This window comes from Brevibacterium ravenspurgense (assembly GCF_001584615.1).
GTDB classification, from domain to species: Bacteria; Actinomycetota; Actinomycetes; order Actinomycetales; family Brevibacteriaceae; genus Brevibacterium; species Brevibacterium ravenspurgense.
Genome location: NZ_LQQC01000002.1, coordinates 1 through 115,343 on the forward strand (window position 1 = coordinate 1; position 115,343 = coordinate 115,343).

Sequence of the window (115,343 nt, forward strand, 5' to 3'; positions counted from 1 at the left end):
GGCGCCTCGAGCACCTGCGCGGTATCGGGTTGGGGTTTAGGAACTTCGGCCACTACGTGCTGCGCTGTCTTCTCCACTCCGGGCAGCTATCAGCCCGGGTCAACGCACTCTAGAACCGGAAGAGCCGGTAATCGGCGGCACACTGCCCAAGCCTGCCCTCACGATCACCCGCGCCGCACAAGAGGGCCGCGAGGGCGAGGCTGCGGCAGAATCGGAGCGGCTCGAATCCTTGTGGGGATTGTTCGCCGAGTTTGGGGGCAGTCTGCGTGTGACCGCCGCGATCGCCGAGCACCTCGGTTGGGTGCAGCACGGGTGCCTGCCGTTGCCAATACAGGGCCTTGCCGAGGCTCAGCGCGCCCGTGTCGTGCAAGTGGTGGACGAGCTCGGTCTTGCCTGACCAGCTGAATCTCCCCATGCGTACGGGTGCCCGGGTGGGCGGCACCTCGTCAGCTAAATCCCAACAAAAAATCCCGGAACATCGAGTGAACGATGTCCCGGGACTTCACAGCTGTGCGCGAGAGGGGACTTGAACCCCTACGTCCGAAGACACTGGAACCTAAATCCAGCGCGTCTGCCAATTCCGCCACTCGCGCGGGCGAACCCAGCATACAAGACCCTGACCTTGGTCAGTGGGGCTCGAGGTGGGTTCGCGGGATTGGGGCGAGGTGCCGAGGTGGCTTGCTGCCGAGGTGGGGAAGCGGTTCGGGTGTTGTCGGCTGGTCAGTTGATGTCGAGTTCGCGGCGCAGGCGCTCCACGTGGCCCTTGGCGCGCACGTTGTACTGGGCGACCTTCACAACACCTTCTTCATCCAACACGATCGTGGAGCGGATCACGCCCTGGACGATCTTGCCGTAGTTCTTCTTTTCACCGAACGCACCCCATTCAGTCATAACCTGCTTGTCCGGGTCAGACAGCAGCTGGAAGTTCAGGCCTTCCTTTTCCACAAACTGGGCGAGCTTTTCCGGTTTGTCCGGTGAAACGCCCAACACGGTGTAGCCGGCAGACTTCAGCGATGACAGGCTGTCACGGAAATCGCATGCCTGCGTGGTGCAGCCGGGTGTCATGGCGCGCGGGTAGAAGTAGACGATGACGGGCTTGCCGCGCAGGTCAGACAGGGTGACGTCCTCACCCGTGTGATCAGTCAGAGTGAAATCTGGGGCGGTGTCGCCGATCTCCAGGCGGGTCATTGCATTCCCTTCGTTAGGAGGCCTTGTTCTGCGTCTCATTCTGCCACCTGCCTTGCCACCTGCCGCCTGGTGTCAGCCGGTCACGGTAAGCTCGGGGGAGTAAGCAGACTTCCGAAGAAAAGGAATGCGCGTGAGCAACGTCTACACCTCGGACATCACTGTCGACAACGCTTCGAAGGCACAGCTCGAAGAATCCATCCGCCTGCGCGAACAGCGCCTGGCTGCCAACATCGACACCCTCATCGGCGAAGTCCACCCCAAGGCCATTGCCGCTCGCGCAACCGGCCGGGTCAAGGGAGCTGCCGTCAACTCGGACGGTTCAGTCCGCGCTGACACCGCCGCACTCGTCGGCGGCCTTGTTCTCAGCGCTGCAGCGATCGTGGCTCTGGGCATTGTGCGCAGCCAGCGCAAGTACTGATCAGGCACTGATCGGCAAGTATTCGCTGTATGTCTGAAGCGTCGCGTACTCGGCCGGCGGCAGAAACCGCCGGCGAGCTTCCCATCCGCATGCTCCACGACCGTCTGCTGGTGCAGCCGGACAAAGAGGCGGGAGAGCGCAAGTCCTCTGCTGGCATTGTCATCCCCGCAACTGCGGCCATGGGCAAGCGGCTGGCATGGGGCACGGTGGTGGCCACCGGCCCGAATGTGCGCCAGGTCAGCCTGCACGACACAATCCTGTTCGACCCAGAAGACCGCGCCGAGGTCGAACTCGACGGATCCCTGTACACGCTTCTGCGTGAACGCGATATCCACGCGATCTCGCAGACCGCGGGCGAGGGCAGCACCGGCCTGTACCTGTAGCCGCTAGGGCGGCTGCTGGTTTGGCGTCGGGGCTGCCCTCCCTGATCGCACGAGGCGCCGCTCAGCTCGGTCTTGTGCGGTTGGTCACAAAGGCCGGATTTGGGTTGATTTCGATTTCCCACCGCCGCAGGAAGCGTGTATAGTAGTTTCTCGTTGCGCACCTCTAGCTCAATTGGTAGAGCAACTGACTCTTAATCAGTGGGTTCCGGGTTCGAGTCCCGGGGGGTGTACGAATCACCAAGACCGCCGTCCAGCATCGCTGGGCGGCGGTTTCTTTCGTTTGAGGCCTATGCGTTCCCGCCTCATCGATCGTTGCGAGGGGCTGTATTTCATGCGCAGGGTTGACTGGTCGACTGCGGCACGACTATTGTGGTCGTATCAACCTCAGCCGTTGACCCTCCACCGATAAGGAGAGTGCCGACGACTGAGGTTTTCGCGTATGCAGTGGAGGCCGCAAATGCACAGGGCGAGAGATTACAGAATGCCGCTTCGTGAAATCACGACAGCTGCGCTTGTCGACGGAGGCTTCTACCGTAAGCGAGCAGCCGCCCTGCTCGAAATACTGATACCGTAACTACCTCACCGCACCGCTCCTGCAACAAAGGCACTGGCCTGCAGGTGCGTAATGCTCGAGAGAACAGTAACCCCACAGAGCGCAGGGTGTGGGGTTGCTTTTGTTTACGGAAACGAGGGGCAGCTAAGTCCCTACTGTGGGGAGGGCGGTCCGATGTCAGAGTTTGATGACGTCAATAGGTACCTCGAGTCGATGTATCGCGTCTTTTATTCGCTGCTTGCGATTGCTGACGAATCACGTGGACGTGAGCCCAGGCGAGTTTATACGCCGTTCGAACAAGAGCCGTCTCTATTCTTTGACGATGCTTATAGTGCAGTTGTCGATGCTGGCGTGATTATTGAAGATGACGAACTGCTGGCAGAAGCAGTAGCGATCGGGAACGAGTTCCTTGAGGTGCTTGAGGAAGAAGGTACCGAGGAAGACAGGTTCAACTTCAGCTATTACTTCGACCCGTTTGTTGAGTTGCACCGAAAAGCAGGCAAACTCGTCTAACCATTACCAATAACTGCAAACGTACAAGCGGTGGAGCAGACGGTCGTTGACATTCACCGCGCGACAATGATCGTAGAAGGCCCGAAGCCAGGCGTAAAAGAATTCTTTAGGAGACACCAGTCTGGCGGCATGAAGGTAAACTTGTTGACTCGAGATCGTGGGCTGACCGAAGTATCGGAGGGGTGAACAATGTCTTACGTTGCACTCATAGAGGTCGATATGCCAGTCGGCAAATTCTGGGATCAGATCAGAACCAACCAGCGAGTTCAGCCTGTCCGCGAAGAACGCGACTCATGTACCGCGAAGCTGAATACAGGTGAATACTTCACAGTCGTCAAGGACGATTCCAATGAAGTGGCAGTCGTCGTAAACCTTCCGTATGACGGCGAAGACGAGGAACTCTACTTGCGTCGTCTTACCGAAAACACATTGAAGGTATTCGAGATGATCGTCTCAACAATTGACGCGGATGCTGAAGCAAGCATCCCAGAATTCGATGAATTGATCGCTGAGCGGAAGCAACCATCGCGGGCCGCGCTCTGATCGCATAGATAATTTTTTAATCCTCTACAACAGATTCCCATGTGCAGCAGCTCTCATCGAAAGATGGGAGCTGCTGTTATTCCGCTTGGAGTTTTTGCATGCTTTTCAGTGCTGGACTGGGCGAGAAGTGACAAGCATCGAGGCCCTGTGGGTTAAGCAGTGGCTTCATTGACGAAAGGATGCAGTGCTTCATGACGACTTCTAAGCAGTGGGTGCTGGCCTCCCGCCCCACAGGCACACCGACCATGGACAACTTCCGCCTCGAAGAAGTTGAGCTTCCCGAGCTCTCCGACGGGCAGATCCTCGTAGAGAACAAGGTCAACACGGTTGACCCCTACATGCGCGGCCGGATGAACGACGTGAAGTCCTACATTCCGCCTTTCGAAATCGACAAGCCGATGACCGGTGGCGCTGTCGGTATCGTCCGCGAATCCCGCTCTGAGAAGTTCAAAGTGGGTGACGCCGTCAGCCACTCGTTGGGTTGGCAGGATGTCGCCGTCGTCGATGAGTCGTCCGCCAAGCCCGTCGATCTCGACATGGCGCCCGCGCACGCCTACCTGGGCATCCTCGGCCTGACCGGTCTGACCGCCTACGTTGGGCTGACCCGCATTGCCGAAATCAAGGAAGGCGATGTCGTTTTCGTTTCCGGCGCGGCAGGCGCAGTCGGCTCGGCTGTTGGTCAGTTCGCACACCAGCTCGGCGCATCGAAGGTGATCGGATCCGCGGGCACCGACGAAAAGGTCGAGCGGCTCAAGGAGCTCGGCTTCGATGCCGCCATCAACTACCGCGAAGGCAATCTTTCCGCGCAGCTCAAAGAAGCCGCGCCCGAAGGCATCGACCTGTACTTCGACAACGTCGGCGGAGAACACCTCGAAGCAGCCATTGCCCGCATGAACGAGTTCGGCCGCGTCGCCATGTGCGGCGCAATCGCTCAGTACAACGACACCGAGAAACCTTCAGGCCCGCGCAACCTCGCACTGGCCATCGGCAAGTGCCTCACTCTGCGTGGATTCGTACTCGGCAAGTATCTGGACGCCGCCCCTGAATTCCAGGAGCGCATGGCTCCGCTTGTCCTCAAGGGTGACATCAAATACGACGTGACCACCCGCCACGGCATCGAAGCCATGCCTGAGGCATTCCTCGAGCTGTTCACCGGCGGCAACACCGGCAAGATGGTCGTTGAGATGTGACCACTGGGATTCGCAGACCGTGGTGAGCTTCGCCACGTAAGCGGTGAGCGTCCCGCCTTGTTGGCAGGACGCTCTTTGCTTGATCAGTCGGAAACGACCTGCGTATTCCCTCCTTTGGTGAACCTCACCGTGCCCAAGGGCGGCAGGTTCCACCCATGAAGGATGTGGCTTAGCGCTCGGCTGGGCGACTGCGCATTCTGCAGACGCTGAAGCCAGGGCCGCCAGGCATCCGCATTGAGCCGAAAATCCGGATAAGGATCGCCGAACCACTGTTTAAAAAGATGGCCGTGCAGGGTTTCCCGCAATTCGCCCTGCTTCCGCGCACTCGTCAGCAGCTCAGCGAGTAAGAAGTACTGGATCGGGCTGAACCCGGCATTGTGCAGTTCTGCGGCCGTGTCCTTCCAGGATTGAGGGACGCGCGTACCGCCTTTGACGACGCTGCCTGCAATGAAATTCATGATGGTCGCCCCTGGGAACGCAGGGCAATGGTCGAGCATGTAGCGAGACCACAGAGGGCGATCAGCTTCAGGGACTTCGCCCCAACCATCCGTTGGGTCGACGTCGTCAGATGTCCCTGTACCGGTGTTGCCACGGTGAGTAGACATGGGAATGTTCCTTACCGGATCCCGTGCGTCTGTGCGACGGGATCCATCGACTTGCATGAACGTTTGCTCATGCCGGTTCTTCCCCTGGGGCACCCCGCTCGATGGAGAGGGTTGCCGTGCAGCCAGCCAGGTACTGAAAGCTGCAACTCTTGAACCTGCTGACAACATACTGGAACTGGAGAAACTTCGGGCGGAAGCGGTAACAAATCGTCATATTTGCATACGCGTCCCAACCTCTCTGTTTGCGGCTAGAATCACGCTCAAACACACGCCGCAAAGTGAAGCAGGGAACCAACCGGAGGCAACCCTATGCAGAACCTGCAGCCGAAACTCACCAGAGCACTGGCCATCAGCCTGGCTCTGATCATGGGACTTGTTCTTGCCGGATGTGGGGGAGTCGCCGCCGGAAAGGCGGACATCAATCTCGACATTGACGAAGATTTGCTTGTCAGCGGCACCTACCAGATGGGTGTTGACCTTGTTCGTCTTGAAAAAGAAAAGTCGATTTTCACATCTGTGCTGAGTGAGAGCGAACTCGATCAACGCGCTGATGGGCTGGTCAGCGACTTACAGAACAGTATCCCGGAAGGGGCGACCGTCGAGAAAGTCAAAACTGGTTCGGAAATCGCGATCATGATCACTCTCGACAAGGTTGTGGCCGAGGACTTCGACATCGACGGTGTGCCTGGTCCCGACATCATGCTGGAAAAAGACGGCGGCGTGATCTCGATGAGTATGGAAAATCCGGTTTCGGCTACGGTTCTGGGAAATCTGGGATTCCCTGTGGACCCGTCAGAAACGGTTACTCAAGCACAGCTGACGCTGGCCTTTCCCGGCGACATTATTGATGCCGAAGGCGGTCGCGTCAACGGCAACACCGTGACCTACGACCTTCGCTCTTACGGGCAGAACACTATCGTTGTCAATGCGGAAGCACCCAGCTTCCCGTGGCTGCTCGTATTCGTCATCATCGGCGTGGTGCTGCTGCTGATCATCGGTGCCGTCGTCATCTTCCTGCTCCTCAAAAAGAAGAACGCTGGGCAGCCTTCCGCGCCAGTAGTCAGCGGCCAGTATCCCTATGACGGGCAGACTTCTGCCTATCCGGGATCCGGGCCTTACACGGGCCAGGTGCAGACTCAGGGGTATCCGGGGCAGCCGCCTCAGGGTTCGGGATCGGTGCCGACGTACCCTCCGCAGGGCTCAGGTCCGATGCCACCGCAAGGGGCAGGCCCGGTGCCGCCTCAACCTTGGCAGAGTCCGCCTCAGGGTTCGGGACCGGTGCCGCCTCAACCTCCGCAACCGCCGCAGGCATAAGCCGTCACACCTGTCGAGGCTGCCAACCTCACCCACAAAAAATTCCCGGGCGCCATATGAACGGTGCCCGGGAATTGACTGGGGTGGCTAACGGGACTTGAACCCGCGACCCCCGCGACCACAACGCGGTGCTCTACCAGCTGAGCTATAGCCACCATCACTGCCGCTTGGACAGCATTGACAATGGTAAGCCACGCTCGGCCGTAAGGCCAAATCGGCTCATGTTTCACTCCGTCGAGCCCAACAGGCGCCTGGCTGAACCCCTGCATTCACACAGCGAACAGTCACGTTCTCACCAGCAGATAAACGAGCCATAACGTTTTCCGTGCAAACTGGGAACTGCAATATGCGCGGCGTAAAATCACTCAGGTGAAACAGCGGGCCACCCACCCGCTGGCAGGTTGGAACCAATCCCCTTTTGACTCCCCAGTAGAAAGCCCGAGGATGAAGCACGCTGACGTCAGCTTTGCTGAGGACAGAACTGTCCTGCTGACGATCGACGGCGCCTCGGAACAGTGCCGCGACCTCGGCGCAGCACTTGCGGCCGTCCGCGACGAAGCGGCAATCGACGATCACCCCATATTCGTGCAGATCACCGACGGTGATTCTTCACATTCCGTGGTCATCGCGGCTGATGGAACAGTGGCAACAAGCGAACTTCCCATAATCCAGCCGCAGAACGCAGTAGAGAACAGAGAAGACCGCACTGTCGAAAGCGCGCAAGAATCAAAAGCTCCCGACCAGGGGAGCGGGCTGGAAAATCAGGCGGACACCTCGGCACCCTTCACAGAATCAGCCGTGCCATACGCCTCGGCTGCGGGATCCCCGGAGGGTGATTCCGCACCCCGGCCAGCAAGGGCAGACGGGCCGGTGGAGGAGCCTGGTGGCACCTCGGAAGAAAACGGCACAAGGCGAGCCGCAAGGCGCCACCGCACCCGGCAGGGCAACGGATCACTGCTGACCCGGCTGCTCTCTGACGAACCAAAACCAACAAGGACCGCACACGAAGACCGCCGCAAACGCAGGCCATCCATGCTGGTGCCGTCAATCGTGTTGGCTGTCATGCTGATCGTGGTCATCGTTCTGTGGGTCATCCCATCATTCGTCGGCGCACCCGACGGCGGGCTGGAAGAAACCTCAGCAAATGTCTCCGGTGGAGCCGAACAGCCCAAACTGAGCCTCAAAAAATCAGACAGCGTCGTTCCCGGATTCAAGAATGAACCTGCGTGGGAACTCCCTGTCGACCCTGCGGCATCAGTCAGTGCATCCGAACGCGGAATCGTCGTAGTCAAAAACCAAACCGTCGACATCTACGACCCGGCAACCGGCCGCAAACGCACAAACATCACCATGGACGGCGACATCCAGATTGCCGCCGACACCAAAATCAACAACCGCCCAGCCCTCCTGCTGCGCTCAGGTGATACCGCAGAAGTCCTCTTCGACGGTGAAGACAAAACCCACAAGTACGAACTTCCCAAGAACGCCGAAATCTCGCTGGCCGGAACATCACCCATGATCGTTGCTGACGACAAGCTCTACCACTTCCACGATGACAAAGTGCACCCCGTTGTGGGCATCGAATCCGGCTTCACCCCCATGGGGCTCGACGGTCGGAAAATCATCACCGCCGCCTTCGACGGCGACGTCGCAGTATCCGACACCGACACTGGCCTGACGGAGAAGTTCTCACTCGAAAAACCCGGCCGAAACCTGGTCATCCTCAAATGGGTGACAGCCGGACACGGCAAAATCGTCACCGTGTGGGGCGAAAGCGGGACCGAACTCGAATCCGACGCCTCTGTGCAGGTCGTAGTCAGCGACACCAGCCAAGGCAAGATCGTGTCAACGGTCGAAGCTCAGGCGAACCGAATCTCCGAAGCCAAATGGGAACGGGGGCAGGGCTTCCACCTGGCAGTATTCGGTCCCTACCTCTTCGACATGAAGACCGGCCTGCTGGTACGTGACGAGGCAGGCGAAAATGTGCGCTTCGGGGAACCCCGCGGCACATACACGCCCGCAGTGGTCGAAGGCAGCCCCGCAATCGTCGCAGGTGACGCCGCCTACGAAACCAGCAACAACCTCATGGCCGTCGATTCGGACGGCGAATACGCGGTCGTCCGCAGCGAATCCGATACAATCAGAGGCTACGCACAAGCACACGAAGGGTAATAACGGGCGTTGCGCCGTACTTCGGTCAGACGTTCCGAGCGGCTGAGCATGCATATTTGAGCACGTACAACGCTGATGCACACACCGGAAGGCAGCATGAGAATCACGTTCAAGCGCCCGGCGATAGCCGTCGCGCTGTGCTGTTTTGCCGCCACCGGCCTGCTGTTCACAATCGCCATCCCGGCAGCCTCGCAGCCGGAAAACGATCCCACCGCGACTTCAACAGCCTCAGACACCCCGTACGAACCCACTGATCCTGACGGCAACGACGGTGGGAGCGAACCTGCACAGTCGTCTGAGCCCACCGATGCGCTGCACACTTCACCCACGGGCGGGCCAAGCGGCAAACCGTCACAGGGCTCGACGACGCAGCCGACTGGCGAACCTACTGACCGACCCACTGGCGATCCGAGCGACGAACCGACCGGTACTCCTACTCCGACGGACACGCCAACCGAAAAGCCGAAGCCCACGTCGAAACCCACTCAGAAGCCAACTGAGAAACCAGACCCGGAGCAGCCGGACGAACCCGAGGATCCTCCAGCCGACAACCCCCGTCTGCCGAATACAGGTCCCCAGGACAGCACGCCGCTGCCTCCCGACGGTCGCGTCAACAGTGACGGCTCCGGTCGGCAGGGCGGCTATCCGGACACCGGCAACGGCGGCACGAACTGGGTTCCGCAGAGCCCGGGTGCAGGTTCTGGCGGCTATGCCGAACAGAACCGCGGTGCGGTCAACGACCCCGTTCCCACCCCCGAAGCTGAACAGGCCGAGTCCTCCGAAGACGGCAGCCGCAACTCCGCGCTGAAAGGCAGCCAGGCTGGCGTGGACAATGCTGAAGCTCGCAGCAGTAGCCTGCTGTGGGGTGGCCTGACAATCCTCGTGGGCTTGGCTGTCATTGTGGCGGCGTGGCTGTTCCTGCGCCGCTCACAGAAAGACCAGAAGCAGCGCGGCTGAGTGCGGCATCTGCCGCGCAATTACGAGGTGGAGCACCAAATCCCGGGGTCTCGGCACCCGGGAGCCCCGGCACATCGGCACCGGATCTTCAGAACAGCGGGCGGTCTGGCGTGTGCCCCTCAAGTTCCAACAGCATCCGCTTGCGCTCAAGCCCGCCGGCATAGCCGACCAAACCGCCGTCGGCGCCCATCACCCTGTGACACGGCACGATGATGCTGATGGGATTGTGCCCCACAGCGCCGCCAACAGCCTGTGCCATGCCCGGTTTGCCCAGCCGCCGGGCAATCTGCCCGTACGTGGTCAGTTCGCCAAACGGAATGTCCAGCAGCAGCTGCCAAATGCGCTTCTGACTGTCGGTGCCGTGCAGGGCAATAGGAACATCGAAAGTCTGCCGCTGCCCGGCAAAGTACTCACGCAGCTGCTCAAGTGCCAGTCCGATGACCGGATCACCAGCTGCCGAGGCGGAGCTGAGCTCCCGCCCGAAAACTTCCGGTTCGGGACTGTGCTTGATGGGCACGTGATAGACGCCCACCAGCTGATCGTCGTGCGCGATGACAACGGTGGGTCCCGTCGGCAGAATCACATGGGCGTGACGGGCTGAGCACATAGGGTCAGCGGCCGTCGTTTTCTATGTCCATGCGCTGCAGGCTGATCTGACGTGCCGAAGGTTCGACGTTCGACTTCACAACCGTCTTTTCGGTGACCTCGAAGTTTTCGCGATATTTGCCGAACAGCAGCCGGCCTTGAGAGACGAGCGCTGTTGAGGAATTGAAGATCATGAGCGTAAAGGGGAACAACAGCCACTGAGCAAGCATCGACACTGAGCGCAGTCGTGAATAGCGCACAGGCCTGGGTGGGAGCAGGTTCACGAACACCAGCAGCGATGTGAGCAGCATGATCATGGCCACCTGCTGGATGGCGCCGACCAAAAACGGCATGTTGCTGGTGAATTCCGGTGCGTTTTCGCCGGTGGCACGCAGAACCAGGAACGGCACCCAACCGCCTACGGCGATGATGAGTGAAACACTGGCAAGCGTGACGTGGCTTTCCAACAGCAGGATGAACTGACACAGCGTGCGGAAGAACTTGGGCTTCGAATTGGCCCAGCCTTTAACGGCGTACGGAACGTCAGATGCTCCGTAGGACCAGCGGGACAGCTGTTTGAACTGCGCTTTGATCGACTGGCCCAGGTTCCCCGCCAACACCGCGTCCTGATAAATGGGCACGTGCACCGGGATCACCCGGTAGTTGCCATCGAAATGGAAGTACGACCGCCAGAACTGGTGGCCGTCTTCGACGATGGTGCGCGTGGACCAGAAGTCCATGTCGATAAGGGCATCGAGCGGCTGCGAATGTGATGCGAAGTTCCGCAGCGAAAACGGCCGGACCGTCTGTGTGAGATTGAAGAAGCAGTTGGCCGATGCGATCACGCGGGTGACCGCGGGGGCATCCCAGATGTTCGACAGGTACAGCGCGATCGGCTGATAGGACGCCCGCTGACGGTCTTCCGCCCGAATGTATTCGTAGGCGACGTAGTCGAAGTAGCTTTCATACGGCTTGTTGTCACAGTCGAGAGTGGTGACCATGACTTCGGCAGGGTCGTAGCCGTTTTCTTCCGCCCACATGGCTGTGCGCCGGCCGGCGTAGGTGATGTTGCCGCCCTTACCGGTGATTTCACCGGGGATATCGCGGGGGTGTTCAACGAGTTCGTAGGTGCCGAACTTCGCGCCGTACTTTTCCTTCAGCCGCTGCGCTGTCAGCTGCATGTCCGGGCCACCGCGCTCTTCGTAGGCGAAGAAGATGTGCAGGTGATCCGCCGGTGTCGTTGTGTACAGCAGTCCGCGGATGGTGGGTTCGATGACTTCGTAGGGTTCGTTGTACGCCGCGATGATGACAGCGTGCTGCACCCGGGCGGGGTGCGGGTAGTTCTGCGGGTTCTTCCCAATTTGCCGCAGCAGCTGCCGATGCTGGGCTGCCCTGAATGATCCCGGCGGGGTCGGAGGCACTCGTTTGCCGTCCAAGACCAGCGCAATGTCCAGCAAGCGTGCATTCCAGTCCACGCGGGCAGCAAGGCGAAAACGCCGCAGCCCGCGCACAAGGTCAATCGCACCTCGCACACCGCGAATGAACATATAGGCGACGATCGCCAGCACCCACAGCGCACCCCACGTGGGGTTGATGAGCGACAGAATGACAACAGCAGCCAGGTTCCCGTAGCTGAAGAGCGCCGGGATCATTTCGAAGAAACGGTAGCGGGAGTCCCGCTTGCCCAGCGGGATTTCGTTTCCTTCGTCTGCCGATGTCAGGGGAGCGGCGGTGGTGCTCATGTTCAGCTGTCTGCCGAGGTGCCTGGGGACTGCGGCTGGTCACTTTCGGCTGAGTCGGTGGGGAAGTACTCGGAGGTGATCTCCGATGCGATCTTGGCCGAAGCTGTTGAATCCGGGGCGTCTGCCGTGAACACCGCACGACGGTAGTAGGCGAGTTCGGCAATGGAATCGAGAATGTCGCCAAGGGCCCGGTGGTTGCCTGTCTTGGCAGGAGCGGAATAGTACGACGACGGGAACCAGCGCTTGGCCAGTTCCTTAACCGAGCTGACGTCGATGATGCGGTAGTGCAGATAGTCGACGAGTTCCGGCATCTGCTGCTGCAGGAACATTTTGTCGGTGCCGACTGAATTGCCGCCCAGCGGCGCCTTGCCGGAAACCGGGACGTGCGAACGGATGTAGTCCAAGACGCGCTTCTGTGCGTCGGCAACCGTGGTGCCCTGGTCGAGTTCGTCGATCAGCCCGGATTCGCGGTGCATGTTCGTCACGAAGTCGTTCATGTTGTTCCGCGCGGCCTCAGACGGCTTGATGACGATGTCGATGCCGTCGTCAAGCGGTTTGAGGTCGAAGTCGGTGACAATCGCCGCGACTTCGATCAGTTCGTCCGTGCCGACCTCAAGGCCGGTCATTTCGCAGTCAATCCATACAATTCTGTCTACAGCCACGACGCCCATATTAGCGGTGCGGTCTGACACAGCCCGCTGAGCGTGAGCAGACCGCTGAGAGTCCGCCCAGAACTTGGCTTTGTCGGGTACGTAGAATGGGCAGTTGAACCGCAAGCTGATCGAAGGGGAGCGCGTGCGCTCAATTGCTGCAGTCGTGATGATCGTCCTGGGCGCTGTACTCGGCGTCGTCGGAGTTCTTCAGAAGACCGTGTGGGCACCGCCGGAAAACATTACGGCGACCACGCAGACTGATGAAAGCTCCGCCGCGGCCGTCATCGAGCCCGGAGTTCTCAACCTCTACCCCGGTGGAGCCCAGGTAACCGTTAAGGGCACCGGCGACATCACCGTTGCCCACGCTTCGAAGCCCAACGTCGAAGCGTGGCTCGGCGAAGCCTCCTACCTCGACATCACGGGGCTGAAAACCCAGGAAGAGCTGCGCACAGAAAAGGTTGCCGGCGAAGAAGACAGCGTGCCCAACCCCGCGGGAGCAGACCTGTGGGAAGACTCCACAACCGAACCCGAACAGGTGACCTTCACGTGGGACGAACCGGCTGGCGACACCTCGTTCTTGATCGGCAGCAGCGAAAAGACTGACCTGCAGGTCTCGGTTACGTGGCAGAACGACGCCACCAACGCGTGGTCGACCCCGCTGATCGTCATCGGACTCATCCTCATTGTTCTGGGCATCCTGCTGTTCATTTCCGGCACCAAAGCGAAGAAGCGCGAAAAAGAACGCGAGGAAGCGCGCCGTGAGCGCCGCCGCCGTCTGGCCCAGATGGGTTCGGCGTTTGCGATCGTTCCCGGCCTGGCGCTCGCAGGCTGTGGTGCACCCGAACTGCCCGAACCGCAGCCGTTGGAAACTCCCACCGCGCCGGCTGCCTCCGTCACCGACGAACAGCTTGAACGTGTGCTGGAGGACATCCACACGACTATCAAGGAAGCCGACGACAAACTCGACACGAAGAAACTCGGCGAACGTGCCGACGGCAGCTTCCACCAGCAGCGCGAAGGCGCCTACAAGATCAAGAAGAAGGATAAGAAGGCCAAGCTTCCGGCCGCCCCAGCCTTTGACGATGTCAAGGTGAACTTCACCTCGGCAACCGACTCCTGGCCGCGGATCACATCGGCAGTGGTGAGCGGAAACGACCAAACCCAGCTGGTCATGCTCAGCCAGCAGGACCCCCGCAGTCCCTACCGCCTGTGGGCGCTGACCGTGCTCCTGCCCGGCGCTGAATTCCCCGAAGTCGAAGATGCGCGCGTCGGTTCGGGCCTCCTGGCGGCCGATCAGGACGGCCTGGTCATGACGCCCAAGCAGACCGTCGAAAACTACGCTGAAAAACTCCAGAAGCCCAACAAGGCCAAGCGCAAGGGCGACTTCGAAGACGACGCGTTCGCCAAACAGGAAAACGACACGTTCAAGAAGATCAAGAAGGAAATCGAAAAGGGCAACGGCTCGGCCAAGGTTGAGTACAGCCCCGGCAAGCAGATCGCAGCCCAGTCGACCACCGACGGATCGGCCATCGTGATCGGCTCGGCAGTGCAGACTCTTTCCCTGTCACCCGAAACGCGCGAGGGCCAAACCGGCGAACTCACAGTGCCCAACCCGCAGGCCAAGGTCGTCGGCGAAAGCAAAACCCAGCGCACACTGCAGACCGAATACACACAGGTCTACGCATTCGTCGTGCCCAAGAAGGGCGAAGGCAAGGTGCGCCTGATCGGCGTTTCAACCGCCATGTCCGACGCCAAACTCAGCGGCAACAACTGACGAGGAGAACATGACTATTCCCCAGCAGCCCGAACACCCCGGACACGGCCAGCAGGCAGGAGGCCCGCAGGCCGGCCAGCCGAACCAGCCCGGCCAGCCGGGAGCCCAGGAAGGCCTGGACCTTTCAGCGGTTCGCGGACACGGCGCCTCGGCAGCTTCGGCACCGGGCGGTGCGGCACAATCAAGCGAGGCACCCGGCCCCAACCAGGTCGAAGTTCCCGCACTCGCCTTCGAAGTGAACGAGCAGACCTTTGAATCGGCCGCCCGACTGTCGATGGAACTGCCCGTGGTGCTCGTGCTGTACTCCGGCCAGCAGCCCGAAAGCCAGAAGATCCTGCCCGTCATGCAGAAGGTCATTGAAGACCAGGCTGGTCGTGCAGTGCTGGGACTCGTGGACGTTGCCACCAGCCCCGCCATCCAGCAGGCATTCCAGGTGCAGGCCCTGCCGACGGTCGTCGCCGTCATCAAGGGCCAGCCCGTTCCGCTGTTCCAGGGCATGCAGCCCGAAGCGCAGATCCGCCAGCTGTTCGACCAGATCGCACAGGCGGCAAGCCAGGCTGGGCTGCACAAAACCGCGTGGGTCAAAGGCGCTCCCGGGCAGCAGGGTCCCCGCCACCCCGAAGCGCTCGAAGCACTGGAAGCCGGCGACCTCGACCGTGCCGAACAGGTGTACAAGAACGCGCTGGCCGAATCGCCGGCAGATGACGAAGCGAAAGCCGGCATCGCCCGCGTCGGTCTGCTGCGCCGCACCCGAGACAAAGACCTCGCCGCCGTGCGACAGGCCGCAGCTGACAACCCATCGTCCGTTGACGCGGCGATTGACTGCGCTGACCTCGACGTAGCAGGCGGACACGTAGAAGACGCATTCACACGACTGATCACGCTCATTGGAACCACCGCGGGCGACGACCGCGAAAAACTCCGCGTGCACCTGCTGGACCTGTTCGACGCCGTCGGCGCTGAAGACGCACGCGTCGTCAAAGCCCGCGGCCGTCTGATGCGCGCACTGTTCTGATGACACGGCTTCTGAGCGCCGGACTGCTGGCGCTGGTTGGAGTTCTCGGCTTGGTGCTGGTGACATCAGCACTGTCCGTTGTCGGCTTTGACGGGCAGGCCCGCACCGAGGCGATGACCGCTGACGAACGCAGCCAGGCAGTCATGATCGACCAGCAGCTGATTCCCGTGACCAATGCTGTGGCGGAGGTCAGCGTCGAATCCGACAGTCCCGTGTTCATCGGAACCGCCAACGGGGTTGACGCTCGCAGCTACCTGTCGGGCACCGCGCACGACGAAGCCACCAAGATCAAACTGCCGGGCGAAATCGAGCGCAGGTTCGTAGCCGGGGGAGACTCCCTTCCGACTGATCCCGAAAGCCGCGACTGGTGGATTGCACAGGAAACCGGGACATCGCCGAAGGTGCGGCTTGGCCTCGACAGCAACCCGCAGATGGTCGTTGTTGCCGCACCTGAAGGTGACCTCGCTGACGCCAAAATCACCGTCACGGTTGACACGCCCGGTGTTGTTCCTCTGGCACTCATCGGCCTGGCTTTCACAGTGCTGGCCTTCGCGGCTGCAGTGTGGCTTTTCCTGTCCTGGAAGCACGACCAGCCGAAGGTCGCGGTGGGCCGCCGTCGCGGTGCGGGTGAACAAGATGCCGAGGTGCCCGGCACCCGGGTGCCAGAAGGCGAGGAGCCGGGCGGCACCTCGGCAGCAGATGGGGAGCCGGACGCTCAGGTGCCAGAAGGCGAGAAGCCGGGTGGCGCCTCGGCAGATGTGAAGAAGACAGCGGAGGGAGCCCGATGAAGCGCGCACTCAGCCTGATGACGGCAGCCTTTGCGGGACTGGGGCTGCTGAGCGCGTGTGCCGGCGCGCCGCCGATTGCCCGGCCCGCGGTTCCGCAGTCGAGCGAATACGCGAAGGCGCCGCTGCGTGCCGGCGATGGTTCGGCATTCATCACCGACTACACGAAGAAACTGCAGAAAGCGCTTGCTGATGACGGCAAAGGTCTGGATGAAATTCAGGGCGGACCGATGCTCGACCGCACAAAAGCTGAAGTTCTCGTAGCGAAAGCCGAAAAGAAGAAACTCGGCACGGTCGGCTTCGACAAGGTGGTTGCAGGCGGGCCGAAGCAGTCGGAGTATCCGCTGTGGTTCTTTGCCTTCGCCAATGCTGACGATGCCGAATCCGGCACACAGGCTCTCCTGGTGACGCGTGAAGATGCCAACAGCGAATGGACAGTGCAGCAGGGACTTTTCATCGACCCCGAGCGTGTGCCGAACCTCGCACTGGAAGACGGCCAGGTTGCTGAGGCAGGCAAACAGTACGCCGTCGATTTCGGCAAGACCGTCACCGCGGTCAAGGACTACCTCAGCGGTGCGGGCAAATCCGGCGGCGGCGATTCGCTGGATGACTTTGACCCCAGCGGCGACGGCTTCAAGGGCTACCGCGACTACGTTGACGAGTACGCGAAAGACACCAAATCGTTCAAGCGCGTTGAATCACGCTGCCAGCCGTACACGGAAATCGACTTCGAAAAGTACGCGGTGAAAGCTGAGGGCGGCGGTGCTGTTTCGATGGCGGAAATGCGGTGCACCATCACACTCGAGGTGCCTGACGACTTCAACTTCACACTCCCCAAACAGGTTTCCGCCATCACCACGGGGAAGAAGAACGGCAACCGCGTAGAAATCGAAGCGTCAATCCCGTTCCTCATTGAAACCAGCAAGGGCAAGACCAAGCTCACCAGCCCCGACTGGTTCCCACTGTCCGGCAAACAGAGCTCAGCAAAGGGCGGGGGTAAGGGCAAGGACGAAGGCAAGAGCAAGGACTCCGGCGACTGAGCCGCGCCGCTGGCCTGGGTTGGCTCGGGCTGGTTTTGGCGGTCGGGGCGCGCCCTTGAAGCTGGTTACCACCGGGTAGCAACAAAAACTCCCGTTAGCAGTTACGGCTAAAGCGCAGATTCCGGCTAAGGGGTGTCTCGGTGCGGCTAAGGCGTGGATTTGTTGCTAACGGGTGTTTTTGTTGGGGGATTGGCTGGCCGAGGTGCCGGCTGACTGGCCGAGGTCGCTTCTGGGGCCGAGCTGCCGGCTGACTGGCCGAGGTCTCTTCTGGGGTCGAGGTGCCGGCTGACTGGCCGAGGTCTCTTCTGGGGTCGAGGTGCCTTCTGGCCGGGCCCGCCGGCTTAAGTCCCGTACTGCTGGGCTATGCGGTCTACGCGGATCAGCCACAGCAGGCCGAGTATCGGCAGCACCAGCGGAACGAAGCCGTAGCCGATGCCGAAGCCTGACCACACGGTGGCTTCGGGGAAGAGCTCCGGCTTAACAAGGCTGAAAATGCCGACGGCAATAACTCCGACAAGTTCGATGAGCACCGAAACGACAGCAATCCGGTGGGCTGTGCGGTTGGCGATCGCCAGGCAGACCGTCGCAACGATGTAGACGACAGCCGAAAACGCCGACAGGCCGTAGGCCAGCGGCGCACGGTCGAAGTGTGACACGAACTGGTAACCGGCCCTCGCGGATGCCGACAGCGCAAAGATGCCGTACACCGCGGTCAGGGCGCGCCCCGGCCCGGAGTGCATTGCAGAGTATGCGTGCGGCTTGGCGCCGGAAACTCCAGAGTTGTCAGCGTTTGCGTTCGTGTTCACAGCCAGATCTGGTCCATTCGAATAATCATGACGATGACGGTGGCGCCGGCTGCGGCCAGCACCCACGGGCCCCATTTGCTGGGCTCAATGTATCCCCACACCGCGGCTATCGGCACGAGGATGATTGCGGTCAGCACGTACCCGAAGAACAGCAGCGGGTCGGCGTTTGTCTGCCCGAAAAGCACAATGCTGGTGACCAGCTGAACGATCAGCAGCAGTAGCACTGCACCTGCCCACCAGATCATTGCGATCGGTGCCGGACGGTTTCGCAGGGCCTGGATGGTGCCCCACAGGGCAAGCAGCCCGGCGGCCGCATATTGGGCATAGGTCAGGAACGCAATCACGCCTTAGAGTGTATCGCCGCGGTCGTTAGACTCGGTGTGTGCGTTCCTATTTCGACTATGCAGCGACATCGCCCATGCGCCCCACCGCGCTGAAGGCCTACACCGACGAACTGCAGAAAATCGGCAACCCATCGGCCCTGCATTCGCTGGGCCAGCAGTCGCGCCTGCGCCTGGAGGATTCGCGCGAGGTGCTGGCTGGGGCGGTCGGCGCGTCGACCCCGGCCGAGGTGGTGCTCACCTCAGGCGGCACAGAAGCCGACAACCTGGCCATCAAGGGTCTGTTCTGGCACCGCAACGGTGTGCCGGCCGAAGGCGCGGGCACGCCAACACCCGCCCCTGAACTGTCGCACCCGATTATCATCACCACCCCGATTGAGCACAACGCCGTCCTCGACACCGCCGGCTGGCTTGAAACCCAAGGCGCGCAGGTGCTTCTGGTCGACGTTGACACCGACGGCGTCATCAAACTCGACCACCTGGAGGAGCTGCTGCGCGACCACGGCGACCGCACGGCCCTCGTGTCGATCATGTACGCCAACAACGAAATCGGCACCGTCCAGCCGATCAAGGAAGCGGCAACACTCGCCAAGGCCGCGGGCGTACCCATCCACACCGACGCAGTGCAGGCATTCGGACAGCTGCCGCTGAACTTCGCCGACCTGGGTGTTGACGCAATGACGGTCACCGCCCACAAGATCGGCGGCCCCGTGGGCATCGGCGCTCTCATCCTGTCGCGCGACATCAAGGCGGTCCCCGTTCTGCACGGTGGTGGCCAGGAGCGCTCGCTGCGTTCGGGCACCCTTGATGTTGCCGGAGCTGCCGCTTTTGCCGCCGCCGCACAGGAGGCAACGGGGGACATAGCTCACGAGGCGCCGCGCCTGTCTGGTCTGCGTGACCGGCTGATCGCCGGTATCGAGCAGGGGGTCCCGGATGCTCACCTGTCAGGTCACCGTGAGGACCGGCTGCCAGGCAACGTCCACTTCGCTTTCCCCGGAGCGGAAGCCGATTCCCTCCTGTTCCTGCTCGACGCGGCCGGGTTTGCCACCTCGGCTGGTTCGGCCTGCAGCGCCGGTGTCAACCGGCCCAGCCACGTACTCCTGGCCTGTGGACGCAGCGAAGACGAGGCACGCTCATCCCAGCGGTTCACACTGGGCCACGGAACAACAGAAGAAGAAGTCGACAAGCTCATCGAAGCCCTGCCCGGTGTTGTCGAGCAGGCACGCAAAGCCGGCATGAACTCCGCCTACGACTGGAGCCAAGCCGACTGAGCCGCAGTTCGGAATAGAATCAATGGCCCAAACGCTGTAACAGCAGAGCTCTGTCACAGCAGGGCGCTGTAAGAACGCGGGCGCTTTCAGCGCCAGCAGCCCAATCGAAGGAGGGACCGTGAAGGTACTGGCAGCCATGTCAGGCGGTGTGGACTCAGCCGTCGCCGCCGCACGAGCCAAAGACGCCGGACACGAAGTCGTCGGCGTGCACTTGGCGCTGTCGCGTATGCCCGGAACCCTGCGCACGGGGTCGCGCGGCTGCTGCACCATCGAAGACTCCCGCGATGCGGCCCGTGTGGCCGGCATGCTCGACATCCCGTTCTACGTGTGGGATTTCTCCGAACGCTTCAAAGAAGACATCGTCGATGACTTCATCGCCGAATACTCCCAGGGGCGCACCCCCAACCCGTGTATGCGCTGCAATGAGCGCATCAAGTTCGCAGCCCTGCTCGACCGTGCGCTCGCCCTGGGCTTCGACGCGATTGCCACCGGCCACTACGCAGAAATCCAGTGGGTCGACGGCCACCCGCAGCTGCACCGCGGTCAGGACATGAACAAAGACCAGTCCTATGTGCTGGGCGTGCTGACAGAAGAGCAGCTGCGGCACTGCTATTTCCCCATCGGCGCCAGTGCCGCTAAGGCCGATGTTCGCGCTGAAGCTGCTGAACGCGGCTTCCCCGTGGCGAACAAACCGGACTCCTACGACATCTGCTTCATCCCCGACGGCAACACAAAAGCCTGGCTGGCAGACAAGATCCCCATGCGCCCCGGCCTCATCAAAGACAAAGAGGGCGAAGTGCTGGGCGAACACGACGGCGCACAGTCGTACACCATCGGCCAGCGCAAGGGTCTGGGAATCGACAAGCCGACCGCCGACGGCAAACCCCGCTACGTGGTCGACGTCGACACCCGCACGAACACCGTCACGGTGGGCCAGAGGCCGGACCTTTCCATCACTCGCTTAACGGGCATCCGCACCACGTGGTGCGGTCAGCCGCCGGAAGGTGCCGGCAGCTCCGAAGATCAGGCCATGGAATGCGAAGTGCAGATCCGCGCCCACGCTGAACCGGTACCGGCCCGCATGTGGATGGGCGAATATCTGCCGGATCCGCCGGAAACCGAATTCAACGTTCCGCAGGCTCGGCCTGCCGGACAGCTGATGCACATCAGCGTCGACGAACCCCTAAGCGGTGTCGCACCCGGCCAGACGATGGTCGTCTACGACGGCACCCGGGTGCTCGGCCAGGCCACGATCGACCGCACGGCAGCCTGACATGACCGGCCAGTCTGCATCACACAGTTCGCTGCCTGGGCCGAAAGCCGGCTCGCCGTTCACTTCGCCCATCACCGCCGAACTGGCGGCGGCTGGCACCAGGCCCATAGACCGTGCACGCTTTGCCGCAGGCGGTGTGCTGTTCTCCCAGCGCAGAGCAGGCCAGCAGGGTGTCGGCATTTTCTTTCGCGAAGGCGACGGCGAGCCTCAGGACATCCTGCCGGAGAACCTGACGGCAGGGTCGCGTGTTCACGAATACGGCGGCGGCGCGTGGGACTGTGCGGCAGACGGCACGATAGTGTTCGTCGACCGGGTTTCACAGCGCCTCTACACCGTCACCCCGAGCACAGCCCCACAGGCGCTGACGGATGACTCCGACGGCAGTGTGCTCTTCGGTGACATCACGGTCGCCCGCGGTTCCTCGGCAAAGCCGGCCGGCACCTCGTCAGCCCCTGTTTTCACCGCGGTACGTGAATTCCGCGGCGCGCACCCGCACGACGTTGTTCGGGACATTGTCCTCATTGACCCCAGCGCAGACACCCCGGTGCGCTCGCTTTTCCCCGCGGACTGGACGGGGGAGGACCGCCCGCACTTTGTGGCCTATCCGCGGCTGTCCCCGGATGCCAAGCACCTGGCGTTCATCGGCTGGGACCACCCGGATATGCCGTGGGATGCCACCCGCCTGTGGCTGGCCGACATCGACCCGCAGACCCTCAAACCGCAGGGTCCGCCCGTGGCCATCCTGGGTGCAGAGAAGCGCCAATCGATTCTTCAGCCCGAATGGCTCAGCCGCTCCACACTGACGGTCAGCACTGACGCTCGCGGCTCGTGGGCCGTGGTGAGCGTGGATGTGCGCGTGTTTCGGGACCGTGCGCTCGGCACTCCCGGAACTCCCGAGGCGGAGGTCGCCTCTGTTCTTGACGACCCCGGTGAGATCGGAGGTCCTCTCTGGACGCTGGGTTCACGCTGGTACCTGCCGGTTCTTGACGGACAGCGGATCGTGGCGACCGCCGCACGCGACGGAATCACGACCCAGCGCACGGCAGCGCTTTTGTGGGCCGACAGCCGCCCCGACGACCAGGGCAGCAGTCCCGTGGATTTCGAAGCCGACATCGACTGGGCTGAAATCGAAGACTTCCGCGACACGACAGCCCTCATCCGCGCCGGCGGGCGCAACCGGGTCGATGGGCTCTACACCTTCGACATCGCATCCGGTGAGCTCGAACCGGTGGCCCTGTCGATCGTGCTGCCGGAGAGCTGGTCGACTATCGCCGAATACCTGCCGCGGGCCGAAGCGCGCGAATACTCCGGCATCCAAGCCGTCTGGTACCCGCCGCGCAGACCGGGCAGTGCAGCGGAAGCCGACCTCCACCTCGGCGGCGGTGCTGAACAGGCTCCACCGTGTGTGGCGTTTGTACACGGCGGCCCGACCTCGCGCGTGGTGCCGCGGGTGACGCTGCACCACGCGTACTTCACGTCCCGAGGGATTGCAGTCATCGACGTCAACTACCGCGGCTCGACCGGAATGGGACGGCAGTACAGGGAAGCGCTCAAGGGCCAGTGGGGCGTGCTTGACGTTGCCGACACCGTGACTGTCGCCCAGGGCTTGGCCGAAGACGGCCTCATCGACCCTGACCGCGTGGCCATCAGCGGCGGTTCCGCCGGCGGCCTGACGGTGCTGCAAGCGCTGACTACAACAGACGTGTTTGCCTGCGGAAGCTCGTATTACGGGGTTGTGGACCTGCGTTCGCTTGCCGAAGACACCCACGACTTCGAATCCCGCTACCTGGATGGGCTCGTGGGCGGTGGGGATCCCGAAACGCTGCGGAAAGCATCGCCGCTGGACCACCTTGAGGACATCAGCGCACCCGTAGCCGTGTTCCAGGGCGAAAAAGACGCCGTCGTCCCGCCGAACCAAGCGCGCGCACTCATCGACGCACTGGAAAAGGCGAACCTGCCCTACGCCGCACGATTCTTCCCCAATGAAGCACACGGCTTCAGCGACCCCAAGGCCATCCGCACCTCGCTGGAAGAAGAACTGAGCTTCTACGGCCGCATCATGGGCTTCCCCGTTGACGTCCCGCCGGTGCAGCTGCGAGGACGCGGCAGGTGAACCTGACGGCCACAACCGGCGTGTGGGCCGGAACCGAACCGCGTGAAGCTTTCAGCGCCGCCGTCAGCGCATCTGGCGAAGGCCTGCCGGCCATCCCGCAGATCGCCCAGCCTGCCGAGGGCGGCACCCGCTGGGCGCTGGACTTCCTCGCACCGGCGGCGGGCATGCTCGACCTGCCCGTCGACCTGAGCCCCGCAGGTTGGCGGCTGGCCAGGGGAGAAGGCCGCGAACAGCGACTCAGCCGTTCTCACACCTCCCAGATCCTCGACGCCGTCGAAGAATACTGCGACGAACGCCCCACGTTCCTCACCCTGCCCGGGCCGTGGCACCTGATCCGCCACATGACACTGCCGACTGGGGCGCCAGTCCTGTCCGACTTCGGTGCCGTGCGCGATGTCCTGCAGGCCTACGCCTTCGCTGTCCAGGCGCACCTTGCCGAGGTGGAGCGCAGGACCGGGCAGGCACCTCGGGTGCGGATTGTTGAGAGGCACCTGGACCCGATCCTCACCGGTTCTGTGCCGACCGACTCCGGGTTCCGAACCCTGCCCGCCCTGCCGGAGCAGGCAGTGTTCACAGGACTGCAGTCCTTCCTGGCCAGGTGCGGGGAGAACCCGCTGCTGCACGTGCCGAAGCTTGCGACCGTGCGGATTGGTGGGAAGGCCATTCGGCACGCTGATCAGCTGCTCGACATCGGTGCCCGGTCGATTGTTGTCGATCTGCCGGCTGGCGGGGCGGCTCGGTCTGATGGGGCTTCTTCCGAGGGGACGGCTGGTGATTCTCCGGTTGGTCTTGCCCGGTGGGAGCGGCTGGCCGAATGGGTCGATGCCGGGCACGAGGTGTGGCTTAAGTTCCCGCACACCATCCAGCGGGCGCGGTTAAGTCAGACCCTGGCGTTAGTGTGGGAACCGTGGCGGAGAATCGGCATGAGCCGGGCCTCGGCAGCCCAGTTCGGTGTCCTCACCGGCCTTGCTGAACCGGGCTCTGCGGGTCTGCTGCCCTCACGGGCTGACACGGGCACATGCCGCAGCCTCATGGAGGCCGCAACGGATATTCACGACGCGCTGAAAGAAGAAGAATGAGCACCTATTCACCGGAACAGGCAGCCGAACGCGCTGCCCGGCTGCGCGCTGAAATCGAAGAACACCGCGAGGCCTACTACGTCCACGACGCCCCCACGATTCCGGATGCCGACTTCGACGCGCTCATGCGCGAACTCGAACAGCTCGAAGCCGACTTTCCGGAACTGGCCGCTGCGGATTCACCCACCCAAAAGGTCGGCGGCGGCGTTGACACAGAAGCCTTCGCGCCGGTCGACCACGTGGCTCGCATGTATTCGCTCGACGACGTCTTCTCCGTCGAAGAACTCGACGCCTGGTTCGCCCGGGTCAAGCGCAGCGTTCCAGCCGGCACGCAGTTTCTGTCGGAAGTGAAGATCGACGGTCTGGCGTGCAATCTGCTCTACCGCGACGGCACACTGGTGCGCGCAGCCACGCGCGGTGACGGCTACACCGGCGAAGACATCACGGCGAACATCCGCACGCTGAAAGACATTCCGGTGGAATTGGACACTGACGCCCCGCCGGCGCAGGTCGAAATCCGCGGGGAGGTCTTCTTCCCGCTGAAAGACTTCGCTGATCTCAACGCGGGCCTCATTAAGGCCGGCAAAGACCCTTTCGCCAATCCGCGCAACGCCGCAGCCGGTTCGCTGCGCCAAAAAGACCCCAAGGTCACAGCGCAGAGACCGCTGCGCATGCTCGTCCACGGTGTCGCCGCCTGGGAGGCCGGTGACGGCCAGGAACTGCCCACACGCCAGTCCGAGGTCTACGACATCCTGGGTTCGTGGGGCCTGCCCATTTCGCAGTATTACAAGCACTGCGAAACCGAAGACGACGTGCATGCCTACATCGAGCACTACGCCGAACACCGGCACGACCTCCTGCACGACATCGACGGCATCGTCATCAAAATCGACGACTTCGCGGTGCAAGAACAGCTGGGCTACACATCGCGAGCACCCCGCTGGGCGTGCGCGTACAAGTACCCGCCAGAAGAAGTCACCACAGAACTGCTCGACATTCGCGTGCAGGTGGGCCGCACCGGCCGGGTGACCCCGTTCGCCATTATGGAACCCGTCCTGGTGGACGGGTCCACGGTCGAAAAGGCCACCCTGCACAACGGCTACGAGGTCAAACGCAAAGGCGTGCTCATCGGCGACACCGTTATCCTGCGCAAAGCCGGCGACATCATCCCCGAAATCCTCGGGCCGGTCGTAGAAAACCGCGACGGCACAGAGACTGAATGGCACATGCCCACCCATTGCCCGGACTGCGGTACGGAACTGGTCGAACAGAAAGAAGGCGACCGCGACCTGCGGTGCCCGAACTCACAGACCTGCCCGTCCCAGGTGGCCAACCGCCTGTTCTACCTGGCTTCCCGGGCAGCCCTTGACATCGAGGCCCTCGGTGAAGAAGCCGCGCTCGCACTGACCAACCCCCTGAGCCCAGACGAACCTCCGCTGCGCTCAGAAGCAGGCCTGTTCGACCTCAAAGCCGAAGACCTCGCTGATGTGTGGGTTGAACGCGAAGAAAAGAAGAACGGTGTGCCCACCGGCGACATCAAGCGCATCCGCTACTTCTACAACCAGCCCGAGTACTACACCTCGGGCCCAGACAAGGGCCAGATCAAAACCCCGGCTCAGCCATCTGCGGGCACCCTGCGCATGCTCCAGGAAATCGAGGGGGCAAAAGACAGGCCGCTGTGGCGCGTGCTCGTTGCCCTGTCCATCCGCCACGTGGGTCCCACCGCAGCGCGAGCGCTGGCAGCCCACTTCGGATCAATGGAAGCGCTGCGGGCAGCCGACCTCGACGCGCTGACCGAAGTCGAAGGTGTGGGCACGACAATCGCCCAGTCGCTCCTTGACTGGTTCGCGGTTGGCTGGCACGCAGAAATCGTCGACCGCTGGAGTGCCGCCGGGGTGTCAATGGCCGACGAGGTCGCAGAAGGTGCCGAAGAAGCCGGGCCGAAGCCGCTGGAAGGCAAAACGGTCGTGGCGACGGGCTCGCTCGAAGGCTACACGCGGGACTCCGTGAAGGAGGCCATCATCGCTGCCGGAGGCAAAGCCGCCAGCTCGGTATCGAAGAAAACGGACTATGTTCTGGCCGGTGAAAAAGCAGGTTCGAAGCTTGCGAAAGCAGAAGAGCTCGGCATCACCGTGCTGACAGAAGAGCAGTTCAACGCGCTGCTGGCCGGAAAAGACGTCTGAGTCAGCGGAAGTACAATCAGACCAGCAGTTATATCAAGCAGAAAGGGTGACGATGTCGGAGGAATCCGCAATCACATCCGACCAGATTGCGCACTTGGCGCAGCTGTCGCGCATCGCCATGAGCGATGAAGAACTCACAGGACTCGCTGACGACCTCGGCACCATTATCGAGGCCGTCGCCCAGGTCAAGGAAGCAGTAGGGGAAGACACCCCGGCCACCAGCCACCCCATCCCGCTGACCAACGTCCTGCGCCCCGACGTCGTGGGCCCTGTGCTCACCCCCGAACAGGCTCTCTCCGGCGCTCCCGCGCAGGAAGACAGCAAGTTCCTCGTACCGCAGATTCTGGGGGAGGACTGACATGGCCGATCTGACTCAGCTTTCCGCACTTGACCTCGCTGATGGCCTCAAGGCCGGCGAATACAGCTCGACCGAAGTGACCCAGGCTCACCTTGACCGCATCGAAGCTGTCGAACCGCAGGTCAAGTCCTTCGTCACCGTCACCGCCGACACCGCTCTGGCAGCAGCGGCCGATGTTGACCGTCGCCGTGCGGCAGGCGAGGACCTCCCGCTGCTGGCCGGTGTGCCCGTCACCCACAAGGACCTCGTGGCTACGGAAGGCATCCGCACCACGGCATCCTCGAAGATGCTCGAAGACTGGGTGCCGCCGTACTCCGCCACCGTCTACGAAAAGACGAAGGCCGCCGGCATGCCCATGCTCGGCAAGACCAACCTCGACGAATTCGCCATGGGCCAGTCCACCGAACACTCGGCGTTCGGCCCCACCCGCAACCCGTGGAACCTCGACCGGATCCCCGGCGGTTCCTCCGGTGGTGCGCTCGCCTCACTGGCCGCATTCCAGACGCCCCTGGCACTCGGCACCGACACAGGCGGGTCCATCCGCCAGCCTGCTGCCCTCACCGGCACCGTCGGCATGAAGCCCACCTACGGTTCGGTTTCCCGCTACGGCATCATCGCCATGGCAAGCTCCCTGGACACCGTGAGCCCGTCGGCCCGCACGGTTGCCGACACCGCGGCCTTCCACCAGATGCTCGCCGGCCACGACCCGCTGGACTCGACGTCCCTGCCGGACGAAGTCCCGGACTTCCTCGCAGCTGTCAAACGCGGTGCTGAAGAAGGACTGAAGGGCAAGCGCCTGGGCGTTATCCGCCAGCTGCTCAGCGACGACACCTCAGAGGCTGTGCGCGCTCAGTTCCAGGCCGCCGCCCACGAAGCCCAGAAGCAGGGTGCAGAGATCGTCGAAATCGACGTGCCCAGCCTCGGCTACGCGGTGCAGGCCTACTACATCCTCATGTCGTCGGAAGTTTCGTCGAACCTGGCCCGCTACGACGGCATGCGCTTCGGCCTGCGCGTCGAGCCCGAAGAAGGCCCCGTCACCGCCGAAACCGTGATGGCCGCCACCCGTGCAGCCGGCTTCGGCAAGGAAGTCAAGCGCCGCATCATCATGGGCACCTACGCCCTGTCGGCAGGGTTCTTCGACGCGTTCTACGGCTCAGCCCAGAAGGTGCGCACCCTCATTCAGCGCGACTTCGCCCAGGCCTTCGAACAGGTCGATGCGCTCATCGCGCCCACCACGCCGACCACCGCGTGGGAATTCGGTGCGGAAGACCGCCTGAGCCCCATGGAGATCTACCTGTCAGACGTCACCACGATCCCCGCGAACCTCGCGGGCATCCCCGCCATGAGCCTGCCCGCCGGCCTGGCAGACGACGGCCTGCCCGTCGGCCTGCAGCTGCTGGCACCGGCCAGGGCCGATGAGCGTCTGTACCACATCGGTTCGGGCTTCGAAGCCGCGCTGAACGCAGCTCGCGGCGGCAGTGTGCTCGACAACATCCCCGCACTCGCAGCGGACAAGAACTGAGGAGCGGAAACATGAACTACGAAGAAGCCGTATCCAAATACGATCCGGTCCTCGGCATCGAAGTCCACGTTGAACTCGGCACCGAGACCAAAATGTTCGACGCCGCCCCCAACACCTTCGGCGGCACCGCAAACGCCAACGTGACCCCCACCTCGCTCGGCCTTCCCGGATCGCTCCCGGTGGTCAACGAAAAGGGCGTCGAATCGGCCATCAAGATCGGCCTGGCACTGGGGTGCGAGATCGCCGAATCGTGCCGTTTTGCGCGCAAGAACTACTTCTACCCGGACCTTGCGAAGAACTTCCAGACCTCGCAGTCTGACGAACCGATCGCCTACGACGGTTCGGTCGAAGTTGAACTCGAAGACGGCGAAATCGTCACGGTCCCGGTTGAGCGCGCCCACATGGAAGAAGACGCCGGCAAGAACACCCATGTGGGCGGTTCCGGCCGTATCCAGGGTGCCGAATACTCGCTGGTCGACTACAACCGTGCGGGTGTTCCGCTGGTCGAAATCGTCACCCGTCCCATCGAGGGCACCGGCGCACGCGCACCGGAAGTCGCAGCCGCCTACGTGCGCACACTGCGTGACATCTTCCGCGCCCTCGGAGTGTCCGAAGCTCGCATGGAGCAGGGCAACGTGCGCGCCGACATCAACGTGTCGCTGCGCAAGTCGCCGGATGCGCCACTGGGCACGCGCACCGAAACCAAGAACGTCAACTCGTTCCGCTCGATTGAGCGTGCGGTGCGCTACGAGATCGTCCGCCAGGCCGAACTGCTTGATGCCGGCGAATCAATCCTGCAGGAAACCCGCCACTTCCACGACGAAACCGGTGAAACCTCGCCCGGTCGCGAAAAGTCGGATTCCGATGACTACCGCTACTTCCCGGAACCGGACCTCGTGCCGGTTGTACCGTCGCGCGAATGGGTTGAACAGCTGCGCGCCGAACAGCCCGAACTGCCCACGGCAAAGCGTCGTCGTCTCATTGGCGAATGGGGCTTTTCCGACCTCGAAATGCGCGATGTCATCAACGCCGGTCTGCTCGAAACGATCGAAGCGACCGTCGCCGCCGGTGCCAAGCCGCAGGGTGCGCGCAAATGGTGGACCGGTGAAATCGCCCGCCAGGCCAAGCAGCAGGACGTCGAACCGGAAACCCTCGTGGCTCCGGCTCAGGTTGCCGAACTCGAAAAGCTCATCGCCGACGGCAAGCTGAACGACAAGCTGGCCCGCAAGGTCCTCGACGGCGTCATTGCCGGTGAGGGTGACCCGCAGGCGGTTATGGAGGCCAAGGGCCTGGAAATCGTCAAGGACGATGGTGCGCTCGAAGCTGCCGTGGACGCCGCAATTGCCGACAACCCTGATGTTGTCGAGCGCATCAAGGGCGGACACATGCAGGCCATCGGCGCCCTCATGGGCCCCATTATGAAGGCCACCCGCGGGCAGGCTGACCCCAAGCAGGCACGCGAACTCATCATGAAGAAGATCGGCTGATATGACTGCGCGCTGGCGGAAACTGTGGGAACGCGAACTGGGCTCAACCGTGCCCAGCTACCGCTTCCTGGTGGCAGATTCCGTCAGCGAATCAGTCACCCGCGCGTGGAAGGCCCGCGGGTACGAACTGGCAAGCACTTCCGGCAGCACCAAGGCACTCGGCCCGCTCATGCACCGGAACGTGCTTGCCAGTCGCGCCGTCTTCATCGGCACAACAACCGTCGGCGGGATCGTCACGGGCGGACTGGCATTCCTTACGGGTGTCGCCTCGCTCATCGTCGGTGACCTCGTGGATCCCGGCGCAATCCTCACCGGACTGTCAGCCGCCGGCACGCTCGGCACATCCGGATACACTGGTGCGCGCTACCTGCGGGATCCCAAGCGGCTGAACAAAAAGGCACTGGAAGATTCCCAGAACGCCATGTGGCTCACCCCGCAGGCGCTCGGCTATTCCTTTGGGCGGCAGGACACCGACGAACAGCGGCTGTTCCACCTGACAGTGCACATTGCACAGCAGATCAGCCGCACTCCAGCTTGGAACGACCCCGTGCTGGAAGACCACGTGTCCCACATCGACCTTGACCACGCCGTGTCGACAATCGGCGTGCGGCTGCAGGAAATCTACCTGCTGCGCAGTGAGCTCGAATCTCTGCGCGATAGGCGAACCGCACCGCAGATCGACGCCTATCAAGAACAGCTGGCCGCGGCATTCCGATCGATTGCCGACCGTGTGACCGCAATGCACGACTACCTGGGCGGTCTGGGCCGCCTGTCGGTCAAACTGAGCGAACTGCAGCGCAGCGAACAGTCTCGTGAAATCGGGGAACGCGTGCTCGACGTAGTCGCCCGCACAGCGGCTGATGACGCTGCATTGACCAACCTCGAGCACCTGGGGCTGGCGGCAGATTCGCACGTCGAATCCATCCAGCAGCTGCTGGGTGAACTTGAAAGCTCAGCCGCAGAATTCAGTGGGGAAGCTGAGGCTGTGGGGCTCGACCGCGAACTCGACAGGTAACCGAACCCGGCAGGTAACGCGAAACCGGCAGGGGAGCGGCGCCTCGTCAGCCAACAGAACCCCGCGGATACCCGCGGTCAGGCGTGCAGTGGTGGGCGGCGCCTGGTCAGATCAGTCCAGGTCTTCGTCAACAGCTTCGTGTCCGAACGGGTCGGGGTCGGTGCCCGGCAGCCACGACAGGCCCGGTTCGCCGTAGCCGAAGTCGGCTTTGGCGCGCGTCCACTTCTTCGTCCAGCGCTTATCCAGGCGGTCAACGTAGAGCGTGCCCTGCAGGTGATCGAATTCGTGCTGCATGATGCGGGCAAACCAGCCTTCGGCGCTCAAGGAAATGCGCTCGCCGTTTTCGTCAAAGCCGTTGACCGTCACCTTGTTTGCGCGCTTAAGCGGAAAGTCGAGGCTTGGCACAGACAGGCAGCCTTCGGATTCGGTGTCCGGGTGCGGGCGGCTGTCGGGGATGCGCGACGCCGTGAGAATCGGGTTGATGAACACCCCGCGGCGACGGCGGCCCTCAACTTCGTCATCCGCGTCATAGACGAAGATCTGCTTGCCCACGCCGATCTGCGGGGCGGCCAAACCCACGCCATTGGACACCTTCAGCGTTTCGAACATGTCTGCGACGAGAGTGCGCAGATCATCATCGAAATCCACAACGGGGTCGGCTTTGCGGTGCAGAACAGGTTCGCCGTACACGACGATCGGATGAATTGCCATGCGCTCATCCTATCGACAGGCACCGACACGGGCAGTGGTTGCGCAGGCTGTGATGTGCCCCTCATCGGCCGTCCCCGGTTGTGCTGCCGCGAAGTCGACAGGCCATAATCGGGAATATATGTCCGGTCAGCTCTGTTATCCGGACTGAAGATCAGCAGCTGAAGCCATTGGCTGGTGTGTCACGTGTAAAAGCGGGACTGCCGGCAGCAGTTCCGTGAACCTTTTCGAATCAACTCAAAGGAAAGCTGTGACTGTTTACAACAGTGTTTCGGAACTCGTCGGCAAAACACCCCTCCTGCGTCTCAAGCACGCCAGTGAGCGCACCGGTGCTGAAATCCTCGCCAAGCTCGAATACTTCAACCCCGCCAACTCGGTGAAAGACCGCATCGGCGTTGCCATGATCGACGCCGCTGAGGAAAGCGGTCAGCTCAAGCCCGGCGGCACGATCGTCGAAGCCACCTCGGGCAACACCGGCATCGCCCTGGCCATGGTCGGAAGCTCGCGCGGCTACCGCGTTGTGCTGACGATGCCGGAATCCATGTCGATGGAACGTCGCGCTCTGCTGCGCGCATTCGGCGCTGAACTCGTTCTGACCCCCAAGGCCGACGGCATGAACGGCGCTGTCAGCAAGGCCAAGGAAATCGCTGAAGAAACCGGCGGTCTGCTGGCTTCGCAGTTCGCCAACCGGGCCAACCCCGAAAAGCACTACGCCACCACCGGTAAGGAAATCCTCGAAGACGCCGGCACGGTCGACATCTTCGTTGCCGGCATCGGCACCGGCGGCACCATCACGGGTGCTGGTCGCGCTCTGCGCGAAGCCAACCCGGACGTGAAGATCGTCGCTGTCGAACCGGAAGCTTCACCTCTTCTGTCCGAAGGCCAGGCTGGACCCCACGCCATTCAGGGCATCGGCGCGAACTTCGTTCCCGAGGTTCTCGACACCGAGCTCTACGACGAAGTTCAGGCAATCGGCAACGAAGAAGCTCTCGAGGCTGCACGCCGCGTGGCTCGTGAAGACGGCACGCTCGTGGGCATCAGCGCAGGTGCTGCTCTTGCGGCAGCCGAAAAGGTTGCGTCGCGTCCGGAAAACGCCGGCAAGAACGTCGTCGTCATCTTCCCGGACCTCGGTGAGCGCTACCTGTCTACGCCGCTGTTCCAGGAATACATGCACTGATGAGCCGACTCCTCAAAGGTGCGCTGCTGGCCGGCAGCGCGGCACTCAGCACGGCCGCCGCGGTCGGTTTGTCTAAGCCGAACGTGCGGGCGACTGTGCGCGAAGACCTCGACAATGCCCGCCGCCGTGACCCCGCGGCGACGAACGATGTTGTCACTGCGCTGAGCTACCCGGGCCTGCACGCCATTTGGGCGCACCGGGGGATTCACCGACTGTGGAACAGGCCCGGTGGCAAGGCTCCCGCGCGTCTGCTTTCGCAGGCTGTGCGAGCGTTGACCGGTATTGAAATCCATCCGGGTGCAACCATCGGCCGGAGGTTCTTCATCGACCACGGCAGCGGTGTTGTTATTGGTGAGACAGCTGAAATCGGCGACGATGTCATGCTGTACCACCAGGTGACCCTTGGCGGGACGTCCACCGAGGCCGTCAAGCGCCACCCCACCATCGGCAACGATGTGCTCATTGGCGCCGGAGCTGTTGTGCTGGGGCCGGTTGAGGTTGGCGATGGTTCTTCGGTCGGTGCGAACGCTGTCGTTGTGGGCGATGTTCCGGACGGCACGATCGCCGTTGGCATTCCCGCCAAGATCAAACGCCCCAAGGAGCGCCACGTCCCCACCCACGGCGAGGTGGAACTGGTCGATCCGGCCATCTGGATCTGATCTTGACGCGGTTTTGTGAGTGGGTCACGCGGTGAGGTGACTCATTTCAGCGGCTGTGGCCCCTGTCTTTCGGCAGGGGCCGCAGTCGTTTGTGGGATCGAACCAACAGTCCAGCATCAAGGTGACGGCCCCGGGGGAGTGGTGCGGCGCCTCGTCATTGCGCCCTGCCACACGCTTTAGCAACGAAAACTCCCGTTAGCAGCGGTTGTTAAGGCGCGGATTCCGGCTAACGGGAGTTTGCGTGTGGCTAAGGCGCGTATTCCGGCTAACGGGTGGCTCGCCGGAATGAACTCACGAGGTGGAGATCAGGCTGACCTGCTGGGTCGGGAATTTTCCCCGGCACCTCCCCGTTAGAATGGTTGACAGTTCAATTAACGCCCCCTGAGCTTAGGAGCACACTGTGGAATTCGGAATCTTCACGATCGGTGATGTCACCCGCGATCCCGTGAACGGCACAATCCCGACCGAGCACGAACGGCTGATGAGCACCGTGAAGATCGCCGAACACGCAGAAGCCGCCGGTCTCGACGTCTTCGCAACCGGTGAGCACCACAACCCGCCGTTTGTCGCCCCGGCCAACCCGACCGTCCTCTTGGCGCACCTGGCCGCGCGGACCGAGAAGATCCACCTGAGCACCTCGACGACTCTCATCACCACCAACGATCCCGTCCGGCTGGCCGAAGACTACGCCTACCTGCAGCACCTGGCTGGCGGACGCATCAGCCTCATGATGGGCCGCGGCAACACCGGACCCGTCTACCCGTGGTTCGGTCAGGACATCCGTGAAGGCATCCCGCTGGCGGTCGAAAACTATGCCCTGCTGCACCGCCTGTGGCGCGAAGAGAACGTCAACTGGGAAGGCCGTTTCCGCACGCCGCTGCAGGGCTTCACGGCAACTCCGCGCCCTCTGGAGGGCATCCCGCCTTTCGTATGGCACGGCTCCATCCGCTCGCCCCAGATTGCCGAGCAGGCTGCCTACTACGGCGACGGCTTCTTCCACAACAACATCTTTTGGCCCACGTCACACACCGCGCGCATGGTCAACCTCTACCGCCAGCGCTACGAGTACTACGGACACGGCAAAGCTGAACACGCGATCGTCGGATTGGGCGGGCACGTGTTCATGCGCAAGAACTCACAGGACGCGGTCAATGAATTCCGCCCCTACTTCGACAACGCTCCCGTATACGGCCACGGGCCAAGCCTGGAAGAGTTCTCCACCCAAACTCCGCTGACAGTCGGCAGCCCGCAGCAGGCCATCGAGCGCACCCTCAGCTTCCGCGACTGGGCCGGTGATTACCAGCGCCAGCTGTTCCTCATCGACCATGCGGGCCTGCCGGAGAAGACCGTGCTCGAACAGATCGACATCCTCGGCGAAGAAGTCGTCCCTGTCCTGCGCCGCGAATTCGCATCCATGCGCGAGCCTGGCGTTCCGGAAGCGCCAACGCACGAATCACTCAAGGCGCGTCGCGCAACAGGAGAAGACCCCATTCCCGGTGGCGGACCGAACTCGAAGGCGGCCCAGGAACGTGCACGCGCCGCCGAAGAACACCAGGAGGGCTGACCGTGAAGATCACAGCGCTGACAGCCTCGCTGTCCGAATCGAGCACCAGCAACAGGCTGGCGCAGAGGATCCTCGACGCAGCGGCAGAGCTAGCAGCAGAAGCCGCGCCAGAAACCGCGGCAGCAGACCCACAAGCGACAGCCCTAATCGAAACCGAGATCATCAACCTGCGCGAGTTCTCCCACCAGCTGGTCGATTCGATGCTCACCGGGGTGCCATCTGACGAGCTCGACGAGGTCTACGCCAAACTGCGCACCTCCGACGCCGTCGTGCTCGCAGCGCCCGTCTACAACGCGACACCCATCGGTCTGCTGACCATGTTCCTCCAGCTGTTCCCCGAAGCCGGCCTGCGCGGCATCCCCGTTCTGCTGGCCTCAACCGGCGGCACCGCCCGCCACTCCCTGGCCATGGATCAGCACATTCGCCCCGTCATCGCCTACCTCAAGGGGCTCGCGCTGCCGACCGCGGTCTTCGCCGCCACCGACGACTGGGGGCTGCCGGAAGAGCAGACCGGTATGCGCAGGCGGATCGAGGCGGCAGTCGAGGAACTGCTGGAGCTCGCCTCGGGAAGTGGGCAAGGTGCCGGAAACTCACGAGGTGCCAGCACCTCGGGCGCCCACGGCACCTCGCGCCGTGTGGAACCGGTCGATGAGTTCGACCCGAACACCATCACCCCGTTCGATCAGCTGCTCGGCCGCTGAACCGGGGCAGGCGAGCGGCACCCAGCCGCAGTCAAACGAGAAGCTGAGCTCCACCTCGGGAGCCCCGCCTCGGGAGCCGCGCCCCGTCAACCCAACCAGCCCTGTCCGCCTTGTGAACTGGGCCCGGACGAAACTCAGCCAGGCTGACACAATGAGGCCATGAGCACGATCACAAAAATCGCCTTTCCGGACCCTGACCTTCTTGACGATGTGCGCTCGCGTCTGAGCGAAAGCGCCCGCAGCGCTTTGGACCTGCGCGTGTGGTCGGCTGAACATCCGGACTCCGACCCAGCGGATCTTGACGCGGTGATCCTGCCCTATCTGGGTGCGGAGGCGACCGTCGCGAAACTCGATGACATCAACGACCTCAAACTCGTCCAGGCGCAGACCACCGGCTACGACGTGGTCAACCACCTGGTCGGCAAGGTCACCGTCACCACCGGCGCGGGAGCGCACGCGGCAGCGACTGCGGAGCTTGCCGTCGCCCTCGTACTGGCGCGGCTGCGGGGACTCGACGAGGCCGCTCGAAACCAGCTGACCGGCACGTGGGATCACCAGCGTCGCCTGTCCCTGGCCGACCGGAAGGTCACCTTGCTGGGAGTCGGTGGGATTGGTGAGGAGATCCGCCGCCGCCTGGAGCCGTTCGAAGTCGAGATCACCCGCGTGGGCAGCCGCGCCAGGGAAGACGAACACGGCACGGTCTACGGCAACGATGACCTTGCCCAGATCCTTCCGAACACGGAAGTGCTCATCATCGTCACGCCACTGAACGAACACACCGAAGGCATGGTGGACGCGGAATTCCTCGCGCAGCTGCCCGACGGTGCGCTCGTGTGCAATGTGGGCCGCGGCAAGATCGTCGACACCGACGCTCTGCTCGCTGAACTCGAATCGGACCGACTGCACGCCGCGCTTGACGTTGTCGACCCCGAACCGCTGCCGGAGGACCACCCGCTGTGGAAGGCGCCCAACACGCTCATCGCCCCGCACGTCGGCGGCAACACGAGCGCTTTCTTCCCGCGGATCCTGGGGATCCTCACGGAGCAGCTCGAGCGGATTGCCGCGGGCGAGGAGCCGCTCAACAAGGTCTGAACCTGCTGGTACGCACCCCGCCTGTCCGAATAGTGCACACGTTCTCCAGCATGTGGACAAGAGGATCTAGACTGCGCTTATGAGCGAAACACCAGATATCAAGCCGCGTTCGCGCGACGTAACGGACGGACTCGAGCGCGCCGCTGCCCGCGGCATGCTGCGGGCAGTTGGAATGGGCGACGACGACTGGGAAAAGCCGCAGATCGGCGTGGCCAGTTCGTGGAACGAAATCACCCCCTGCAACCTCACGCTGGAAAAGCTTGCCGGGTTCGCCAAAGAAGGTGTCCACGCTGCCGGCGGCTACCCGCTGGAGTTCGGTACGATTTCCGTGTCCGACGGCATTTCGATGGGCCACGAGGGCATGCACTATTCGCTGGTGAGCCGCGAGATCATCACCGACTCGGTCGAAACCGTCTTCGGTGCTGAGCGCCTGGATGGCTCCGTTCTGCTGGCCGGCTGTGACAAGTCAATTCCCGGCATGCTCATGGCGGCAGCTCGCCTGGGCCTGTCGAGCGTGTTCCTCTACAACGGCTCGATCATGCCGGGTACTGCAAAGCTGTCGGACGGCACCGAAAAGGAAGTCACCCTCATCGACGCCTTCGAGGCGGTCGGCGCCTGCCGTGCCGGCAAGATGACCGAAGCTGACGTCGACGCCATCGAGCGCGCCGTCTGCCCTGGTGAAGGTGCATGTGGCGGTATGTACACCGCCAACACGATGGCCTCGGCCGCCGAAGCTATGGGCATGTCTCTGCCGGGTTCGGCAGCTCCGCCGGCCATTCACCGCAACCGCACGCTGTTCGCCCGCGCATCGGGTGAAGCGGTTGTTGAGCTGCTGCGCCGCGGCATCACCACGAAGGACATCATCACCTACGAATCGATCTGCAACGCGATTGCAGTGACGATGGCCTTCGGTGGCTCGACCAACGCGGTGCTGCACCTGCTGGCAATCGCCCACGAAGCCGGTGTTGACCTTTCGCTCGAGGACTTCAACCGCATCGGCGACAAGGTTCCGCACCTGGGCAACGTCAAGCCCTTCGGTGACTACGTCATGAACGACGTCTTCAAGATGGGCGGCGTTCCCGTGGTCATGAAGGCTCTGCTGGACGCTGGTCTGCTCGAAGGCGACTGCATGACGGTCACCGGCAAGACGGTTGCCGAGAACCTCAAGGCCATCAACCCGCCGGACCCGGACGGCAAGATCGTCCGCGCTATGAGCAACCCCATCCACAAGACCGGTGGTCTGACGGTGCTCACCGGTTCGCTGGCACCGGAGGGTGCGGTCGTGAAGTCGGCAGGCTTCGACGCCGACGTCTTCGAGGGCACCGCGCGCGTCTTCGACCGCGAACAGGCCGCAATGGACGCCGTTCTGGAAGGCAAGCTCAAGGCCGGCGACGTCATCATCATCCGCTACGAAGGCCCCAAGGGCGGCCCGGGTATGCGCGAAATGCTCGCCATCACCGGTGCCATCAAGGGTGCGGGCATCGGCAAGGACGTTCTGCTCATCACCGACGGTCGCTTCTCGGGTGGTTCCACCGGCCTTTGCATCGGCCACGTCGCACCGGAAGCCGTTGACGGCGGACCGATCGCCTTTGTCGAAGACGGCGACAAGATCACCGTCGACATCGCCGCCCGTTCGATCGACCTGCACGTCGATCAGGCCGAACTCGACCGTCGTCGCGAAAACTGGACGTTGCCGGAGAACCCGCGCCTGCACGGCACGCTCGGCAAGTACGCCAAGCTGGTCCGCTCGGCCGCAGTCGGCGCCGTCACAACGGACTGAGTCACGTCAGGGGAGTGCCACACACGCTCCCGAGGTGCCTGCTGAGCACCGCTGAAAACTGAAGTACGCGAAAGGGGCACAGGTGGAAACCTGTGCCCCTTTCGCATGCCCTGATGCTTCTGACCGATGAAAGTCGGGCGTCTGGCCTGCTGAAACGCGATTCACAGAGAACTTAGGTAATGCTAACCTCATTAGGTCAGGAAACCCTGACCTAATGATTTCGGGCCCTCAAGGCGGCTGACTCATCGGCGGCCAAAAGGGGCACTCACAGAAAGCAGTACATGAAAACTCAAGCGACATCGTGGCCGAGACGGGCTGCTGCATCAGCGGCCTCCGTTCTCTTGGCCGCGACAGCACTCGCGGTCGGCCAAGCGAGCCCGGCCACAGCGGCTCCCGCTGACGACGTGCTTACATGGACAGGGGCCACGGGGGCTGCAACAGGGTCAGCTGTCTCGCAGAGCTCCTGCGATTTCACCGGCGACGGCAAACACGACATAGTCACCAGTGCGTGGATGTGGGACCGTTTGGGCACAAGCTCAGTAGGCGTGGCCTACGTCATTCCAAACGGCGCGAAGCAGGGGCAACTCGATGACCCGACAACGGGTGTCATCAGAATTGAAGGACCTTCGGAGGAGAACGCGCTCGTCGGCTTCAGCGTCAACTGCGCCGGTGATGTCAACGGCGACGGAATCGACGACATCATCGTCACGCAGTTCACCAAGTCGCGGGCATACGTGGTCTTCGGCAGCAGAGAGTCCGAGCACATTCAGCTGGACCACCTGGGTGATCGCGGTTTCATCATCGCCAGCAAGCAGAATGACAGGACTGGCTACTTTGCAACCGGCGTCGGTGATATCGACGGCGACGGCAAGGACGATGTCGCAGTCATTTCGCTGACTCGCAACAGCAGGGCCGGTGCGGCGACCGTGGTCGCTGGAAGCGACGACATCGCAACCGTAGAGATTCCTGATTCCAAGCGGATCATCGCCACAATTGACGGTGCGCCGGAACAGGGGCTGTCGACAATCGCCCCGGCCGGAGATGTCAACGGCGACGGCAAGCCCGACCTCGTGCTGGGCGGCTATGTTGCCAATCCCGCTGGCTATGAGGGAAGCGCCCACGGCATGGCGTGGGTTGTATTCGGCCATGTCAGGGGTGAAGTCAAGCTCGGCGAAGACTTCGAAGGCTTCACCGTCAACGGACCGGAGCGCGGACGCGACCGCTTGGGCATATCTGTTGCCTCCGCCGGCGATCTCGACAACGACGGCAAAGACGACCTGATCATCGGTGCTGACGGCGCACCGGGTGCGGGGCCAGACAAGCGCAACGGCGCGGTTGCGATCGTCCGCGGTGCCGACTCCAAGCAGACAGTCACCACTGACCCGGCGGCCACTGACGGCAAGTCAGTCGCAGCTGACGGCAAGGACCGCGGATGGTGGATCGACGGTGGTGAAGACGCTGGCAGCTTCGGCTTTGCGGTGTCCGCACTGCCGCCGCAGAAGAAGGGCAGCTCCGGCACGCTGGTCATCGGCGACTACTCGGCGAACCGCGCATGGGCGCTCGATACCCGCGCGCTCAATGCTCCGCGGATCTCTGTTGATGATGTTTCAGACGACTACATTTCCGTTATCAAGGGCGAAGCCAAAGCCGAGCGCCTGGGACGCGGCGTCGGAGTCGTCGAAGGGATGAACGGCCGCAATGGTCACCAGTTTGTGGCCGGCGGCGATGGAATAGGAAGCATCGGAACCATGAGAGTAGCAGATCTGCCTGCCCAGGGTCCGACCGACGACGAACCTTCGGAAGCTCCTGATCCGGAAGAAGAGCCGACAGAAGACAGTACACAGACCTCTGATCCCGCGGAGGGAACTCAGCAGCCAGAAGCCCCCGGAGACGATGCCGATACCGACACAGGAGCACCCGAGGGATCTGAACCAGAAGACGACACCGGTTCTTCAGGCAACTCTCGTGAGAACGGTGCAGGTGCCGGTTCAAGCGCCGACGCCGGTGAAGGGGCAGGTGCTGAAGCCCAGCAGCAAGGCGGCAACAACAGTCCGCTGCCGCGTACGGGAGCGCAGTTTGCAGGTGCGCTCGCCGCAGGTGCCGCTCTGATCGCCTTCGGCATTACCGCAATCATGCTGTTCCGCAGGAGGACAAAGTGAAAATCAATCGAAAGACGGCCGCCGCAGCCGCATTCAGTGCTCTTCTGGCTTTGTACGGAGCTACCGCCGCAGCCGCTGAGCCTGCCGCGACCCCCTCGGAGGAACCGACAGAACAGGAGCGCACACCGGCTGAGGAGACAACTCCCACTGCCGAACCGTCGCCAACAGGCACTGCCGAACCCAGCGCACCGGCAGATGACGACGGCAGTGATGACCACAGCACAGCAGATGCGCACCACGGTCACGAAAACCATGACGACGGCGATCGCAAGACATACGGCTGGGAGCCGTCGGAGTACGACACGTGCCCAGCCTCGCTGCACGATGAATACACGGTGACAGGGCCCGACGGCAAGCGCTACGACTCGTGGCACCCGACTTCCGCGGTTGACCCGGCTACCGGAAAGAAGTGCACCTTCGGCCATGAGCACGGAGACGATCCGCGCACTTCCGATATCTACGAGTGGGCTGTTAAGAAGACCGGTGACAAGGCAACCGGCATTCCGTTCAGCTACGCAAACGAAGTTTCGGCAGTGGCCGCCGAAGAGCACGGTTCAGTGCCTCACCGTCACGAAGACCACTACGGACACAAGTTCGTTGTCCGCAACAACGTCAAGCAGGTGAGGGCAGACCGAGCAGGCTATGCGCGTGACGCGTCCGGCAAGCCGATCGAATGCGACTACCTGATGAAGGTGCACCAGGGGTCCCACTCAAAGGACGCTCTGAGCAACAATGCCCACGAATTGTTCTACGCGGTTCGCTGCAGTGATGGGACCGAAATGGCCGTCACGACGTTGACGCCCTTCGGCCAGCCGAACGAATACATCCGCAACTGCACGGACGAAAAGGTGCAGACCAGCGGATCCGATCTGCCGGGTGCAAACACCGGTGCGCGGCGAATTCCTGATGAAAAGTGCGTCAATGCCAATGTGCTCAACGGTCCGAAGACCAGCGATGTGTGGGGGCTGTACGAATTGTGGGAGTCGGACACGACGATCGCGGATCCAAGCGGCAAGACAATCGCCCGCTTCGACCCCTGGTTCGGTGTGCGCAACCCGTCGCGCTTTGCCTCAGGCGGTGAGGCAAAGCCGGTCTCCCAGCTGTTCGACAGCGACAAGACGGTCGGCTGGCCGTGGTCGACGATGTCCGGTGCCCTTGACCAGAAGGACCCGTCCTCGCCGTTCAACGGAGCACAGCGCGATGTCTATGTTCAGAACTCGACGGTCGACAACAGCGGCGGGTCGGAGTTCATCTACACGGACGCCTACGGTAAGAACAGCTCGAGCAGCGAATTCACCGGTTCGATCCGACAGTACGTTTCGACGACTTCGAACACATCGCTGCCAGAACTCGAACGCAGGGCTTTCGGATTCAACACCGACTACGGAGCTCCTGGAACCGGTGTTCACGCGCCGAACTGATGCCCCTGGTCGGGTTGTACTCGGAGCCGTCACGACGGACTGAGCCACGTCAGGGGAGCGGTGCACACGCTCCCGAGGTGCCTGCTGGGTGCCGCTGAAAACTGAAGTACGCGAAAGGGGCACAGGTGGAAACTTGTGCCCCTTTCGCATGCCCTGAATCCTCTTGGCCCAGCCGTCGTCCGGCATGGGGGTCGTCCGAGGTGTCGCGCACCCAAGGTGCCAGGGGCGCGGGCGCTGGCAGGCGCCTCGGCGGCGGTTCCGGCAATCGACGTGATGGAATTCGTAATCAGACTGTGACCAGGTAACTGAGATACAGCTCACAGAAACAATGGCAATTCAGCTATGATTCTTCGCATGTCGCAGAGCGTTTATGCATCTAAATGGTACGTAAACGCGCATGCGATGGTGTTTGATCGTGGGCTGCTCATGCAATGACATATGCGGTGTGGCGCCGAGTAACGACGCCGCGCAAGACAATGACCGCCACTACGGCCAATGGGGGCCGCGGGAGACGAGCGTAGATGAACTCACTCATCATCATGTTTATTGGCCTGGTAATGATCCTGGCCGGCTATTTTCTATACTCCAAGTTCCTCGCCAAGAAGGTCTACCAGCTTGACGAGCACGCCATCACCCCCGCGCACGCGCAACGCGACGGCGTCGACTTCGTGCCCACCAACAAGTGGGTGCTGTGGGGGCACCACTTCACCTCGGTAGCGGGTGCGGCGCCCATCACGGGTCCTGCTGTCGCCATGATCTGGGGCTGGCTGCCGGCATTCCTGTGGGTGACCATCGGTACGGTGTTCTTCGCCGGCATGCACGACTTCGGTGCGCTGTGGGCCTCGACCCGTAACAAGGGCCGCACAATCGGCGACCTGGCCAAGCGCTACATCGGTGGTCGGGGCTCGCTGCTCTTCACCGTCGTTATCTTCCTGCTCATTATCATCGTCAACGCGGTGTTTGCCTCGATCATCGCCGGCCTGCTCGTCACCACACCGACCGCAGTCATCCCGACCTGGGGTGCGATCGCCGTCGCGCTGTGCATCGGCCAGGCTATCTACCGCCTCAAGTGGAACTTGCCGATCGTCTCGATCGTCGGCGTCGTCGTTCTCTACGCGCTCATCATCCTGGGCGACAAGTTCCCGATCGTCCTGCCCGAAACCATCATGGGCATGTCCGCACAGGCGTTCTGGATCGTCGTCCTCTTCCTCTACGCGGGCGTCGCCTCGCTCTTGCCGGTGTGGATGCTGCTCCAGCCGCGTGACTACATCAACGGCCTCCAGCTGTTCATCGGCCTGGGCATCCTCTATGCCGCGATCATCATCTCCGCGCCGACGGTCCTCCTCGACCCGGTGGCTTCGGAACTGCCCGCCGGCCAGGCACCCATCTGGCCGCTGCTCTTCGTGACCGTCGCCTGTGGCGCGATCTCCGGCTTCCATGGCGTGGTCGCCTCGGGCACCTCGTCCAAGCAGCTCGACAAGGAAACCGACGCCCGCTTCGTTGGCTACTTCGGTGCTGTGGGCGAAGGCCTGCTCGCGCTCGGTACGATCATCGCCGTGTCCTCCGGCTTCAAGGCCATGGGTGACTTCCAGGAGGCTTACGCGAACGGCGGAATTGGCGCTTTCGTCGCCGGCGGTGGCAACATCCTCAACGAGGGACTCGGCATCCCGCTGAGCTTGTCCGCAACGGTCCTCGCGACAATGGCCATCCTCTTCGCCGCAACGACGATGGATACCGCCGTGCGTCTGCACCGCCTCATCATCGCGGAAATCGGCGCGCAGATGGGCGTGAAGATCACCCCGGTCGTCGGCACGATCATCGCGCTCGCCCTGGGCCTCGGCCTGGCATTCGGTGCGGGTGAGGGTGGAGCCGGCGACGGTGGCATGATCCTGTGGCCGCTCTTCGGTACGACAAACCAGATCCTGGCGGTGCTCACGCTGTCCGTCCTGGGCGTCATGCTGTTGCGCAAACGCAGGCCGGTCCTGCCGATTCTCATCCCGCTCCTCTTCGTCTTCACCATGACGTTCTGGGCACTGGTGATCCAGCTTGGGGAGTTCTTCGCCACGCAGAACTGGCTACTGCTGGGCTTCGGCTCCGCGATCTTTGTGGCCGCGCTCTGGACCGTCATCGAATCGGTGTCGTCCATGGTTAAGGCTGGACGGAGCGATCCCGAACCCGAAGGCGAGGATCCGGTCGAGCGGCGCACCGTCGCCGATTCCCCGCAGGAAACCGGCTCCAAGTGACCGATAACTCGCCCCAGCCTGCGGGCTGTGATTCGTCGGGCGGGCAGGCGTCCCAGAACGGGACGCCTGCCCGCCAGGACGGTGGGTTGCGATGCCGCGTCGAACAGCTTCGGCGCGGCATCGCGGCATTCACCGAGGGGCTCGGAGAGTACTACTACGGCCCCTACCGACAGGCCCTCGCTCGGGCTCAGCGCGACGAGGATGACCTATTCATGCTCTACGTGTGTGGCGAGGCACTCGGAATCCCCAACCCCGCCAGCGCCTACACGATGGAGCTCTACCCGATCGTGCTCGAGGAGTTCCACGCCTGGCATACCCGCATGGGCATGGACCGCCCGCCCACGGATGGCATCAAGTGTTGTTAGGAGGAGGCCACTAGCATGACCTTGCGTGAACTCGTGTCTACGCGGCGGGTGCTCTTCTTCGGAGGCAAGGGCGGCGTGGGCAAGACGACGTGCGCCGCGACCGTCGCTCTTGACCAGACTCGAGGTGGCCGCCGGGTGCTGCTCGTGTCGACCGACCCGGCGCACAACCTGGGCCACCTGTTCGGACGGACAATAGGCGGTTCGCCGGTGGGGTTGGCGGACAACCTCGATGCCCTCGAAATCGATCCCGAGCGTGCCGCGAAGGAACACATCGAGGCGATCGGCGAACACCTGTACGGACTCGTCGCTGATGGAATGCGCGGTGAGGTGACGCGCTACCTGCGAGCAGCGGCGGCCGCGCCCGGTTCGCACGAGGCCGCGCTGCTCGAGCGTGTCGCAAAGCTCACGCGGGACGGCCTGGAGCGCTACGACCTCATCGTCTTCGATACCGCGCCGAGTGGCCACACGTCGCGGCTGTTGTCCCTGCCCGAGGCAATGGCGCAGTGGACGGATGCCTTGCTGGAGAATCGTCAGCGATCCGACAAATTCGGTCGGGCGGTGCGTGCCATGGGTGGCAATCCAATGACTGGCGACGAGGGGAGCCCGAAGGCACGTCGCGAGCGGCGCATCCGCCACTTGCTGTACGAACGGCGCGAGCTGTTGTCGTCCCTGCGGACCACCTTGCAGGACGAGGCGGTCACGGGGTTCGTCGTGGCGCTCGCCGCAGAACGTCTTCCCGTGCTCGAGACGATCGAGCTGCGCGATCAGCTCGCGGAATCGCACGTAGGAGTGCTGGCATACGTCGTGAACAAGCGCTCGCCCGCCGGTGCGGGGGAGCTCCTCGAGGCTCGACGCGCGATGGAGGAGCAGTGGGTGTCCCACCTGCGCGCCGAGGTGGGTGCGGATGCCGTTATTGCGCAGACTCCGCTCCTGCCGGCCGAACCCGTGGGGCTGGACGCCCTCGCGGAGTTCGGCGAGCTGCTCTTTGCCTAACTCTCGCCCGTACATTGAGGGTGTGTGCCGCAACGTGAGGGTGTAGATTCTTACCTGGGGTACGGAGTCAGTCCTCGTCGGGAATGTCGGCCGGGTCAGGTTCCTGGGTCTTGGTGCGGCGCACGGAGATGATCGCCCACACGATCGGAATGAGGGCGACAGCACCTCCGCTGAACAGCCCGCGGGACAGAGGCGTGGTGCCGTCGCGGCTGAAGTTGTCGGCAAGACCCTGAGTGATATCGGGTACAGGGATGACGGGCTGTCCGGTGGTCAAGTGGAACACGATTCCGAACAACAGTGCGGCAACCATGACGCCCATAATCACGTGGGGCCACACCAGCTGGCCCAAGGTGCCCTTGGACAGCAGCTTGTCGACCTGGACACCGTGACGTTCGGCGTAGAAGTAGATGGCAAACGACGGAATCGACGAAAGGACCAGCAGGACGGCGGCCCAGACTTCGTTGCCGGTCAGTGCGAGTCCGGCGGCAACCGCGCTTGACGTGTAGACGCCGACGATGGCGCCAAACGACGTTGCCTGCAGCAGAATGCGGGCTTCGCGTTCATCGCCCATGGTTGCGGAGTCATAGCCCATCATCCGCTACGAAGGCCCCAAGGGCGGTCCGGGTATGCGAGAAATGCTCGCCATCACGGGTGCGATCAAGGGTGCCGGAATCGGCAAGGACGTTCTGCTCATCACCGATGGTCGCTTCTCGGGCGGTTCGACGGGTCTGTGCATCGGCCACGTCGCTCCGGAAGCCGTTGACGGCGGACCGATCGCCTTTGTCGAAGACGGCGACAAGATCACCGTTGACATCGCCGCTCGTTCGATCGACCTGCACGTTGATCAGGCCGAGCTTGACCGTCGTCGCGAAAACTGGACGCTGCCGGAGAACCCGCGTCTGCACGGCACGCTGGGCAAGTACGCCAAGCTGGTCCGCTCAGCCGCAGTCGGAGCCGTCACCACCGACTGAATCCGCTAGGTAGTGCCGAACGACCCGCTGAGTGTGCGGATCTGATTTGGTTTGCGAGGCAGACGAAAGGCGGGGCCTGCTGCAGTGCAGGCCCCGCCTTTCTGTGTGCTGGGAGGCAGCCTCCGCCTCGTCCGCCGTTGTGGGCAAGTGCCGGGGCCACCAACGGATCCGTAGGGGTCCCCGGCATCTGCTTGTGTCAGCGATTGTGACCCGGGCCGTCAGTCCTCATCCGGGATGTCGGCGGCGTCGCGGCGGTCGCGCTTGGACAGGAACGCGGGGCGCAGCACCAGGAGGAGCACTGCGGTCAGCCCTACGCCTGCGGCAAGTCCTATGAGCAGCGTCTGGGCAGTTCCCGCGCGGTCCTCCGAGGCGGTCTGCGCGACATCTGCCGTGGTCGGTCCCACGACCTCAACGAACGGGCCGCCGGTGAACAGTGCCCACATGGCGCCGAACACCATGGCGGCAACGATTGCGAGTCCGATGAGGCTGGGCACGATCTTCTGCGTGCGCGTCGCCCGAGCGTACGGGTCTCCGTAGGGGACGCCGTGTGCCTTCATGTAGGCGATGACGGCCACCGCGGGGACGCCGGTCGCGAACAGTGCGACCACTGCCCAGAACACCAGACCGCACAGCGCTAGCAGCGCTGCCAGGGCGATGCCCGCGTAGATGCCCATGTGCGCGGCGAACGTGTTGGCCCTCAGGTAGATGTCGCGCTGGCGCTCGTCGCCCATGCCGGTGAGGCCGAAGACTGCGTCGATGTTCTTAGTGGGAGATGGGGCTGCCGAGGCGCCGCCCGCCTCCCGCTGGAAATTCTGCGAGGTAGTCATGACATACCTTCTTTCAGTCTTCGTCGGGAATGTCGGCAGGGTCGGGTTTCTGGGTCTTGGTTCGACGCACAGAGATGATCGCCCAGACGATCGGGATGAGCGCGACAATACCGCCTCCGATCAACCCACGGGAGAGGGGTGCGGTATGGCCGTTGCTCATATTGTCGGCAAGGCCCTGCGAAACATCGGTCACGGGGATGACGGGCTGTCCGGTGGTCAAGTGGAACACGATTCCGAACAGCAGTGCGGCAACCATGAGGCCCATAATCATGTGGGGCCACACCAGCTGGCCCAAGGTGCCCTTGGACAGCAGCTTGTCGACCTGGACATCGTGACGTTCGGCGTAGAAGTAGATGGCAAACGACGGGATCGACGACAGCACCAGCAGGACGGCGCCCCATGCGCCGGTGCCGGTCAGCGCGAGTCCGGCGGCAACGGCGGTTGCCGTGTAGACGCTGACGACCGCGCCGAACGACGTTGCCTGCAGCAGAATGCGTGCTTCGCGTTCATCGCCCATCGTCGCGGAGTTGTAGCCCATCATCCGGTCAATACGAGGTGTCGGGGAGTTCGTCATGAGTTGTCCTCCTGTGCGGTGGGAAAAAGATTTTCGACTGTGCTGTTCAGCAGCTGTGCGATTGACAGTGCTAGGTAGACGCTGGGGTTGTAGTCGCCGCGTTCAATCGAAATGATCGTCTGCCGCGACACACCCGCCTTTGCAGCCAGCTGAGCCTGTGTGAGTTCGGCAAGCAGTCTGGCGCTTTTCACTTTCGGCTTGGGGTGTGTGCTCATTTGTCCTCATGTCTAGTTTGTTTGACACAAGGTTAAGGAAACTAGACATAGCATGTCAAGCAAGCCTGACATAAAGGCAAGAATCTTTGACATTGAGGGTCTATGCAAGCGTCCCGAACCACAGCGGAAGACCAGTGACGCGCGCCCGGACCTGGCACCTCGTCAGCCCAAGCGGGAGCTCTACAGGAGTGAGTCTTTCCAAGCAGCGTGAAGATGAGCGAAGCGTCCCTCGCCGGCAATGAGCTCGGCGGGAGTGCCGTCTTCGACAATCCGGCCGGCATCCATGACAAGAACACGGTCGGCGATTTCGACCGTCGACAGGCGGTGGGCAATGATGACCGCTGTCCGGCCGGCGAGGATCGTCTCGAGTGCCCGCTGCACCAACTTCTCTGATGGCACATCCAGGTGAGCCGTGGCCTCGTCAAGAACGAGCACTGCAGGGTCGGCCAAGAACACGCGCGCAAAGCTCACCAGCTGACGCTGCCCGGAGCTCAAACGCCCGCCGCGTTTGCGCACATCCGTGTCATAGCCATCCGGCAGACTCTCAATGAATTCGTCCACACCGACGGCGCGTGCGGCCGCGCGGACTTCGTCATCAGACGCATCGGGGCGGCCGATCCGAATATTGTCGGCAATCGTTCCGCCGAACAGGAACGATTCCTGCGTGACCATGACAACGGCTTTGCGCAGATCAGCATCCGCAATGTCCCGCAGGTCAACTCCATCGAGTCTCACCTCGCCTTCAAGCGGATCGTAGAAGCGGGTCAGCAGCTTCACCAGCGTTGACTTGCCAGCACCCGTTGCGCCCACGAGCGCGACCGTCTGCCCGGCCGGCAGACGCAGATCAAAGCGGGGGAGCACATCCTGTCCGTCCCCGTACGCAAAGCGAACGGCATCGAAGACAACCTGGCCGTCGGCCTCGACAGTCTGGGGAGAGGCAGGATCAGTAATGGTGGGTTCGACCTCGAGAACAGCCGTGATTTTCTCCAGGGCCGCCTGCGCGGACTGGTACATGTTGAACGTCTGCACGAGCTCATCAAGTGGGGCGTAGAAGCGGCGCACATAGAGGACGAACGCGGCGAGCACACCCACTTGCGTGTGCCCGCTGATCACAAGCCACGCACCCAGGAGGATGATCGCGAACTGCGAAAGGTTGCCGATCAGCCGGGTCAGCCCGGCAAAAGTTGCCACTCCTCGCAGAGCGTCGGTGTTCGCCTTGCGGTAATCGTCATCGTGGGCAGACAGACTGGATTTGCGCTGCGGCTGCCGGCGGAAAGTCTGAACAGCGCGGATGCCGCCCATGGACTCCGTGAAGTCGATGATCACCTTGGCAATCGACGTGCGCGTCCGCCGGTAGGCCGCGCGCTGTGAGCGCTGAGCCGCACGGGTGACGAAGTACAGCGGGATGAAGCCGGCGAAGGTGACCAAGGCCAGCGGGATGTCGAGGAAGATGAGAATCGCTGCGATGACCGCCATCTGCACGACCCCGGAAATCGTTGAGATGAGTGAATAGCCGAGGAACTCCTGCACCGACTCCATGTCGGATGACTGCCGGGACACCAGCCGGCCTGAGCTCTGCTTTTCGTGATAGGCGATGTCGAGTTTCTGCACGTGGTCGAACAGGCGACCGCGCAGAGTCACCATGATCTTCTGGCTGACGATCCCAATGCCACGGGTAGCTGCCCAGGAGGCAGACGCACCAAGAACCACAAACGCCGCGAACAGGCCCACGTTGGTCCACAGGGGGCCGAAATCGCCGTTCGTCGCGGCGGGCAGACCGTGGTCAAGGGCGCGGGCAATGAACACCGGGCCGAGCGTGCCGGCCGTGGCGAAGAACAGGACCAGCAGGGTCAGCACGATGAGGATCCCGCGGTAGGGCCGGACCAGCTGCAGGAGGAGCGCGCGAGAGCGTTTCGAAATGCCCTCCGGAAGGGCATCAATGTCCGAGGTGGAGGTCACGGTGTCGCTCATGCCTGCGCCCCCATGAGGTTGCGGTAGGTGGTCGAGTTGGCCGTGAGTTCGCGGTGGGTGCCGGTTTCGACGACCGTGCCGCCGTCCAGCACAGCGACCCTGTCCGCGAGCAGGGCGGTCGACGGGCGGTGGGCCACGACAATTGTTGTGGAGTCCGGCAGCACCTCGGCCAGAGCGCGCTGCACACGGTCTTCCGTGTCGACGTCAACGGCTGAAAGCGGGTCGTCCATCACAAGCACGCGCGGCTTGCCGATGATGGCCCGCGCCAGGGCCACACGCTGGCGCTGACCGCCGGAGAGGCTCAGCCCCTGTTCGCCGACCTGCGTTTCCAGGCCGTCGGGAAGTGCCTGCACAAAGTCCCACGCGGCGGCAATGCGCAGCGCCTGCTCGATTTCGTCCTCACTGGCTCCGGGTGCGCCCATTTCGACGTTCGCCCGGATGGTGTCAGAGAACAGAATGGGGTCTTCAAAGGCGAACGACACCAGGCCCCGCAGGGCGTTGAGCGGGATGTCGCGGATGTCCCAGCCGTCAATCGTGATGGCACCGGAGGTGACATCGTGAAGGCGCGGGATGAGTGAGACAACCGTCGACTTACCCGATCCCGTGGGCCCCACGAGCGCCAGCGTTTCACCGGGTTCAACGGTGAGGTTCACATCGTGCAGCAGCGGGCGCTCGCCATCGTCGAAGGTGAATCCGACACCCGCGAACTCCAGCCGGCCTTCGGCGGACGGTACGGCGGCTGCATCGTCGATTCCGCCAGTGGGGTCTTCGATGCCGATGTCTTCATCGAGCACTTCCCAATATCGCTGTGCGGCGGTGATGCTGATGAGGAAGTCGGCCAAGAGGAAGCCGAGCATTTCAATCGGCATCCGCAGAATCCACGTGATTGTCAGCGCAGCAACAACCTGGCCGATGGTCACCCAGCCCTCAAGCACACCCCACGCGCCCAGGCCCAGCATGATGACCTGCGCGGCGGCCGGCAGCATCTGCATCGTTGCCCACATCCAGGAGTCGAGCTTTGCCAGGCGCACCTCGTAGCCGGCCAGACGGTGGGAGAGTTCAGAAAACCTCTGCGAAGCCCACGACGACCGTCCAAAAGAGCGCAGAATCCGAATGCCGAGAATCGACTCTTCGACGTTTGTGGTGATTTCGCCCATCGTGTCCTGAGATGCCCGCGAGGTCCGCCGATACCGGCCCTCCAGAAGGGCGACGGCGCCCGTCAGTGGGATGGCCATGCCGATCACAGTGAGCCCGAACAGCGGGTGAATGAGCCACAGCATGACGGTGCCGATGACGATCGTCACTGGAGTGACCAGCATGAACGGCCCGCCGAAGGCAAAGAAGCGCCGCAGCTGCGACATATCCTGCGTGGCCCGGGACAGCAGCTGGCCCGAATCCCACGCGTCGTGCCTGCCGACCCGCAGATACAGAAGGCGGGAGAACAGCCGACCGCGCCACGTGATTTCCCATTCCGAAACCACCCCGGCAACCAGCCGGCGGCGCGCCCACAGGGCAGACGCCTCGGCGATTCCGACCGCCAGAATCGCGGCCGCAGGCCATCGCAGGCCGGCGGGGTCGCGGTGGGCAATCGGGCCGTCGATGATGTGGCCCGTGAGCATCGGGGTGGCCAGTGAAATTGCGTTGGCAATGAGCGTGAGCACCATGACCAGGGAATACACCCATATACGGGCGCGGATGTCTGGCCAGAATCGAAGGAGTGCTCGCATTTGATTCAGCTTATAGGCGCTTCAGCTTGGTGAGAACCTCTGCGTGGGGTGAATGCGGGAACATGTCGACTATTCGGACGATTTCGGCCCTGTAGCCGGGCATGTTCGCAAGGTCCGCCGTCAGGGTGCGCGGATTGCAGCTGGAGTAGATGACGGTTGCAATGCCGGAGTTCTCAATCCACTGGCTCATGGGCTTGCCGAGCCCACGCCGGGGCGGATTGACGATGAGCAGATCGGCCGGCTCGCTCTGCTCGCGAGCCCACGTGAACGCGTCTTCCGCTGTGAACTCGACGCGGTCTTCAACTTCCGGGTGCTCACTCACGAGGCGCCTGGCGGCTTCCTGGGCCCGCTCGACTGCTTCTGGGTTGAGTTCGGCTGCGTGGACGCGGACCTGCGGTGAGGCGAGTGCCGCGTGGAGGGCAAAACCGCCGACACCGCAGTAGAGGTCCCACACGGTGAGGGGAGAGGTGGGGTTCGCTGCGGTTTGGTGCGTGGCGGCGTGTGCTTCTGCGGCGTCGGCAATCCACTGGCGGACCGTCCGGTAGAGCTCGCCGGCAACAGCCGTGTTCGTCTGGAGGAAGGACTGCGGGCCGGGCAGGAGCGTGACATCGCCCTGAGTGACCGGCAGGGAGCGCTCGCCGTGCAGGTGGATTTCCGTGGGGCCTTCGATGATGGCCGTGTGCTCAGGGTTGATGTTTGCGCTGATGAGCGCGATGTTCGGGAGTGCTTGCAGCAGGCGCGGCAGTTTTTCTTTTAGGCGCGGCAGGGCGCTTTCGGTGCGCAGGACAAAGCGGATGGCAAGCCGGCCGTCATCGCCTTCAGTCACGATGACGTATTTGAGTTCTCCCTTGCGCGCACGCACCCGGTAGGGCGGGATCTGTGCCGCTTTGATGATCGACGGAATCGCCTCCAGGGCGCGGTGGATGGCGGGGGAGTAGAGCGGGCAGTCTGATAGGTCGATGCCTGCGAAGTCTTCATCGAGAATCCCGAGTGTGGGTTCGTTGACGGTGCCGCCGACGGCCATTTTCGCGGTGTTGCGGAAACCGGAATCCGCGCTGGTAATGGGGTCTGCGAAAACCGCGTCGGGGCTCCTGTCGGCCAGGGCGTGTTCGATGTTTGCGGCAAGTTCGCGTTCAATGCGTGTCAGCCGCTGGTCGGTTGGGACCTCGATAAGCGAGCAGGTCCGGCAGCGGTCGGCAGCGTAGTGGGCGCAGAACATACAGCAATCCTAGGCGCTGTGTCAGACCCTGCTGTTAGTGTTCGAACACCCGGAAGGAAGAGCGCTATGACACACTCGCCGCGGAAAACGGAAGACTCCAAACGCCGCCTGTCCATACTTGTGGCTGCCTTCGGCACGATCGTCGAATGGTTCGACTTCTCCGTGTTCTTCTACGTGTCGGTCAACTTGGCACGCGTGTATTTTCCGGGGCAGGAAAACTCCCTGCTGCTGACTTTGGGAGTTGGCGCGGCAGGCTTCTTCTTCCGACCGCTGGGTGCCATGGTCTTCGGACATTTGGGCGACAGGGTCGGCAGGCGTGCAGCGCTTGTGGTTTCGGCAATTCTCATGGCGGTGGCCATGTTCGGAATCGCCATTACGCCCGGCTACGAACAGATCGGCATATGGGGCGGAATCATCATGATTTCCCTGCGCTGCCTGGCGGGCTTTTCCGTCGGTGCCGAATACACCGGCATCATGGTCTTCCTCATGGAAACTGCCAAGGAGGGCCGTCGTGGTTTGGCCGCCAGCTGGGCGGCTGCGAACTCCGAGGTTGGTGCGCTCTTGGCCGTGGGCTCCGGTGCGCTGCTGGCCAATCTGCTGACCCCAGACCAGATGGACTCCTGGGGGTGGCGCGTGTTGTTCATCATCGGCGGTGTTCTGGCGGCTGTGATGATTCCGCTGCGCAAACACCTGGAAGAAACCGACACCTTCAAGAAGGCCCAGGACAGCGGAGCCAACTCGGGTTCACCGCTGCTCGACGTTCTGCGCCGTCACCCTAAGGCCGTCATCGTGGCGTTCCTGGTGTCGTCGGTCGGATCTGTGTCTTACTTCCTCAACATCACCTACGTGCCCACGTTCCTCGAAACCGTTGTCGAAATGGACGGGGCGGGGTCACTGGCCTTCGGCACGATTGCCGGCGTGGCCGCCATCATCGTCACACCCCTGATCGGACTGGCCTCTGACAAGTTCGGCAGGCGGACCATGTTCGCGGCTCTCAGTGCGGTTCTGGCGCTTACAACAATTCCCGCCTACGCGCTGCTGTCCCACGCCAATCCGACAACCGCAGCGACTGCCGCCGCGTTCCTCGCGGTTCCCGCTGCCGGATGGTCGGCTGTTGCCGCTGCCGCGATACCCGAACAGTTCACTGCCATCGGCCGCTTTTCCGGTATGGCGATCGGCTTCAATACGGCCACCGTGGCCTTTGGAGGGCTGTCGCCGATCATTGCCGCCAGCCTCGTTCAGGCCACCGGCTGGAATCTTGCTCCGGCCGGCTACGCCACTGCCATCGTGTTGGCCGCCGGGATTCCGGCACTGCTGCTCATGCGCGAACGCGGCCACGCACCCTTGGCGGACATCGATGCGGACCGCGGACATCCACCTCGTGTCTCAGAAAATGGACAATCCGTATCCGCAAATTGACATTGCTGACGTGGCCTAGTTCACTAGGTCACATGTTCACCGATGTCATTGTCCTTATTAGCAGGCGCGCGAGGTAATCCCTCCCAGCGTTCGCTTGGACGATCATCGCGCGCCCCTCCAGGATCTGGCAGGGGCTTTTTTTATTGGTGATCGCCAGGGCGCAGACAACACACAGGTACACACAGAGGAGATCACCGTGGCATCAAAGCCCGTGCCGGCGCCATCGCCATCGCGCCAGGCTCAACAGCCCGCCAAGAGAGGGCGGACTGCCCCCGAGGTCCTGACGGGCGCACAGGCTATCATTCGCAGCCTTGCGCTGATGGGCGTCGACACCGTATTCGGACTGCCGGGTGGAACCATCCTCCCGACCTACGACCCGCTGATGGACGCAGAATCCATCAACCATATCCTCGTCCGCCACGAACAGGGAGCCGGACACGCGGCAACCGGCTACGCGGCCGCCACCGGAAAAGTCGGCGTGTGCATGGCGACCTCCGGCCCCGGTGCCACGAACCTCGTCACCCCGATCGCGGATGCTCACATGGACTCCGTGCCGCTGGTTGCAATCACCGGCCAGCAGTCCTCCAAGATGCTCGGCACCGACGCGTTCCAGGAAGCGGACATCGTGGGCATGACAATGCCCGTCACCAAGCACTCGTTCCTGGTGACCCGGGTTGAAGACATCCCGCAGGCAATCATGTCGGCATTCCACATCGCCTCGACCGGCAGGCCCGGGCCCGTTCTGGTGGACGTGACCAAGGATGCCCAGCAGGCCGAGGCTCCGTTCATCTGGCCGGACGCGCCCAGCCTGCCCGGCTACCGCCCCGTCGCCAAGCCGCACAACAAGCAGATTCGCGAAGCCGCGCAGCTGATCGCGAAGGCCAAGAAGCCGGTGTTCTACATCGGCGGCGGTGTTATCCGCTCCGGTGCTTCCGCTGAGCTGCTGCGCCTGGCCGAAGCAACGAAGATTCCGGTGGCCACAACGCTCATGGCCCGCGGCGCGTTCCCGGACTCCCATCCGCAGCACGTGGGTATGCCCGGCATGCACGGCAACGTTTCTGCTGTCGCCGCATTCCAGAAATCGGACCTGCTCATTGCGATCGGTGCGCGTTTCGATGACCGTGTCACGGGTGACCTCGCATCGTTCGCCCCGTACGCAAAGGTCATCCACGCCGACATCGACCCGGCTGAAATCGGCAAGAACCGTGCGGTCGATGTGCCGATCGTCGGCGATGCCCGCGAAGTGCTGAGCTCGCTGCTGAGCGAACTGCGCGAATCACACTCGGCAACACTCGAAAACGAACGCCCCGCCTGGTGGGCGAAGCTCAACGGCTGGAAAGAGACCTACCCGCTGGGCTATGAAGCCAACGATGTCGGACTGTGCGACCCGCAGTACGTCATCAAGCGCATCTCCGCGCTGACCGGCCCCGAAGGGGTTTTCGCCGCAGGTGTTGGACAGCACCAGATGTGGGCGAGCCAGTTCGTGAAATACGAACGCCCCAATTCGTGGCTCAACTCCGGAGGGCTCGGCACCATGGGCTACTCCGTTCCGGCGGCCATGGGTGCAAAGGTCGGCGAACCCGACCGCACCGTGTGGGCCATCGACGGCGACGGCTGCTTCCAGATGACAAACCAGGAACTGGCCACGTGCGTCATCTCGAACATCCCCATCAAGGTGGCGATCATCAACAACTCGTCACTCGGCATGGTCCGCCAATGGCAGACCCTGTTCTACGACGGCCGCTATTCGCACTCCAACCTCGACACAGGCCACGGTTCGAGGCGGGTGCCGGACTTCGTGAAACTCGCCGAAGCGTACGGCTGCGTGGGCATGCGGGTTGAGCGCAATGAAGACGTCGACGCTGCAATTGCCAAGGCTCTGGAAATCAATGACCGCCCCGTGGTCATAGACTTCACGGTCCCGGCTGAGGCGATGGTGTGGCCCATGGTGCCCGCCGGTGTCAGCAACGACCAGATTGAGTACGCGCAGAACCTGCGTCCCGAATTCGAAGAGGAAGAGGAAGAGCTGTGAGCCGTCATACTCTGTCAGTCCTGCTGGAGAACAAGCCCGGCGCGCTCACCCGCCTGACCGGCCTCATCGCACGTCGCGGGTTCAACATCGATTCGCTTGCGGTGGGCACCACCGAGGTCGAGGAGATCTCGCGCCTGACGATGGTCGTCGATGTTGAAGACGTGCCGCTGGAGCAGGTCACCAAACAGCTGAACAAGCTGGTCAACGTCATCAAGGTCGTTGAACTCGAACCGGCGAGCTCGGTTGAGCGCGGCCACGTCATCTTCAAAGTGTCGGCTGATTCTGTCACCCGCGGGCAGATTGCGGATGCCTGCGAACTGTTCCGCGTGCGCATCATTGATGTCGCACCGGATGCAGTGTGTGTTGAAGCCACCGGCGAAGAATCCAAGCTGGAGGCGCTGCGGGCGGTGCTCGAACCGTTCGGCATCCGCGAAATCGTCCAGTCCGGGCTGCTGGCCATCAGCCGTGGCGCACGCTCGATCTCGGATCGGTCCACCTGGGCGTAACCAGCTGACCGGAGCCCTCGGGAACGGAAGTTCCCGGGCAGCACCGGGCCGGCACCTCGGCCTTTATCTCATAGTGTGCACGCTCAATTCGCAGTGAGCCGGCACGCTCCTATAATCTCGAAACGACACCCAACATCTGAGACGCACCATTCGCTGAGCGATCTCAAAGGAAGGAAAATCCCATGGCAGCAGAGCGCTACTACGACGACAATGCCGACCTCGGCGTCATCCAGGGCAAGAAAGTCGCCGTCATCGGCTTCGGATCGCAGGGCCACGCACACGCGCTGAGCCTGCGTGACTCCGGCGTCGACGTGCGCATCGGTCTGAAGGAAGGCTCCAAGAGCCGCGACAAGGCCGAAGCAGAAGGCCTCACGGTCGGCACGCCCGCCGAAGTGTCCGAATGGGCAGACGTCATCGTGATCCTCGCACCCGACCAGGTGCAGGCAGACATCTACAACGCTGAAATCGCAGACAAGCTCACCGAAGGCAAGACGCTCGTGTTCTCGCACGGCTTCAACATCCGCTTCGACTACATCGAAGCCCCGCAGGGTGTTGACGTCATCATGGTCGCCCCCAAGGGCCCCGGCCACGTTGTGCGCCGCGAATACGTTGACGGCCGCGGCGTTCCGGTGCTCGTCGCCGTTGAGGTCGACGCATCCGGCAAGGCATGGGACACGGTCTTGTCCTACGCAAAGGCCATCGGCGGTCTGCGCGCCGGCGGCATCAAGACCACGTTCACGGAAGAAACCGAAACCGACCTGTTCGGTGAACAGGCTGTTCTCTGCGGTGGTGTTTCCCACCTCGTGCAGGCAGGCTTCGAAGTTCTCACCGAAGCCGGCTACCAGCCCGAAATCGCCTACTTTGAGGTTCTGCACGAACTCAAGCTGATCGTCGACCTCATGGTCGAAGGCGGCATCGCCAAGCAGCGCTGGTCCTGCTCCGACACCGCCGAATACGGCGACTACGTGTCCGGCCCGCGCGTCATCACCCCGCAGGTGAAGGACGACATGAAGGCTGTTCTTGCCGACATTCAGGACGGCACGTTCGCCAAGCGCTTCATGGACGACCAGAAGAACGGTGCGAAGGAATTCAACGAACTGCGCGCCAAGGAAGAACAGCACCCCATCGAAGCCACCGGCCGCGAACTGCGCAAGATGTTCGCATGGCTCAAGGACACCGAAGACGACTACACCGAAGGCACCGCCGCTCGCTGATCGTCGCTTAGCTGACCTTCCAAACAGCCGAGGTGGAACTCCCGCGGGAGTTCCACCTCGGCTGTTTTGTGGGGTGCAGCGGCTGTTTGGTGGGGTGCAGCTGGTTCTTGCGGGTAAAACTCCCTGTAGCCGGCTTCTGCGCTTTAGCCGCAACGAGACACCCCTTAGCCGGAATCTGCGCCTTAGCCGCCACTGCTAACGGGAGTTTTTGTTGCTAAAGCGTGGGTGGGTGCAGAAAAGGGGCCGAGGTGCCGGCTGGCTGAGGGGCCGAGGTGCCAGTGCGGGGGCCGGCTGCTTCGCCCGGTGGAGCGGTGCGCACGGGTCCGAGTTGCTCACACCGGGCGAGGTCGCTTCCGGGCGGTGCGGTTACTTTTGGCGACCCTTCATCCTCGGGTTCTGCTTGTTGATGACGTAGATCTTGCCCTCGCGCTTGACGACCTGCGCTCCCGGCTGGTTCTTCAGAGAACGAAGTGATGCTCGCACCTTCATGGGATTCCTTTCGACGGCTGCAGCCTGACTGTTCGACTGCTCTTGTGGCCCGACTGCCTGCATTGGCTGACTGCCTGCTTGAGCTGGCTGCCCAGTCGGGTTGGCGTGATCGGGCCACGTTAACCGTCGATTCCCATGTCATGGAGTGTTCATATGCCTATTTGTTGATCTCGGTGAGGTTGCGCGCACCGGTTAGAGCTGTTGTGACACAGTGAAAGCCGTCGTTCTGGCCAAATTCTGCTGATCAGGCAAGACGGTTTTTACTTAGAGGTGTTGGGTAAACGCTTGTTATGGGAGCGGGTGGCCCTGAGGATCCTGGCCAGGCTGAGCTGGAGGAACCTGCCTCTGCTGGCCAGGCTGAACCTGATCAGCCTGGACGCCGCCCTTCTCCTGCAGGCCGTAAGGAACCTGGGCCTGCATAACCGGACGAACGTGAATGGGGGCCGCCGTCTCGACCTTCTTCCCACGCGCAACAAGCGTCAAAACACCAGCAATGACAATGACAGACACCATGGGGAACATCATGAACGCGCCACCGGAGCCTACACCTCGGTCGAACGCGTTAGACATGCTTCCCGCGAACAACGCGATAATGAGCATGGTCACGTTGTTCACCGCGTGGATAACGGTGGGAGCCTCAATACCACCAGAGAAGTGGGTGAGCGCAGCCAAGGCGAGGCCAAACACCGCGTAGTACGCCCACAACCATGGGTCGGAAGCCTCGTGAGCAATCGTAAACAGGATTGTGGCAACAATGACACCAATGATGCCGCCCGTCCGCGGGAACCATGCACCAAATACGCGCGGAATGTAACTGCGGAACATGACCTCTTCAGCCGCTGCCTGAAACGGCGTGGTCAACACAATGATGAGCAAGTACGCCAGCGCCATGCCATCAAACGTGAACGAGGAGTCACCAGACCCCAGGAATGCACTTTTGGCAAAGAGCAAACCGACTCCGATGTACAGCACGAACAGCGGCACCGTACACGCCAGGCTCAATCCCCACCACTTCCAACGCATGCGAGGCAACACCGAGAACATGCGCGACCACGGCTGCTTGTGCAGAATCCGGTGTGCGAGCAAAGCAACAAGACCACCCACAATGAGCGAAAGGTTCACCGTGAGCAGCAACAGCGGAGTGTTGTTGATTTTTCCGGCCATGGCGTCTTCTTGTGAAGTCGCACCAGTAGCGACGTCAATCGCGACAGCGATGATGCCACCCACGATCGACACAGCAAAGTAGACGATGACGATTGCAATAATTCCCACGAGCCCCATCCACCAGCGGTTGTGCGTGGTGCGGTAGTGGTTTTCGAACGGTTCGTTCCGCTGCTCTGGTGCAGGCGTTTCAAACGGTCCGTTGTGGGAATGAGGAATATTCGGTGGGGTTACGCCATGGGAAGTAGTCATGCCGTAAGAATTTCACGCGACTTTTTTCGGCGCAATTCTTGTTCAACAGGGTCGGGCACTGGCGCTGGAAATGCGTCGAGAGGCGGTGCGGTTACTTTTGGCGGCCCTTCATCCGCGGGTTCTGCTTGTTGATGACGTAGATCTTGCCCTTGCGCTTGACGACCTGCGCGCCCGGCTGGTTCTTCAGAGAACGAAGTGAAGCTCGCACCTTCATGGGATTCCTTTCGATTGCCGCAGCCTGACTGTTCCGACCGATCTTGTGGCCCGACTGTCTGCATTGGCTGACTGCCTGCTTGAGCTGACTGTCTGCCCAGTCGGATTGGTGTGATCAGGCCACGCTAAACGTCGAATCCCATGTCATGGAGTGTTCATATGTCTATCTGTTCATCTCGGCGGCTTGGCTGCGGCGGTGAAGGATGCCTGTCGGACGGGGAGCACCGCGGGGTGGATTCGTTCGGACGGTAACACCGGTTAGCCGGATTCTGCGGCTTAGCCGTAGGGAAACTCCCGTTAGCCGGGATCTGCGTTTTAGCCGCTACTGCTAACGGGAGTCTTTATTGCTAAAGCGTGGGCGGGTGCAGAAACGGGGACGAGGGGCCGGCTGGTTGACGGGGCGAGCTGCCAGTCAGCGGATAACTTCCGGAAACACGCGCTGTCCAGTGTGAAGTTCTGCATTCTAGGGCACATATGGAGGCAAAATCGCCTCCGTTTGTGCCCTAATCTGCACATCGACACTAGGCCGCCACCCGCCGAGGCCGCCCCCGCTAACCCACCGAACCCACGCCGAAAACCACTACCGCCGCCAACCCGCAATACTGTAAATTTGTCTGAGTGCTGAACTATCGTTTTGAAACATTCCGTCCCGGTGTCGAAACTGACCCTGAAACCGGCAAGGAGAAGGTGGATGCGCGCACTGCCGCTTTCTTTGAGGCCGTGAACGCGGGTTTCCACGACAAGCGCGAAGACGACGAAAAGATGCTGCAGCGCTACGAGCGCAGCCACGCCGACGGTCGTATTTTCACTGGCGTGTACGCCCCTGAAACTCAGAAGCACGCACTCAGCACCGACGTGCCCGTCGCAACGTTCGTCCACTTCGAGGCTCCTATCAACGTCGGTGAGAACCGCCTGCAGAACGCGCACATGATTACGTGGGTGACGGTGCGCCCCACCCATCGCCGCCGCGGTCTGCTGCGCACCATGATGACGAACAACCTCAAGAACGCCGCTGAGGCTGGCTTCCCGTTTGCCGCTCTGACGGCCACAGAGGGTGGAATCTACCGCCGCTACGGTTTCGGCACGGCATCCTGGATGGGTTCGTTCGAAGTCGACACGAACCCCGGTTTCCGCCTGGCTGCGGAAGCCGATTCACGCGTCGAAATGTGCGAAGCCGCCGTCCTCAAAGACCTCGCCCCCACAATCTACGAGCGCTTCATGCGCACAACCCCGGGTGCGGGCGGCCGCCAGCAGCGCTACTGGGATGTTGCCGCGGGCAAGTACGACTTCGAGTCCGGCGGCCCCGACCCGGCCGCCCGCGCGGCCCTGCACTACGACGAAGACGGCGAACCCGACGGCTACGTCACCTATAAGTTCACCGGCTGGGACAAACCAACCCCAACCATCCAGGTTCTCGACCTCATTGCGGTATCCGACGCCGCCTACTCGTCGCTCTGGTCGTTCCTGGGCTCCATCGACCTGATCGAGCGCGTCAAGTACGACGGCGCCCAGCCCTCACCTCTGCCGTGGCTGCTGGAGAACCCCCGCCGCGTGCAGCAGAAGTCCCACTGGGACCTCCTGTGGCTGCGCATCCTCGACGTCAAGAAGGCCCTCGAAGCCCGCCAGTGGCTGGTGCCGGGAACCCTGACGCTCAAGGTCACGGACTCCCTGGGCTATGCGGAGGGCACGTGGCGCATCGACTCCGATGGTGCCGACGCCACCGTCGAACAGGTCCCGGACGCCCAGCCTGACATCGAACTCGATGTCGCTGAGCTCGGCTCCATCTACCTGGGCGGTGCCGACCCGTCGCTGCTGACCCGCGCCGGTCGCATCACCGAGCGCACCCCGGGTGCGGCTGTGCGCGCCCGGCTCATGTTCTCGATGGCTCGGGCCCCGTACACCCCGTACGAATTCTGACCCGATAATCACACTCACGAGGCGCCGCTCACCACGGCGCCTCGTGTGCTTTTCGGGGTGGTCGGCTGGGTGGCGGTGCCCTGAGCCAGGGTGGGATGTCAGCCGCTTCACAGTGATCCCTAAACTGTTGTCACGCACACACTTGTAGGGGGGAATCGTGACGAAACCTGTTGTCCTTATTGCCGAAAAGCTCTCGGATGCGACCGTGAGCGAACTCGGCCCTGATTTTGAGGTCCGCTACTGCAACGGAGCTGACCGCACCGAACTGCTGAGTGCTCTTCCGGGTGCTTCGGCGGTGCTGATCCGCTCGGCCACTCAGATGGACGAAGAGGCAATTGCCGCAGCCACTGATCTGCGCGTTATTGCGCGTGCCGGTGTGGGTCTTGACAACGTTGACATCCCGGCCGCAACCAAGGCCGGTGTCATGGTGGTCAACGCACCGACGTCGAACATCACTTCGGCAGCTGAACTGACTATGGCCCACATTCTGGGTGCCGCACGCAACTACGGTGAGGGCAACCGTTCACTCAAGGCCGGCGAATGGAAGCGCAGCGCCCTGACAGGTGCCGAACTGTTCGAGAAGACCCTCGGCATCGTGGGTCTGGGCCGCATCGGCGGTCTCGTCGCTGAGCGTGCGCGTGCTTTCGGTATGAAGCTCATCGGCTACGACCCCTACATCACCCAGGCTCGCGCCGGCCAGATGGGTGTTGAGGTTGTCAGCCTCGACGAACTTCTTGAGCGCTCTGACTTCATCACGGTGCACATGCCCAAGACTGAGGAAACCACCGGCATGATCGGTGCGGAGGCCTTCACCAAGACCAAGCCGGGCGTGCGCGTGGTCAACGTTGCTCGCGGTGGCATCATCGACGAAGAAGCTCTGGCGGACGCGATCCGCTCCGGTAAGGTTGCCGCTGCAGGGCTCGACGTGTGGACGGAAGAGCCCCCGGTCGACAACCCGCTGCTGGAATTTCCTCAGGTCAACGCAACCCCGCACCTGGGTGCGTCAACTGCCGAGGCGCAGGAAAAGGCCGGCATCGCCGTCGCCCGTTCGGTGCGCCGCGCCATGGCGGGCGAGCTTGTGCCGGATGCGGTCAACGTCGCCGGTGGTGCGATCCACGAAGATGTTCGTCCCGGCATCATCCTGGCTGAGCGCCTGGGCCGTACGCTCACGGCTCTCGTCGACGAACCGTTGGCGCACCTGCGGGTGGAAGTCCACGGTGAGATCGGCGAGCTCGATGTTTCGGTCCTCAAGCTTTCAGCGCTGAAGGGCGTTTTCACCGACATCGTGTCGACTCCGGTCACCTACGTCAACGCGCCAGTGCTCGCTGAAGAGCGCGGTGTGACGACCGAACTCGTCACGTCCACCGACTGTGAGCGGTACCGCAACATCACCTCGATCGTCGCGACCACCGCCTCGGGCAAGCAGATGAGCGTTTCCGGTACCGTCACCGGCCCGAAGCTCATGCAGAAGCTCACGGAGGTCGGCGGCTACGACATCGAGATCCAGCTGTCAGACAACCTCGTGATCTTCCGCTACGAAGACCGTCCTGGTGTCATCGGCCAGCTGGGTCAGGCGCTGGGCCGTTCCAACATCAACATTGCAGGCATGCAGGTGGCGCGCACCGACGCCGGTTCGAATGCGCTCGCTGTGCTTGACGTCGATTCGCCGGTGAGCGAAGAAATCGCCGAGGCGGTCGCGGGTGCCGTCGACGCTTCGGCTTTTGCAACGGTCAACCTGGGCGAGTGACTCTTGGGGGAGTGCCCCTCGGGTGAGTGACGCTGGGGGAGTGACTCCCGGAAAAGTGATTCAGCTTTTCCAGAGGCCGTAGGAATCGGCAAGGTCCGCGATCTTCTCAGCGCGGGCAATGCGGGGGAGGTACGAACCGTCGGTGATCACATCGGCGTGTTCGGCCTCCTCCAGCATTTCTCGGGCCCACGCGCGGTCTTCTTCGGATGGTGCGAGGCCGTTGTTGACGTAGGGAACTTGGGATTCGCTGAGCACCAGCTTGCCGGTCATGCCCATTTTCATGGTCCACGCGCAGTCAGAGCTGACGGCGGACTTGCCCGCACCGGGCGAGGACGGCCCGTCAATGGCGCCGGCCAGGCCGCCGACGCGTGATGCGATGACAAGGCGGGAACGCGCGTACGCCAGGGCGACCGGGTCATCGCCGATGCCGGTATCTTTGCGGAAGTCGTTGACACCGAATGCCAAGCGGAATGTGCCAGCGGCAGATGCGATGCGGGTGGCGTTCTCCAAACCGAGGGCTGTTTCGATGAGCGCCAGGATCGGCATTCCCACACCAGCGCGGATTGACGTCAGGGTGACCTGTTCGGGTTCTTCTGTGTTCGGCAGCATGATGCCGCGCAGTCCAGGCAGTCCTGACAGTGCGTCGAGGTCTTCTTCCCAGTGGTGGGTCCACGTGTTGTTGACGCGCACCCAGCCGACCATGCCGTCCTCCAAAGCGGTGACAACATTGGCCCGCGCGGTGTCCTTCTGGTCGTCCGGCACCGCTGCTTCAAGGTCGAAGATGATGGAGTCGGCATCGCTTGTCTGTCCGGATGGAAACAGTTCGGGCTTGGACGCGTTGACGAAAAGCCATGAGCGTGACAGTCGGGCGGGCAGAGCGAGGGCGCGCTTGTTGCGCAGCTGATCGGACATGCCACCCAGTCTATGAACATGTGGGGCCTAAGGGGAGGCCTCACTCAACATGTCCACAGATCAAGACGGGCGGCCGAATGTCGAGACCTGCGCGTACTGTGGATCACATGGATTTGAAGATTGCAGTCATGCCGGGTGACGGCATCGGCAAAGAGATTGTTCCCGTCGGACTCGATGTTTTGAACCGCGCCGTAGAAGTCGCAGGTGAAGACGTCAACATCACGACAAAGCAGTTCGAAGCCTCCGCAGAGCGCTGGCATAAGACCGGTGAAACGCTTACGGATGACGAGCTCGAAGAGCTGCGCGGCTTCGACGCGATCTACTTCGGCGCCTGCGGTGACCCGTCGGTGCCCTCGGGTGTGCTCGAGCGGGGCATCATCATCAAAATGCGCTTCGGCCTGGACCACGCGGTCAATCTAAGGCCCTCGCGGTTCTTTCCCGGCACCTCGTCCCCCTTGGCGAACCCGGGTGACATTGACTTCGCGGTTGTGCGCGAAGGCACGGAGGGCTCCTATACGGGGCAGGGCGGTTCGCTGCGGCTGGGCACACCTCACGAGGTGTCGAACGAGGTGTCGGTCAACACCTGGTTCGGTGTCGAACGCACGGTTCGGTACGCATTTGAGCTCGCGCAGAAGCGCTCGAAGAAGCTGACGTGGGTGCACAAGAACAATGTCATGGTGCACGCCGGTCACCTGTGGGGACGCGTGATTGACGCTGTCGCACCGGAGTTCCCGGACGTTGCGGTGAACTACGAACACGCTGACGCCAGCACCATGTACATGGTCAATGACCCTGGCCGATACGACGTCATCGTCACCGACAATCTGTTCGGCGACATCCTGTCGGACCTGGCTGCTGCTGTTACCGGTGGTATTGGGCTGGCAGCCTCTGGAAACCTCAACCTTGCGGGTACGGGACCGTCGCTGTTTGAGCCGATCCACGGTTCGGCACCGGACATCGCGGGCAAGGGCATTGCTGACCCGACAGCGGCGATTCTTTCGGCAGCGCTTCTGGCTGTGAACAACGGCCTGGGCAAGGCTGCTGAGGCGATTCGCTCGGCTGTTGAGGCTGATCTTGCCACTCGCGGGAACGCGCAACGTTCGACTCAGGAAGTCGGTGCGGCTATCCGCGATCGTCTGAGCTGATTCGCTGCTCACAACTGAGGCCCGGCCATTGTGGCCGGGCCCCTCTTCTGTGGCGAAAAAGGCGGTGCTGAAGCTTGCTGGAGGCAAGCCGTGACATAACTGAGGCCCAGCCGCAAGGGCCGGGCCCCAGTTATTCGTGTGTCAGGAGTGTCAGGCAACTCCGTTGTAGCGGATGGGTTCGCCGACGTTCTGACTGATCAGTTCGTCCTTGGTGGCGTGGCGTGTGTTGGGGGCTTCCTTGCCGGTCTGTCCACCGCCGTGTTCCAGCAGTTCGAACGATCCGTCTGGGTTGACTGCCTTGACCAGCACGATGTGGTCGGGGCCGGTGATTGCGTCACCGGGCTGGATTTCTTCCCATGCGATCGTGTGGGCGACGCCGTTGGGCACGAACGTGAAGGATGCCTCGCCGGGGCCGCCGGAGTTCCATGCGTAGGATACAAATCCGGAGCAGTCCCTGCGGTAGTCCTCAAAGTAATCCTGGCCCTGCGAATAGTAGGGGGCCTTGGCCATGCGGTCTTCTGCGCGCTGGATGATTTCTTGACGGCTGATGCCCTGTTTCTGAGCTTGGGCGGGTGCGGCTTGTGCTTGGGCCTGTGCGGGTGATCCGCCGGGGTTTTCTGCAGGTGTGGCTGCCTGTGCGGTTCCTGCTGCGGCGAGGAGGCTTCCTGCGCCGATTGCCGCAGCCAGCGCTCCGTGAGTGAGGGTGCGTGTTAGATCTTTCTTGAGCATGTCACTCTCCATAATCTAGACGTCCTGGAAGGCCTCCAGGCGTGATTCACGTTACGCCTGGAGGTCTGGCTGGGAAGGCGATTTTGGGTTGGGCAGCCGCTTTTTCATCCTCTTTTGAGCTGCGCCACCAGTTTTCTAACGTTGGGCAAGTAACAGCTGGGTGCGGCTTTACAGTTCGCTTTTCCAAGGGCACATTCGCATTCGAATGAGCACGGAACAGCGGCGGGGCCGCGGGATGTCTCTCCCGCGGCCCCGCCGCTTTCAGCAGGAGTCAGCGACTCAGCACTGATGCTGACTTACCGCTGACATCAGCGGCGCGAGCCGCGCCTGCGCACTGACAGCAGTCCGACACCGCCGGCGATCAGCACGGCGGCGGCAGCCAGTGTCGCCGCAATGCTCACGCCGGTGCGCGGCAGAGGCGAGCTGCCAGAACCGCTCGGCTCAGCCGGCCTGTTGTCATCCTCACCCGAGGTGCCGGGAGCAGCCGTTTCCTCACTCGGCTGATCGTCGGGCTGGCCGGGCTTGTCGCCCGGTTTGCCCGGTTCACCGGCTTGGCTGCTCGGGGACTCGTCCGGCTTGTCACTCGGTGACTCGCTGCCTGACTCACCTGGGGTCTCGCCGGACTTGTCACTGGGGGAGTCGTCCGGTGACTCACTTGGCGACTCGCTCGGCTTGTTGCTGGGCGTGCCGCTCGGTGACTCGCTGGCTGACTCACTCGGTTTGTGGCTTGGCGTCTCAGTGGGTGATTCACTGGGGGCTTCGCTCGGCGATTCACTCGGTTCGTCAGAAGGTTCCTCAGTTGGAGTCTCGCTTGGTGACTCACTCGGCTTGTCAGACGGTTCGTCGGTCGGTGTTTCGCTCGGCGACTCACTGGGCTTGTCACTGGGTGACTCACTTGGCGACTCACTCGGCTTGTCAGAAGGTTCCTCGGTCGGAGTTTCGCTCGGCTGCTCAGTGGGTTCGTCACAGTTGCACTTGGTTCCCACGCGGACCTTGCGAGCTGTTGGCTCCTTCGTGACCTTTTCGGATGTTTCCGGCTCGCCCACGGCCTTGCCGTCTTTGAGCTTCCAGGTCTTAGTGATTTCCTTTTCGCCGTACGCACCGGCCTGGTCTTCGATAATCGTGCCGGCTTCGAGGTTCGGGTCTTCCTCAATGACGGTCTCGAACGGAATCTTCTCCGTGTGTTTGTCCGTCAGCTCGGTCAGGGTCGGCGCCGTGCCCACTTCGATGATGTGGGTGGTCGGCTTGCGCAGCTCCTCGGTGCTTTCCTCAGTAGAGATCTCACCGTTGTCGGAAGTCACAGTCACAGTGTGCTTGACCTCGCCGGGCTTGCCTTCCTGGATCACCTTGGTTTCCCCGGCCTTGAGTTCGGGGTTGAGGCGAACCTCGACTTCAAACGGCGTGTTCTCAGTCCATTCGACGGTCTTGGAGGTGGTCTTGCCCTTCGTGCCGACCTTGACGATCTTGTTGACCGGCTCGGTCACACGCTTGGTTTCGGTCTTCGTGTCCGTGACCTTCGAGTTTTCGATGGTCTGGGTCGTGATGACCTTGTCCTTGCCCAGTTTGCCTTCCTGAACAGTTTCCTGTTTTCCGGCTTCCATCGTGTTGTCGAACTGAATCTCAGTTTCGAACGGAACATCGACTTCGTACTCAGAGGTGTGAGTGCCAGTCGTCTTGGTGCCGACGCGGATGATCTGCTTCTTCGGCTCCTTGGTGCGCTTGGTTTCCACAACCGGGTCACCAGACGGCTTGCCGTCAGCGAACTTCTGTGTCGAAGTCACGGTGTCTTCGCCGAGTTCGCCCGCCTGCTTGACCTCTTGCTTGCCAGCTTCGAGCGTGTCGTCGAATTCAATCTCGGTCTCAAACGGAACCGGCTTCTTCACAGTGGTGACCAGCTCATCAGCGCCCAGGCGCGGACCGTACTCAACGATGCGAGTGACGGGTTCCCTAGTGGTCTTCTCTTCAGCCACTTCGGCCTTGTCGCCCTTGGCGTTGAATTTCGCGGTGAAGGTCTTTTCGCCGTCCTTGCCCTCCTGGACAACCTTGGTTTCGCCAGGTGCCAGGTTCGGGTTTTCGCGGACCTCAGTCGGGAACGGGATCGGAACCGTCCAGGTGATGTCCTTCGCGCTTTCGGCAGGCTTCGTGCCGACGCGAACAACCTCATTGACCGGCTCTGCGGTGCGCTCCCACGTGCCGTCCTTGTTCTGCCTTTCCCTGCCGGGCTTGCCTTCGGTTTCTACCTTGTACTCGCCGGCGGGGAGAGAGTCGTCGTACTTGTATTCGACCTTGAACGGAACTTCGCGGGTCGGGACGTCGACAACCTTGACCACAGCGGCGGCGGTGTCCTTAGACCCGTCTTCGTAGGTCACCGTTACTGGAATCTTGACTTCGTCTCCAGGCTTCGCGTCCTTCGGTGCAGTCGCGGTGATCTCACCCTTGTCGTCAACCGTGACGGTCCAGCCGGCAGGGACATCGCCCACCGTGAACGGGTTCTCCTTGGCAACCTTGACGTTGTCCGGTTTGTCAATGGTCACCGGCAGCTTCACAGTTTCGCCCGGGTACACCGTTTCCGTGGGGTATGACGGTTCGGCTTCCCAATTGTTGGTCAGGTTGACCACGGTGGTGACGGGCACCTTCGGCTTCGAGCCGTCCGGCGCTGTGACAGTCACCGACACTGTCTTCTGGTCACCCGGCTTGGCGCCCTGCGGCGGTGTTGCCGTCACAACACCCGTGTTCGGGTCGACCTTGTACTTCCAGCCGTCAACGTCCTGTTCGAGGATCGTCTTGTCACCGTCGACGCCGAACGAGAACTTCGAGCCCTTCGGCGCGTCCTCAACCAGGTGGTCTACAGGCTTTCCGGGGCCGGTGGACTCGACGGAGTAAACCGGCACCTCGTCGCCCTTGATGACGTAGACCGTGCCGGTTGCCTTCTGCGGCTTAGCACCGGACTCATAGTGGGCGAGAACCGGGATATCGAGCTGATCACCCGGCTGCGCGTCCTTCGGCACTGTTGTGGTCAGCTCCCCAGTGCTCTCATCGATTGTGACGGTCCACCCATCCTTGGAGAACTCGGTCTTGCCGTCTTCGAACGTGTAGCGGTTTGGTGCTTCGTCACTTTCCTTACCGCTCAGCCCCTTTTCGGGCAGAGTGGGCTTCAGGCTGGCCTTTTCGCCAGGCTTCTTGGTTTCTGTGCCGTAGGTCGGGACCTTGATGTCGTTGATGACCTGGAACTGGACCTCGACCTCGTCGGTGGTGTGGTCCGGGTAGGTGGCCTTGACCTTCGGAGAGATCACGGTGCCAGGCGGGACGGTGTCGTCAGCCTTCGCAGTGACCTTGCCGTTCTTGTTCACCGTGATGGTCCAGCCCGACGGCACAGAAGATTCATCGACTTCGTACTTGGCCGGCGCCACAGCCTTGTGGCCCTTCATAACGGCCTTGGTCTTGATCTGGGATTCGATGTCCTGGTTCGGTTTGCCCTGCGCGATGTCGGGCTTGACCAGGTCCGTTACCTGCGTGTTGTTCGGATCAACAACCACCATCAGCGGGAGTTCGTCCTTTGAACCGTTGGAGTACGTGATTACAACCCGCGGCTGTGCGAATGTGCCGGGGGTCGGGTTCTTCGGTGCCGTGACGGTGACGTTATAGGTGTCTGGGTCCAGGGCTGCGTCCCAGCCCTCGAAAACGTACTTTTCGTCCATTTCGACTTCAGCATCGAAGCCGCCGTCTTCCTTCTTCTTCACCAGGTCCTTGATCAGGTCCGGCACCTGGGTGAAGGTCACTGACTGGCGGTCTTTCGCCAGCGGGCCTTGGGCACTTTCAACGCCAGAGATGATCGAGGCGTCACGCTTGTCGTACTTCGGGTCGTGGAACTGGGTATCGTCAAGGCTCCACTGGTGCGATCCGATGACGTTGGCCTTGCTGTAGCGAGGCAGCGCATTGGACTCATCGAACGCCTGGCCGTAGCCGCCATTATCGTCGATCGCAGCCTGCAGCTGTTCAACTGAGCGCGGAAGGGCGAGAACACTGAAGCGCACACCCTGCTGGGCGCTGAGCACAGTGCCCTTGTATTCGGGCATCGTGAAGTACACGTCACCGTTGTTGTCGATGCTCAAACGTGCTTCGCCACCGGAGGCTTCAGTGTTGCTGGTGCCGATGAATTTGCCCTGAGAATCATAAGCCTCAACCACGATGCGCGGCATCGACGCGGCATCTGCGCTGATACGGCCCACCTTGAGCTTCTCGCCCGGCTTGACGACCAGCTTTTCCTGGTTCTCCCAGGACACAGAAATGGGTGAGCAGTTGTCGTTCTCGCTCGGCCACGGATTTACGACAGCCTCAAATCCAGCGTTAGACCCCCGGGTCGCTTTAGGGCCGTCAATATTATCCTTCGTGTACTTTCCCTGCCAGGCGTAACGCACAGGGTTAGAGGCGTCCGCCTCTGCGAACTGCTTGACCTTATCCCCGGTTAGTTCGGAGTTGAGGTTTAGGTTCCTTTGGACGCGAGAGCTTGTGATGGCGATCTTTTCGTCGGCCTTAGCAGTCACCTGTCCCTCAGTGCCGAAAAGAGTCTGGCCGACGTCCATAGAGGAAACGGTTCCAGGGTTCAGGACACCCCCAAGGAGTCCAGAATTGCTAAAACTCCATTCGGCAAACGTACGATCCTTCGAATTGTCGAAAGCGAGGCTCAAACCCCATTTGGTCTTATCGGAGCTGGCCTGGCCTGGCTCCAGGGTGGTCCAGGTGAAACCCGCCTGACTGCCAGACGGGTCGCCATTTTCGACAGCACACGAACCATCAGGCAGATCCGAGGCTTTCTGCTGGTCCTGCTCAACAGCCCCCGACTTATCCCGAATGCCGCCGGAGAGCGCTGACGCGGCAGCGGCTGGCTCGGTGGGCATGAGACTGGGCGCAGCACATGTGCCTGCAGCCAAAGCGAGGGCTGACAAGGCGGCAATTGGGGTACGCGCAAAGCGCTTTCGCAATGCCGGTTTGTTTGAGGAGTCCATCCCTCAGTCCTTCCTGAAAATCCTGAGCGACGCTCGCGGCAGCCCTGGGAAGGGAGAGCGCGGCCCCGGCCGAAGTTGCGCCGGGTCAGATTGCGGCGCAGTGCAACACCAGTATTGATATCTGGGTCTACAGTACCGTAAGGGCCCAAAACTGGGCCCAGTGGCCGCCTTTGCGGCGGGCGTGTGCGGCATGTCACCGAAAAGCGTGTTGACAGAGTGAATAGGATCACCCATAGATCCCCAACCCGACTCGTCAGGAAAGAGTGACGATGACTGAATTCCAGTTGCGCAAACGCCAAGACCCCACCGCACCGGCTCTGCGTCAGGCAGTGCTGGAAAATCCCGGTTTCGGCGAATACTTCTCCGACCACATGTCCCACGTCCGCTACACGCAAGACCAGGGGTGGCACGCGCACGAAGTCATTCCCTACGGCCCGCTGACCCTGGATCCCGCCGCCGCGGTCCTGCACTATGCGCAGGAAGTCTTCGAAGGTCTGAAGGCCTACCGTCACGCGGACGGCTCCGTTTGGACCTTCCGGCCTGAGCGCAACGCCGCCCGCATCAACCGTTCAGCCGAGCGCCTGGCCCTGCCACAGCTGGACGAAGCGGACTTCCTCGAATCCATTCGCGCTCTCGTCAGCCTCGACCGCGACTGGGTGCCCACACCCGCGGACTCCGCCGACGAAGTTTCGCTTTACCTGCGCCCCTTCATGATCGCCTCGGAGTCCTTCCTGGGTGTGAGGGCCAGCCACGAAGTCGACTACTACGTAATCGCCTCACCCGCCGGCGCCTATTTCAGCGGCGGCATCAAGCCGGTGAGCATCTGGCTGACCGAAAAGGTCAAGCGCTCCGGCCAGGGTGGCACCGGATTCGCCAAGTGCGGCGGCAACTACGCGGCCTCCCTGGCCGCATCGGCCGAAGCTGCCGACAGCGGCTGCCAGCAGGTCATGTTCACTGACGCGGCAACTTCGACCTACCTCGAAGAGCTAGGCGGCATGAATCTCATGCTCGTCACCAAGGACGGCGAACTGCTGACCCCGCCGGTTTCTGAGGCCATCCTCGACGGTGTGACCCGCCGTTCGCTGCTTGAACTGGCCCCGCAGCTCGGCCTGACCCCGGTTGAACGCCCCATCGAAGTTGCTGAATGGCGTGACCGCGCGGCCTCCGGCGAAATCGTCGAAGCCTTCGCCTGCGGCACCGCAGCAGTCATCACGCCGATTGGTCAGCTGAAGTCCAAGGACTACACCATCGACATGGGCGAAGAGCCCGGCGAAGCCACCATGAAGCTGCGCAGCACTCTTCTGGACATCCAGTACGGTCGAGCAGAAGGCCCTGAAGGCTGGATGGTCAAACTCGCCGAGAGCTGACAACCAGATTCATACAGCAAGATCTTCGGGCCGTCTCCGCCACACCGGAGGCGGCCCGAAAATGTGAATGGACACACGAGTGACGAAACAGCGGCCCACACCCGCCCAGGTGATCGACGACCTCCCATGGAAGTGGAACACCCAGGGGGCGGTGTTCATCGTCGGCGGTCTGGGCTTCATGTTCGACGCCTGGGATGTCGCTCTCGGCGGTCTGCTCATTCCGCTGCTGGCCGCCGAATGGGACGTGCCCTTGGGCACAGCGGCTTTTGCAGCGACTGCCAACCTCATCGGCATGGCAGTCGGCGCAGTGCTGTGGGGAGGCATCGCCGATCGGTTGGGCCGACGCACAGCGTTTTCCATTACGCTGCTGATCTTCTCGATCTTCACCGCCGCCGGAGCATTCAGCCCCAACATTGAAACCTTCTTTGTTCTGCGGTTCATCGCCGGTATCGGGCTGGGCGGAGCAATCCCGGTCGACTATGCACTCGTCACGGAGTTCACACCGGCCAAACACCGCGGAAGAGTGCTCACTGCGATGGACGGCTGGTGGCCCATCGGCGCAACCGGCGCTGCCGTGACGAGTGCGTGGATTCTGTCTTTCGGCAGCTGGCGAACAATGATGCTGCTCATGGCGGCACCGGTTATCCTGTTGTTCTTTGTGCGCCTGTTCGTACCCGAATCACCCCTCCACCTGGCGGCGGCCGGCAAACACGCACAAGCCGATGAAGTTCTGCGCAGACTCATCAAACGCACCGGAGCTGCGATAGACACCTGGCAGCATCCGGAACCCAGTCCACACGAAGCCGCCGCAAGGCGCACACTGCGCAGCCGCATCAGTTCGGCCTTTGGCCAGCTGAGCCTCCTGTGGAAACACTCGGCCAAGCTCACAGCATCAACGTGGGCCGTGTTCGTCGGCATCCTCCTGCTGTACTACGCGGCGCTCACCTGGCTGCCGAAAGTCCTGCGCGAACAGGGTCAGACCGACCAGGCCGCGTTCCTCGTCACCGGTGCCATGACAGGAGCCGGGCTGCTGGGTGTTGTTGTAGCCGCACTCGTCATCGACTATGTGGGCCGCCGACTGCTGCTGACCCTGTCGGGCCTGAGCTCCGCAGTGCTGCTCACACTGTTCGCGATAGAGCTGACATCCCACCCCGGCGAGCTGACAACGGCGGCCAAGCTCGCCATCGTGAGCTTCGGCTTCACCATCCAAACTGCGGTGCCGGCCCTCTACACCTACGGGTCCGAGGCGTACCCCACCCACCTGCGTGCCTCCGGCTTCGGGTGGGCCTCGAGTGTGTCCCGGATCGCCACCGGTGTCGCACCCCTTGTCTACGGGGCGTGGCTGCTGCCGAACATCGGGCTGACAGGCACCTTCGCAGCAACTGGAGCCCTGACCGTCATCGGGCTTGTGCTCATGCTGGTGTGGGGCAGGGAAGACCGCGGGCTTGTCAGCACCGACTGAGCCGGCAGACACAAGAAGCCCAGACAGGCCGAACCGGTACGGACTAGTGTGGAACCATGCGCCTCACACCGGACAACCCACACGACGACTGGCTCTGGCTTGAAGACATCCACGGTGAAAAAGCACTGGAATGGGTGGAAAAGCAGAATGAACTCACACAGGCCGAATTCACAGACGCACGCACCGCAGCGCTCGCTGAACAGCTGCGCGAAGCCCTCGATGACGACGATCGCATCCCCTTTGTGACCAAGGCAGGCGACTGGCTCTACAACTTCTGGCAGGACGCCGACCACCCCCGCGGACTGTGGCGCCGCACCACATGGGAGTCCTACCTGGCAGGCCGTGACGACGCCTCGGCAACAGAATGGGACATTCTGCTGGATGTCGATGCGCTTGCGGCAGAAGAGAACATCGAGTGGGTGTTCCGAGGAGCACGTCTGCGCCGCAGCGACTACGCGCGGGCTCTCATTGCCCTCAGCCCCGACGGCGGCGACGCGGTTGCCCACCGCGAATTCGACCTTCCCACCAAGAGCTTCGCTGAAAACAGCTTCCACATACCAGCGGCAAAGGGCTCCGCCAGCTGGGTCGACGACAACACGCTGGTGCTCACAACCGACTTCGGTGCAGACTCCATGACCGAATCGTCCTATCCGGCCACAGCCCGCATCCTCAAGCGCGGCCAACGCCTGAGTGAGGCCCAGCAGATCGGTGAGGTCGACCGCAGCCACATCCTCGCTGGTGTTGGCGTTGATCACACACCCGGCTGGGAGCGCATGGTGTTCGTCGACGCCATTGACTTCTACCGTTCCCGCCTGTGGGTGCGCCCACTGGATGCCGGCAGCGACTACACCGCCGGATGGCAGCTGATCGACGTGCCAGATGACGTGGTCGTTGACATTGACCGCGACCTCCTTCTGCTGCGTCCCCGCACCGACTGGACGGGGACAGCCGCGGACGGCACAGAGTTCCATGTGCCTGCCGGAGCGCTCGCCGCAGTCAAACTCGACGACTTCCTAGCCGGAGCCGCCCCGCGGGTGATCTTCGAACCGACTGCTTCAACCTCCCTGCAGGGCTGGGCGGTCACACAGGACTACCTGGTGCTCTCACTCATGGAACACGTGCAGTCCACCCTGCGAGCACTCCGCCTGGACGACTTCAGCGAAGTTCCCGCTCCGGCAGCGCCAGCCAACCACGTCATCGGCATCGGTGCGGTCGACGCTGACGACCCAGCCATCGGCAACGACGTGTGGCTGACCATCAGCGGCTTCACAACACCCACAACACTGGCACGAGGTGAACTCGGCTCAACTGCCGAACCACAGGTTGTGCGCACCTCACCGGAACGGTTCGACGCCGAGAACCTCGAAGTCACCCAGCACTTCGCAACATCCGACGACGGCACCCGCATCCCGTACTTCCAAGTGGCACCACGTGACATGGCGCTCGACGGGAAGAACCCCGTATTCCTCGACGGCTACGGCGGCTTCGAAGTCTCCCGCACACCCGCCTACGCAGTCATCAGCGGCATCGCCTGGCTCAACCAGACAACTGACGGAACCGGTGCGATTCCCGCTGGTCGCAGCGGTGTGTACGTTCTTGCCAACATCCGCGGCGGCGGCGAATACGGGCCCGCCTGGCACGAAGCCGCCCGGCGCGAAAACAAACAGCGCTCCTACGAAGACTTTGCAGCAGTCGCACGCGACCTCAGTGACAGGGGAGTGGGCAGTGCCGACACAATCGGCGCCTCGGGAGGTTCCAACGGGGGCCTGCTGGTGGGCAACATGCTCACCCAGTTCCCGGAGCTCTTCGGCGCGATCAGCTGCGGAGTGCCGCTGCTGGACATGCTGCGCTACACCGAACTGTCCGCCGGAGCATCGTGGGCAGCCGAATATGGTGACCCCGCAACTGAGGACTGGAACTTCATCCAGCACTTCAGCCCCTATCACCTGCTGGATGCCGCACCGCGGGATGAATACCCGCCGGTGCTGTTCTGGACAGCAACCTCGGACGACCGCGTGGGGCCCGTGCAGGCACGCAAAATGGCCGCGAAAATGCAGGCCAAAGAAATCCCCGACGTGTGGTTCTTCGAAGACACACAGGGCGGACACTCGGCAGCATCCGACAACAAGCAGATCGCAGCTGTGCGCGCACTGACCTACCGGTTCATGTGGCGGGCACTGACAGGAGAGGACCGCAATGACTGAAGCAGATTCGACAGCAGAAGCACATACATTCCAAGCGCAGCGCAAAGTCCCCGGCGGAAAACTCGTCATCGTCGACGGCACAGTTGAGGACGGCCACGCCCGCGACGTTGTCATCTCAGGTGACTTCTTCCTCGAACCAGAAGAAGCCTTCGCCGCCCTGGGGCCGGCGCTGGAAGGCGTCAGCCTGCGTGACTCCAAAGCCGACATCGCCGCCAGGCTCGACGCAGCATTCGACACCGTGTACCGCGAACTCGTCGAAGCCGGCGAAGAACCGCTGCGGCCCGACCTGCAGGGCGTGACCACCGACGACATTGCGTGGGCACTCAAACGCGGAATGGCCGGAGCCACCGAGTTCTACGACCACGAATGGGAAATCATCCACGACAAGGTCCGCCCCACCCGTGAAAACGTGGCACTTGACGAAGTTCTGCTGCGCGAAGTCGCCGCCGGCCGCCGCGGACCCACAGTGCGGTTCTGGGAATGGGAAGACAAAGCGGCCGTCATCGGCTCGTTCCAGTCCTACCAAAACGAAATCGACGCCGCCGGTGCCAAACGTCACGGGGTCGAGGTGGTGCGCAGGATCTCCGGTGGGGGCGCCATGTTCATGGAAGGCGGGAACTGTGTCACGTTCTCGCTGTACGCACCCCTGTCACTGGTCGCCGGGCTCGACTACGAAGAGTCGTATAGATTCCTCGACCAGTGGGTGCTGAACGCCCTGTCCACCATGGGCGTCAACGCGTTCTATGAGCCCATCAACGACATCACATCCGACAAAGGCAAAATCGGCGGCGCCGCACAGAAGCGCCTGGCCGCAGGTGGGGGAGTCATCCTCCACCACGACACCATGAGCTACGACATCGACGCAGACAAGATGCTCGAAGTGCTGCGCGTGGGCAAAGCCAAAATCTCCGACAAGGGCATCCGCTCGTCTAAGAAGCGGGTCGATCCGCTGCGCAGCCAGACCGGCATGCTTCGCGAAGAGGTCATCGAAACGATGATCGCCACGTTTCGGAAGACCACCGGTGCGGAACTCGGCGAAGTCACCCCTGACGAAGTTGAGCGTGCGCGGACTCTGGTCGCCGAGAAATTCGGCACTGAAGAATGGACTCACAGGGTTCCGTAACCTTGCCGTCATATTGGGGTGACTCGTGCTTTACACGCGTGGGTCATGGTGTTGGCATGTCTGCACACACCCTCGACTGCGATCTTCAGAACCCCAGCGCTCGCCAGCGCGGCGCGGGTGCCATGTACCCGCCAGAACTTCTGGCCGATGCCGCATGGACCAACCCGTTCGCCTTCGCCGCTGTCGTCGATGACGCTGGTGTGCTCCTGGAGAGCGCCGAGGACTACCGCATTGCAGGCCGTTCCGACCGCAGCATTGGTGCCCGTGCCTTCAGCAAACTGCCCGTGCGCGCTCGCCTGATCGAACGCCAGAAGCGCGCGTTTGCGGACTTCGCGGCAGCAGAAGCCGGCCAGCCGGCACGCGTTGCCAGCAGCCAGGTGGTGCGCGGACAGCTCGAAGTGATTCTGGACTGCGGTGGTGCTCTCATGCGCGTGTGCTCCGTTGCAGCCGACGGTCAGCGTCCCGTGCAGGGCGCGCCCGCCACGGTGTGGGTCATCAATCCCGAACTGACGATCGTCAACATCCAGTCGCACTGAACTGCTCAGCTGAGCAGAAGCACACTCGGCAGTGTGCTGGGGGCTTTCGGCGGGCGTGCGCAGCGAGTGCACTGACCTCCTGTTGTCGCAGTCAGTGGCCTCGCCTAGGATCTGATCAGACAATCGACGTCAGACAGCAGACGCAGACAGAGGAGTGCCCGTGCGCCAGGTCGAACCCCGCGTAGAGCTCATTGCGCGCCCGAACATCGACTGGGAAGCCATGACCGGCTACCTCGAAGAGGTCGGCGGAACCGCATGGTCGGACCGTGTCCGTCCGCAGGAATCACCTGACGGTGAAGACCTGCTCGAGTTCTCCGGCCGCATGTGCTATCGATCCTGGGAGCCCGGCCTCAACCCGAACGTTTCGCGTGTGCGCACCGATTCCGCCCAGTACCTGGGCAATGTCATCGGGTCTCAGCACGGCTCGGTTCTCGAACACGCCAACTACACGTTCATCTTCCACAACGTGTCGCGCGTCTTCACCCACGAACTCATCCGCCACCGCGCCGGTGCCGCATACTCGCAGGAATCCCTGCGCTACGTACGCCTGGAAGACATCCCCTTCTGGTTCCCCGACTGGGCGCGCGAAGACGCCGAACTCATGGAGCGCAGCCTCGCCCTGCTCGACCAGCTGGAAGAGCACCAGCGGTGGATGGCCGAACACTTCGAGCTCGACGAAGAAGGCCAGAACTTCAGCCACAAGAAGCACATGACCAGCTTCATGCGCCGCTTCGCGCCCGAAGGCCTGGCCACCGGCATCGTATTCACCGCCAACCTGCGCACACTGCGCCACGTCATCGAAATGCGCACCGCGAAGGGCGCGGAAGAAGAAATCCGCTTGATCTTCGATAAGGTCGGACAGATCATACGCGAAGAAGCACCCGCGATTTTCGCTGACTACACCGTCGAAGACGGCGAATGGATTCCCGGCACGCGCAAAGCCTGAGTCAGTAAAGTCTGAACGAGCGAAAAGCCTGAGCAAGGAGGCTCCCATGGCGATTCTCTACAACGTCGAACTGTCGCCCGGCAAGCTCGAACTGATCGAAGAGTGGTTGCCGAAGCAGCCGTGGGCGAACGTTGAGCCCGGCACCAAGCTGAACCGTGTTTCGTCCTTCCGCTTTGACGACCCCGCCGGCGAGGTGGGAGTCGAGTTCCACCTCGTGAAAGCTGCGGATGGTGACGACACCGTCTACCAGGTGCCGCTGACCTACCGGGGCGCACCGCTGGCGGGAGCCGAAGAGCACCTCATTACCGAAATGGATCACCCCAAGCTCGGCCACCGCTGGGTCTATGACGGTGCCGCCGACCCCGTGTGCGTGCTCGAGACCCTAGGTGCGATCGTCACGGGAGGTCGCTCTGTCGACGAGTTCTGGCAGACAGACACCGGCCTTGAGAAGAACACGGACGTAGCGGAGGCCTGGGGCACCTCGGATCCCAACCTGACAATCGCCGACCTCCCGGAAGGCGAGGAAGCGGACCAGGTGCAGGTCAAGGTCGACACCGTCGGCGATCTCACGCTGGCAGTTTTCGGCGAGGTGAAGCTCGGCTTCCTCCGGGTTCTGTCGCCTGTCGCAGTCGATGCTCTCGGGGCTCCCACGGGGCAGCTGCAGGTTAAGGTCGGTGCGGAGGAGTACGTTTCCGCGCGCCTGCTGAAGTAAGCTGTTCAGTCTGCCGTTAGAATCACGAAATCGGCAGGAAAGGATTTCAGCGTGATCGACTGCAAAGTGTTCGCAGACAAAGCTGCGGCCAGTGTGTGGGCAGCCAGCCAGATCTGCGACATGATTCGCGATAACCCCACGGCCAATCTCGGAGTTGCAACAGGGTCGAGCCCCGCTGATGTCTACGCCGAAATCGCCCGGCAGGTGCACGCAGACAGCATTGACGTCACTCGCCTGCGTGCTTTCGCGCTTGACGAATACCTGGGCCTGGACACCACGCACCCGCAGAGCTACCACTACTTCATCGACGAACACGTCACCAAGCAGATTGGGCTCGCTCCCCAGAACGTGCGAGTGCCGTTTGCAGAGGGCCACTCGACGGGCGACGTCATTGACGACTACGACGCCGAAATCGCTGACGCCGGCGGCATCGACCTGCAGATCCTCGGCATCGGGTCCAACGGGCACATCGCCTTCAACGAGCCCGGAACACCTTTTGACTCCGTGACCCACGTCGAGCCTCTCACCCAGTCGACGCGAGCAGACAACAGGCGCTTCTTCGACCACACCGCCGAAGTTCCCATCCTGTCCGTCACCCAGGGCATTGGAACCATCATGAATGCCCGCCGGATCATCCTTCTGGCGTTCGGTGAAAACAAGGCCGAAGCTGTTCGCGACTCGGTTCGCGGACCTGTCACCGAGGACGTTCCCGCATCGGTTCTGCAGAACCACCCGAACGTCGTCTTCGCCCTTGACGAGGCCGCCGCAAGTCTTCTGTGAGGCATGTGCCAGGGTCTCGTCACACGGCTGACAACCGTTGACCGGCGCTGGTGAGTAATGTCACCGAAGCCGCTATGAGGGTGACTTCTTGGTGCGATCCCGTCTAGTGTGGTCCAAATACGCAAGCATCGATAAGGAGAAACATGCTCGCAATTATTCTGTGGATCCTCGCAGCCATCCTGGTCATTTCCGGCATCTTTGCACTGTTCCGCGGCCAGATGCTGTGGGGCATTGTGCTGATCGTTGTCGGCCTGCTGGTCGGCCCCGGTGGTGTCAGTATTTTCAATTGACTTACGGCGGTCGGTATAGCCGAGGGCTAGCCGAGATCGCGAAAGGCGCACAGCTTCTAGCTGCGCGCCTTTTCTGTTGCCTGCGCAATTCTGTTGGCCTGGGAGAAAAACGAGGCGGAGGGCCGGTTTTCGTCACCTGGCGAGCGGGGGCTGACCGGGAGGGGAGAGGCCTACGCTTGTTCCCACTCCTGGATTTCCAGGCCGTCGACGTAGCCTTCGGGGCGCTCTTCGAGCAGGTCGAAGCGGGCGGTGATCTTGTGTGGCAGACGGCCGTGCGGATCGACGATCGTGATGTCGTGGCCTTCGGCAGCCAATCGGCGCAGGGCTTCGGCCATGAGCTCCCCACCGACCGTGGGGATGGCGGACACAAAGCTGACGTCGAACACGATGTCGCTGTCGTCCTGTTCGATCTGCTCGAGGTGGCGCAGCACCATTTCTGTGGTCGAAAAGTCCAAGACGCCCTGAATTTCAATCAGAGTGTCGCCCTCAAGCGTGGTTGAACGCTGCGAAACAGCTTCGACCGTGGACGCCGGTGTTGCCATGATGTGCAGGTTGAGCTGTTCGCTCATCTTCTGGAACGCCTTCACTCCGCGCACCGAATGTCCGTAGGAATCGAGCCTGGGAGAAAAAGCGCTGATGCCGACCTGACCGGGAAGCGCGCCGACAAGTCCACCGCCGACACCGGACTTCGCGGGGATGCCGATGCCGGTCAGCCAGTCACCGGCGGCATCGTACATACCGCACGTGGTCATCACCGACAGCACTTGGCGAGCCACCCATTCGGGGATGACGCGCTCCTCCGTGACGGGGTTGATCCCGCCGGAGGCCAGCGTCATCGCCATAACTGAAAGGTCGTTCACGGTGACTTTTGCAGCGCACTGGCGGATGTAGCCGGCGAAGACATCGTGCGGGTCAGCATCGAAAATGCCGTTCGCGCGCACCAGGGAGGCCAGCGCCAGATTGCGCCAGCCCGTGTTGACTTCTGATTCGTAGACGGCCTCGTCGATTTCGAGTTCACGTCCGGCAAATTCGCACAGCCCCGAATAGATGCTCTCCCAGCCGACGGTTTCGCGCAGCACTCCGTGGGTGGCAATAGCGCCGATGTTGATCATGGGGTTGTCCGGCCGGCCCGTGCCCTCCTGCAGGGAGGCTTCGTTGTAGGGGTCACCGGACGGTTCAACGCCGACAGCGGCCATGACCGTGTCGTAGCCGCATTCGCGCAGCGCCAGTGCGTAGACGAAGGGCTTTGAGATCGACTGGATGGAGAACAGTGCATCACAGTCACCAGCGGAATACACGGTGCCGTCGGGAGTGCACAGCGATATGGCGAAGCGGTGCGGATCGACCGAGGCGAGTTCCGGAATGTAGTCCGCCAGGTTTCCCGAGTCTTCGTTCTTACAGCTTGCGTAGATGCGTTCGAGAAAGGAATTGACAGGACTTTTCATAGTGGTCTCAGTTCGACTGGTTGAGGATGAGCTGCTGTGTACGTTCTTCTGCGGCGGCGTGGGCGAATCATCGGCTGGTGCCGCTGACAGCACCTTGGGCGAGCTCTTCTGCCCGATCGATGGAATCGATGAGCGCGTGTCTGAGTCTATTGGCTTTTTCAGACAGACTCTTCTGGCGCTTCATGTATTCGGCTTTGCCCGCCGCGGTTTCAATGGCGACAACACCATAGCCCCACGGCCGAACGTCGTATGGGGAGGCCTCCATGTCGAGTGTGCGCAGCTGGGTCGCCAGGTCAAAAGCCTCAAGCACAATGCTGCCCTCCACCATCGGCTGCAGTTTCATTGCCCACTTGTAGAGGTCCATTCCGGCGTGCAGACAGCCCGGCTGTTCGTTGGCCCGCATCCCTTCCCGCGTGGGTTGGATGGTGTTGAGGCCGCGCGCATCGGGTGTGAAGAAACGGAACGCATCGAAGTGGGTGCACTGAATCCGGTGATTCTCAACAACCCGGTCGGTTTCCTCCTGGCTCAGGCGCAGGGGAACGTCTTCGTGTCGCTGCTGACCGGGTTTGAGTTTGTATACCATGGCCCATTCGTGCAGCCCGAAACAGCCGAGTGCCGCCTCGCGCCCCAGGGTGCTGCGCAGCAGGTCGCGGATGAACACCGCACCGCGACCGCGATCCTCCCACCACTGGGCCGCATCAACTCGCGCATGATCGGTCACGGTGTACCAACGGCGTGAAAAGTACCGTCGGTCATCTTCGGTTTCAATCGCCAGCGCGGTTCCCGGGGCGGGGTTCCACTGCGCGATTTTGGCCGGTTTGAACGGGTAGTAGGTGAACAGGAAGTCCTGCACGGGGTGCTTCTCACCCCGGGATCGCCGGGCCAGGTGGTCTGCGGTTCGGCTGGTGACCTCCTGCGCGTGAGCGTCTCTGAGCGCCCTCCACTCACGAGGTGCCAGGACCGTTTCCCGGTTCACTCCAGTCTCCTTGTGGTCTTCGCGGTTGCCACGTGATTCCACGGGTCTTCCGGCCACGGGTGCTTTCTGTACTTGCCGCGGTTTTCGGCACGCACATCAGAATAGGCGCCGTTCCAAAATGATTCGAGGTCGGCGGTGATCGCCAATGGTCGTGCGGCCGGCGACAACAGGTGCAGAAGAACGGAAACCCGGCCGTCCACGATCCGCGGACTGGTCTTCCAGCCGAAGCACTCTTGGAGCTTCACCGCCAGCACGGGAGGTTCGTCGCCGTCGGGGTACTGCACGCGGTGACGTGAACCGCTGGGCACTTGGATCCTTTCGGGAGCCAGCTCATCCAGACGAGCCGCTTCCGGCCACGGCAGCAGGCCGGTGAGTGCCCGTTCCATATCCGGTTTCCGTCCAGCCGCGACCGTGGGAATTTCACCGGCAAGCCAATCGAGGTTCGCCGCCAGCGCTTCGAAGCTGACATCCGGCCAGGGTTCGCCCAGTTCACGGTGCAGAAGAGCCATGCGCCTACGCAGCGACTCCGCCTGCTCGGTCAGCGGGAAGACCTCGGCGAGACCCCGAGCCTCGACAGCGTCCTCAACCGCGCGGCGCGTGGCCTCAGCGCTCGCCTGGACCGGGGTAGACGACAGCTCAATCGCTCCGAAGCGCCGCACCCTGCGCGCTCGTACGGTTGTGCCGTCAAACCGGGCAATATCGTCTTCGTCCAGAAGAGAATCTGCGGCCAGCTGGGCCTGTTCAAAGTCAATTGGGACCGCCGCACCAATGACGGCGCGGCTGCCAGCGCGGCTGATGTCCGCAATCGCCAGCCATTCGTGGCCGCGCAGCGCGCTGTCACGTGGAAGTTCACCTGCCGTTCCGCTGGCCAGCTTGTACGTCGTTGCGTCTACCGCACGAGCAATCCTCTCCGGGAAAGCCAGCGCGGTGACAAAAGCCAAACCCGCCTCATCAAGATTCGGCCCGGCCTCCGCATCGGCAAGGCTTGCGAAACGGCCAACCTCCCGGCGGAACGCGGCCTCCTCACGAACCGACAGGTACCGCTTCCACAGAGCACCGCCAGGGGAGCGGACATCTGAGGCCAGAACCGCAACCGCCTGCGCGGCGGCCGTCCCGCCGATGAAGTCCGCACCGTCAAACAGGGCGCGCGCCAGTCTGGGATCAGCCGGGACCGCGGCCAGCCGGCGGCCCAAGTCCGTGGGTTGGCCCGCCTCGAGCGCACCCAGTCCGGTCAGCACCGCCTCGGCTTGATCCAGAGCCGGCTCAGGAGGTGCAGTCGGCAGTGCGAGACCCTCACCTCGCGGAGAACCCCAGCAGGCCAGATCGAGGGCGGCCTGCGTGAGATCGGCCGTGGTGATCTCGGCTGGAGCGTGCGCGGGCCGTGCTGCGAAATCAGCCTCGGCCATACAGCGGACAACGGTTCCCGGGCCCTGGCGGGCCGCACGTCCAGCACGCTGCACCATGGAGTCCTTGGCCGCGCCGACCGTCACCAGGCCTGACATTCCGCGCACAGAATCCAAGCGGACCTGCCGGTCAAGACCCGCATCGATCACGGTGCGCACACCGGGCACCGTCAGAGAAGACTCCGCAACGTTCGTGGCAACAACAATCCGCTGCCGGTCACCGCCGCCGGAGGTGATCCTGCGCTGTTCACGTGCCGGAGTGCTGCCCGTCAGGGTGAGGACCTCCGCGTCGGTCAGCGACGCCAAAGCTGATGCCACCCGGGCGATCTCGCGCCTACCGGGGAGGAAAACGAGGATGTCGTGCTCCACCTCGTGAGCCTCATCAGCAGCAACACGGGCAACGTGATCAAGGAAGTCCCACTCGACCCCGCGCACCCCCAGGGCCTGCGGCCCGGGAGCCCAGCGCTGCTTAAGGTCAAACAGCTGAGCCGAGGCGCTCAGAACAGGTGCGGGAGCGTCCGGTTCGCCCAGAAGACCAGCCCACATCTGCGCATCCACCGTCGCTGACATGACCACGAGGCTCAGGTCATCGCGCAGATCAGCCAACTGGCGCAGCATGGCGAAGACAAGATCAGATTCGAGAGCGCGTTCGTGCACCTCATCCATGACAACGGCGTCGATGCCGGACAGTTCGGGGTCACTGAGCAGACGGCGCAGGAGAACGCCCGTCGTTGCGAACTCAACCCGATCACCCCGGCGATGTTCACCGCGCACCGCAAGACCCACGCGCTCGCCCGACAGATCCGCCAAACGGTCCGCCGCAGCGCGAGCCGCCACACGCCTGGGCTGCGTGACCACGACCCGGCCGGACACCAAGTTCGCCACCGCCGGCGGCACAACCGTCGTCTTGCCCGTGCCGGGAGGCGCCTCGACAACCGCGCGCAGCGGCCCAGAAGCACAGCTTTCCGCCAAGCGGGGGACAAGAGAAGCCGCCGGAAGTCCACGGCCAATGGCCTCGAGGTCGAAAACACTCACCCCAGTAGACTAAGGGGCATGCGCATTGTCAGATTTGTCCACAACGACGAACCCACCTACGGGGTGCTCGAAGGCGATGTCCCCGAACCCGCCGACGACGGCACCTTCGACACATCGGGCCTGGAAATCGCGGTCCTGTCAGGAGACCCCTTCTTCAGCCCAGCCGGATCCACCGGCGAACGCCTGCCCTACGCGGACGTGCGGCTGATCGCGCCCATCATCCCGCGCTCCAAAATCATCGCCGTCGGCCGCAACTACACCGACCACGCGCGGGAACTAGGCAACGAAGTTCCCGCCAGCCCGCAGTTCTTCTTCATCCCCAACACCGCGATCGTCGGACCGAATGAGCCCGTCCGCCTGCCCGCGGTATCCGAAGAAGTGTCCTACGAAGCCGAATTGGCCGTCATCATTTCGCGCGTGGCCAAACAGGTCCGCCGTGAAGACGCTTTGAAGCACGTGCTCGGCTACACCGTCGCCAACGACGTCACCCTGCGCGACCTGCAGAAAACCGACCTGCAGTGGGCCCGAGCCAAAGGATTCGACACCTCGACCCCGGTTGGCCCGTGGATCGAAACCGAACTTGACGCAGAAGACCTGCGAGTGCGCTCCTGGGTCGACGGCGAGCTGCGCCAAGACGGCACCACGGCAGACATGGTGTTCGACATTCCCGCACTCATCGAAGCCATCTCCGAGACCATCACCCTGCTGCCCGGCGACATCATCCTCACCGGCACCCCCGCCGGTGTCGGCAAAGTCGAAGCCGGTCAGCGCATGAACATTGCAGTCGAAGGGCTGGGACTGCTGTCCAACCCAGCCATGGACGCCTAAAACAAGAAAAGGAAAAACGTGAGCGTACGAGTTCGCTTCTGCCCTTCGCCTACCGGAACCCCGCACGTCGGGATGGTGCGCACAGCCCTGTTCAACTGGGCGTACGCACGCCACACCGGCGGCACATTCGTCTTCCGCATCGAAGACACCGACGCCGCCCGCGACTCCGAAGAGTCCTACCAGCAGATCATCGAAGCCATGAACTGGCTGGGCCTGGACTGGGACGAGGGCATCGACGTCGGCGGCCCCCACGGCCCCTACCGTCAGTCCCAGCGCGGCGAGATCTACCAGGACGTCATCCAGAAGCTCAAAGACGCCGGACACCTGTATGAATCCTTCTCCACGCCGGAGGAAACCGAAGAGCGCCACCGTGCCGCCGGCCGCGACCCCAAGCTGGGCTACGACGGCTACGACCGCGACCTGACAGAAGAGCAGAAGGCGGCCTACCGCGCTGAGGGACGCGAACCCGTTCTGCGTGTGCGCATGCCGGATGAGGACATCACGTTCACCGACGTGGTGCGCGGAGAAATCACCTTCAAAGCCGGCTCCGTTCCGGATTTCGTGGTGGTGCGCGCCAACGGCCAGCCGCTGTACACGCTCGTCAACCCCGTTGACGACGCGCTCATGGGCATCACCCACGTGCTGCGCGGAGAAGACCTGCTGTCCTCGACTCCCCGCCAGATTGTGCTGTACGAAGCACTCAAGGACATCGGTGTGGCTGAATTCACCCCCGAGTTCGGTCACCTTCCCTACGTCATGGGCGACGGCAACAAGAAGCTGTCGAAGCGCGACCCCGAATCGAACCTGTTCCACCACCGCGACAACGGGTTCATCCCCGAAGGGTTCATCAACTACCTGGCGCTGCTGGGCTGGTCGATTGCTGCCGACCGCGACGTCTTCACGGTCGAAGAAATGCTCGAAGCTTTCGACATCCACGACGTTCTGCCCAACCCGGCGCGCTTCGACGTCAAGAAGGCCACGGCCATCAACGCCGACCACATCCGCATGCTCGACGAAGACGAATTCGGCCGCAGGCTCCTGCCGTTCCTGCAGAACGCCGGATTGGTCGACGCTGAGCCGACTGAACGTCAGCTGGAGGTGCTGCGTCAGGCCGTGCCGCTCGTGCAGACCCGCATGAACCTGCTCAGCGAAGCCCCGGACCTCATGAGCTTCCTCTTTGTTGATGAAGATGGGTTCGAACTTCACGAAGACGGGCTGAAAACCCTGCGCGAAACCGCGCCGGAGGTTCTGCGCGCCTCGATCGAAGTGCTGGAGCCGCTGGACGACTTCACCACCGACACGCTGCAGACGGTTCTTAAGACAAAGCTCGTCGAGGAAATGGAAATCAAACCGCGCTTTGCCTTCGGCCCGCTGCGCACCGCACTGTCAGGCCGTCGTATTTCCCCGCCGCTGTTTGAATCCATGGAAATCCTCGGCAAGGACGTCACGCTGGGCCGCCTGCGCGGTCTGCTCGACCACCTGGAAGGCTGATTCACGGTGCTGAAATGCGAAGACCTGCGCGTTGAGGTTCCCCTCGACCACTTCGGGGACACTCCCGGGACGATCGAGGTCTACGCGAGGATTGTGGGCAATGCTGACAGCGGCAACAAGCCGTACCTGCTGTACCTGCAGGGCGGCCCCGGTGTTGAGGCCTTCCGTCCGACGGAGAACAGCCCCACGTGGCTGCCGGAGGCGCTGAAAACCCACCGCGTTGTCATGCTCGACCAGCGCGGCACCGGTCTGTCTTCGCCGATCGGCTGGGTGGACGGTCGCTTTGTCGGCACCGGGGGAGCTCAGGACCCCGAGGCGGTTGCTGAGCGCATGAGCTTCTATCGGGCTGATGCGATCGTTGAGGACGCTGAGGCTGTCCGTCGGGCACTCGGGGTTGAGAAGTGGGCGATCCTTGGGCAGTCGTTTGGCGGGTTTACGTCGCTGCGCTACCTGGCTGAGCATCCCGAATCTCTGCTGAGTGCGCGGATCACCGGGGGACTGGCACGTGTGCCGCAGCCCGGTGCTGATCCTGATCCGGCAATTGCGTACGCTCGCACGTGGCAGATCATGCGAGAGAAATCACAGAAATTCTTTTCGCAGTACCCCGGCGCGGCCGAGGCCATGAAGAAACTGCACGCTCGTGCAGTCACCGATGGCATCGCCCTGCCCGATGGCACGGTTGCCGCAGAGGCACACGTGCGTTCACTCGGCCTCCTGCTGGGAGCCAGCGGAGGCGACCAGAAGCTGCGCTTCCTGCTGGAACACGACGTCGATTCAGCCGCCCTGCGGCATGACCTGCAGGCCTCGCTGCCGTTCAGCGCGCGCAATCCGCTGTACGCGGCATTCCACGAAACCTGCTGGGCATCGGGTGCTAAGACCGATTGGGCTGCGCTGCGCGCACGCTCGGCTGAAGCTGCCGATGATCCGCTGTGGCTTTCGGGCGAACACGTTGACCCCGAGCTTTTCCGCACCGGTCCGCTGGCCGTGTGGGACGACGTCGCACAGGCGCTCGCTGAGCGGGACTGGCCTGTCATGTGGGACGTTGAGAAGCTGCGCAAGGCTGATGTTCCCACGGCGGCTGCCGTCTACACACACGATGCGTTTGTTCCCCGCGACATGTCTCGTGAAACAGCCGGGCTGCTTCCCAAGTGTGAAGTGTGGGAGACCGATGCGTATGAGCACAACGGGCTTGCGGCTTCCGACGGCGAGGTTCTGCGCCAGCTGAACGGGCTTCTGGAGGGCTTGAACGCGGCGGGCTGAGTGGCTGTTTGAGCGCAGTTTTGCATTCCCGCTCGGTGATGATGTAGAGTCTACTTCTGTTGCCGAGCGGGAAATCCCGCCAGCTCATTGGGGTATGGTGTAATTGGCAGCACGAGTGATTCTGGTTCACTTAGTCTAGGTTCGAGTCCTGGTACCCCAGCCAAATTCTTACGAACTCAATAGTCTTGCCCCCGTCGTCTAGTGGTCCAGGACACCGCCCTCTCAAGGCGGAAACGGCAGTTCGAACCTGCTCGGGGGTGCAAAACGCGAAAGCCTCAGCCAATCGGCTGAGGCTTTCGCGTTTCTGTATGCGCTTACGCCAGCGGGGAACTTTGCTGCAAAAACGCCCCTTAGCCGGGATCCACGCTTTAGCCGCTAAAACACCCGTTTGCCGGGTTCCACCTCTTAGCCGCGAATCCACCCCTTAGCCGCACAAAAACTCCCGTTAGCCGGGTTTTGTTGGCTTAGCAGTTGTTGCTAAGACGCAGATCCCGGCTAACGGGAGTGTGCAGGTTGTGGGATGGTTCTGCTGTTGGGACGGGCGAGGTGGAAGCCAGCACCCTGTCGGGGTGAGGGGGCAGGGATGGGCGGCAGCGCCACCTCGCGCCCGCGAAGCTCAGGCCCGGGTGAGGGCTTCTGTCAGAGCGCGTCCAGCCTCAACAACCGACTGCGCGTGCAGGCGGCCGGGCTGGCGGGTTAGACGGTCAACAGGACCGGAAATCGACACCGCGGCAACAACCCGGTTCGACGGCCCGCGGACGGGCGCGGAAACGGAGGCGACACCTCGTTCGCGTTCGGCAATCGACTGTGCCCAGCCGCGGCGGCGAACACCGGAAAGCATCGTGGCCGAAAAGCGCGCCCCGCGCAGACCCGTGTGCAGGCGGTCCGGCTCTTCCCACGCAAGCAGCACCTGAGCGGCAGAGCCGGCACGCATCGACAGGGTTGCGCCAACCGGAACCGAGTCGCGCAGACCAACAGGGCGTTCAACAGCTGCAACGCACAGTCGCAGATCACCCTGGCGGCGGAAAAGCTGAGCCGATTCACCCGTGCGGTCGCGCAGTTGGGCGAGGATCGGCCCGGCCGCGGCCAGCAGGCGGTCTTCGCCGGCAGCGGAAGAAAGCTCAGACAGGCGAGGGCCCAAAATAAAACGTCCCTGCAGGTCGCGGCCCACAAAACGGTGGTATTCGAGGGCGACCGCCAGACGGTGCGCGGTGGGGCGGGCCAGGCCGGTCAGTGCAACAAGTTCTGCAAGTGAGGCGGGCCCGGCTTCGAGTGCGGCAAGAACAGCCGATGCCTTGTCGATGACACCGACGCCGCTTCCGGTTTGACTGCTCATGCCACTATTGAACCGTCTCAAGATTCAAGATGCAAGTCCGACCTTTGGACAATAGTTCGTACAGTGAAACTCACATCAGGTGAAGCCGATGCGAAAGGACGTGCACTGTGGGCAGGACGCTTGCAGAAAAGGTATGGGATGACCATACGGTCAAGGCCGGAGAAGGTGGGGACCCCGATCTCATCTATATCGACCTCCACCTTGTTCACGAGGTGACCTCGCCGCAGGCTTTTGAGGGTCTTCGTCTTGCTGGCCGCCCCGTGCGCCGTCCTGACCTCACAATCGCGACGGAGGACCACAACACTCCAACGCTCGACATCTTCAAGCCGATCGCCGACCCCACCAGCCGCACGCAGATCGAAACGCTGCGCAAGAACGCTGAGGAGTTCGGCATCCGCCTGCACTCCCTGGGCGATGCAGAACAGGGCATCGTCCACGTTGTCGGCCCGCAGCTGGGGCTGACGCAGCCGGGCATGACGGTTGTCTGCGGTGACTCGCACACCTCGACCCACGGAGCCTTCGGGTCGATCGCAATGGGGATCGGCACCTCGGAAGTGGAGCACGTCCTGGCCACCCAGACGCTCCCGCTCAAGCCGTTCAAGACCATGTCGATCACCGTCAACGGCGAACTGCCGGAAGGATCCAGCGCCAAAGACATCATCCTGGCGATCATCGCGAAGATCGGCACCGGCGGGGGACAGGGCTACATCCTCGAGTATCGCGGCGAAGCCATCGAAAAGCTGTCGATGGAAGCCCGTATGACCATCTGCAACATGTCGATTGAAGCTGGTGCGCGCGCCGGTATGGTCGCGCCAGACCAGACGACTTTCGATTACATCAAGGGCCGCCCGCATGCCCCGCAGGGCAAAGACTGGGACGACGCCGTCGAATACTGGAAGACCCTGCGCACCGACGATGACGCCGTTTTTGACGCCGAGGTCGTCCTCGAAGCCGAAGACATCGAACCGTTCGTCACATGGGGCACCAACCCCGGCCAGGGCCTGCCGCTGTCGGCAAATGTCCCGAACCCGGCCGACATCGCCGACGAAACCGAACGCTTCGCCGCCGAAAGCGCCATCGAATACATGGGCCTGACCCCCGGCACGCCGCTGCGCGACATCCGGGTGGACACGGTGTTCCTCGGTTCGTGCACGAACTCCCGGATCGAAGACCTACGAGGTGCCGCCGACATCATCCGGGGCCGCAGCAAAGATCCGAACGTCAGGATGCTCGTGGTGCCCGGTTCCGCTCGGGTCCGCCTGCAGGCGGAACAGGAGGGGCTGGACAAGGTGTTCACAGACTTCGGTGCAGAGTGGCGCTTTGCCGGCTGCTCGATGTGCCTGGGCATGAACCCCGACCAGCTGGCCGAGGGCGAACGCTGCGCATCGACCTCGAACCGCAACTTCGAAGGACGTCAGGGCAAGGGCGGACGCACCCACCTGGTGAGCCCGCTCGTGGCTGCCGCAACGGCCGTGCGCGGAACACTGTCAAGCCCGGCGGATCTGGACTGAGGGAGGAAAGCTGTGGAGAAGATCACCAAGCACACCGGGATCGGCGTACCGCTGCGCCGTTCGAACGTCGACACCGACCAGATCATTCCGGCGGTCTACCTCAAGCGGGTGACCAAGACCGGCTTCGACGACGCGCTTTTTGCCCACTGGCGCAAAGACCCCGACTTCATCCTCAACCGCGATCCGTTCACGCGCGGTTCCGTGCTCATCGCAGGCCCGGACTTCGGTACGGGGTCGAGCCGCGAACACGCAGCGTGGGCGCTCAAGGACTACGGCTTCAAAGCCGTTCTCTCCAGCCGCTTTGCCGACATCTTCCGGTCCAACGCGGGTAAGAACGGCCTCGTTGCAGCACAGCTCGAACAGTCTGACATCGAACTGCTGTGGAAGGTCATCGACAACAACCCCAACACGGAAGTCACCGTCGACCTCGAAACGCGGACCGTGTCCGCCGATACCGTCACGGTGCCGTTCCAGATTGACGACTTCACTCGCTGGCGGCTGATGGAAGGCCTCGACGACATCAGCCTCACCCTGCGCGACTCCGACGCGATCGACGCCTTTGAAGCGAAGCGGCCCAGCTACAAGCCGCACACCCTGCCGGCCCGCACGGAGGACTGAACGAGGCGGAGGCTGGAAAGAAGACTGAGCGGCAGCCCGGTGGCGCTCGGCAGGAGGGTGGCCGCAGCAGAGTGCGAGGCCCAGGACCAGCACACATGCAGGTCTTGGGCCTCAGCCGTTCGAGCTAGCATAGAAGCCGGCTTATACGCTTCAGGCACAGGAGGAACATGCTCGAGGTCAACGGAGGCAATCCGCTCACAGGCACCGTTCGCGTCAGAGGTGCAAAGAACCTTGTGCCCAAGGCGATGGTTGCCAGCCTGCTGGCAGAAACACCTTCGACGCTGCGCGGTGTTCCCTGCATCAGCGACGTCGACATTGTCACCGGACTTCTCGAGCTCCACGGGGTCAGCGTCACCCAGCACCCCGACGGTGACCGGCCCGACGGCGAACTGCGCATGGACCCCACCCGCGTTGAGCAGGGAGCGATCGCGGACATTGACGCTCACGCCGGCTCATCGCGCATTCCGATCCTCTTCTGCGGACCACTGCTGCACCGTCTGGGACGAGCATTCATCCCCGACCTCGGCGGGTGCCGCATCGGCGACCGCCCCATTGACTTCCACCTCGACGTCCTGCGCTCCTTCGGTGCGCAGATCGAAAAAACGGCCGGCGGCATCAGCCTCACCGCCCCCACTCGGCTGACGGGAACCAAAGTAGAACTGCCCTTCCCGTCGGTCGGTGCGACCGAACAGGTGCTGCTCACCGCCGTGCGCGCTCAGGGTCTGACCGAGCTCAAGAACGCCGCTGTCGAACCTGAAATCCTCGACTTGGTGGCAATCCTGCAGAAAATGGGCGCCATCATCTCGGTTGACACCGACCGGGTCATCCGGATTGAGGGTGTTGACTCGCTGAACGGCTACACCCATCGGGCACTTCCGGACAGGATCGAAGCGGCATCGTGGGCATCCGCAGCACTGGCAACCGGCGGCGACATCTTTGTTGAAGGGGCCGACCAGCCAAGCATGCTGACGTTCCTCAACACGTTCCGCAAAGCCGGCGGGCAGTTCACGGTGAAGGAAAACGGCATCCGGTTCACCCACCCCGGTGGCCGCCTGCAGTCGTTGGCCCTGGAGACTGCCGTCCACCCCGGTTTCATGACCGACTGGCAGCAGCCGTTTGTCGTGGCGCTGACGCAGGCAACCGGACTGTCGATCCTGCACGAAACCGTGTACGAAAACCGCCTGGGCTTTACGAACGCACTCGTCAAAATGGGGGCCCAGATCCAGCTGTACCGCGAATGCCTGGGCGGCACCCCCTGCCGTTTTGGGCAGCGCAACTTCCGCCACTCCGCCGTGATCTCCGGGCCGACACCGCTGAAGAGCGCCAACATCGACGTGCCCGATCTGCGCGGCGGGTTCTCGCACGTCATCGCAGCCCTGGCCGCCGAAGGGCGCTCCGAGGTGTCCGGCATCGAAATCATCAATCGCGGCTATGAAGACTTCATCGCCAAACTCGACGGCCTCGGCGCACAGGTGAGCCTGACATGAGCACAGATAAGAACAGGGGAGCGGGCAGCGAGGTGAACGGCGAGGAGCGCCGTGAAATGAGCGGCAGCCAGGCGAGCCGCGAGACCAAGGCGAACGGCACAGACGAAAAGAACAGGCACCTCGGCTTCGAGGTTGCCTACGACCTGAAGTCGACCGGCCAGCAGCTCCGGCGTGCGTCTTTCCTCGCTCCGTTTGTGCGCGGCGGTCTGCGGCCGCTGGGCAGGATCGCGGTCCGAGGTGCCGAGAACATCCCGCAGGACGGCCCGCTGATCGTGGCCTCCTACCATCAGTCGAACCTCGACCCGCTGGTCGTGGGAATTTCGATCTACAACCAGGGGCGGCTGCCGCGGTTCATGGCCAAGCACACCCTGTTCACGTTCCCGGTTGGGCTGGTGACACGACCCCTGGGCCAGATTCCGGTAGTGCGCGGTTCGCGCGAGGCGGGGGACTCCCTGGCCTACGCAAAAGCTGCCCTCGCCGCAGGGCAGACAGTCACGATCTACCCCGAAGGCACCCACACGAAAGACCCCGACATGTGGCCGGGGCCCGCAAAATCCGGCACCGCCAGGCTTGCGCTGCAGACGGGAACACCGATCATCACTGTCGCCCACTGGGGCGTGCAGAACGCGCTGCCGGGCAAATCGCTGCGCCCGCGCCTTGGACCCCGCCGAGTGATGACCGTAGACTTCTCCGAGCCGATCGTCACCGAAGGCGTGCCTGAAACCAAGGAGAACGTCGCATCGCTGACCGAGCACATCACCGCTCGCATCGCATCCCAGCTTGCCGACCTGCGCGGTGTACCGCTGCCCGATCGGTTCCGCAATGCACTTGAATGGAGGAAAGCGTGACGACAGCCGTCATGGGCGCTGGATCGTGGGGAACAACCTATGCCGGTGTGATCGCCGATGCAGGATTCCCCGTGACCGTCTGGGCACGTTCGGAAGAAGCCGCCCGCGAACTGCGGGAAGAGCACACGAACTCCAAGTACCTGCCCGGCATCCGCTTCAACGACAGGATCACCGCAACCAGCGACCCCGTTGAAGCTCTGCGCGATGCAGAGGTTGTTGTGCTCGCGGTGCCCGCGCAGTCGCTGCGGGACAACCTCCAGCAGTGGAAGGACCATATTCGTTCCGACGCGATCATCGTCAGCCTCATGAAGGGCATCGAACTGGACACGGGCCTGCGCATGAGCGAAGTCATTGCCGAAGTCACCGGCTTTGACGACAAGCAGATCGCCGTTGTGTCCGGCCCCAACCTGGCACGTGAAATCGCCGAACACCAGCCGACCGCAACGGTTGTTGCGTGCACGTGCCCTGAAAACGCCGAAGAGATCGCCCGCCGCAGCGCCAATTCCTACTTCCGCCCGTACACAAACTCCGATGTTGTGGGCGTTGAACTCGGCGGTGCTGTGAAGAACGTCATCGCGCTTGCCGTCGGCATCGCCGATGGTCAGGGACTCGGTGACAATTCGAAAGCCTCGATCATCACCCGCGGTCTGGCGGAGATCACTCGCCTGGCACTGGTCATGGGCGCCCAGGCGCACACGATGGCGGGCCTTGCCGGCATGGGCGACCTCGTGGCCACGTGTGCCTCACCGCTGTCGCGCAACCGCTCCTTCGGCCGTCTGATGGGCGAAGGCCTAAGCGTTGACGAAGCCGCCGCAAAGACGAAGCAGACCGCCGAGGGTGTGAAATCCGCACCGGCCGTTCTGGGCCTCGGTGCAGCACACGACGTCGACCTGCCCATCACCCAGGCCGTATCTGCCGTCATCGACGGACGCCTGCACGTCGACGACGTCGCCGGTCTGCTGCTGGCCCGCAAACGCAAGGACGAATCGCAGAGCAGCTGAGGGGCTGTTGCTGGGCGGCTTGCGAGGTGCCGGGCGGCTGGTGAGCCGGCTGCTGTCGCCGGCTGGCGAGGTGCCGGGCGGCTGGCGGGTTGTCAGGCGAGTGAGCATCCAGGCGGGTAGGCTGGATCACGCAAGCCCAACAGAGGAGGAACAGTGTCGAACTCACCTTTTGCCAGGCTCAATGACGTACCGCGCTTCGAACTGACCAGCACCGATGTGGCTGAAGGTCAGCGCCTTCCGCAGGCTCAGGCCTCCGGGCTCATGGGTGTTGACGGCGGCGAAGACATTTCGCCGCAGCTTTCCTGGAGCGGTTTCCCTGAAGAAACCAAGGCCTTTGCCGTCACCTGCTACGACCCGGACGCGCCGACCGGCTCCGGCTTCTGGCACTGGACTGTTGCCGACATTCCCGGCACCGTCACCTCGCTGCCGGCCGATGCTGGTAATCCCGAGGCGGGGCTCCTGCCCGAAGGTGCTGTCACGGTTCGCAATGACGCCGGTGACCGCCGCTTCGTTGGCGCGGCACCGCCGGAAGGCCACGGAGCGCACCGCTACTTCTTCATCGTGCACGCTCTGTCGGAACCGCTGGGCATTGACGAAAACGCAACACCGGCATTCGTCGGCTTCAACATCTTCTTCAAGTCGATCGGGCGTGCCTGGATCGAAACGAACTACGAACTCTGAGAAACCCTATGAGCAGTCAGCGCACCTCCGTCGCCGTTCTCTTCGGCGGCCGTTCCAGTGAACACTCGGTCAGCTGCGTCAGCGCAGCCGGCGTCATCGGCGCTCTTGACCGGGACCGCTACCGTCCCGTGCCGATCGGGATTACGAAGAACGGCACGTGGGTCACGGTTGAAGACCCAACCTCGTTCAGCTTTGCTGACGGTGCAATGCCGGAAGTCGAAGAGAACGGTTCGGCGGTTTTCGTGTCGCCGTCCACGCGGGGTGTTTCGCTGCTTGAACGTGACGCCGACGGTTCGGTGCGCGACCTCGGCGACATCGACGTGTTCTTCCCCGTTCTGCACGGTCAGTTCGGGGAAGACGGCACGCTGCAGGGCCTGTTGGAGCTCAAGGGTGTTCCGTTCGTCGGGCCCGGTGTGCTGACCTCTGCCGTCGGCATGGACAAGCACTTTATGAAGACGGTTCTGCGCTCAGCCGGGATTCCCACCGCTGACTGGCAGACCGTCACCGCAAAGCAGTGGGCCGATGATCCGGCCGGCGTTCGTGAGCGCCTAGCCGCGCTGGGCCTGCCGGTTTTCGTCAAACCCGCCCGGGCTGGATCGTCCGTGGGCATCACCAAGGTTGCGGTGGCTGAAGACCTCGACGCCGCACTGCGCGAAGGCTTCGAACATGACCACAAGGTCATAGTCGAACCCGGCATTGACGGCCGCGAAATCGAATGCGCGGTCCTGGGCTCCCACTGGGACGACGAACTCACTGCATCCGTGCCGGGTGAGATCGTCATCTCCGGCGACCACGAATTCTACGACTTCGAGGCCAAATACCTTTCCGCGGACGACGTCCACCTGGAGGCCCCCGCGGACCTCCCAGACGACGTGGCCCGCACAGTACAGGCCATCGCCGCTGACACTTTCCGCGCCTTCGAATGCTCCGGGCTGACCAGAGTCGACACCTTCGTCCAAGCTGACGGAACGGTCTTGGTCAACGAAATCAACACCTCGCCGGGATTCACCCCAACATCGGGATACCCGTACATGATGGGCAAGAGCAGCATTGACTACCCCGAACTCATTTCACGCCTCATCGACATCGCACTGGTCGACGTCAACCGCAGGTGAAGCTGCGGCGGGGCAAGGGACCCGCGCTTGCCGGGGCACCCGGTCTGAAACCTGCGCACTCCCGTTAGACGGAATCTGCGCCTTAGCAGTAACTGCTAAGCCAACAAAATCCGGCTAACGGGAGTTTTTGTTCGGCTAAGGGGTGGAACCCGGCTTAGGGGTGCTTTTGCGGCTAACGGGTGTTTGCGTGAGGAAGTGCGGGGTGTTGCGGAGTGCGGCTCAGTTCCCGTCCTCGGACGCCTCGCCTTCAGGGGCTTCGCCGTTGACGTCGTCGGCGCCGACGCATTCGCGCTCGGCTTCGATCTGCTGAACAGCAGCAGACAGAGCCGACAGCGCCTCAGCGCCGGCGATCTTCGTGGTGTCGAGTGTCAGCTCCACGGAGGGGCTGCGCCCGTAGGTTTCAAAAATCCACGTGTCGCCTTCACCTTCGCGGGAAACCCAGTCGACATCGTCGGCACGCACACAATGGTCGGTCGACGGTCCGGGCATTTCGCCGCCACAGCGCAGAACAACAGCGCTCGGATCACCCCACGCGGCTGTGGCCTGGGAAGACGCTTTGCGCTTCTCGTGATTGCCGATAACCTCCGGCAGGCGCAACATGACATCCGCACAAGCGGGATCGGTTGCGTGAGGCTGCGGTTCGACGACAACAACCGGCGCACACGCCGACAGCCCTACAAGCGCAGAAAAGCCGACAGCTGCAGCGGAGAGCTTCCTCAAGACCATGTCCCTAAGGGTATCGCCCGGCCATTCGCACTAGGCTGATGCCCATGCCCAGCACGCCGAACCAGCCGGAACCCACCGCGCCGCAGCCCAGCAACGACGTTGCGCCCAGCGATGCCACAGAGCTGACACTCAAAGACGTCGGCGAAGACGGCGTGCTCGAACAGATCTTCTCGGTCTTGCAGGCACAATCAGCGCACCCGCCAGCACAGCCACCCGCAGACCCAGAAACACACCCAACCTCCGCCTCGAACCCGGTTGCCGGCCCGGGTGACCTGATCGTCGGCCCCGGTGATGACGCCGCAGTCTCACACACACCCGGCAACCTGGTCTCCAGCGTCGACATCCTCACAGAGGGCGCTGACTTCCTGCCCGAATGGTTCGACCCCTACCGCCTGGGCGTGAAGGCCGCCGCGCAGAACCTCGCCGACATCTGCTCGATGGGCGCCAACCCGCACGGTCTGCTGTTCGCGCTGGCCGCCCCGGATGGCACCCCGGTCAACACGGTCCGACTCCTGGCACAGGGGCTTTCTGACGAAGCCGCACGAGGTGGAGCCACAGTCATCGGGGGAGACCTGTCGTCTTCCGCGTGTCTCACCTCGACCGTGACGGCACTGGGCTTCATCGACCGGGACCTGGTCCCGGTCACCCGGTCCGCCGCCAAGCCGGGCCACGATGTTTTCCTCGCCGGAACTGTCGGCTGGGCGGCTGCCGGACTGGCCCTGCTGTTTGCCGGTGTGCGCTTGGGAGACGACCCCCACCTCGACCCGTTTATCGAGGTGCAGTTGGCGCCTCGCCCTGATTATGAGTCCGTGCAGAACCTGGCGACATGGGCATCGGCCGGAATTGACGCCTCGGATGGTTTGGCCGGCGACCTCGGGCGCGTGGCCCGGGCCTCCGGCGTGCGCATCCGCCTGGACGAAACCGCAATCGACCGCCTGGCAGAACCGCTGCTGCCAGCGGCCGAACACCTGGGAACACCGGAAGCTGCCCGCGAATGGGTGCTCGGCGGTGGGGAAGACCACGGCTTCCTCGTGTGCGCTCCCGCGGGCAGTGCTCCGGTAGGGTGGACGCGGATAGGCGCGTGCGAAGAAGGCCAGCCGGATGTTCTGGTGGGCGACCACTCGGCAGCTGACAGCGCCTATAAACACTTCTGACACAGCTTTGCGGAAACGGACGGCTTAGCGGAAACGGACATGGTGAACGACAACAGCATGCGCTGGGGCGGGCGGCTGGCTGCCCGCTGGGCGCAGCAGGCAGTGGAGCGACTGCGCCGCCAGCGCGGCAGCATCGACTCCATCAACGTGTTCCCCGTAGCCGACGGCGACACGGGATCGAACATGTACGCCACCGTGAAATCCGCCTACCGAGCTGTAGAGGCTATTGACGGGCCGGCGACGCTGCCGCGGGTCGTCGAGGCGATGGCCGCCGGTGCTCTGCGGGGCGCCCGCGGCAATTCGGGCCTCATCTTGGCTGTTGCCCTGCGGGGAGTCGCTGACGAACTCGGCGAGGCGGCTCTCGCCGAAGGTGACCTCACGCCCGACCGCTTCGCCTCGGCGATTGAACTGGCTGCCCACCGGGCACAGACCGCAATTGCCGAACCCACACACGGCACCATGCTCACAGTGCTGCACGCGATGGCCGAAACCGCGCGCACCCAGGCCGACGAAGGCGCGGGACTGCTGCAGCAGATTGAAGCCGTGCGCGCCTGCTCGATTGAAGCGCTGCGCGACACCACCGGCCAGCTGGACGTGCTCGGCCAGGCGCAGGTCGTCGACGCCGGCGCCAGCGGCATCGTCGAAATCTTCGACCTGCTGTACCTCACCGTCACCGGGGGAGCGGTCGGCGAAACCCCCAGCCCCATTGCGGGGCTGACCTCCGTCGTGCCGAAGCTCACGGGTGATGGGGTTACGTGTAGTGGCGCAGGAGGTGCCGGTGCGGCTGGCACTGGTGCAGCGACGGGTGCCGGGGCGGCGGGTGCTGGTGCGGCTGGTGCTGGTGCCGCGACGGGTGCCGACACGCTGGAGCTCGTGTTCACGCTCAGCGACAGCAAAGACCGAACCCGCCCGCTTAAGCGCATCCTGGCGAAAGCCGACGCCCGGTCGGTCGTCATTTCGTGGCCCATGGTGCACGTGCACGTCACGAGCGAAGACCACGCGCTGCGCGTGCTGCGCGACGTCGAACAGTACGGGCTGGCGCAGCTGCGGACAGAAGACCTTGTCAACGGCGCAAACCACGGGCCGCTGCGCGCAGCGGCCGCGGCTTCCACAGCGCCGCTCATGTTGCGGGCCGCGCTGACAGGTGCGATAGCCATCCGACTGGACCGCGGCGAACAAGCCGGAAGCCTGCACGACGTCCTGTCTGACGGCACCACAACGGTGCTCGTTGCCGACAGCCCCGAAGGGCAAGCCTCCATCAACGCCGCAGCCGCCGACGGTGTTTACGCGATCCCCACCGGCAGTCCCATTTCAATGGTCAGCGCACTGGCAGTCTTCGACCCCCACGCAGACGCCGACGACGTCGCAGAGGACATGGCCGATGCCGCTTCTGTCGACATCCGCCGGCTGTGCTTCGCCGGACAGTCCGCGGCCGGCCCGCTGGTGTACACGAAAACCGACGTGCTGGTCCTATCTGAGGGCCGCATCCTCTTCATCGAACACGCGCCAGAAGCTGCCATCGTCGAGGCCATCTCGCGTCTGGCCGTCGACGGTGACCCCGAACTCATCACCATCAGCTACGGCCAACAGGCAACGCCGAAAATGCGGAAGGCCATGGAGAGCGCCGTGCGCCGCGCTTATCCGGAAGCCGAAGCCGAAATCTTCGATGCAGACCTCAGCGGAGTCTGCGCCGATGTGGGTGTCGAATGAAACCGCTGACAGACTTCGTCAGCAGCCGCGATGAAAAAGCACTCGCCAAGCTGGGCGTCAGCTCAGTCGGCGAACTGCTGCGGTACTTCCCGCGCACCTACATCCACCCGGGCACCGTCACCGAAATCAGCCGCTTGGAGGCCGGGCAGACCGCAATCGTCTACGCCACCATCGAATCGGTGAACACCAGGCCCATGCGCAATCGGCGCGGCACTATCACGGAAGTGACACTGGCCGACCAGCACGCTGCAATCACTGCGACGTTCTTCAACCAGAAATACCTCGCCGAACAGCTCAAGCCCGGCACCCGCATGGTGCTGACCGGCGACATCAAGGTCTACCGCAACTCCCTGCAGATCCAGAACCCCCGATGGCTGGGCCACGAGGACTACATCGACCGCGGGGACATCGAAAACCCCATCCCCATCTACCGGTCCAACAAACAGTTCGCATCCGACCGGCTGGCCAAAACCATCCGCACCGTCCTCGATGCCCTCGGCCCAGAAGACTTCACCGACCCCATCCCCGCAGAGGTACTCGCCGACCACGGCCTGCCTGACCTGCGCAAAGCCCTCACCATGATCCACCGGCCGAAAGACCAGGCCGATGTCAAAGAGGCCATGGAGCGCTTCCGATTCGAAGAGGCCTTCGCCCTGCAGGCCGAACTCTACGGCCGCCGGCAGCGGGCCAAAGCAGAACAGTCCGTCCGCCTGCCCGGCAAAGTCGACGGCCTGCTCGCAGCCTTCGATGGGTCCCTGCCGTGGCCGCTGACCAAATCGCAGCGGCGGGCGGGCACCGAAATCTCGCAGGACCTCGATTCGGATTCGCCGATGAATCGGCTGCTGCACGGTGACGTCGGCTCAGGTAAGACGCTCGTGGCCATGCGTGCCATGCTCCAGGCTGTCGACTCTGGCCGCCAGGCGGCCATCATGGCGCCCACAGAAGTCCTCGCCGCACAGCACTATGAGAGCTTCTCACGCATGCTCGGCGAGCTGCGCACCGACGACACTCTGTTCTCCCAGGCAGAAGGTGTGCGGATCGCATTGCTGACCGGATCAACCTCGCAGGCCCAAAGGCGCAAGATCCTGTTGGACCTGGCCAGCGGGCAGATCGACATCATCGTCGGCACCCACGCGCTGCTGTCGGACACCACGATCTTCGCAGCCCTCGGCCTGGTCGTCATTGACGAACAGCACCGCTTCGGCGTCAACCAGCGTGAAGCCCTGCGCACAAAAGCCGGGGGAGTCATCCCACACGCCCTCGTCATGACCGCAACCCCCATCCCGCGGACAGTCGCCATGACCGTCTTCGGTGATCTCGACGTGTCCACCCTGACCGATATGCCGGGCGGGCCGAAGAAGATTGCCACCCACGTTGTCGCTCTCGGCACCCACCCCCACTGGATGGATCGCGTGTGGGAGGTCGTAGCCGAACACGTCGAGGCGGGGCTGCAGGCCTATGTTGTCGTCAGCCGGATTGAGGACGACCCTGAACTGTTCGGCATCGACTCTGCTCTCGCAGCGATCAACGCCGTTCCCCGGCTGGCCGGCCGCCGGGTCGACGCACTGCACGGACAGATGTCGCAAGAAGACAAAGACGCCGTCATGGCGGAGTTCACGGCAGGCGACATCGACGTGCTCGTGTCCACAACCGTCATCGAAGTCGGCGTGGATGTCCACCGGGCTCGCGCCATGGTCATCCTCGACGCCGACTGCTTCGGCCTGGCCACCCTCCATCAGCTGCGCGGACGGATCGGCCGTGACGGCGAGCAGGCGATCTGCTTCCTCGTGACCTCCCGCACCACAGACGACGAGGCGGTGGGACGGCTGACCACGGTCGCCGGGACTTTGGACGGCTTCCGGATTGCAGAACACGATGTCGACAACCGCCGCGAAGGCGATGTTCTGGGCCGCGGCCAGTGGGGTTCGCGCAGTTCGCTGCGCTACCTGCGGGTGCTGCGCGACGAAGGAATCGTCGCCGCCGCCCGCGCTGCCGCACACGCCTATATGGATGCCCACCCGGAGGGCACGCCCGAACTGCGGGCCTATGTTGATGACCTCGCGGGCGATGACCTCATGGAGGTTTCATGACCCGCATCATCGCCGGCAGCCTGGGCGGGCGCAGGATCGAAACCCCGTCCGGCTCTGATACTCGCCCCACCTCGGACAGGGTGCGCGAATCTCTTTTCGCCCGCCTGGACTCCCTGGGGATGCTCGCTGACTCCAACGTCCTCGACCTGTTTGCCGGTTCTGGAGCCCTGGGCCTCGAAGCGATCTCCCGAGGCGCCACCCGGGCAGTGTTCGTTGAGCGCGCCGGCAAAGCGGCTCAGGTCGTGAAGAAGAACATCCGCACCCTCGGACTGAACGACAGCTGCTCCGTCCAGGTGCGCGCCGCCCAATCGGCCGTCGAATCCCTCGCGGGTTCCGATGAGCGCTTTGACGTCATCTTCGCCGACCCGCCCTACCCGCTGGGGGAATCGGAACTTGCCCAGCTGCTCGAAACAGCCGCGGGGCTGCTGAAAGACGACGCGTCGCTTCTTGTCATAGAGCGAAGCGCACGCTCGCCCCAGCCGCAGCTGCCGCATAGTCTTAGCGTGTACGCGAAGTCTCTTCACGGCGAAACCGCGCTGTGGCTTGTTGAGAGGAGCGGAGAATGAAGGTCGTCTGCCCGGGCTCCTACGACCCGATCACCCTGGGCCACATCGATGTGGCGCTGCGTGCGGCCAAGCTTTTCGATGAAGTCGTGCTCGCCGTTGTGCACAATCCCAACAAAACCGGCAATTTCCCGGTTGCCGAACGGGTTCGGCTGATCCGCGAATCACTCGCCGAATCCGGTGCCCCTGACAATCTCACAATCGACGATGTGCCCGGTGGTCTGCTGGTCGACTACTGCCAGGACGTGGGTGCGGTCGGTGTCGTCAAGGGCATCCGAGGCGGAACCGACTACGCCTATGAACTCCCAATGGCGCGGATGAACAGCGAAATCGGGGACGTCGAAACCATTTTCCTGCCCGGTTCTCCGCACTTGGAGCACGTGTCGTCATCGCTCATCCGCGAAGTGCACGCTCTGGGCGGCGATGTTTCGTCCATGGTTCCCAGCCCCGTTCTCACAGCGCTTGACTCTCTGAAGAGCACATAGTGCGCCCCGGCTGGTTCTTCGGGCTTGTCCTCCACACCGTCCTTCTGCACGGCACGTTCAATGCCGCGAAAGTCATGGTGTCGTATAAGACGCTGGCTGAGGGCGGTGACGCTTTTGCCGTCGGCATGATGGTGACGGCCTATTCGCTCGTTCCGCTGTTTGCCGCACTCACCGTGGGCAGGCTCGTGGACCGCGGTCTCTACGTACCCATTCTTTGGGTGGGAACTGCCGCCTGCACCGCCGCGCTGGCAGGTGCCGCGCTCAGTTCGGGGATTCCCGCGCTCGTGCTGTTCTCCATGCTTTTGGGGCTGGGCCAGCTGCTCATGACGGTGTCATCGCAGGCGTTCATCCCCGCCTCATTCGCCCCGCAGGAACTCAACTCTCGCTTCGGCACTCTGACCCTGGGCGTGTCGATCGGACAGACCCTCGGCATGCCCCTGGCGGGTGCTGTTGCCGCCTGGGCGAGTGACGGAACCGGTCCGAATGCCGAGGCGGGACTGTGGGCCATGTGCGCGCTCGCGGCTCTCGCTTTCCCCTGTGTTCTTGTCGTCATCCGCCGTCCCGCTGCCAAGCGGGTCGGGAGGGCGCAGGCGAAGGCTGCCGCGGTTTCGCCGCGGGCGCTGCTCGGCACGCCGGGGATGAAGCCGGCGATCTTCGCCTCGATGGCCACCTTGGCGGCAATTGATCTGATGAGCGCCTATCTGCCGGTCATCGGCGAAAAGCACGGCCTGTCGGTTGTCGTCGTCACTGCGCTCATCACGGTGCGGACAGTTGCGACGATCGTGTCGCGTGCGTTCATGGGTGCGCTGACAGCCCGGTTTGATCCGATGCTTCTGCTGTGGCTGTCCTCACTTGCCGCCGGCGTTACGGTCTTCGCGATTCCCCTGTGGGTGCGGGTGCCGTTCCTCGCGGTCATCATGGTGGTGTCCGGCTTCGCCTTCGGGCTCACGCAGCCGTTGACGATGACGTGGGTGTCGATGCTGGCAACACCGGGCAACCGGGCCGCCGTCATGTCGATCCGCCTGGCCGGCAACCGCCTGTCGCAGGTGGTCATGCCGATTGCGGCTTCGGCCGTAGCCTCCGTCGCCGGGGTCGGCTCGATCTTCTTCTTGTCAGGCGGGGTGCTGATGTTGGCAGCAGGCCTGACTCTGCGGGCACCTCGCCCGAAAACCGCCGAGGTGCCGGACCGGTGAGGTGCAGGGCAGCTGGGTTCAGCTGCCGGCCAGTTCCAGCAGGTCGCCGACGATTGAAATTGCTGTGAGAGCACTCGTCGACGGATTGTGCGGTGAGGGAGCACTGGAGATGCGGAACGTGAAGTCGCCCGCCGCACCGGAGGCTTCGATGTCGTGGAACGTGGGGTCATCCGATCCGTTCCCAATCAGCTCGACGCGCACTCGGGCCAGTGAGGCCCGCAGGGACTCGGGCGACACGCGGCCGTCGGGAAGGTCCCGCTCGGCGGTTGCCCAGGCCAGAGCTGTTGCCACGTTGAGGTTCGAGGGGAACTTCTCAATTGCCTCTTCCGGGTCACCGCCAAAAACCTGCGCGGTCTGCCCAGCCGGCAGCTGTTTCAGGCGCGTGCGCTCGTCATCGCTCATCCAGTCCTGGACGAGGGTGGACGCCTTCTTCGTCGTGGTGATGGACACGTGATCAAAGCCGAGCAGAGCGGCTGAGCGCAGCACGTCGAAACCGCCGATCGCACCATTCGTGACCACCAGGTTCGGCATGCCCAGCAGCACCTCGGCCGTCTGCTGATCAGCCAGCGCTCCCACACTGGTCAGCACGAACGGCTTGCCGATCGCGGCAATTCGCGGGGCGTAGGCGCGCACTGCGGCACCGCCGGCACACTCAACAATGACGTCGGCGCCCTCAGCCGCCTCTTCCAGACGGTCCTGCCCGAAGATCGGGATGTCGGACTTTCGATCAGTGTCGCGGTGGACAACAGCCCCGCACACTTCGACGGGGCGGCCCTCCAGCAGACTCCGAATGTCGTTGGCGATCGTGCCCATGCCGATAAGCAGTGCTTTCACTGTGTCCTCCCTGACGAACCGTTTGCGGCTGCCGAAGCGGTGCTTTCGTCAAGGTTCTCAGCGCTCTTCCTGTGCAGCAAGGGGTAGAGCACCCAGAACGCGATCGTTCCGGCCACGAGTCCCAAAACTGCTGAAAAGAACGTGTTGACCAGCCATCCCAAAGCCGCACCGAACGCTCCCGTGGCTGCGGCAACCGTGGTTTCACAGGCGTGGACGAAGTCGTAGATCGGGCTGAAGCCCAGATCGTGCATGCCGACCAGCAGAATGTGACCGCCGACCCACAACATCGCGATGACGCCGACAATTGAAAGTGTCTTCATGACAATCGGCATGGCCTTCACAATGCCGAGCCCCAGCTTTTCGGTTGAGGGCTTCTTCGCCAGGTGCAGTCCGACATCGTCCATCTTCACAATGACTGCCACGACCCCGTAGACCAGGGCTGTGATGAACAGGGCAACCACGATGAGTGAAATGAGCCTGGTCCAAAAGCCCAAGTGGTCGACCGTGGACAGGGCGATGACCATGATTTCGGCCGACAGGATGAAGTCGGTGCGCACAGCCCCGCGGACGATCTGCTTTTCCTGTTCGGGACCGCGTTCGACCGCCGGAGCCTCTTTCGCATGGGAACGGCCGAGAGCCAGTTCCCACAGCTTTTCGGCACCTTCGTAGCTCAAATACAGCCCGCCGATCATAAGCAGGGGAGTGAGCACCCACGGGAGGAACTGGCTGAGCAGCATGATCGCCGGCAGGATGAACACCAGTTTGTTGATGATCGACCCGCGGGCGATCTTCCACACAACGGGGAGTTCGCGAGCCGGCGAAAAGCCGTCGACATAGCGCGGGGTGACTGCGGCATCGTCAACAACAACACCGGCGGCTTTGGCCGAAGCACGCCCGGCTGCAGCACCGATGTCATCGACGGATGCGGCAGCTGCGCGCGACAGTGCGACAACGTCGTCAAGAAGGGCGGCAAGACCACCGGCCATAGGAGGATCCTCACTGTTGGAATGCGGGTCAGACAGATTCTACGGGCACTATCTGCACGGGGAGCACAGCAATTTGCCCGGCCACGGCGGCCTGGACTAGAATGGAGCGCTGTGTGTCATCAGGGGCACACATATTTCGACGGCCATCGAACACTGGGAAACGCGAAAGGGGAGAGCCGTGGAACGCAAAGATCTGCAGCTCGACCTGCGCAAGCTCGGCGTAGCCGACAAGCCCGGTGCGTGGACCGATGTCGACGTGACCGTTGCCGCCCCTGAGGACTTGCGGAACGAAATGATCGGCGTCCCGGAAGGGGATCCGCTCACGGTTCGTCTGCGGCTGGAAAGCGTTGTCGACGGCATCTACGCCTCGGGAACCTTCCAAGCCCTGGCCAAAGGTCAGGACGCGCGGACGCTCGAGGACCTCGAACTGCCCCTGTCAGTCGACGTCCAGGAGCTCTTCGTCTACGAACGCGGAGAAGACGAAGACTCCTATGCCGTTGAACGCGATAAGATCAACCTCGAACCGCTCATCCGCGATGCAGTCGTGATGGCGCTTCCGCTCAACCCGGTGGAATCGGATGACGATGGCGAATTTTCGTACACCGTCGGCGAATTCCCCGAAGACGAAGAAGCGGGATCGATCAACGATCGCCTCGCGGCACTGAAACATCAGTTAGAGAAGAAAGAGAGCTAGACGTGGCTGTTCCGAAGCGTAAGATGTCGCGCAGCAACACCCGCCACCGTCGTTCGCAGTGGAAGGCTCAGGTCCCCGGCCTGGTCAAGACTGTGGAGAACGGTCGCGTTGTGTACTCGCGCCCCCACCACGCAAAGCTGGTGGAAGACTCCAACGGCAACCCCCTGTTCCTTGAATACAAGGGACGTAAGGTCGCTGACGCCTGACACTATGACTGAAGCGCAGAATCTGCGTGAACTCAACGAGCGTCTCGGGATCGACATTGATCCCGAGACGCTTCGTCTTTCACTCACACACCGTTCCTACGCCTTTGAAAACGGCGGCATCCCCACCAACGAGCGCCTGGAGTTCTTAGGCGACTCCGTGCTGCAGCTGGTTGCCACCGAATGGCTGTTCCACAACAACCCGGCAATGGCCGAAGGGCGTTTGGCGAAAATGCGCTCCGCCGTCGTCAACACCCGTGCCCTGGCCGCTGTTGCCCGCCAGTACGGCATCGGCGACTACCTTCTGCTGGGCAAGGGCGAAGAGCTCACCGGCGGGCGCAACAAAGACTCGATCCTGGCCGACACGGTCGAAGCGATCATCGGCGCCTGCTACATCAGCCAGGGCCGGCAGGTAGCGGAAGACCTCGTGCACAGGTTCGTTGACCCCATGCTCGATGACGCCGTCAACCTCGGTGCCGGCATGGACTACAAAACCACCCTGCAGGAAGCCGCCGCGGACCTCGGCCTGGGAGTCGTCACCTACGACATCACCTCGGAAGGTCCCGACCACGCGCGCGTCTTCACGGCACTGGCCCAGCTGGGCGACACCACGTGGGGCAGTGGTGAGGGAACGTCGAAGAAGAACGCCGAACTCGTCGCCGCCGAAGCAGCCGTCAAGGCCATCCGGGAGAAACACCCCGACTGGTCCCGCGCCTGATGCCGGAACTGCCGGAAGTTGAGCACGTTCGCCGCGGGCTTGAACCGTGGGCGGTCGGCTCGCGAATCGAATCCCTGCGGGTGCTCGACCCGCGCATTCTGGGCACCACCTCTAAGCGCACGGTCGATGCGACCGCTGTTGACCGTCTGACCGCCTCTGTTCCCGGCGGTCTCGTCGAAGGGGCGTGCCGCCGCGGCAAGTTCATGTGGCTGCCCCTGGCCACAGGCTCCGTCTTTCCCGACTCCGCTCCCGAGGTGCCGGCCGGCTGGGCAGTGGCCCTCCACCTCGGCATGTCAGGGCAGGTGAGGATCCACACCGCCGACGATGCCGTGCATCGGCACACCAGAGCCGTGTTCGACATGCGCTCAGCCGACGGGGCCCCGTGGCAGATGCGCTTTGTCGATCAGCGGATCTTCGGCCACATCGGCCTGGAGCCTCTCGTGACAGGGCTTGGCTCACCGCGTCTGGTTGCGGCTTCGGCCGCTCGGATCGCACCGGACCCCTTCGAGGACGGATTCGATGCGGAAGGCTTAGCGCGGACTCTCAAGGGCCGCCGCACAGCAATCAAGGCCGCTCTGCTGGATCAGGGCGTGGTGTCCGGAATCGGCAATATCTACGCTGACGAGGCGCTTTTCGCCGCGGGCGTCCACCCTGCCGCCCGGACCGACCGCCTGCGCATCAGCCGGATCGAGAACACCCTGCACGCTGCCCGGGCAGTCATGGCCCGTGCCATTGAAGCCGGCGGAACGAGCTTTGACGAACTGTACGTCAACGTCAACGGCGAATCCGGATACTTCGACCGCAGCCTCGGCGTCTACGGCAAAGCCGGCAGCCCATGTACCCGGTGCGGCGAAACCGTGCGCAGCAGCACGATCGCCGGACGCACATCCCACTGGTGCCCCTCCTGCCAGAAACCCCAGAGGCGGTACTGACACCGCCCGCTTGTTCCAAGAGAGCAGGCTATTTGCTCCGACACCGCCGGAGGCTTACTCTGAGGGCGGTTCATGGGAGCCGGGACACGCCCGGCTGAGAGGGCGAAGCGGCCGACCATCAGCACTCGAAGCGGATCATGCCGACGTGAGGAGAATAGTGAAGACAGCGGTCATCGGGGCGGGAATCCTCGGACTCGCCACAGCCCTGCGGCTACAGCGGGCAGGCCACGATGTCACCGTTTTCGATCCCGCGCCGGTCAGCGGAGCCTCCTACGCGGCCGCCGGCATGCTCGCACCCGTTGCAGAAGTCCAGTTCGGCCAAGACAGTCTGCTGCCCATCATGCAGAAAGCCCTCGACGAATACCCTGAGTTCCTGGAACTGCTCGGGGTGCCGCACGAAGCGGTCGGCTACGAAACCGCCGGAACCCTCCTGGTGGCGGCTGACCCCGGCGACCGCGAACACCTCGAACGAATGGAGAGGGCCTACGGCGAACGCGGACTGGCCTTCAAGCATTTGCCCGGCAGCAGGCTCGCACGTCTCGAACCCGCCCTCGCTCCGGGCCTGTCAGCCGGGGCTGAAATCCCCGGTGACCTGCGCATCGACCCGCGCCGCCTGACGAGCGCCATGCTGGAAGCACTGGGACCGGAGGCACTTGTCCGGCAGCGCGTCACCCGCCTGGACGGTGCGACCCTGCACACCGCTGACGGCGTTCTTCACAGCTTCGACACAGTTGTTGTGGCCGCCGGCATGGGCATCGCCGACATCGCGGGGCTGCCTGAAGACGCGGCAGTGACCCTGCGGCCGGTCTACGGCGATGTCATCCGCGTGCGAGTGCCCGAAAGCCGTCTGCGCTTCGGCCCGCTGCTATCCCGCACTGTCCGCGCCGTCGTCACCGGCCGCAGCGTGTACGTCGTGCCGCGGGCAAGCGGCGAAATCGTCATCGGCGCATCCGTCCGCGAAGACCGCCCCGACACAGACCTCGGCAGCGTTGCCGACCTCCTGACTGATGCCATCACGGTTGTTCCCGGGCTGCGCGACTGCGACCTCATCGACGTGACCACCCGCGCTCGCCCCACAACAGAAGACGACATGCCGGTGGTGACACGGACTCAGGTGAGCGGCACCTCGGCAGTTGTTGTTGCAGGAGGACTGTCCCGGCACGGCATCCTCCTGACCCCGTACGTATCCCGCCTGGCGGCCCAGGCCGCCGACACCCACCCGGAAGGAAGGATCCCATGAGCATCAAGGTCAACGGCACCGAGCAGGAGCTCGACGGCAAGCTCACGGTGCTTGACGTCGTGGCGCGCACGACCGACAAGGAGTTCAACCCGGACGGAACACCCGCAGACGGCAGCCGACCCGGCATCGCAGCAGCACTCAACGGAGCTGTCATCCCGCGTGGCCGCTGGGCAGAAACGGACGTCGAAGACGGAGCTGTCATCGACATCGTCACGGCAGTGCAGGGAGGCTGACGTGCAGCCGCTGACAATCGGCCCGACCCCCCTGACCTCCCGGCTGATCATGGGAACCGGCGGGGCAGTAGACCACACCAACCTGCGGGCCGCCCTGCAGGAATCCGGCACTGAACTGACAACCGTCGCCATGCGCCGCTACAGCCCGACGGAAGCCGGTTCGCTGTTCGCAATGCTGTCCGAACTGGACATCAAGGTGCTGCCGAACACAGCCGGCTGCTACACCGCCGCCGATGCCGTGCTCACCGCCGAGCTGGCCCGCGAAGCGTGTGAAACCTCGCTCGTGAAGGTCGAAGTCATCGCGGACGAAAAGACCCTCCTGCCGGATGTCATCGCAACCCTCGAAGCCACAGAAATGCTCGCTGAGCGCGGCTTCGTGCCCTACGTCTACACGTCCGATGACCCTGCCGTGGCCAAGCGGCTGGAATCCGCTGGTGCCGCGGCCGTCATGCCGCTGGGTGCGCCGATCGGCTCCGGCCTGGGCATCCTCAACCCGCACAACATCGAGCTCATCTGCTCGCGCGCCTCTATTCCGGTGGTGCTGGATGCCGGGATCGGCACGGCGTCCGAGGCATCACTCGCCATGGAACTGGGATGTTCCGCTGTTCTTCTGGCCAGTGCCGTCACGCGCGCCGAAGACCCCGTTGCCATGGCACGAGCCATGCGCATGGCAGTTGAATCCGGATACTGGGCGGCACGCGCCGGCCGGATTCCCACGCGCCGGCACGGTGCTGTTGCTTCCAGCAGCTTTGATGGAATCGTCACAGGCCACGACCCGGCCGAAGGATTCCGCGGAATGGGGGTCACACAGTGAGAGACAGCACGCACCTCAATCTGACACCGGAGGACGCGGATCGCTTCCGCCGGCAGATGGGCCTGGCTGGTTTCGGCGAAGAAGGCCAGGCCAGGCTGCTGAAATCGCGGGTCGCTGTTGTCGGCGCGGGCGGGCTCGGAGCTCCCGTCCTGCAGTACCTGGCGGCAGCCGGTGTCGGCCACATCGAGATCATCGATGACGACGTTGTCGAACGCAGCAATCTGCACCGCCAGGTCATTCACTCCGAATCCGATATCGGCAGGCTGAAAGCAGAATCAGCCGCCGATGTGTGCCGCGGTCTGTTCCCCGGCATCGAACTGACCCTGCACACCGACCGCCTGACCGCCGATAATGCCCTGCACGTGCTGCGGGATGCGGACCTCGTCATCGACGGCACCGACAGTTTCGATTCCCGCTACCTCATTTCCGATGCGTGCGAAATGCTGCGCAAACCCGTCATCCAGGGTTCGGTCCTGCGCTTCTCCGGTCAGGTGGGCGTCTTCTGGGCGGGAAAGACCGGCACCTACCGCGACCTCTACCCGGAAGCCCCTGACGCGGGCTCCACACCCACGTGTGCGGAAGCCGGAGTCATCGGCGTGCTGCCGGGAATCATCGGCACGCTTATGACGATGGAGGCCATCAAGCTGCTCGCCGGCGTGGGTGAATCGGCTCTCGGCTCGGTTCTCATCTACGACGGACTGGCCAGCACTATGCGGAGCCTCACGGTTGCCGCAGATCCCGACCGCGCACCGGTCGGCCACCTCGACTCCGCGGCTGTCATCACCCCGGCAGCCCTCGAAGCCCGCCTACAGGCGGGCCAGTCGACCCTGCTGGTCGACGTGCGCGAAGCCGACGAGTACGCCGCCGGAACCATTGCCGGGGCGCACAGTGTTCCACTCAGCGCCCTGCTGGAGGGAGCACAGCTGCCCGAATCCGAGGCGCCGCTGACGGTGCTGTTCTGTCAGGCCGGTGTGCGCTCGCTGCAGGCACTCGACATTCTCAAAGCCCGAGGAATGCACGAGGGTGCCGCCAGCCTTGTGGGCGGAATCAACGCCGTCTGAGGCCGTATGTGCGGCTATGCTGATCTGAATGTTCCTCAAAACCCTGTCGATGCGCGGCTTCAAGTCGTTCGCGTCCGCCACCCGGCTTGAACTCGAACCGGGCATTACGTGTGTGGTCGGACCGAATGGTTCAGGCAAGTCGAACGTCGTCGACGCGCTCGCATGGGTCATGGGGGAGCAGGGAGCGAAGAACCTCCGAGGCGGAAAAATGGAGGACGTCATCTTCGCCGGCACCTCGAAACGGCAGGCCCTGGGCCGGGCCGAAGTCAGTCTGACGATTGACAACACCGACGGGGCCATCCCGATTGACTACACGGAAGTCACCATCAGCCGCACGCTGTTCCGCTCAGGCGGCAGCGAATACGCCGTCAACGGCGCACCCGCCAGGCTTCTGGACATCCAGGAGCTGCTCTCAGACTCCGGTCTGGGCAAAGAGATGCACGTCATCGTCGGCCAGGGACAGCTGGACCAGGTCCTTCACGCCGACCCCTTTGAGCGCCGCGGAATCATCGAAGAAGCCGCCGGTGTCCTCAAACACCGCAGGCGCAAAGAAAAAGCCGTCCGCAAACTCAACGGCCTGCAGACCAACCTTGACCGCCTGCAGGACCTGCGGGCAGAACTCGCCCGACAGCTGGGGCCCCTGGGCAGGCAGGCTCGTGCCGCCCAGCGTGCCGCAACCGTCCAGGCGGAACTGCGCGATGCCAACGCCCGCCTGCTGGCCGATGACATCGTCCAAACAGAAGCCGCGCTGCAGAACACGGGCGATGCGCACACGGAGTCTCAGCAGCGTCAGCACCTAGAGGCGCGCATTGCGCAGCTGGAAGAGGAAATCTCTGAGGCGCGCACCGCCGCGGTGAAGGCGGAAGAAGAACACGACCGCCTGTCACAGCTGCTGCGCAGGGTGGGGCAGGCTGCCACTCGAGCCAAGGCGGCAGCTGGCCGCGCTCGCGACCGCGTGGAATTCCTCCGCACACCCGCACAAAAGCTCAGCGGCGACGAACCCGAAGCACTGCTGGAGCGGGCCGAGCACTTCCGCGGTGAGCTCAGCGATGCCGAAGACCAGCAGAGCAAGAGGGCACAGAGCCTCGAAGAGCTGGCGCAGACCCGCTCGGAGATTTCAGGAAAGCTCGAGCAGGCAGAAGCCGCACTGAAAGCCGCACGGGCGGAAATCGCCGAAAAGGTCCGCATCCGGGCCGGCCTCGAATCCGATGTCGAAACGGCCAACCGCGCACTCGAGGGGATTGCCCGCGAAAAAGCCGACGCCGC

At 63.0% G+C, this 115,343-nt stretch carries 101 protein-coding genes, 5 tRNA genes, 1 pseudogene and 1 riboswitch (1 of these 108 running past the window's edge); of the genes and pseudogenes, 77 read left to right on the plus strand and 30 right to left on the minus strand.

Translation table 11 applies throughout. The features are described 5' to 3' along the window. Positions 1–511: 511 nt before the first annotated feature. Both Bravens_RS00300 and bcp read right to left on the minus strand, forming a co-directional pair. Positions 512–593, minus strand: a tRNA-Leu gene (locus tag Bravens_RS00300). A 127-nt stretch (positions 594–720) separates the two neighbouring features. Further along, on the minus strand, positions 721–1,188 hold the full coding sequence (gene bcp / locus Bravens_RS00305; protein ID WP_062019317.1) for a thioredoxin-dependent thiol peroxidase: 468 nt from the start codon (positions 1,186–1,188) through the stop codon (positions 721–723). Positions 1,189–1,312: 124 nt separating this feature from the next. Here bcp and Bravens_RS00310 point away from each other — a divergent pair, with 124 nt between their 5' ends. The 6 genes from Bravens_RS00310 to Bravens_RS00335 all read left to right on the plus strand — a co-directional run bounded on the left by Bravens_RS00310 (position 1,313) and on the right by Bravens_RS00335 (position 4,788). Beyond that, entirely contained in the window at positions 1,313–1,606 is a 294-nt protein-coding gene (locus Bravens_RS00310) for a DUF3618 domain-containing protein (protein WP_231863960.1), read from the plus strand. Between the two features lie 29 nt (positions 1,607–1,635). Further along, entirely contained in the window at positions 1,636–1,989 is a 354-nt protein-coding gene (locus tag Bravens_RS00315) for a GroES family chaperonin (protein WP_062019319.1), read from the plus strand. A 157-nt stretch (positions 1,990–2,146) separates the two neighbouring features. Next, positions 2,147–2,219 (plus strand) — tRNA-Lys (locus Bravens_RS00320). A 497-nt stretch (positions 2,220–2,716) separates the two neighbouring features. After that, a complete protein-coding gene (locus Bravens_RS00325) occupies positions 2,717–3,055 on the plus strand; it encodes a hypothetical protein (protein WP_062019321.1) in 339 nt (112 codons plus the stop codon). A gap of 189 nt (positions 3,056–3,244) precedes the next feature. Further along, complete coding sequence (locus tag Bravens_RS00330) at positions 3,245–3,598, plus strand: hypothetical protein (protein WP_157452666.1); 354 nt, start codon at positions 3,245–3,247, stop codon at positions 3,596–3,598. Between the two features lie 191 nt (positions 3,599–3,789). Beyond that, positions 3,790–4,788, plus strand: coding sequence for an NADP-dependent oxidoreductase (locus tag Bravens_RS00335; RefSeq protein ID WP_062019325.1), 999 nt, complete (start codon positions 3,790–3,792; stop codon positions 4,786–4,788). Between the two features lie 83 nt (positions 4,789–4,871). Here the strand turns inward: Bravens_RS00335 and Bravens_RS00340 are convergent, their stop codons facing one another. Beyond that, positions 4,872–5,393: a hypothetical protein gene (locus Bravens_RS00340; RefSeq protein WP_244878085.1), complete on the minus strand. Its 522-nt coding sequence runs from the start codon at positions 5,391–5,393 to the stop codon at positions 4,872–4,874. Positions 5,394–5,435: 42 nt separating this feature from the next. Beyond that, positions 5,436–5,548: riboswitch (SAM riboswitch) on the minus strand. 154 nt (positions 5,549–5,702) lie between these two features. On the opposite strand from Bravens_RS00340, the gene Bravens_RS00345 reads away from it, so the two are divergent. After that, the gene (locus Bravens_RS00345) at positions 5,703–6,707 is read left to right on the plus strand and encodes an LppM family (lipo)protein (RefSeq protein ID WP_062019328.1); all 1,005 of its coding nucleotides are present in this window, start codon (positions 5,703–5,705) and stop codon (positions 6,705–6,707) included. A 79-nt stretch (positions 6,708–6,786) separates the two neighbouring features. Here Bravens_RS00345 and Bravens_RS00350 read toward each other — a convergent pair. After that, positions 6,787–6,862, minus strand: a tRNA-His gene (locus Bravens_RS00350). 289 nt (positions 6,863–7,151) lie between these two features. On the opposite strand from Bravens_RS00350, the gene Bravens_RS00355 reads away from it, so the two are divergent. Further along, positions 7,152–8,879 carry a hypothetical protein gene (locus Bravens_RS00355; RefSeq protein ID WP_062019330.1) on the plus strand — a complete coding sequence of 576 codons (1,728 nt, stop codon included), beginning with the start codon at positions 7,152–7,154 and terminating at the stop codon, positions 8,877–8,879. Positions 8,880–8,975: 96 nt separating this feature from the next. Beyond that, entirely contained in the window at positions 8,976–9,836 is an 861-nt protein-coding gene (locus tag Bravens_RS00360; protein ID WP_157452667.1) for a hypothetical protein, read from the plus strand. 88 nt (positions 9,837–9,924) lie between these two features. Here the strand turns inward: Bravens_RS00360 and Bravens_RS00365 are convergent, their stop codons facing one another. From Bravens_RS00365 to orn, 3 genes are read right to left on the minus strand one after another with little or no spacing between them, the layout of a single operon-like run. Continuing rightward, a complete protein-coding gene (locus Bravens_RS00365; RefSeq protein WP_280512866.1) occupies positions 9,925–10,419 on the minus strand; it encodes a methylated-DNA--[protein]-cysteine S-methyltransferase in 495 nt (164 codons plus the stop codon). A 28-nt stretch (positions 10,420–10,447) separates the two neighbouring features. Beyond that, positions 10,448–12,163, minus strand: coding sequence for a glycosyltransferase family protein (locus tag Bravens_RS00370; protein WP_062019337.1), 1,716 nt, complete (start codon positions 12,161–12,163; stop codon positions 10,448–10,450). A 2-nt stretch (positions 12,164–12,165) separates the two neighbouring features. Next, a complete protein-coding gene (gene orn, locus Bravens_RS00375; protein ID WP_231864037.1) occupies positions 12,166–12,789 on the minus strand; it encodes an oligoribonuclease in 624 nt (207 codons plus the stop codon). Between the two features lie 139 nt (positions 12,790–12,928). On the opposite strand from orn, the gene Bravens_RS00380 reads away from it, so the two are divergent. The 4 genes from Bravens_RS00380 to Bravens_RS00395 are packed head-to-tail and all read left to right on the plus strand — an operon-like array spanning position 12,929 to position 17,430. Beyond that, a complete protein-coding gene (locus Bravens_RS00380) occupies positions 12,929–14,590 on the plus strand; it encodes a DUF8094 domain-containing protein (RefSeq protein WP_062019339.1) in 1,662 nt (553 codons plus the stop codon). Between the two features lie 10 nt (positions 14,591–14,600). Next, on the plus strand, positions 14,601–15,605 hold the full coding sequence (locus tag Bravens_RS00385) for a tetratricopeptide repeat protein (RefSeq protein WP_062019342.1): 1,005 nt from the start codon (positions 14,601–14,603) through the stop codon (positions 15,603–15,605). Continuing rightward, complete coding sequence (locus Bravens_RS00390) at positions 15,605–16,393, plus strand: hypothetical protein (RefSeq protein WP_062019344.1); 789 nt, start codon at positions 15,605–15,607, stop codon at positions 16,391–16,393. The genes Bravens_RS00385 and Bravens_RS00390 overlap by 1 nt, the downstream gene beginning before the upstream one ends. Next, complete coding sequence (locus Bravens_RS00395; RefSeq protein WP_062019346.1) at positions 16,390–17,430, plus strand: DUF8094 domain-containing protein; 1,041 nt, start codon at positions 16,390–16,392, stop codon at positions 17,428–17,430. The genes Bravens_RS00390 and Bravens_RS00395 overlap by 4 nt, the downstream gene beginning before the upstream one ends. 341 nt (positions 17,431–17,771) lie before the next feature. Here Bravens_RS00395 and Bravens_RS00400 read toward each other — a convergent pair whose 3' ends face one another. Both Bravens_RS00400 and Bravens_RS00405 read right to left on the minus strand, forming a co-directional pair. Next, positions 17,772–18,170: a hypothetical protein gene (locus Bravens_RS00400; RefSeq protein WP_062019594.1), complete on the minus strand. Its 399-nt coding sequence runs from the start codon at positions 18,168–18,170 to the stop codon at positions 17,772–17,774. Positions 18,171–18,232: 62 nt separating this feature from the next. Continuing rightward, positions 18,233–18,580, minus strand: coding sequence for a hypothetical protein (locus tag Bravens_RS00405; RefSeq protein WP_019174727.1), 348 nt, complete (start codon positions 18,578–18,580; stop codon positions 18,233–18,235). A gap of 38 nt (positions 18,581–18,618) precedes the next feature. On the opposite strand from Bravens_RS00405, the gene Bravens_RS00410 reads away from it, so the two are divergent. The 9 genes from Bravens_RS00410 (at position 18,619) to Bravens_RS00450 (ending at position 30,878) form a co-directional block, all read left to right on the plus strand. Then, on the plus strand, positions 18,619–19,848 hold the full coding sequence (locus tag Bravens_RS00410; RefSeq protein ID WP_082790942.1) for a cysteine desulfurase family protein: 1,230 nt from the start codon (positions 18,619–18,621) through the stop codon (positions 19,846–19,848). Positions 19,849–19,966: 118 nt separating this feature from the next. Further along, positions 19,967–21,121: a tRNA 2-thiouridine(34) synthase MnmA gene (gene mnmA / locus Bravens_RS00415; protein ID WP_062019348.1), complete on the plus strand. Its 1,155-nt coding sequence runs from the start codon at positions 19,967–19,969 to the stop codon at positions 21,119–21,121. Between the two features lies 1 nt (position 21,122). Further along, positions 21,123–23,234, plus strand: a complete 2,112-nt coding sequence (locus Bravens_RS00420; protein ID WP_062019350.1) for a S9 family peptidase — start codon at positions 21,123–21,125, stop codon at positions 23,232–23,234. Then, positions 23,231–24,313: a hypothetical protein gene (locus tag Bravens_RS00425; protein WP_062019352.1), complete on the plus strand. Its 1,083-nt coding sequence runs from the start codon at positions 23,231–23,233 to the stop codon at positions 24,311–24,313. The genes Bravens_RS00420 and Bravens_RS00425 overlap by 4 nt, the downstream gene beginning before the upstream one ends. Beyond that, positions 24,310–26,496, plus strand: coding sequence for an NAD-dependent DNA ligase LigA (ligA, locus tag Bravens_RS00430; RefSeq protein ID WP_062019354.1), 2,187 nt, complete (start codon positions 24,310–24,312; stop codon positions 26,494–26,496). Before Bravens_RS00425 ends, ligA begins: the two co-directional genes overlap by 4 nt. A gap of 52 nt (positions 26,497–26,548) precedes the next feature. Further along, a complete protein-coding gene (gatC, locus tag Bravens_RS00435) occupies positions 26,549–26,854 on the plus strand; it encodes an Asp-tRNA(Asn)/Glu-tRNA(Gln) amidotransferase subunit GatC (protein ID WP_019174733.1) in 306 nt (101 codons plus the stop codon). 1 nt (position 26,855) lies between these two features. Then, on the plus strand, positions 26,856–28,376 hold the full coding sequence (gene gatA / locus Bravens_RS00440; protein WP_062019356.1) for an Asp-tRNA(Asn)/Glu-tRNA(Gln) amidotransferase subunit GatA: 1,521 nt from the start codon (positions 26,856–26,858) through the stop codon (positions 28,374–28,376). An 11-nt stretch (positions 28,377–28,387) separates the two neighbouring features. After that, positions 28,388–29,863 carry an Asp-tRNA(Asn)/Glu-tRNA(Gln) amidotransferase subunit GatB gene (gene gatB, locus Bravens_RS00445; protein ID WP_019174735.1) on the plus strand — a complete coding sequence of 492 codons (1,476 nt, stop codon included), beginning with the start codon at positions 28,388–28,390 and terminating at the stop codon, positions 29,861–29,863. A gap of 1 nt (position 29,864) precedes the next feature. After that, a complete protein-coding gene (locus Bravens_RS00450; RefSeq protein ID WP_062019358.1) occupies positions 29,865–30,878 on the plus strand; it encodes a hypothetical protein in 1,014 nt (337 codons plus the stop codon). A gap of 111 nt (positions 30,879–30,989) precedes the next feature. Here Bravens_RS00450 and def read toward each other — a convergent pair whose 3' ends face one another. Next, positions 30,990–31,589: a peptide deformylase gene (def, locus tag Bravens_RS00455; RefSeq protein WP_062019360.1), complete on the minus strand. Its 600-nt coding sequence runs from the start codon at positions 31,587–31,589 to the stop codon at positions 30,990–30,992. 247 nt (positions 31,590–31,836) lie between these two features. Here def and cysK point away from each other — a divergent pair, with 247 nt between their 5' ends. From cysK to Bravens_RS00510, 11 genes are all read left to right on the plus strand, one after another. Beyond that, a complete protein-coding gene (gene cysK, locus Bravens_RS00460) occupies positions 31,837–32,763 on the plus strand; it encodes a cysteine synthase A (RefSeq protein WP_062019361.1) in 927 nt (308 codons plus the stop codon). Then, a complete protein-coding gene (gene epsC / locus Bravens_RS00465) occupies positions 32,763–33,422 on the plus strand; it encodes a serine O-acetyltransferase EpsC (protein WP_061943377.1) in 660 nt (219 codons plus the stop codon). Before cysK ends, epsC begins: the two co-directional genes overlap by 1 nt. A gap of 400 nt (positions 33,423–33,822) precedes the next feature. Further along, positions 33,823–34,986, plus strand: coding sequence for an LLM class flavin-dependent oxidoreductase (locus Bravens_RS00470; protein ID WP_062019363.1), 1,164 nt, complete (start codon positions 33,823–33,825; stop codon positions 34,984–34,986). A 2-nt stretch (positions 34,987–34,988) separates the two neighbouring features. Then, complete coding sequence (locus tag Bravens_RS00475; RefSeq protein ID WP_062019365.1) at positions 34,989–35,687, plus strand: NAD(P)H-dependent oxidoreductase; 699 nt, start codon at positions 34,989–34,991, stop codon at positions 35,685–35,687. A gap of 159 nt (positions 35,688–35,846) precedes the next feature. Beyond that, complete coding sequence (locus Bravens_RS00480; RefSeq protein WP_062019366.1) at positions 35,847–36,779, plus strand: NAD(P)-dependent oxidoreductase; 933 nt, start codon at positions 35,847–35,849, stop codon at positions 36,777–36,779. 79 nt (positions 36,780–36,858) lie between these two features. After that, positions 36,859–38,559, plus strand: a complete 1,701-nt coding sequence (gene ilvD / locus Bravens_RS00485; RefSeq protein ID WP_062019367.1) for a dihydroxy-acid dehydratase — start codon at positions 36,859–36,861, stop codon at positions 38,557–38,559. A 281-nt stretch (positions 38,560–38,840) separates the two neighbouring features. Continuing rightward, entirely contained in the window at positions 38,841–40,718 is a 1,878-nt protein-coding gene (locus Bravens_RS00490) for an FG-GAP repeat protein (protein WP_082790943.1), read from the plus strand. Then, complete coding sequence (locus Bravens_RS00495) at positions 40,715–42,139, plus strand: hypothetical protein (RefSeq protein WP_062019369.1); 1,425 nt, start codon at positions 40,715–40,717, stop codon at positions 42,137–42,139. Before Bravens_RS00490 ends, Bravens_RS00495 begins: the two co-directional genes overlap by 4 nt. A 521-nt stretch (positions 42,140–42,660) precedes the next feature. Beyond that, on the plus strand, positions 42,661–44,382 hold the full coding sequence (locus Bravens_RS00500) for a carbon starvation CstA family protein (protein ID WP_062019371.1): 1,722 nt from the start codon (positions 42,661–42,663) through the stop codon (positions 44,380–44,382). Next, positions 44,379–44,747 carry a cory-CC-star protein gene (locus Bravens_RS00505; RefSeq protein WP_342341613.1) on the plus strand — a complete coding sequence of 123 codons (369 nt, stop codon included), beginning with the start codon at positions 44,379–44,381 and terminating at the stop codon, positions 44,745–44,747. The genes Bravens_RS00500 and Bravens_RS00505 overlap by 4 nt, the downstream gene beginning before the upstream one ends. Positions 44,748–44,762: 15 nt before the next feature. Further along, complete coding sequence (locus tag Bravens_RS00510; RefSeq protein ID WP_062019373.1) at positions 44,763–45,740, plus strand: ArsA family ATPase; 978 nt, start codon at positions 44,763–44,765, stop codon at positions 45,738–45,740. Positions 45,741–45,807: 67 nt separating this feature from the next. Here Bravens_RS00510 and Bravens_RS00515 read toward each other — a convergent pair whose 3' ends face one another. Continuing rightward, positions 45,808–46,332 carry a hypothetical protein gene (locus tag Bravens_RS00515; RefSeq protein WP_062019375.1) on the minus strand — a complete coding sequence of 175 codons (525 nt, stop codon included), beginning with the start codon at positions 46,330–46,332 and terminating at the stop codon, positions 45,808–45,810. On the opposite strand from Bravens_RS00515, the pseudogene Bravens_RS00520 reads away from it, so the two are divergent. Further along, positions 46,331–46,711: pseudogene (locus Bravens_RS00520) on the plus strand (dihydroxy-acid dehydratase); the annotation flags it as partial. The gene Bravens_RS00515 and the pseudogene Bravens_RS00520 overlap by 2 nt on opposite strands. 218 nt (positions 46,712–46,929) lie before the next feature. Here Bravens_RS00520 and Bravens_RS00525 read toward each other — a convergent pair. From Bravens_RS00525 to Bravens_RS00550, 6 genes are all read right to left on the minus strand, one after another. Next, entirely contained in the window at positions 46,930–47,538 is a 609-nt protein-coding gene (locus Bravens_RS00525) for a hypothetical protein (RefSeq protein ID WP_061943344.1), read from the minus strand. A gap of 13 nt (positions 47,539–47,551) precedes the next feature. Continuing rightward, entirely contained in the window at positions 47,552–48,112 is a 561-nt protein-coding gene (locus tag Bravens_RS00530) for a hypothetical protein (RefSeq protein ID WP_062019377.1), read from the minus strand. Beyond that, entirely contained in the window at positions 48,109–48,327 is a 219-nt protein-coding gene (locus tag Bravens_RS00535; protein WP_062019379.1) for a helix-turn-helix transcriptional regulator, read from the minus strand. The genes Bravens_RS00530 and Bravens_RS00535 overlap by 4 nt, the downstream gene beginning before the upstream one ends. 180 nt (positions 48,328–48,507) lie before the next feature. Beyond that, positions 48,508–50,298: an ABC transporter ATP-binding protein gene (locus Bravens_RS00540; RefSeq protein ID WP_062019382.1), complete on the minus strand. Its 1,791-nt coding sequence runs from the start codon at positions 50,296–50,298 to the stop codon at positions 48,508–48,510. After that, positions 50,295–52,025: an ABC transporter ATP-binding protein gene (locus Bravens_RS00545; RefSeq protein WP_062019384.1), complete on the minus strand. Its 1,731-nt coding sequence runs from the start codon at positions 52,023–52,025 to the stop codon at positions 50,295–50,297. Before Bravens_RS00545 ends, Bravens_RS00540 begins: the two co-directional genes overlap by 4 nt. Positions 52,026–52,035: 10 nt before the next feature. Beyond that, on the minus strand, positions 52,036–53,244 hold the full coding sequence (locus Bravens_RS00550; RefSeq protein ID WP_062019387.1) for a methyltransferase domain-containing protein: 1,209 nt from the start codon (positions 53,242–53,244) through the stop codon (positions 52,036–52,038). A 66-nt stretch (positions 53,245–53,310) separates the two neighbouring features. On the opposite strand from Bravens_RS00550, the gene Bravens_RS00555 reads away from it, so the two are divergent. From Bravens_RS00555 to ilvC, 4 genes are all read left to right on the plus strand, one after another. Beyond that, positions 53,311–54,663, plus strand: a complete 1,353-nt coding sequence (locus Bravens_RS00555; RefSeq protein WP_062019390.1) for an MFS transporter — start codon at positions 53,311–53,313, stop codon at positions 54,661–54,663. A gap of 211 nt (positions 54,664–54,874) precedes the next feature. After that, positions 54,875–56,695: an acetolactate synthase large subunit gene (locus tag Bravens_RS00560; RefSeq protein WP_244878087.1), complete on the plus strand. Its 1,821-nt coding sequence runs from the start codon at positions 54,875–54,877 to the stop codon at positions 56,693–56,695. Further along, the gene (gene ilvN, locus Bravens_RS00565) at positions 56,692–57,201 is read left to right on the plus strand and encodes an acetolactate synthase small subunit (RefSeq protein ID WP_062019394.1); all 510 of its coding nucleotides are present in this window, start codon (positions 56,692–56,694) and stop codon (positions 57,199–57,201) included. Before Bravens_RS00560 ends, ilvN begins: the two co-directional genes overlap by 4 nt. Positions 57,202–57,383: 182 nt before the next feature. Beyond that, complete coding sequence (gene ilvC, locus Bravens_RS00570; RefSeq protein ID WP_062019396.1) at positions 57,384–58,415, plus strand: ketol-acid reductoisomerase; 1,032 nt, start codon at positions 57,384–57,386, stop codon at positions 58,413–58,415. Between the two features lie 366 nt (positions 58,416–58,781). On the opposite strand, the gene ykgO (Bravens_RS00575) is transcribed toward ilvC, so the two are convergent. The 3 genes from ykgO (Bravens_RS00575) to ykgO (Bravens_RS00585) form a co-directional block, all read right to left on the minus strand. Continuing rightward, positions 58,782–58,904 carry a type B 50S ribosomal protein L36 gene (gene ykgO / locus Bravens_RS00575; RefSeq protein WP_062019398.1) on the minus strand — a complete coding sequence of 41 codons (123 nt, stop codon included), beginning with the start codon at positions 58,902–58,904 and terminating at the stop codon, positions 58,782–58,784. Between the two features lie 288 nt (positions 58,905–59,192). Next, the gene (locus tag Bravens_RS00580; protein ID WP_082790944.1) at positions 59,193–60,317 is read right to left on the minus strand and encodes a CPBP family intramembrane glutamic endopeptidase; all 1,125 of its coding nucleotides are present in this window, start codon (positions 60,315–60,317) and stop codon (positions 59,193–59,195) included. Positions 60,318–60,408: 91 nt separating this feature from the next. Beyond that, a complete protein-coding gene (gene ykgO / locus Bravens_RS00585; protein ID WP_019174766.1) occupies positions 60,409–60,531 on the minus strand; it encodes a type B 50S ribosomal protein L36 in 123 nt (40 codons plus the stop codon). Positions 60,532–61,148: 617 nt separating this feature from the next. Here ykgO (Bravens_RS00585) and Bravens_RS00590 point away from each other — a divergent pair. Both Bravens_RS00590 and serA read left to right on the plus strand, forming a co-directional pair. Next, complete coding sequence (locus Bravens_RS00590; RefSeq protein WP_062019402.1) at positions 61,149–62,447, plus strand: GNAT family N-acetyltransferase; 1,299 nt, start codon at positions 61,149–61,151, stop codon at positions 62,445–62,447. Between the two features lie 157 nt (positions 62,448–62,604). Then, the gene (gene serA, locus Bravens_RS00595; RefSeq protein ID WP_157452668.1) at positions 62,605–64,194 is read left to right on the plus strand and encodes a phosphoglycerate dehydrogenase; all 1,590 of its coding nucleotides are present in this window, start codon (positions 62,605–62,607) and stop codon (positions 64,192–64,194) included. Between the two features lie 60 nt (positions 64,195–64,254). On the opposite strand, the gene Bravens_RS00600 is transcribed toward serA, so the two are convergent. Further along, positions 64,255–65,106: an HpcH/HpaI aldolase/citrate lyase family protein gene (locus Bravens_RS00600; protein WP_062019406.1), complete on the minus strand. Its 852-nt coding sequence runs from the start codon at positions 65,104–65,106 to the stop codon at positions 64,255–64,257. 107 nt (positions 65,107–65,213) lie between these two features. Between Bravens_RS00600 and Bravens_RS00605 the strand changes: the two genes are divergently transcribed. Then, positions 65,214–66,251, plus strand: a complete 1,038-nt coding sequence (locus Bravens_RS00605; RefSeq protein WP_062019407.1) for a 3-isopropylmalate dehydrogenase — start codon at positions 65,214–65,216, stop codon at positions 66,249–66,251. A 150-nt stretch (positions 66,252–66,401) separates the two neighbouring features. Here Bravens_RS00605 and Bravens_RS00610 read toward each other — a convergent pair whose 3' ends face one another. Both Bravens_RS00610 and Bravens_RS00615 read right to left on the minus strand, forming a co-directional pair. Continuing rightward, entirely contained in the window at positions 66,402–66,980 is a 579-nt protein-coding gene (locus tag Bravens_RS00610) for a hypothetical protein (RefSeq protein ID WP_062019409.1), read from the minus strand. 308 nt (positions 66,981–67,288) lie between these two features. Beyond that, positions 67,289–71,986: a G5 domain-containing protein gene (locus tag Bravens_RS00615; protein ID WP_062019411.1), complete on the minus strand. Its 4,698-nt coding sequence runs from the start codon at positions 71,984–71,986 to the stop codon at positions 67,289–67,291. Between the two features lie 269 nt (positions 71,987–72,255). Here Bravens_RS00615 and Bravens_RS00620 point away from each other — a divergent pair, with 269 nt between their 5' ends. From Bravens_RS00620 to Bravens_RS10585, 9 genes are all read left to right on the plus strand, one after another. After that, on the plus strand, positions 72,256–73,353 hold the full coding sequence (locus Bravens_RS00620) for a branched-chain amino acid aminotransferase (RefSeq protein ID WP_062019413.1): 1,098 nt from the start codon (positions 72,256–72,258) through the stop codon (positions 73,351–73,353). Positions 73,354–73,432: 79 nt separating this feature from the next. Beyond that, entirely contained in the window at positions 73,433–74,815 is a 1,383-nt protein-coding gene (locus Bravens_RS00625; RefSeq protein WP_157452669.1) for an MFS transporter, read from the plus strand. A gap of 56 nt (positions 74,816–74,871) precedes the next feature. After that, positions 74,872–77,019 carry a prolyl oligopeptidase family serine peptidase gene (locus Bravens_RS00630; RefSeq protein WP_062019417.1) on the plus strand — a complete coding sequence of 716 codons (2,148 nt, stop codon included), beginning with the start codon at positions 74,872–74,874 and terminating at the stop codon, positions 77,017–77,019. Continuing rightward, positions 77,012–78,142: a lipoate--protein ligase family protein gene (locus tag Bravens_RS00635; protein ID WP_062019419.1), complete on the plus strand. Its 1,131-nt coding sequence runs from the start codon at positions 77,012–77,014 to the stop codon at positions 78,140–78,142. Before Bravens_RS00630 ends, Bravens_RS00635 begins: the two co-directional genes overlap by 8 nt. A 56-nt stretch (positions 78,143–78,198) precedes the next feature. Next, positions 78,199–78,678 carry a hypothetical protein gene (locus tag Bravens_RS00640; protein ID WP_062019422.1) on the plus strand — a complete coding sequence of 160 codons (480 nt, stop codon included), beginning with the start codon at positions 78,199–78,201 and terminating at the stop codon, positions 78,676–78,678. Positions 78,679–78,838: 160 nt separating this feature from the next. Then, entirely contained in the window at positions 78,839–79,624 is a 786-nt protein-coding gene (gene thyX / locus Bravens_RS00645) for an FAD-dependent thymidylate synthase (protein ID WP_062019424.1), read from the plus strand. Positions 79,625–79,670: 46 nt separating this feature from the next. Continuing rightward, on the plus strand, positions 79,671–80,336 hold the full coding sequence (locus tag Bravens_RS00650; RefSeq protein WP_062019426.1) for a maltokinase N-terminal cap-like domain-containing protein: 666 nt from the start codon (positions 79,671–79,673) through the stop codon (positions 80,334–80,336). A 51-nt stretch (positions 80,337–80,387) separates the two neighbouring features. After that, positions 80,388–81,116, plus strand: a complete 729-nt coding sequence (locus Bravens_RS00655) for a glucosamine-6-phosphate deaminase (RefSeq protein ID WP_062019428.1) — start codon at positions 80,388–80,390, stop codon at positions 81,114–81,116. A gap of 143 nt (positions 81,117–81,259) precedes the next feature. Beyond that, entirely contained in the window at positions 81,260–81,406 is a 147-nt protein-coding gene (locus tag Bravens_RS10585) for a GPGG-motif small membrane protein (RefSeq protein WP_167346378.1), read from the plus strand. Between the two features lie 170 nt (positions 81,407–81,576). Here Bravens_RS10585 and glsA read toward each other — a convergent pair whose 3' ends face one another. The 3 genes from glsA to hrpB form a co-directional block, all read right to left on the minus strand. After that, complete coding sequence (gene glsA, locus Bravens_RS00660) at positions 81,577–82,851, minus strand: glutaminase A (protein WP_062019429.1); 1,275 nt, start codon at positions 82,849–82,851, stop codon at positions 81,577–81,579. Between the two features lie 67 nt (positions 82,852–82,918). Then, a complete protein-coding gene (locus tag Bravens_RS00665; RefSeq protein WP_062019432.1) occupies positions 82,919–83,827 on the minus strand; it encodes a hypothetical protein in 909 nt (302 codons plus the stop codon). Then, positions 83,824–86,265 carry an ATP-dependent helicase HrpB gene (gene hrpB, locus Bravens_RS00670; protein ID WP_062019434.1) on the minus strand — a complete coding sequence of 814 codons (2,442 nt, stop codon included), beginning with the start codon at positions 86,263–86,265 and terminating at the stop codon, positions 83,824–83,826. The genes Bravens_RS00665 and hrpB overlap by 4 nt, the downstream gene beginning before the upstream one ends. An 18-nt stretch (positions 86,266–86,283) precedes the next feature. Here hrpB and Bravens_RS00675 point away from each other — a divergent pair, with 18 nt between their 5' ends. The 5 genes from Bravens_RS00675 (at position 86,284) to Bravens_RS00695 (ending at position 90,104) form a co-directional block, all read left to right on the plus strand. Further along, positions 86,284–87,093: a fumarylacetoacetate hydrolase family protein gene (locus Bravens_RS00675; protein WP_062019436.1), complete on the plus strand. Its 810-nt coding sequence runs from the start codon at positions 86,284–86,286 to the stop codon at positions 87,091–87,093. An 18-nt stretch (positions 87,094–87,111) separates the two neighbouring features. Next, positions 87,112–88,584 carry a glutamate--tRNA ligase gene (gltX, locus tag Bravens_RS00680; protein WP_062019438.1) on the plus strand — a complete coding sequence of 491 codons (1,473 nt, stop codon included), beginning with the start codon at positions 87,112–87,114 and terminating at the stop codon, positions 88,582–88,584. Positions 88,585–88,590: 6 nt separating this feature from the next. Next, a complete protein-coding gene (locus Bravens_RS00685) occupies positions 88,591–89,844 on the plus strand; it encodes an alpha/beta fold hydrolase (protein ID WP_062019440.1) in 1,254 nt (417 codons plus the stop codon). Positions 89,845–89,932: 88 nt separating this feature from the next. Next, a tRNA-Gln gene (locus Bravens_RS00690) sits at positions 89,933–90,007 on the plus strand. 24 nt (positions 90,008–90,031) lie between these two features. After that, positions 90,032–90,104, plus strand: a tRNA-Glu gene (locus tag Bravens_RS00695). Between the two features lie 356 nt (positions 90,105–90,460). Here the strand turns inward: Bravens_RS00695 and Bravens_RS00700 are convergent. Beyond that, a complete protein-coding gene (locus Bravens_RS00700; RefSeq protein WP_019174793.1) occupies positions 90,461–91,180 on the minus strand; it encodes an IclR family transcriptional regulator in 720 nt (239 codons plus the stop codon). Positions 91,181–91,287: 107 nt separating this feature from the next. On the opposite strand from Bravens_RS00700, the gene leuC reads away from it, so the two are divergent. From leuC to Bravens_RS00735, 7 genes are all read left to right on the plus strand, one after another. Continuing rightward, on the plus strand, positions 91,288–92,691 hold the full coding sequence (gene leuC, locus Bravens_RS00705; protein WP_019174794.1) for a 3-isopropylmalate dehydratase large subunit: 1,404 nt from the start codon (positions 91,288–91,290) through the stop codon (positions 92,689–92,691). Between the two features lie 12 nt (positions 92,692–92,703). Next, positions 92,704–93,309, plus strand: a complete 606-nt coding sequence (gene leuD / locus Bravens_RS00710) for a 3-isopropylmalate dehydratase small subunit (protein ID WP_062019442.1) — start codon at positions 92,704–92,706, stop codon at positions 93,307–93,309. A 167-nt stretch (positions 93,310–93,476) separates the two neighbouring features. Beyond that, a complete protein-coding gene (gene murA / locus Bravens_RS00715; RefSeq protein ID WP_062019444.1) occupies positions 93,477–94,796 on the plus strand; it encodes a UDP-N-acetylglucosamine 1-carboxyvinyltransferase in 1,320 nt (439 codons plus the stop codon). Then, positions 94,793–95,644: a lysophospholipid acyltransferase family protein gene (locus Bravens_RS00720; protein ID WP_082790945.1), complete on the plus strand. Its 852-nt coding sequence runs from the start codon at positions 94,793–94,795 to the stop codon at positions 95,642–95,644. The genes murA and Bravens_RS00720 overlap by 4 nt, the downstream gene beginning before the upstream one ends. Then, positions 95,641–96,645: an NAD(P)H-dependent glycerol-3-phosphate dehydrogenase gene (locus tag Bravens_RS00725; protein ID WP_082790946.1), complete on the plus strand. Its 1,005-nt coding sequence runs from the start codon at positions 95,641–95,643 to the stop codon at positions 96,643–96,645. Before Bravens_RS00720 ends, Bravens_RS00725 begins: the two co-directional genes overlap by 4 nt. Before the next feature lie 153 nt (positions 96,646–96,798). Further along, positions 96,799–97,326: a YbhB/YbcL family Raf kinase inhibitor-like protein gene (locus Bravens_RS00730; RefSeq protein ID WP_062019450.1), complete on the plus strand. Its 528-nt coding sequence runs from the start codon at positions 96,799–96,801 to the stop codon at positions 97,324–97,326. A gap of 8 nt (positions 97,327–97,334) precedes the next feature. Continuing rightward, positions 97,335–98,441 (plus strand): D-alanine--D-alanine ligase family protein, encoded by a 1,107-nt coding sequence (locus Bravens_RS00735; protein ID WP_062019452.1) that lies wholly within the window; start codon positions 97,335–97,337, stop codon positions 98,439–98,441. Positions 98,442–98,660: 219 nt separating this feature from the next. Here the strand turns inward: Bravens_RS00735 and Bravens_RS00740 are convergent, their stop codons facing one another. Continuing rightward, entirely contained in the window at positions 98,661–99,167 is a 507-nt protein-coding gene (locus tag Bravens_RS00740; protein WP_062019454.1) for a DUF3515 family protein, read from the minus strand. Between the two features lie 44 nt (positions 99,168–99,211). Here Bravens_RS00740 and thiL point away from each other — a divergent pair, with 44 nt between their 5' ends. The 6 genes from thiL to Bravens_RS00770 are packed head-to-tail and all read left to right on the plus strand — an operon-like array spanning position 99,212 to position 106,362. Continuing rightward, positions 99,212–100,321, plus strand: a complete 1,110-nt coding sequence (thiL, locus tag Bravens_RS00745) for a thiamine-phosphate kinase (RefSeq protein ID WP_244878086.1) — start codon at positions 99,212–99,214, stop codon at positions 100,319–100,321. Positions 100,322–100,360: 39 nt separating this feature from the next. Next, entirely contained in the window at positions 100,361–102,031 is a 1,671-nt protein-coding gene (locus tag Bravens_RS00750; protein WP_062019458.1) for a DAK2 domain-containing protein, read from the plus strand. Further along, on the plus strand, positions 102,028–104,121 hold the full coding sequence (locus Bravens_RS00755) for an ATP-dependent DNA helicase RecG (protein WP_062019459.1): 2,094 nt from the start codon (positions 102,028–102,030) through the stop codon (positions 104,119–104,121). Before Bravens_RS00750 ends, Bravens_RS00755 begins: the two co-directional genes overlap by 4 nt. After that, positions 104,118–104,687 carry a 16S rRNA (guanine(966)-N(2))-methyltransferase RsmD gene (rsmD, locus tag Bravens_RS00760; protein WP_062019461.1) on the plus strand — a complete coding sequence of 190 codons (570 nt, stop codon included), beginning with the start codon at positions 104,118–104,120 and terminating at the stop codon, positions 104,685–104,687. The genes Bravens_RS00755 and rsmD overlap by 4 nt, the downstream gene beginning before the upstream one ends. Further along, on the plus strand, positions 104,684–105,169 hold the full coding sequence (gene coaD, locus Bravens_RS00765; RefSeq protein ID WP_062019463.1) for a pantetheine-phosphate adenylyltransferase: 486 nt from the start codon (positions 104,684–104,686) through the stop codon (positions 105,167–105,169). Before rsmD ends, coaD begins: the two co-directional genes overlap by 4 nt. Beyond that, positions 105,169–106,362 (plus strand): MFS transporter, encoded by a 1,194-nt coding sequence (locus tag Bravens_RS00770; RefSeq protein WP_062019465.1) that lies wholly within the window; start codon positions 105,169–105,171, stop codon positions 106,360–106,362. Before coaD ends, Bravens_RS00770 begins: the two co-directional genes overlap by 1 nt. 18 nt (positions 106,363–106,380) lie before the next feature. Here Bravens_RS00770 and Bravens_RS00775 read toward each other — a convergent pair whose 3' ends face one another. Together Bravens_RS00775 and Bravens_RS00780 are read right to left on the minus strand one after the other, a co-directional pair. Continuing rightward, positions 106,381–107,196 carry an aspartate dehydrogenase domain-containing protein gene (locus Bravens_RS00775; protein ID WP_062019467.1) on the minus strand — a complete coding sequence of 272 codons (816 nt, stop codon included), beginning with the start codon at positions 107,194–107,196 and terminating at the stop codon, positions 106,381–106,383. Beyond that, complete coding sequence (locus Bravens_RS00780) at positions 107,193–108,182, minus strand: DUF808 domain-containing protein (RefSeq protein WP_062019468.1); 990 nt, start codon at positions 108,180–108,182, stop codon at positions 107,193–107,195. Before Bravens_RS00780 ends, Bravens_RS00775 begins: the two co-directional genes overlap by 4 nt. Before the next feature lie 178 nt (positions 108,183–108,360). On the opposite strand from Bravens_RS00780, the gene Bravens_RS00785 reads away from it, so the two are divergent. From Bravens_RS00785 to smc, 9 genes are all read left to right on the plus strand, one after another. Next, positions 108,361–108,876 carry a YceD family protein gene (locus Bravens_RS00785; RefSeq protein ID WP_062019470.1) on the plus strand — a complete coding sequence of 172 codons (516 nt, stop codon included), beginning with the start codon at positions 108,361–108,363 and terminating at the stop codon, positions 108,874–108,876. A 2-nt stretch (positions 108,877–108,878) separates the two neighbouring features. Further along, positions 108,879–109,082 (plus strand): 50S ribosomal protein L32, encoded by a 204-nt coding sequence (rpmF, locus tag Bravens_RS00790; protein ID WP_019174811.1) that lies wholly within the window; start codon positions 108,879–108,881, stop codon positions 109,080–109,082. A 4-nt stretch (positions 109,083–109,086) separates the two neighbouring features. Further along, on the plus strand, positions 109,087–109,797 hold the full coding sequence (gene rnc, locus Bravens_RS00795; RefSeq protein ID WP_019174812.1) for a ribonuclease III: 711 nt from the start codon (positions 109,087–109,089) through the stop codon (positions 109,795–109,797). Then, positions 109,797–110,729, plus strand: a complete 933-nt coding sequence (gene mutM, locus Bravens_RS00800; protein WP_062019472.1) for a bifunctional DNA-formamidopyrimidine glycosylase/DNA-(apurinic or apyrimidinic site) lyase — start codon at positions 109,797–109,799, stop codon at positions 110,727–110,729. The genes rnc and mutM overlap by 1 nt, the downstream gene beginning before the upstream one ends. Positions 110,730–110,886: 157 nt before the next feature. Beyond that, complete coding sequence (thiO, locus tag Bravens_RS00805) at positions 110,887–111,969, plus strand: glycine oxidase ThiO (protein WP_062019474.1); 1,083 nt, start codon at positions 110,887–110,889, stop codon at positions 111,967–111,969. Then, positions 111,966–112,202, plus strand: a complete 237-nt coding sequence (gene thiS, locus Bravens_RS00810) for a sulfur carrier protein ThiS (RefSeq protein WP_062019476.1) — start codon at positions 111,966–111,968, stop codon at positions 112,200–112,202. Before thiO ends, thiS begins: the two co-directional genes overlap by 4 nt. A gap of 1 nt (position 112,203) precedes the next feature. Beyond that, positions 112,204–113,016 carry a thiazole synthase gene (locus Bravens_RS00815; RefSeq protein WP_082790948.1) on the plus strand — a complete coding sequence of 271 codons (813 nt, stop codon included), beginning with the start codon at positions 112,204–112,206 and terminating at the stop codon, positions 113,014–113,016. Then, entirely contained in the window at positions 113,013–114,077 is a 1,065-nt protein-coding gene (locus tag Bravens_RS00820) for a ThiF family adenylyltransferase (RefSeq protein ID WP_062019478.1), read from the plus strand. The genes Bravens_RS00815 and Bravens_RS00820 overlap by 4 nt, the downstream gene beginning before the upstream one ends. 28 nt (positions 114,078–114,105) lie before the next feature. After that, positions 114,106–115,343, plus strand: partial view of a chromosome segregation protein SMC gene (gene smc, locus Bravens_RS00825; RefSeq protein ID WP_062019479.1) — the 5' end (the start) only. It continues 2,299 nt past the right edge of the window; only the first 1,238 of its 3,537 coding nucleotides appear in the window; it begins with the start codon at positions 114,106–114,108; the stop codon falls past the right edge of the window.

Coding starts and splice junctions, on each gene's coding strand:
- ykgO (WP_019174766.1), bottom strand. CDS start 60,531: ATGAAGGTGCGAGCTTCACTTCGTTCTCTGAAGAACCAGCCGGGCGCG.
- Bravens_RS00650 (WP_062019426.1), top strand. CDS start 79,671: ATGGCGATTCTCTACAACGTCGAACTGTCGCCCGGCAAGCTCGAACTG.
- Bravens_RS00545 (WP_062019384.1), bottom strand. CDS start 52,025: ATGCGAGCACTCCTTCGATTCTGGCCAGACATCCGCGCCCGTATATGG.
- Bravens_RS10585 (WP_167346378.1), top strand. CDS start 81,260: ATGCTCGCAATTATTCTGTGGATCCTCGCAGCCATCCTGGTCATTTCC.
- Bravens_RS00315 (WP_062019319.1), top strand. CDS start 1,636: ATGTCTGAAGCGTCGCGTACTCGGCCGGCGGCAGAAACCGCCGGCGAG.
- orn (WP_231864037.1), bottom strand. CDS start 12,789: ATGACCGGCCTTGAGGTCGGCACGGACGAACTGATCGAAGTCGCGGCG.
- Bravens_RS00450 (WP_062019358.1), top strand. CDS start 29,865: ATGACTGCGCGCTGGCGGAAACTGTGGGAACGCGAACTGGGCTCAACC.
- Bravens_RS00555 (WP_062019390.1), top strand. CDS start 53,311: ATGACACACTCGCCGCGGAAAACGGAAGACTCCAAACGCCGCCTGTCC.
- epsC (WP_061943377.1), top strand. CDS start 32,763: ATGAGCCGACTCCTCAAAGGTGCGCTGCTGGCCGGCAGCGCGGCACTC.
- rnc (WP_019174812.1), top strand. CDS start 109,087: ATGACTGAAGCGCAGAATCTGCGTGAACTCAACGAGCGTCTCGGGATC.
- Bravens_RS00480 (WP_062019366.1), top strand. CDS start 35,847: ATGAGCACGATCACAAAAATCGCCTTTCCGGACCCTGACCTTCTTGAC.
- ligA (WP_062019354.1), top strand. CDS start 24,310: ATGAGCACCTATTCACCGGAACAGGCAGCCGAACGCGCTGCCCGGCTG.
- Bravens_RS00610 (WP_062019409.1), bottom strand. CDS start 66,980: ATGCTCAAGAAAGATCTAACACGCACCCTCACTCACGGAGCGCTGGCT.
- Bravens_RS00605 (WP_062019407.1), top strand. CDS start 65,214: ATGGATTTGAAGATTGCAGTCATGCCGGGTGACGGCATCGGCAAAGAG.
- Bravens_RS00615 (WP_062019411.1), bottom strand. CDS start 71,986: ATGGACTCCTCAAACAAACCGGCATTGCGAAAGCGCTTTGCGCGTACC.
- Bravens_RS00735 (WP_062019452.1), top strand. CDS start 97,335: ATGAGCAGTCAGCGCACCTCCGTCGCCGTTCTCTTCGGCGGCCGTTCC.
- Bravens_RS00780 (WP_062019468.1), bottom strand. CDS start 108,182: ATGGCCGGTGGTCTTGCCGCCCTTCTTGACGACGTTGTCGCACTGTCG.
- Bravens_RS00675 (WP_062019436.1), top strand. CDS start 86,284: ATGCGCATTGTCAGATTTGTCCACAACGACGAACCCACCTACGGGGTG.
- Bravens_RS00355 (WP_062019330.1), top strand. CDS start 7,152: ATGAAGCACGCTGACGTCAGCTTTGCTGAGGACAGAACTGTCCTGCTG.
- bcp (WP_062019317.1), bottom strand. CDS start 1,188: ATGACCCGCCTGGAGATCGGCGACACCGCCCCAGATTTCACTCTGACT.
- Bravens_RS00535 (WP_062019379.1), bottom strand. CDS start 48,327: ATGAGCACACACCCCAAGCCGAAAGTGAAAAGCGCCAGACTGCTTGCC.
- coaD (WP_062019463.1), top strand. CDS start 104,684: ATGAAGGTCGTCTGCCCGGGCTCCTACGACCCGATCACCCTGGGCCAC.
- Bravens_RS00515 (WP_062019375.1), bottom strand. CDS start 46,332: ATGGGCTATGACTCCGCAACCATGGGCGATGAACGCGAAGCCCGCATT.
- Bravens_RS00385 (WP_062019342.1), top strand. CDS start 14,601: ATGACTATTCCCCAGCAGCCCGAACACCCCGGACACGGCCAGCAGGCA.
- Bravens_RS00550 (WP_062019387.1), bottom strand. CDS start 53,244: ATGTTCTGCGCCCACTACGCTGCCGACCGCTGCCGGACCTGCTCGCTT.
- Bravens_RS00755 (WP_062019459.1), top strand. CDS start 102,028: ATGAAACCGCTGACAGACTTCGTCAGCAGCCGCGATGAAAAAGCACTC.
- Bravens_RS00640 (WP_062019422.1), top strand. CDS start 78,199: ATGTCTGCACACACCCTCGACTGCGATCTTCAGAACCCCAGCGCTCGC.
- Bravens_RS00750 (WP_062019458.1), top strand. CDS start 100,361: ATGGTGAACGACAACAGCATGCGCTGGGGCGGGCGGCTGGCTGCCCGC.
- ilvC (WP_062019396.1), top strand. CDS start 57,384: ATGGCAGCAGAGCGCTACTACGACGACAATGCCGACCTCGGCGTCATC.
- Bravens_RS00530 (WP_062019377.1), bottom strand. CDS start 48,112: ATGACGAACTCCCCGACACCTCGTATTGACCGGATGATGGGCTACAAC.
- Bravens_RS00395 (WP_062019346.1), top strand. CDS start 16,390: ATGAAGCGCGCACTCAGCCTGATGACGGCAGCCTTTGCGGGACTGGGG.
- Bravens_RS00635 (WP_062019419.1), top strand. CDS start 77,012: ATGACTGAAGCAGATTCGACAGCAGAAGCACATACATTCCAAGCGCAG.
- gatB (WP_019174735.1), top strand. CDS start 28,388: ATGAACTACGAAGAAGCCGTATCCAAATACGATCCGGTCCTCGGCATC.
- ilvD (WP_062019367.1), top strand. CDS start 36,859: ATGAGCGAAACACCAGATATCAAGCCGCGTTCGCGCGACGTAACGGAC.
- Bravens_RS00330 (WP_157452666.1), top strand. CDS start 3,245: ATGTCTTACGTTGCACTCATAGAGGTCGATATGCCAGTCGGCAAATTC.
- Bravens_RS00340 (WP_244878085.1), bottom strand. CDS start 5,393: ATGTCTACTCACCGTGGCAACACCGGTACAGGGACATCTGACGACGTC.
- Bravens_RS00580 (WP_082790944.1), bottom strand. CDS start 60,317: ATGACTACTTCCCATGGCGTAACCCCACCGAATATTCCTCATTCCCAC.
- Bravens_RS00620 (WP_062019413.1), top strand. CDS start 72,256: ATGACTGAATTCCAGTTGCGCAAACGCCAAGACCCCACCGCACCGGCT.
- Bravens_RS00390 (WP_062019344.1), top strand. CDS start 15,605: ATGACACGGCTTCTGAGCGCCGGACTGCTGGCGCTGGTTGGAGTTCTC.
- Bravens_RS00310 (WP_231863960.1), top strand. CDS start 1,313: ATGCGCGTGAGCAACGTCTACACCTCGGACATCACTGTCGACAACGCT.
- def (WP_062019360.1), bottom strand. CDS start 31,589: ATGGCAATTCATCCGATCGTCGTGTACGGCGAACCTGTTCTGCACCGC.
- Bravens_RS00700 (WP_019174793.1), bottom strand. CDS start 91,180: ATGAGCAGTCAAACCGGAAGCGGCGTCGGTGTCATCGACAAGGCATCG.
- Bravens_RS00400 (WP_062019594.1), bottom strand. CDS start 18,170: ATGCACTCCGGGCCGGGGCGCGCCCTGACCGCGGTGTACGGCATCTTT.
- Bravens_RS00500 (WP_062019371.1), top strand. CDS start 42,661: ATGAACTCACTCATCATCATGTTTATTGGCCTGGTAATGATCCTGGCC.
- gatA (WP_062019356.1), top strand. CDS start 26,856: ATGGCCGATCTGACTCAGCTTTCCGCACTTGACCTCGCTGATGGCCTC.
- Bravens_RS00740 (WP_062019454.1), bottom strand. CDS start 99,167: ATGGTCTTGAGGAAGCTCTCCGCTGCAGCTGTCGGCTTTTCTGCGCTT.
- glsA (WP_062019429.1), bottom strand. CDS start 82,851: ATGAAAAGTCCTGTCAATTCCTTTCTCGAACGCATCTACGCAAGCTGT.
- Bravens_RS00630 (WP_062019417.1), top strand. CDS start 74,872: ATGCGCCTCACACCGGACAACCCACACGACGACTGGCTCTGGCTTGAA.
- Bravens_RS00600 (WP_062019406.1), bottom strand. CDS start 65,106: ATGTCCGATCAGCTGCGCAACAAGCGCGCCCTCGCTCTGCCCGCCCGA.
- rsmD (WP_062019461.1), top strand. CDS start 104,118: ATGACCCGCATCATCGCCGGCAGCCTGGGCGGGCGCAGGATCGAAACC.
- Bravens_RS00490 (WP_082790943.1), top strand. CDS start 38,841: ATGAAAACTCAAGCGACATCGTGGCCGAGACGGGCTGCTGCATCAGCG.
- Bravens_RS00510 (WP_062019373.1), top strand. CDS start 44,763: ATGACCTTGCGTGAACTCGTGTCTACGCGGCGGGTGCTCTTCTTCGGA.
- Bravens_RS00420 (WP_062019350.1), top strand. CDS start 21,123: ATGACCGGCCAGTCTGCATCACACAGTTCGCTGCCTGGGCCGAAAGCC.
- thiS (WP_062019476.1), top strand. CDS start 111,966: ATGAGCATCAAGGTCAACGGCACCGAGCAGGAGCTCGACGGCAAGCTC.
- thiL (WP_244878086.1), top strand. CDS start 99,212: ATGCCCAGCACGCCGAACCAGCCGGAACCCACCGCGCCGCAGCCCAGC.
- gatC (WP_019174733.1), top strand. CDS start 26,549: ATGTCGGAGGAATCCGCAATCACATCCGACCAGATTGCGCACTTGGCG.
- Bravens_RS00540 (WP_062019382.1), bottom strand. CDS start 50,298: ATGAGCGACACCGTGACCTCCACCTCGGACATTGATGCCCTTCCGGAG.
- Bravens_RS00335 (WP_062019325.1), top strand. CDS start 3,790: ATGACGACTTCTAAGCAGTGGGTGCTGGCCTCCCGCCCCACAGGCACA.
- ykgO (WP_062019398.1), bottom strand. CDS start 58,904: ATGAAGGTGCGAGCATCACTTCGTTCTCTGAAGAACCAGCCGGGAGCG.
- mutM (WP_062019472.1), top strand. CDS start 109,797: ATGCCGGAACTGCCGGAAGTTGAGCACGTTCGCCGCGGGCTTGAACCG.
- murA (WP_062019444.1), top strand. CDS start 93,477: ATGCTCGAGGTCAACGGAGGCAATCCGCTCACAGGCACCGTTCGCGTC.
- Bravens_RS00345 (WP_062019328.1), top strand. CDS start 5,703: ATGCAGAACCTGCAGCCGAAACTCACCAGAGCACTGGCCATCAGCCTG.
- Bravens_RS00360 (WP_157452667.1), top strand. CDS start 8,976: ATGAGAATCACGTTCAAGCGCCCGGCGATAGCCGTCGCGCTGTGCTGT.
- Bravens_RS00720 (WP_082790945.1), top strand. CDS start 94,793: ATGAGCACAGATAAGAACAGGGGAGCGGGCAGCGAGGTGAACGGCGAG.
- Bravens_RS00325 (WP_062019321.1), top strand. CDS start 2,717: ATGTCAGAGTTTGATGACGTCAATAGGTACCTCGAGTCGATGTATCGC.
- Bravens_RS00370 (WP_062019337.1), bottom strand. CDS start 12,163: ATGAGCACCACCGCCGCTCCCCTGACATCGGCAGACGAAGGAAACGAA.
- Bravens_RS00525 (WP_061943344.1), bottom strand. CDS start 47,538: ATGACTACCTCGCAGAATTTCCAGCGGGAGGCGGGCGGCGCCTCGGCA.